This is a genomic window from Flavobacteriaceae bacterium HL-DH10, from assembly GCA_031826515.1.
Lineage (GTDB): Bacteria > Bacteroidota > Bacteroidia > Flavobacteriales > Flavobacteriaceae > Thalassobellus > Thalassobellus suaedae.
Genome location: CP134536.1, coordinates 2708530 through 2823872 on the forward strand (window position 1 = coordinate 2708530; position 115343 = coordinate 2823872).

Below are 115343 nucleotides of genomic sequence, written 5' to 3' on the forward strand. Positions count from 1 at the left end.
AAAAATATTTCAGAATTAGGTTTTGAATTTATTCACCTAGCAGAATTTGCATGGATAAACATGGAACCTCAAGAAGGTATTTATACGTTCGAATGGTTAGATGAGGTGATTAACCTTGCTGCAAAATATAAATTAAAAGTTATTTTAGGTACACCAACAGCAATTTCTCCCGTGTGGATGGGTATAAAACACCCCGAAATTTATGCTATGGGTTCAAATTACTTACGGGCAGAGCATGGTACAAGGGCACAACAATCGTTAAGTAATCCTATTTGGAAAGATTTTTCAAAGAAGATTATTTCAAAATTAGGCGAACGCTATGGAAATAATACAACAGTTATTGGCTGGCAATTAGATAACGAACCTGAGGCTAAAGAAGATTACAGTCCATCGTCGCAAGAAGCCTTTAAGTTGTGGTTAGAAAATAAATATAAAACCATTGATGCTTTAAACACCGCTTGGGGTACTGCTTTTTGGAGTCAAACATATTCAGATTTCAATCAAATTAAAATACACAATGCTAATCATGTAGGCTGGTGGGGAGCTAACCCTCATGCTTTGTTAGATTTTAAGCGTTATTCAGCAGATACACAAGCTAATTTTTTAGATTTTCAAGCCAATATATTACGATCGCTAATTTCTAAAAATCAATACATAACTACTAATTACACAGCCACTACATATGGAGCAGACCCAAGACGTACTAAAGAATTAGATTTCAATGCTTTTACAAGTTACCCTAACAAAGGGCAAGCTAATATTGGTGACAACGGATTTAGACTTGGAGACCCTAAAGAAATTTCGTTTGCATTAAGTTTCTTTAAACCAGAAAATACAGTATCTGGTATTATGGAGCTTCAACCAGGTTTTGTTAATTGGGGTAATATAAATCCATTATTACAACCTGGAGCTTTGCGCATGTGGTTGTATCATTGCTTTGGAGGTGATTTGTCATTCGCTTGTTCGTACCGTTATCGTCAAATAAATTACAGTGCAGAACAGTATCATAGTGGTATTACAAAACTAGATGGTGTTAGCTTATCGCAAGGCGGAAAAGATTATAAGCAAGTTATTAATGAAATGAAAATTTTACGAGATGCATATAATCCTAAAGCTAAAAAGCCTTCAGAATTAGTAAAACGAAAAACAGCTTTATTGTGGAATTATGATAATTTATGGAGTATGAGTCGGCAAGGGCAAACGAGCCAATGGAATACTTTATCCTTTTTTCAGAAGTATCTAGAAATAAGTAAATCCTTTGGAGCTCCTTCAGATATTATTTATGATGACGATGATTTAAACGATTATAATGTAGTCATTATTCCTGCTTTTGAATTGGTTGATGATGCCACAATTACAAAATGGAAAGATTATGTTAAGCAAGGCGGAAACCTTGTATTAACCTTAAGAACGGGAGTTAAAGATAAAAACGGACATTTATTTCAATCTGCTTACGGAGAAAAAATATATCCGTTAATTGATGCTAAAATTGATTATTTCGATCATTTATTGCCAAATATGAAAGGCACAATTTCAATTAACAATACAGAATATTACTGGAATAATTGGGCAGATTTAGTAAATGCTAATAAACCAGAAAATGTATGGGCAACTTATACCAATCAATTTTATGCTGGTAAAGCAGCTGTAGTTACTAATAAAATTGGTGAAGGAACGGTAACTTATATAGGCGTAGATACGGATGATGCACAATTAGAAAAAGATATTTTACGTAAAGTATACAGTAATGCAAATATATCTACAGAAAATTATCCAGAAGGTGTTTATGTACAATGGCGTGATGGTTTTTGGGTAGCCGTGAATTATTCATCAAATAATTATCAATTAGAAATACCAAAAAAAGCTAAAATATTAATTGGGACAGACATCGTAAAACCTGGTGGTGTAACAGTTTGGGTAGAAAAATAGTATACGAATGAAGAAAATAATATACACTTTAACTTTTGTTTTATTAGGACTAGTAAGTTGTAAAAAGCCTAATGAAAAAAAAACAGAAAAAGTTTCACCAAAATACGAGGCTAATTGGGAATCGTTAGCCAATTATAATGAAACTGCCGAATGGTTTAAAGATGCTAAATTCGGGATTTACGCCCATTGGGGAGTGATGTCGGTTCCTGCATTTGCAAACGATTGGTATGCAAGAAATATGCATATAGAAGGCTCTAATGAATTTAAGCATCATGTAGAAACCTATGGTGAACATTCAAAATTTGGGTATCATGATTATGTTCCTATGTTTAAAGCTGAAAAATTTGATGCGAATGCTTGGGCAGATCTTTTTGAAAAATCTGGAGCTAAATTTGCAGGATTAGTAGCCGAACATCATGATGGATGGTCTAACTGGGGAAGCAAAATTAATCCGTGGAATGCTGTTGATATGGGGCCAAAAAGGGATCTTCTAGGAGAACTTAGTGCTGCTATTAAGAAAAAGAATATGAAGTTTGTAGCATCGTTTCATATGGCACGAAATCTTCAAATATTTAAAGAGCAACCCGAAAAATGGTTAAATGATACATCGTATTTTCCGTATAATCCTAAACTGGCCACATCTTCTGAAGACCCGCTTTTAGCCAAAATGTATGGTAACATATCAAAGGAAAAGTTTAATAACGATTGGATTGGTCAGCTAAAAGAAGTGATTGATAATTACAGTCCAGATTTAATTTATTTCGATAGTCAAACTCAAAAAATACCAGAGTCTTACAAAAAAGAATTTGCAGCTTATTATTTTAATAATTCAGTTGAAGAAAATAAGCAAGTGGTGTTTACACATAAAGAAGGTGAATTTCCGAAATCTGTAAGTCTTGAAGATTTTGAAAAAGGGCGCATGAACAAAATCACTAAAGATTATTGGCTAACAGACGAAACCGTATCGGTTGGTAGTTGGAGTTATACCAATACTTTAGGATTAAAAAAGGCTGATGAAATAATTCATGTATTAGCAGATGTAGTAAGTAAAAATGGTGCTTTAATGCTTAATGTATCTCCAATGGCAAATGGCATTATTCCCCAAAATCAACAAGATATATTGTTAGAAATAGGAGATTGGTTAAAAACAAATGGTGAAGCTATTTATGCCACTCGACCATGGAAAGTTTTTGGAGAAGGACCAACCAAACAAGAAAAGTCGGGCATGTTTTTAGATAAGATAACATATACACCACAAGATTTACGCTATACAAGAAAGGGTAATGTTATTTATGCTATTGTTTTAGGGTGGCCAGGAAATAATAAACCTTTAACTTTAACTGCGTTTACAAATGCTGTTTCAGAAAATCAAATTCCAAAAATAGATAAGGTTTCTATGTTAGGCTATAAGGGCGAAGTTTCTTTTTCAATAGATGGGAATGGATTACATTTAAAAACACCTAATCAAGAAATTGATAATAAAGCTTTTGTTATTAAAATTGAAACTAAATCATAAAAATTACAACACATGAAGTTAGTCTTTTCTTTACTATTTTTTGTTTTTACTATATTTTCATATGGTAATGTAGAATTACCATTATTATTTTCAGATGGTATGGTTTTACAACGAAATAAGCCTATACCTGTTTGGGGTTTGGCAGATGCTAATGAGAAAATAGTTATTCGTTTTAATAATCAAATTGTAAAAACAAGGGCTAACAAAAAAGGAGCGTGGAAGGTTAGTTTAAAGCCTGAAGTAGCTGGTGGACCTTACACATTATCTGTCAGAGGAAATAATACGATGACATTAAATAATGTTTTAGTAGGTGAAGTTTGGATTTGTAGCGGACAATCAAACATGGAATTTACTGTTAACCGAGCTATGAATTTTAAAGAAGAATTAAAGGATGCCAATTATCCTATGATTCGTCATTTTTTAGTTGAAAAAGATATGGGGTCTAAACCCGAATCGAAATTAAAATCAGGAAACTGGGAAATTTGCGATAAAACGACAGTAGGTGATTTTTCAGCTGTTGCATACTTTTTTGCTAAAAAAATATATAACGAACTTAAAATCCCTGTAGGCATTATTCATTCTTCGTGGGGAGGGACTCATGTTGAAACTTGGACAAGTAGAGGTGCTTTTGAAGGAAGTGATGAATTTAAAAGTATGATTGCTAAAATGCCCAATATTGATATTGATTCACTTTTAGAAAAGCAAATGCAATTGATTACAGATAAAGTAGAAAAAATACAAGGGTCTAAAGTATCAGCTGAAAACGAATCTTCTTATAAAGATATTGAATATAATGATGTTAATTGGCCAGAAATGCATGCGCCAGAACTATGGGAAAATCAACAGTTAACTAATTTAGATGGTACCGTTTGGATGCGTAAAACTATTACCATTTCTAAAGAAGACGCCAATAAAGAAGGCTATCTTGAATTAGCAAAAATTGACGATCAAGATTCAACTTACGTCAATGGTACCTTTGTTGGAACCACTAAAAGATACGACGAAAAAAGAGCTTATAATATTCCTGAACATGTTTTAAAGGAAGGGAAAAATGTTATTGCTATTAAAATTTTTGATTATGCTGGTGGTGGTGGTATTTGGGGTGAAGCTTCAAATTTAAAACTTACAACACAAAATACAGTCATTTCTTTAGCCGGTCTATGGAAATTTAATGTGGTTGATATAAAAAGTCAAGTATCTCCAAATAGTTACCCATCATTGCTTTATAATGCTATGATAAATCCGTTGATTCCTTATGCATTTCAAGGGGTATTGTGGTATCAAGGCGAAGCGAATGTAAATAGAGCAGAGCAATACAAAAAGGCATTTCCTTTAATGATTGAAGATTGGAGAGCAAAATGGAATCAAGGCCATTTCCCTTTTTATTTTGTGCAATTATCAAGTTACGATGAATTTGGTGGAAACAATAGTAATATAGGTAGTAAATGGGCAGAACTTAGAGAAGCTCAATCTTATACGTTACAAACGGTTTCTAACACGGGAATGGCTGTAACGACTGATATTGGTAATGCCAAAGATATTCACCCAATAAATAAACAGGATGTTGGTAAAAGACTAGCAGCTATTGCTTTAAAGAATATTTATAAAGAGGATGTTGTTTTTAGTGGTCCCACTTATAAGTCTATAGAAATAAAAGAAAATAAAGTTATAATCACTTTTGATAATGTTGGAAGCGGTTTAATGACTCCCGATAAATATGGGTATATAAAAGGTTTTGAAATTGCTGGTGCAGATAAAGTTTTTCATTTTGCAAAGGCTTATATAAAAGACAACAAAGTTGTTCTTTATAATAAAAATGGATCTATTCCCGTTGCTATTCGTTATGGTTGGGCTGATGATGCAGGTGATTGTAATTTATATAATAAAGAACATTTTCCAGCATCGCCTTTTAGAACTGATACATGGGAAATGCTTACTAAAGATGTGAAGTACTCATTAAATTAACCCATGTTATTTATGTTTTCATTTTCAAACATAAATTCATTTCTTTCATTATAGATTACATTTTCTTTAGTGAGAATATCAATAGGAAGATAGATTTTGTTATTTGGTATTGTCTTTTTGTTTAAATAGTTAACCATAAGTCGAATAGATTCATAACCTTGATCGAAAGGTTTTTGAGATATTAAAAATGAAACGGTATCATTTTTTAAACAGGCAATATTTTGTGGTGTATTGTCAAACCCAATTAGTGTAAGTTTTTTTAATTCATTTTTTTCGATGTAATCAGCAAAAACATGTATTCTACTTGATGGAATAAAAATGCCTTTTATAGCCTTATGTAGTTTTAAAAACGAATTAATTTTTTCTTTGGTTTCCTTGGTGTTATTCAGGTTTTCAATAGTTAATATTAATGTTTCTTCTTTTATATTGTTTTTAGAAAAGTAATCGTTAAAGCCTTCTATTCTTTTAGAAATAGCATTGTTTTTAGTCGTTTTATATCTGGATTGAATGATTAAATAATTAGATTGCTCTGGTAAGCTTAAGTGCATTAATTTTCCAGCAATATAACCTGCTGTGTATGAGTCCTGACCAATAAAAGCTTCATTCTTAAATCCTTCTATGTCAATATTTAAAAACATATATGGGATTTTTAGTTTTTCTAATTCATTTACAATTTGCTTTGTTTCTTCTATAAAAATCGGGACTATTAAAACGGCTGTTGGTTTTGTTTTTAGTAATGTTTTGAATGTGTTTAAGTAAGCGTGTGCATTGTATTGATTAAATGTATAACAGTTTACTTGTGTGCCTATATTTTTAACATCTTCACTTGCTTTTAGAATGCCTAAATAAGGAGATTTCCAAAATAAATCGGAGTCATTATATTCTGGAATTAATGTTGCAATTTTATGGTTATTCTTCAATGCAAGTGCACTAGCTACAGGGTTTACCCTGAATTTTCTTTTTTTAATGATTTCTCGAATTTTAGCTTCTGTTTTTTTAGAAACGCCACCACGATTATGTAAAACTCTGTCTACTGTGCCTTCTGATACGTTTGCTTCTTTAGCGATGTCTTTTATTGTAATCATATATCTTAATAGAAAATAAAACCTGTGTTTAAGAAAAAATATGAAGCAAGTTAGTAATAATATTTAAATTTACGTGTGCGCACACTATTTTTTAATATATTTGCTATAATGATACATGTAAAATAAGTTTTTAACTAATAAATAAGTAATTATAATAATGAGCAAAGTAATCGTTTTAACAGGTGCTGGAGGTGTTTTGTGTAGCACTTTAGCAAAGGCACTAGCCAAAGAAGGACATAAAATAGCGGTTTTAGATTTAAGAAAAGAAGCTGCCGATACTATAGCTAGTGAAATTAATGCTAACGGAGGTGTCGCAATTGGAGTCGAAGCCAATGTGTTAGAAAAGGCATCATTAATAGCTGCAAAACAAGTAGTTAATGATGCGTTAGGAGCTTGTGATATATTAATAAATGGGGCAGGAGGCAATCACCCTTTAGGAACAACTTCAAATCCGCATTTGTTAGAAGAAGATCTTGAAAATGATACCGATGGTTTTAAAACGTTTTTCGATTTAGATCCTAATGGAATCAAATTTGTATTTGATTTGAATTTTATAGGGACCTTGCTTCCTACACAAGTTTTTGCAAAAGATATGGTTGGTAAAAAAGGATGTAGTATTTTAAATATTTCATCAATGAATGCTTTTACACCTTTAACAAAAATACCAGCATATAGTGGAGCAAAGGCTGCTGTTTCTAATTTTACACAATGGTTAGCAGTACATTTTTCAAAAGTAGGGATTCGTGTAAATGCTTTAGCTCCTGGTTTTTTCTTAACAGATCAAAACAGAACGCTTTTAACTACTGAAACAGGCGAGCTAACACCAAGAGGGAACACGATAATAGAACAAACTCCTATGGGTAAATTTGGTGAGCCAGAAGATTTAATAGGAACAACCTTATGGTTATGTGGTGAAGGATCATCGTTTGTAACAGGAGTTGTTATTCCAATTGACGGTGGATTTAGTGCATTTAGTGGCGTTTAATTGAAGAGAATATAACAAGGCCTTCCCTTGGTGCATCAGTTGAAATTGTCATTCCTGTGAATTGGGGAATCTAAAAAAATAAAAGATAAGCAATGAAACATTCATAACTAAATTTTTGATATTTAAGGAAATCATTAAATGAATGTTACATGTGACCGATAAAAAATAATAATTAAGAACACATGAAAATGGAACAAACATGGCGATGGTACGGACCAAATGATCCTGTATCATTATTAGATATAAAACAAGCAGGAGCAACAGGTATTGTTTCGGCTTTGCATCATATTTCAAACGGAGAAGTTTGGACAATTGATGAAATTAATAAACGTAAAGCGATTATTGAAGCCGCAGGGCTTACCTGGAGTGTTGTTGAAAGTATTCCAGTACATGAAAATATAAAAACACGTTCTGGTAATTTTCAAGCATATATAGAAAATTATAAGTTAAGTATAAAAAACTTAGCAAGTTGTGGTATCAAAGTGATTTGTTATAATTTTATGCCTGTTCTTGATTGGACTCGAACCGATTTAGGTTTTAAAGTTGAAGATGGTTCTAAAGCATTAAGGTTTGATGTGATTGCTTTTGCAGCTTTCGAGTTGTTTTTATTAAAACGACCAGGTGCTGAAAATAGTTATTCTGAAGCACAACAAAAACAAGCCAAGGTTTATGTTGATAATCTTAATGAAGATGAAAAAACAATCCTGATAAATAATATTATTGCTGGATTACCAGGAGCAGAAGAGGGATATACTCTAGAACAATTTCAAACCATCTTAGATACATATAAAGATGTTAGTGCAGAAGTATTAAGAAATAACTTAGTGTCATTTTTACAAGAAATAATTCCTATTGCGGCAGAGAATGAGGTGTTAATGTGTATTCATCCAGATGATCCACCATATCCTATTTTAGGTCTACCAAGAGTGGTGAGTACAGAAGCAGATTACGCGTATTTATTTGAAAAAGTGCCATCTATTTCTAACGGAATTACTTTTTGTACGGGTTCTTTAGGAGTAAGAGCTGATAATGATTTGGTGCAAATTTTCAAGCATTTTGCAGATCGTGTTCATTTTTTACATTTAAGAAGTACACAACGTGACGAAGCTGGTAATTTTTACGAAGCTAATCATTTAGAAGGTGATGTAGATATGTATAGCATTATTAAAGAAGTTTTAATAGAGCAAAAAAGAAGAGTAGAAGCAGGAAGAAAAGATGCAGCTATTCCTATGCGTCCAGATCATGGTCATCAAATGTTAGATGATTTAAATAAAAAAACGAATCCAGGATATTCTGGAATTGGAAGATTACGAGGCTTAGCAGAATTGAGAGGTTTAGAATATGGAATTTCTAAAAGTTTAGTTTAGTAATATTCAATAGTAATTTATAAAAAAGAAAAGGTCTTCAAATCGTTATTTGAAGACCTTTTTTGGTTGATTAGTAGGTCGGTTTTATTTCTTTCTAATACTACCAGAAGAACTATCTGTTTTATCAACTTTTTCTGGATTTCCATAATATTTTATATCACCTCCGCTGGTGGCTTTAGCGGTTAATTCTTTTAATGTGTTTACTGTAATATCTGCGCCGCTAGTTGCTTTTACCTGACTAGATTCTGCAATTAAATTTTCAGCTTTAATATCACTACCACTAGTAGCTTCAGCTATTAACCTTTCTGTTTTTCCAGATAATCTTAAATCGCTACCACTTGTAGATTTACAGTTTAAAACAGAAGTGTTCACTTCTAAAGTCATATCACTTCCACTTGTGGTTTTAAGTTTTAATTCTTCTGCATTTATGGTATTTGTTGAATACACATCGCTACCACTGGTAGAAATAATACTAGAAATAGCTTTAAAGTTTACAATTACTTTTTTTGAAGTCGCTCTACCAATATTTTTTTTAGTGTGTATTTTTAAAACTCCATCTATAACTTCTGTTATAATAAGCTCGTGCAAATTTTCATCTGCTTCAACCAAGATGCTTTCATTATGGTCTTGTGTTAGGTAGACATCTAAACCTTCAGTTGCTTTTATGGTGGTAAAAGCGCCGTCAATAATACGCTCTTCTGTTTGTACATTACCATTTCCTCGAACTCCAGAGTTCATATTAATATCGAAATTACAAGATAATAGGCTTAAACTTAATATAGTAGCTACAATAATTTTGATTAGTGTTGTCATGATTGTTCGTTTTTTGATTGATGAATTTTGTTGGTTGAAATATCTTATTTGTTGTTTTTTAGTGATGAGTTGTTAGTGTTGTACTTAATTTTTATTCGTCTAGTTTTTCGATTGCTAATTTTCTTATTTCAGAATCTTTGTCAAATTTGGAAATATGCTTAAGATTAGATTTTGAAGTCATTTTATTAACTGCCAGTTTTCGTACTTCAGCTTCTTTATCAAAACTAGCTATATGAAAAAGATTAGATTCCGATTCCATTTTATCAACAGCTAACTTTCTTACCTCTTCACTTTTATCAAAACTAGCAATATGAAATAGGTTAGACTCTGATTTCAATTTACTGACCGCCAATTTTCTTACTTCTACATCTTTATCAAAACTGGCAACATGAAAGAGACTAGATTCTGATTCTATTTTTATGCCGTTTGAACCAATATTTACTTTAACGTCTTCAGACGTAGCTTTAATACCATTTCTATCTATTTTTATAGTATTCTCGTCTGAATTAATTTCTATACCATTTTCATTAATTTTTACTTCAGGCGTGTTTACTTCTACTTTAAAATTTTCCTTTTCTTCAACAGGGCAGTCTAAGCATTCAATATCGTTTTCTAGAATTCTTAAGTAATGATTTACATCTTTTCTAGTTGTTAAATTCCAATCATATTTTCGACTAATCAAATAAGATTTGGTGTTATTATTAAATTTTATAATAGTATTCTCTGGTAGATTTAAAATAACATTTACGTCTTGATCGCTAAATTTATTTTCAGGATTTGTAGTTAAATAAGAATTTAAATAAAGTGTTCCATTTTTTAATTCGAATCCATAATCAATGCTTTTAGCACGTTCAATAGATTTATCGTAATTTCTTCCGTCAGCACTTTTTTCAATTGAAATTGACGCAATGGAATCTGATGTTGATTTTACAATAATCTCTACATTAGAGGAATAGAGTGTTTTTACTCCGTTTTCATCATTAGCTAATTTAAAATCATTAGATCTGTTAAAATTAGTGCTATATCTATCATTCCCTTTCATTTTAATATTCAATGTATCATTTGAGGTTATTTGTAATACTGTTTTTTCAATAACTTTTTCTTCAAATGCATGTTCGCTAGCTTCTCTAATACCTATAATAGCAAGTCCTATAATTGACATAAGCCACAAACCTAATAGAGTGAATTTAGCAATATTACCTATGGATTTTAGGTTGTTAATAAGGATTTTTAAACCCAAGTAGAATAAGAAAAAGAATGGAACTCCTACTGCAAAAAATATTAAAAGTGAAGCTAACCAAACAGGCGTACCACTAGCTATAAATATATCGGCTAAATCTGCTCCAGGAATATGAATAACATTTACAACGCCTAAAGAAAACAAGCCAATTATTAATGAAATTAAAGTAATAGCACCAATAATAATAAGTAAGATGCCAATGAATTTTGCAAAAACTTTAAAGAAAAACATAATAATATCTGCAATGGTATCAAAAAATGTTCTTGATGAAGATTTAATGTTTTTTCCTTGTTTGGTGAAATCAATATTCTTTGCCGAATCAGAAACATTTTTTGCAGCTCCCGATACAGAGTCGGTTACATTTTTAGCAACATCGCTTACCGTTTCAGATACGGTTTCAAAACCGTCTTTAATTTTTTTTCAATATTACTAATGTTAACAGGCTCGCCCGTCATCATTATTTTTTCGGCAGTTGTTTTAGCCTCAGGTACTAATATCCAAAGTAGAATATAAAGTAAAACTCCTGTGCCAGCTCCAAATACTAACAGTATCCATGCTAAACGAATCCAAATAGCGTCAATTCCAAAGTAATGTGCTAAACCAGATGAAACGCCACCAACATACGAGTTATCCGTATCTCTAAATAGTTTTCTAGAAGGAGATGTTTTTCTTTTGTAAGATGTTTGTGGTTCATCTTCAAAAATTTCATCATCAACCAAATAATCTTCTGGTTGTCCCATGATTGAAATCACTTCGTCTACCTCTTTAAGCCCAATAACTTGTTTATTGTTTTGTACCCGTTCGTTAAAAAGTTCGGAAATACGTGCTTCAATATCGGCTATAATTTCAGATCGCCCTTGAGAATCAGTAAATGAACGTTTTATAGCCTCAAGATAGCGTTGTAGTTTTAAGTACGCATCTTCATCTATGTGAAAAAATATACCTGCTAAATTTATGTTGACTGTTTTATTCATTTTTTTGTGTTTTTTTGGCTTGTTACTATAGTTACTGCATTATGTAATTCACTCCAAGTGGTGTTTAATTCTTTTAAAAACAGTTTTCCTGTTTCGGTTAAACCATAATATTTTCTTGGTGGTCCAGAGGTAGATTCTTCCCATCTGTAATTTAAAAGTCCTGCGTTTTTAAGGCGCGTTAGTAGCGGATAAATGGTTCCTTCTACCACAAGCAACTTCGCGTCTTTTAAGGTGTCTAGTATCTCTGCAACATAGGCATCATCGTCTTTTAAGACCGATAATATGCAGAATTCTAAAACCCCTTTACGCATTTGTGCTTTTGTGTTTTCTATCTTCATGTTCTTAAGCGATTTAATATTGTGAAACTGTTCATTTTTTGATTGATTTGATTATTGATGAAATGTATATTTATTTTAAAAAATTGATTGTAAAGGGATATTTGTAATAGGCACCATCTCTGGCTTTTAAACTGGCTAATACGATGAATACTAGTTCAAGAATAAAACCTATTATGGCTAAAACTCCTAATCCACCACCTATATAAAGTAGGGGAGATGGTTTGCCAATATTAATATGAAAATCATGAAAGCCATTAAAATCTATAAAATCTAATCCATTAAATATTTTGAATATAAAAAACGGAATGGTAAGTGTGCCTAAAATGATGGCATACAGGAATATACTCATTTGAAAATTGATAGCTTGTTTACCATGATTATCTATGAACTCCGATTTTTCTTTATTTGCAGTCCATAATATAATGGGACCAATAAAATTTCCAAACGGAATTATAAACCTACTAAAGGTTGATAAATGAATGAACGTAGCTATGTTTTTTTGATGATTATCTAACATGATTTAAAAGTATATAATAGTATCTTATACAAATATATGTCTAAAAGAAGGTACTTTGTTACGCATAGTACTAAAAATTAACATAATTTTAACGTTATTTAGTCTGAATTATTTTCGATATTTTTATAGAAATATATCTAATATGAAGATGACGCCTAGTAAAATCAATATGTTCAATATGCTTAAGTTACCTGCAGCATATTTTACTGGAGTGAGAGTTAAATCTATTACTAATGATACCTGTGTGGTAACTGTTAAACATAGATGGATCAATCAAAACCCATTTAAATCTATGTTTTGGGCTGTTCAGGGTATGGCAGCAGAACTTACTACTGGAGTGTTAATGTTAGCTAAGATTCAAGAATCTGGTAAACGTATTTCTATGTTAGTAACGTCTAATAAATCGGTGTTCACAAAAAAAGCGACAGGAAGAATAACATTTACTTGTAAAGATGGAAACTTAATTAATGACGCATTAAACAAAACGATTGAAACAGGTGAGGGGCAAACCCTTTGGATGGAGTCTGTTGGTGTCAATGAAGAAGGTGTTGTTGTTGCTACTTTTAATTTTGAGTGGAGTGTTAAGGTTAGAAGTAAGCAGTAGGCAGTATTCAGTAAGCAGTAAAATAATTATCGTTTATACTTTAGGTCTTAGCGCCTTTGCGCGAATATCATTTTTAAGTAAACAGTTCTTAAAATTAATAAGTTACAAAACAGAGTGATACCGAGAAACTAACTAAGATTCATAGAAATTGTTTATTAGTAATAAATCCTCCGTGCATCTCTGTGTAACCTCTGCGAAACTCCGTGTAACTTTTTTATTAGAATTTTAAAAACTTTGTAACAAATAGCTAAATATTTCAACATATAAACGAATCAACAAAAACATAATAAAATGACAGCACATGAAATAGACTATAGAATTTACGGCGAAGAAATGCAGTATGTAGAAATAGAACTAGACCCACAAGAAGGTGTGGTTGCCGAGGCAGGTAGTTTTATGATGATGGACGATGGCATTAAAATGGAAACTATTTTTGGAGATGGTTCTAAAAATGATAGTGGCTTTTTAGGTAAAATATTAGGAGCAGGTAAGCGTATACTAACAGGTGAAAGTTTGTTTATGACAGCTTTTTATAATGATTTAATAGGTAAACGAAATGTGTCTTTTGCATCGCCATATCCTGGTAAAATTATCCCTATTGATTTAGCTCAATTTGGAGGAAAATTTATTTGTCAGAAAGATGCTTTTCTATGTGCAGCAAAGGGTGTTAGTATCGGTATTGAGTTTTCTAAAAAGTTAGGACGCGGACTTTTTGGTGGCGAAGGGTTTGTTATGCAAAAGCTTGAAGGCGATGGTATGGCATTTGTTCATGCAGGAGGCACTATGGCTAAAAAAGAGTTGCTTGCTGGAGAAATATTACGAGTAGACACAGGTTGTATTGTAGGTTTCGATCAAACAGTAGACTATGATATTGAATTTGTAGGAGGTATAAAAAATACGGTGTTTGGTGGTGAAGGTTTGTTTTTTGCTAAATTACAAGGACCTGGAACGGTTTATATACAGTCTTTGCCATTTAGTAGATTAGCGGGTAGAGTTTTAGCTTCGGCAACTAGGAGCGGAGGGAAAAGTAAAGGAGAGGGTAGTGTTTTAGGAGGTTTAGGAGATTTACTGGATGGAGATAATCGATTTTAATTGTTAAAGTTTATATAAAACCGTAAATCAATTTAATTTTTGCTTAAATTTAGATGTTAAAAAAACCTAACGCCTATAAATAAATCTACTTTTAATTTAAACCAAAATCCAAATAGTATTATGGCAAGAGCAATGCTTGAGTATACTAAAACTGTACTTAAAAAAGTTAGTTTTGATGCTACGTTGTTTTGCAAAGAAGTACAAAAGGCAGTAGAACGTTTACTACCTTATGAGATTGAAGAGCTTAAAATTTTTATTCATTCTATCGTACAGCAAAACCCAGAATTAAACCAATGTTTAATTTATTTAAAACCATAAAAAAAGCGACCTTTTGGTCGCTTTTTTTATTGAAAATAATTTCCCTTGGTTCTTATGCTGAGGGTAATTTAGTTTTAATAAAATCTTATTAACGTTTATTTGGTAACGGACTTATAATTTTCACATTTTGAAAAGCAATAGCGCCTCTTATAATGCCAGCAATAACATCTTGTAATGCTTCTACAATTTGCATTTTCAATTCACTTTTATGATAAATAATACTAACTTCTCTTGCTGGTGACGGTTCAATAAAATAATGTAAGTTTTCTTTTTCTTTATCATTTATATCTAAAGTGTGTAAATAAGGAAGCAGTGTCATACCTAGCCCTTCATTTGAAAGTTTTACAAGTGTTTCAATACTACCACTTTCTAGTTGAAATTTATCATCTTCATGATTTTTAAACGCTTTACACAAGTTAATTACACCATCTCTAAAACAATGCCCGTCTTCAAGAAGTAGCATATCACTAATATCTAAGTCTGATATGTTAATTTTTTTGTTCGTATGAAGTCTATGTTCTTTAGGAATATAACATACAAAGGGTTCAAAGAAAAGTACACGCTCTTTAATATTCTCGTTTTCTAAAGGCGTTGCAGCTATAGCGGCATCTAAATGTCCATCTTTAATTCTGTTAATTATTTCTTCAGTAGTTAATTCTTCAATTTTAAGTTTTACTTTGGGGTGCTTCTTTATAAATGTTTTTAAAAACATAGGTAGTAAAGTAGGCATTATAGTAGGTATGATGCCTAGTTTAAACTCACCGCCAATAAATCCTTTTTGCTGATCGACGATGTCTTGAATTCTATAAGATTCATTTACAATATTTCGTGCTTGAGTTACTATTTTTCTGCCCACATCTGTAAGTTCGATGGGTTTTTTACTTCTGTCAAAAATTTGAATGCTTAGTTCATCTTCTAACTTTTGAATTTGCATACTTAATGTAGGTTGTGTAACGAAACATTTTTCTGCAGCTTTAGTAAAGTTTTGATTTTCGGCAACAGCCAGAACATAGTATAATTGTGTAATAGTCATGAGTTATCAATTTAGGCTATAAAAATATAAAAACTATCAATAAAATTTATAGTTTAAGCGGTTAATTATAGATTAAATTTGTAATAAATAAAAAAAGAATATTATTATGATACTAAATAGTATAGGTTTAGATACTGTAAAAACTAAAGAATTAGCTGACGATTTAAATAATTTATTAGCTAATTTTCAATTATATTATCAAAATTTAAGAGGTATACATTGGAATATTAAAGGTAAGCGTTTTTTTGATTTACATGTAAAGTTTGAAGAGCTATATACCGATGCAAATATGAAAGTAGATTTAATTGCTGAGCGTATTTTAACTTTGGGAGAAACACCTTTGCATACTTTTCAGGATTATGCAGCTAAAGCACAAGTGCCTGTTGGAAAAAATATTTCGCAAGATGAAAAAGCAATTGTTTTAATTGTTGATTCTTTATCAGAATTATTAAAAATAGAGCGTGTTATTTTAGAAAAATCTGCTGATGCCAATGATGAAGGAACGAACTCAATGATGAGCGATTTTATTACTGAGCAAGAAAAAACGGTTTGGATGATGAAAGCATGGTTAAGTGAAACCATGTAATTTTCACAAAACTTATTAATAGTAAAAAAGACCTTGAATTCATTTTTAAGGTCTTTTTTTATAATAAACCTCTAGCCTTAATTTCTAGATATTTGTTAATGGTATCTACTGTAAGGCTTTCAGGAGTGGTAAGTATCGAGTGTATACCATATTTTTTAAGTTCGTTAACAATCAGGCGTTTCTCAAAATCAAATTTTTCGGCAATTACTTTGTCATATACTTGTTGTACGGTTTCTGCTTTGCTTTTTATTAATATATCTAATTCGGTATTTTTAAAGAATATAACAACTAGTAAATGACTTTTGGCAATAGCTTTTAAATAGGGTAATTGCCTGTTTAATCCGTCTAAAGTTTCAAAATTGGTATACATTAATATAAGACTTCTATTCGTGATGTGTCGTTTGATACTGGCGTATAATCGGCTAAAATCACTTTCAAAAAAATCGGTTTTTACATTATACAACGACTCTAGAATCAATTGCATTTGCGAGCTTCTTCTTTCGGCAACTACTATATTTTCAATACGTTTAGAAAAAGAAAACATGCCTGCTTTATCGTGTTTTTTAAGTACAATATTGCTAATTACTAATGTGGCATTAATAGCGTAATCTAAAAGACTTAAACCATTAAAAGGCATTTTCATAATACGCCCTTTATCTATAATAGAATAGACAGGTTGCGATTTTTCATCTTGAAATTGATTCACCATTAACTGGTTTCGCTTTGCAGTAGCTTTCCAGTTTATGGTACGTAAATCGTCGCCTAAAACGTAATCTTTTATTTGCTCAAATTCCATAGAATGTCCTAATCGGCGTACTTTTTTAAGTCCGTATTCTAAAGAATTCTGATTAATATTTAATAGTTCAAACTTTTTTAACTGCTTAAAACTTGGGTATGTAGGCACCATAGCGCCATTATTAAACGTAAACCGTTTAGCGACCAGATTTAAAATAGAACAAGCATAAATATTTAAGTTACCAAAGTGATATTCGCCACGTTCGGTAGGTTTTAAATGGTATTGAATAGACTTCGTTTTACGAGACGCAATAGATGCTTTAATTTTAAAATCACGCATTTGAAATTGCTCGGGCACTTCATCAATAACTTCTATATAAATTAAAATAGGGTAGTTATTTGTAATGTTTAATTCTATTTGGTTTTTATCACCATTTGAAAATTTGTCAGGTAAAATTCGTGTGGCTTCAACTTTATTTTTTCCAATAAATACCATTAGAAAATCTAAAGTAAATAGTAGAATTAAAACTAAAATAGAAAGTTGTGCAATATTGAATACTATAGGAATGAAATAGCTTAAAGCAAACAAAACCACAATGCCAATGCCAGCATAGAAAAAACGTGGTTGTATGTAAAATGGTTTAAAGAATTTCATTAAAGCTGTTTATATGTTGATTTGTTTTTGTTTAGGTGTTGATTTTTTTATTTAAAAGTCCAATTTAATTCGTCAATTATAGGGGTTTTTAATTCTGATATTTTTTCCTTAAAAACATTTACATTTTCAATAACTCTTTTAGGGATAATTAAAGACATATCTGTATTGAGTTTTAGCAGAAAATGATTTTTTAATTCTATTAATGATTTTATTTCTGAAGTCTTAATTTTACTTTCACTTGTATCATCATGCATGTGAATATAATTTTCATTAAATTCTAATTTTACTAACTTATCTATCCTATTTTTATAGTTATCTTTAATGTGATTTTTATAATGTTTTATATGATTTTTTTTTGCCCTAATGGGGTATAAAAAAAACCATAAAACGGCAAACACTAACATTATTAAAGGGAAAAAAAGTTTATTGTCTGATAGATATGAAAATATTCCCAAGATTATAAAAAGAACAGGATTGATTATTCTTATTTTAAACCTTTTACTTTTGATGCGTTTTGATTTTGAGGCTTCGTAAAGTTGATGTTCTAAAAAATCATCGTTTGTTAAAGAATATTCTAATGTCATATTATTCGTTTTCAATAGCTTTTCCTATGTCATCAATTTCACTACCATTACCAATACCTTTTGGGTTGTCTCCATATTCATTTGATCCTACTTCACTATCAGCAAAAAGCATCCAAAGCGCATAAAAAGGAATGATTTGATACCAACCACTATTTCCTCTGTCATGACAGCGTTTCGCTCCTTGAGACAATAAGAACCAATATAATGGGATCCAAATTAGCATTAAAATAAATGGCGATAGTTGACCAAATTCTGAGGTTAAAGCACCTACGCCAATACCTATAATAACGTATATCAAATAACTTAGTCCGTATTCGGTTCTTCTTATTCTTCCTTTAAATGAAAATGGTTTTTTAAACATATTTTTTATTTGTTAAAAGTTAATAGATATAACAAATGATTTACTGCACACTGCCAACTGAAAACTACCTCGGTATCTCAACAGTTTCAATAATTTGTTTAATAATTTGCTTGCTTGTTACACCTTCCATTTCCCGTTCAGGCGTTACAATAACTCTGTGGTGTAAAACAGGAATGGCTGCACGTTTTATATCTTCAGGCGTTACAAAATCGCGTCCACTCATGGCTGCAAAAGCTTTACTAGATTTTAGAATGGCAATAGATGCTCTTGGCGATGCTCCTAAATATAAAAACTGATTATTACGTGTCGCTACAATAAGTTCTGCTATGTATTTAAGTAAATGCTGTTCTACTAAAACTTGGCTTACTAAGTTTTGAAAATTAACGACTTGATCTCCTGTTAAAAAGGATATGATTTCATCTGTTTTTATTTTTTCTTTTAGAAGGTGTTCTCTAGAAATGATTTCAATTTCTTCTTCTAAATTTGGATAATCTACATCTATTTTAAATAAAAACCGGTCTAATTGTGCTTCTGGTAAACGGTAAGTTCCTTCTTGTTCAATAGGGTTTTGGGTGGCTAATACTATAAATGGAGCATTGAGTTTGTATTGGTTACCATCTATGGTTATTTGCTGTTCTTCCATAACTTCAAACAGAGCTGCTTGTGTTTTGGCTGGCGCTCGGTTAATTTCGTCAATTAGAATCATGTTAGAGAAAATAGGACCTTTTTTAAATTCGAATTCAGAATCTTTTAAATTAAAAACCGAGGTTCCTAATATATCACTTGGCATTAAATCTGGTGTGAATTGAATACGACTAAACCCAACACTTAACGACTTGGCCAATAATTTTGCTGTCACTGTTTTTGCAACTCCAGGTACGCCCTCTATTAAAGCGTGTCCTTTTGCTAAAAGCGATGCAATAAGCATGTCGACCATATCTTTTTGCCCCACTATAACTTTACCAACTTCGTCTTTTATTTTTTGAACACTTTGTTGGAGTTCAGATAAATCCAATCTGTTTTCAAATTGTAAATTATTAGTATCTTCCAATGCACTACTATCAATAGATGCTACAACATCTTCTTTTAGTGTTGATTCTGGCTGGTTTTGTGGTTCTTTATTTTCGTCCATAATTATTTTGAATAAAATGCTTCTATGTGTCTGTTTAATTTTATTAAGTTGTCTTCAAAAAACTCATTTTTAGTTCGTAACCAATTTATAAAATCAATCAATTTTTTCACGTCTTCTTTTTTCTTTCCTGTTTTAGATGTTAATTTCTGAATGAAATCATCATTTAAGATTGTGGTATCGATATTAAAATCGCTTCTTATTTTTTCTAAAAAGTACGTTATTTTTTTATCTATTAAGTTTTTATGATCTTGAGTTTCAAAATATAAATTCGATATTGTTTTAACAAAAGCTATTGTTGTGTTTTGTAATGGTTTTATAATTTTAATAATACGCTGCCTGCGTTTAGCATTGAAAATCATGAATAGTAGCCCAAAAATAAGTGCTGTATACCAAGCCCATCTAAATGAGAGTTGTTCTAAAAACCAACTCAAATTTGATTCTTTTTCTACATCACCATTATAACCTGTTTGTATTTTTGTGTATGAATCAAAATAGATATTATTTTCTGGTAAATACGATATAATACCTTCAACATATTTATATCTATCTTCTTTTAAAAGGTTATAGTTTGTAAAGGCTTTGGGTTCTAAATGCAAGTAAATAGATCCTTTTCCAAAAGGAACTTTAATAAAATTAACGTGTTTGTAATCAATTTTTGAATATCCTAAGACGATATGATTTATAGAATCATATTCTGAAAAATATTGATCGCTAGCATTTTTATCAATTTTAACAGCTTCAATATTAATATGTTTTAGTGATAAATATGAAATACTATCTCTTTCATTTTCAATATAATCAACACTAACATCTAGAGTGTCATGAATTTTTTGGGTGAAGTAATAATCTGATATAAAAACAGTATTACCGTTATCGGCAAAGTTTAATAATTCATCAACCGATTCGTCTGTTAAATAATCAGAATTCCCAATAATAATAAAACTGCCTTCTGCAACATGTTCGCCATAACCACCTTCAGAATTTGCTCTTAAATAACTAGCAGGTTGGTGGTAAACGGTTCTAATTTTCTGATCTTTAAAAAGGTTTGATAATTCTTTATAAAAAACACTTACGCCATAAGGCTTGTTACTTTTTTCATTAAAAGATTCTTCCCAATCTACCGTTTTAGTGTTTTTAATACCTATGGCAATGGCAGCTGTAACAATTAAAGCGGCAATAACGAAAACTATAGGCAGTGCTTTTTTCATTATTTAATATGCTTTAAAAGGGTTTCGAAATTACTTTTAGCATTGTTATACTGGTTAGCATCTAAAGGAAATTCGCCATACCAGATATAGTTGTACAAATATGATGTGTATGCAAATGTATCACTAAAAGGTCTGCTGTTAATTTCGTTTAAGTACTCTGCATTGGTTTTGTCGTCTTCAAATTTTATATAATTTTTTAAGCTTAAGTTTTTTAATACAAGCAGATAGTAAAAGCGGATAGCAAGCCTGTAATCATTGCTGTTTTCAGCATTTTTAATTAATGAGGATATATTCGCGTTTTCAATATTTTCTGCCGTTATGTCTTCATAATTATTAATTTTTTGATGTTGTTTAGATGAGAATAATCCAGAACCACCTTCATTAAATAGAATGTAAACCAAGTAAGCAACTGCAATAACTAAAGCTGCATAAAATAACCAAGCTAAAGGGCCTAGATTCATGCTGAAACTATTAGAATCATTGTCTTCTTTTATGCGGGGTTTCTTGTTTTGGTAATCTTCATATTTACCAGAACCGCTTGGGGTTTCTCCAACTATTTTTTTGCCTTCGTAATTATATTTACTACCAGAGTAGTGGTCTTTAAAGTCGTCATCAAATTGTCTTATTTGTTCTGGTTCTTGAAAATTAGAAGAACAAGACGCTGTTTGATAATTTGCGATTATCAAAAGTAAGACAGATATAATATGTAATTGCTTTAACTTCAAATAATATTTAAGTTTAAAGTAGTATTTCGGGTAATTTCTTTCTGAATTTTAAAAGGATATATTAAATAATAATAGCTTATAATACCTAGAGTAATTAAAATAATACTTACCGATAGCCAATGCGGCATAATGTTAGAATATCGGGTAATAAAACCTTCTAAAAAACCTGCTGAAAACGTAAACGGAAAGGTGCTTATTAAAATTTTAATCCCTGTTTTAGCACCATGTTTAAAAGATGTATATCTAGAATGTGTTCCAGGAAACAAAATACTAGCTCCAAGAATTAAACCTGCTGCAGCTTCAATAACAATGGCAAATATTTCCATGGAACCATGAATCCAAATACCTCGAACGCTTTCCCAAAACACGCCTTTCTCATAAAAGAAGTATTGAAACGAACCAAGCATAATACAGTTTTTAAACATAATGTAAAGCGTTCCTATGCCTAAAAAAACACCCAGAACAAAAGCGATAATACCAACTTTTAAATTATTGATAGTAATACCAATAAAGCTTCCCCAATTACTACCACTTTTATAAACAGCTACAGGGTCCCCAGCTTCTATGTTTTCTAACGACATGTTTACATAATTGTCTCCTAAAATGGAACGTACAAACTCCCCATCATTAGCGGCAGAAATAACGCCAATAAAAGTGAAGGCAAAAAAGATGATAAAGGCGATGTATATAAATTTTCGGTATTCATAACAAATTAAAGGGACTTCGGTTTTCCAGAAACCAATAATTCTGTTGCTGTCTTCACGTTTTGTTTTGTATATTTTTTGAAACGCTTTTGCAGCTAATTGATTAAGATATACGATAACCTTACTTTTAGGGTAATAGGTTTGCGCATAAGCCAAATCGTTAATCAAATGGATGTATTGTGAGGCTAGTTCATCAGGATCTTTAAAGTCATTATTAAAGACAGCGCGTTCAAAACTTAACCATTTTTCCTTATTTTGTTTGATGAATGAAACTTCTCTCATATATTTGATAAAATAAAATATAAAATGTCAGAGTTACAAATTAACACGACCCAAAATGTAAAAATAATATTCTCAGCTGTTGGAGCTGGCGAAAGATTATTGGCATTTATAATAGATATGGCTATAAAAATAGGGTATATGTTGGTTTTAAGTTGGACGTTTGGCGTATTTGATAATATGGACGAATGGTCGCAAATAGGTATTAATACCGTGTTAAGTTTTCCTGTTATGTTTTATACACTAGTATTAGAATCGTTATTAGAAGGACAAACCATTGGAAAAAAAGCACTAAATATAAGAGTAGTTAAAATAGATGGCTATCAAGCATCATTTTCAGATTATGTGGTACGCTGGTTTTTTCGAATTGTAGATATTTATATTTTCGGGTTGGGTTTCTTTGTTATTCTATTCAATAAAAAACAACAGCGATTAGGTGATATGGCTGCGGGTACAGCGGTTATTGCTTTAAAAGATAAAGTAACGATTAATCATACTATTTTAGAAAATTTAAAAAGTGATTATAAACCAACCTATCCTAATGTTATTAAGTTATCTGATAATGATGCTCGAATTATAAAAGACACATTTACAGTTGCAAGAGCATCCAGAGATTTTCAAACATTGATAAAATTAAGAAAGAAACTCATTGAAGTTGTTCAAATTAAAGAAGTCAAACAAAAAACGGATATGGAGTTTATTGATGTTATTTTAAAAGATTATAATTATTACACTCAAGACATGTAAGCAGAGAGCCAGTTTTTGTTTTAAAAAAACTGTGCGAATCGCTTATCCTGAGAGCAGCGAAGGATCTTTTTAAGAAGAATCATTTTTTTGTTTTTCATAAAAATTTGAGCAAACAACTTATCCTGAATTAAGTTCAGGAATAGGTCGGGCTTTTCATTACAATCTTTTATTTTGTCATTCCTGCGAAGGCAGGAATCCATAAAAAGTACTAAGTTTATATTGAGTTAAATCAAAGGATTTGTTAAAATAAAAAAGAAACCATGTTCTACACAATAGATATTTTAGGAACCATTGCTTTTGCTATTTCAGGTGTTTTAGTCGCCTTTAATAAAAAAATGGATTTGTTTGGTGTGCTAATAATAGCTTTTGTTACTGCTGTTGGAGGTGGTACTTTACGCGATTTACTTATTGGCGACACACCAGTTAGTTGGATGAAAGATATTACCTTTACTTATGTTATAATAGCTTCGGCAGTTTTTGCTATAATTTTTAGAAGTAAGATTAACTATTTAAGAACCTCACTATTTTTATTTGATACCATTGGTATTGGTTTGTATACTTTAGTGGGGATTCAAAAAGGAATAAGTGCCGATTTACACCCTATTATTTGTATTGCATTAGGAACGATGACGGCTAGTTTTGGTGGGGTAATTCGAGATATTCTTTGTAATGAAATTCCTGTAATTTTCAGAAAAGAAATTTATGCTACTGCCTGCATATTGGGAGGTGTTACTTATTTTCTATTAATAAAATTACCAATAGAAAGTAATATCGTATTTATAATAGCAGGCATTGTAGTGGTAGTAACCCGTTTATTAGCTGTTAAGTTTAAAATAGCTTTACCAAATATTTATAAAAAAGAAAAACAAAAATAATACAGACTTGAGTAATGTTAAAAGAAACTTTTATTTTTGCTAACTGCTAACTGCTAACTGCTAACTGCTAACTGCTAACTGCTAACTGCTAACTGCTAACTGCTAACTGCTAATTGCTAACTGCTAATTGCTAACTAATATCCATCACTCAATAATCTCTACATTTCGTATATAAATATTATGTAAAGGCCAATCGGCTTCATCAGTTTCAACAGCAGCAATTTTATCAATCACATCCATACCACGAATAACTTTACCAAAAATGGTATAATCACCATCTAAAAAATGGGAGCCACCTTTTTGTTGTACAATAAAAAACTCAAAAGGTGATGCTAACTTATGCGGATTATCTATTTCACTACTAGGCATCGATATAACACCTCTATCATGTTTAAAACCTCGTTTTGTATCCGTTGGTAGTAAGTATTTTCCAATTTCAGATCGTTTTCTTGCTGTTTTTTTATCATCGCTATTTCCTGCCTGCACCATAAAATTGTCAATGACTCTATAAAACTGAGTATCATTAAAATACTTTTGTTTGGTTAAAAAAATGAAATTAGAACGGTGGTATTTTGTTTCATTAAATAATAGAATATCAATAGACCCAAAATCAGTTGTAATACGTACTTTGTTCTCTTTATGATGTTTGTCGTATTCTTGAAAAAAATGCATGGCATTTTTAGAATCTAACTTTTTAAATGGTTCTTCTTCAGTTTTTGTAGAATCTATAGAAGTTTCTTTTTTGTCAGCTTTTGTTACTGTAATTTCAATCGTTTTTTTAGACTTAGAATGTTTATCTTCACAATTCAGAAATAAAAAGAAACAACATAAAAGCAATACAATACGCATATAAATGAATTTTGATGAATTTTTAAAATCGTTATCAAAAATAGAAAATATACCGCTTCCAGCCGAAGCATCTCAATTTAAAATGGTGCCTCCGTATCGGCAAGAGCTTTTAAAACAGCAAGAAGAAGCTATTAAAAAAGCAAAAAAAGCGGGAGTTTTAGCATTGTTTTATCCAAATGAAACCAATAAAACTCATTTTGTTTTAATTTTAAGAAAGTCTTATAAAGGGGCACATTCTGCTCAAATTGCCTTTCCAGGAGGTAAGTTAGAAGACGATGATGCCTCTATTGAAGCTGCTGCAGTTAGAGAAACTTATGAAGAGGTAGGTGTACCCGTTGAATCAATACAAGTACTACGTCAATTATCGCAAGTTTATATCCCACCAAGTAATTTTTATGTATTTCCTTTTATTGGTATTTGTAAAGAAATACCTCGATTTGTAAAGCAGGAAGATGAAGTTGAAGCGATTATAGAAGTATCTTTAAATCATTTTTTTGACGATAAAAATGTGGTGACTAAAAGAGTAAAAACTTCTTATAGTATTGAAACAGAGGTTCCTGCTTTTAAATTGAATGAGCATATAGTTTGGGGGGCAACGGCTATGATGTTAAGCGAAATTAAAGACTTGTTAAAACAATTACTCTAGTTTGCAAGATTTGTTACATTTGTAGCAACTAACCAATTTGACGTGTGATTTATGGGATTGTTTAAAGAAAATCCGTTTGGGCATATACTATTTTTAAAAAAATGGCTCATTAGAATTTTTGGTGTTTTAACACATAGGCGTTTTAGAGGCTTTAACGAATTACAAATAGAAGGCTCTGATATTATTAAAAATTTACCAGACACCAATGTGCTATTTATATCAAATCATCAAACCTATTTTGCCGATGTGGTATCTATGTTTCATGTGTTTAATGCCAGTTTAAGTGGTCGTGTAGATTCTATAAAAAATGTAGGATACATCTGGAATCCGAAACTGAATATTTATTATGTAGCTGCAAAAGAAACCATGAAAGCAGGTTTATTACCTAAAATTTTGGCTTATATGGGGTCGATTAGCATTGAACGAACTTGGAGATCAGAAGGTCAAGATGTCAATAGGCAAGTAAAAATGAGCGATATTTCTAGTATCGGCAAAGCTTTAGATGATGGCTGGGTTATAACATTTCCACAAGGAACAACCACACCATTTAAACCTATAAGAAAAGGAACTGCACATATTATTAAACGCTATAAACCTATTGTTGTACCTATTGTTATTGACGGATTTAGAAGATCTTTTGATAAAAAAGGCTTACGAATTAAAAAGAAAAATATCCTTCAATCTTTTGAAATTAAAGCGCCTTTAGAGATTGATTACGATAACGAATCTACCGATGATATCATAAAAAAAATAGAGTATGCCATAGAGCAACATCCATCGTTTTTAAAAGTTATTCCTCAAAAGGAACTTGCAGCCCTCGAAGAATTGAATAAAAAACGTGAATGGTAAAACATAGTGTTTTTTAATGTTTACTATTTATACTTTCATTAATGCCAGAAAATGCCGTTAAGGATCAAGTGTTCTTAAATTTAAAAAACTATTTTGGTTATGATAGTTTTAGAGTCAATCAGCAAGATATTGTTGAGGCTGTGCTAAACAAAAAAGACTGTTTGGTTATTATGCCAACTGGTGGAGGTAAATCTATTTGTTTTCAACTTCCAGCATTATCTTTTAAAGGCGTAACCATTGTAATATCTCCATTAATAGCCTTGATGAAGGATCAGGTGGATGGTTTAAATGCTAATGGTATTTCTGCATCTTATTTTAACAGTAGCCAAAGTAGCGAAGAGCAGCATGCTATAATAGAAAATGTTATTCGGGCAGAAATAAAATTGCTTTACGTTGCTCCGGAAAGCTTGGCAGCTTTACAAAATATTTTAACCGAAAAATATATAAGTTGTGTCGCAATAGATGAAGCGCATTGTATTTCGTCTTGGGGTCATGATTTTAGACCCTCGTATCAACAGCTTGGATTTTTAAAAACCACACTTCCAAATACGCCCTTTATTGCATTAACAGCAACGGCCGATAAAACAACTAGAGAAGATATTGTAAAACAATTGCGTATAGACCATGCTCAAATATTTATATCATCTTTCGATAGAAAAAATATAGGGTTAGAAGTTCGAACGGCTAATAATAGGATTTCTCAAATTGTTAAGTTTATAAAAGCCAGACCAAATCAATCGGGAATTATTTATTGCTTAAGCAGAAAAACCACAGAGCAATTATCTACGAAATTAAAAGCAAATAGTATTCCAGCCGAAGCCTATCATGCGGGTTTGAATTTTGATAAACGCTCTAAAGTTCAAGAATCGTTTATTCATGATAAAACCCAAATTGTTTGTGCAACGGTAGCGTTTGGTATGGGTATAGATAAGTCGAATGTGCGCTGGGTAGTGCATTATAATATGCCTAAAAATATTGAAGGATACTATCAGGAAATTGGACGTGCGGGTCGAGACGGATTAAAATCTCATGCCTTATTATTTCATAGTTATGCCGATGTTATTCAGTTACAGAATTTCGCAAGCGGAGCTTCTAATGAAGCGGTTCAAATTGCGAAATTAGATAGAATGAAACAATTTTCGGAAGCTACAACCTGTCGACGAAAAATTTTATTGAGTTATTTTGGTGAGTTGTTAGGCACAAACTGTGGGAATTGTGATGTTTGTAAAAATCCGCCTCAATTTTTTGATGGGACTATTATTGCTCAAAAAATTCTATCAACAGTATATCATTTAAAACAGCAGGAAGCTATGGGTGTCATTATCGATGTGCTTCGTGGGGCTCAAAATGCAACTATTATATCAAAAGGCTATCAAGAAGTTTCTACATTTGGGATAGGTAAAGATATTTCATGGCAACATTGGCAACATTTTGTTATTCAGCTTATAAATCAAGGCTTTTGTGAAATTGCATTTCATAAGCATAATGCATTACAACTCACCGATTTTTCTAGCAAAGTATTGTTTAAGGGCGCAAAAGTTGCACTAACAAAACCAGTTGCTGTTACCGAAGTTAAGCCTGTCGTTAAAGAGAAAAAGACGCGATTAAAACGTACAAAAACAAAAGCAAAAGCTAGACCAGCTGCTGATAATTTATTTGAGCGCCTCAGATTGTTACGATATAAAATTGCTTTAGAAGAAGGTATACCGGCATATTTGATTTTTAGTGATGCCACTTTAAAAGAAATTGAGCGCGAACGTCCATTAAGTGAAGATGATTTTTTAAGTATTAGTGGAGTAGGACAGCGTAAGTTAGAAGTTTATGGTGATGAGTTTATGGCTGAAATCATGAATTTTATGGGGTCTAAAGTTAAGAAACCTAAAAAAGCAGATACTTATACCGTTACTTACGAGCTTTATAAATCGGGTTTATCTATTGAAGAAATTGCGGTTCAGCGAAAATTAAATACAACCACAATATATTCGCATATAGCTAAATTGTATAGCACTGGAAAAAAAATAAATTTATACGATTTTGTTTCCAAAAGTGATGTGGAAGCTGTGCGGAAAGCAAAAGAGGCTTTAGATGCTCCAAAAGCATTGAGACCGTATTTTGACTATTTTAACGAAAGTATAGATTATTTTAAAATTCGTTTGGCATTGAGTATTATTGAAAAAGATTAGTTTAAAGTTTTAGTTAAAAATAGGTTAACTTCGTTTTTAAGTTTTAAAAAATATGTCAGCACTCTTAATTGAAGATGAAACTTTCGAGAAACAAGATTTTAAAGTAAATAACCTTGATAAAGGCGAATATGAATATTGTACGTTTTTAAACTGTAATTTTTCTGAAGGAACTTTATCTGGTATCAGGTTTTTAGAGTGTGAGTTTATTAACTGTAATTTAAGTTCTACAAACATTACAAGTACTGCTTTTCAAGATGTAAAATTTAAGGGTTGTAAGCTTTTAGGTTTAAAGTTCGAGCGTTCTAATTCATTTGGGTTTTCTGTCAGCTTTGAAAGTTGTCAATTAAATTATGCTTCATTTTATAAAGTGGTTTTAAAAAATACACGTTTTATAAATTCTAAACTTCATAATGTCGATTTTACTGAAACTGACTTGTCCGCCTCGTCTTTTAATGATTGCGATTTGCTACAAGCCGTTTTTGAAAATTCTAATTTAGAAAAAACAGATTTCCGAAAAGCGATTAATTATAGCATGCATCCTGAAAAAAATAGGATAAAAGGCGCCAAGTTTTCTTTAGATGGTGTAACAGGATTGTTAGGTGTTTATGGAGTGGAAATAGAGTAGTAGCTTTTCTTTTTAATTAAATGATTCAAAAGTTTATTTTGTACGAAAAATTAACTAAATTGGTTTAACGTATGATATAAAACATTAAAACGATTTTATATCAAGGTAGTTGTAAAACATATTGCAAAGAAGAATCCAATGAAGCATATTAAAATAATTGTATCTTTGAATTGTGGAAAAAATTGGAGACATAGAAATCCGAGTTGTAGGGAAATCAGGTAATCAAAGTTTAAGACCTGACAACTATGATATTAAGCATATTGCAATGATTTTGCAAAATGTGGAGGACTTACTATATCCTAACAATAAGAAAGATAGACCGATAATTACTTATGATATTCAAGAAGGTTCTGTTAGGCATTTGTTTAAAACAACTATTCAAACAGTAATCGGTTTTAGTGCTGTATTAGGTCAAGTTCAAGCCAATCAATCTATTGATTTTTTAGAATTAAAAACTGCGAGAGCAATTGAGAATATTCAAGATTTATCACTTCAAAAAAATTATGAATTTCAAATTAAAACGTCTCTCAAAGATGACTATGAATTAACCATAAATCCTTCAACTAAATATTTTAGAACAGAAAATATTTGGGCTGAAGCGGAATTCTATTTTTATGGTATTTTAAAAGATGCTGGAGGCAAAAGTAAAGCTAACATTCATTTGGATACTCAAGATTATGGATACCTATCAATTGAGACTGGAGAGGAGTTTTTAAAGGAAAGAGAAGAGAATTTACTTTATAAAAAATTTGGGATTAGAGCGAGTGGAAAACAAAATGTTGAAACTGGTGAGATTGACACAAAATCACTTTCTTTAATAGAATTAATTGATTATCAACCAAAATTTGATATTGACTATCTGAATTCACTTATTAAGAAAGCCAAAAGAAACTGGAAAAACATTAATCCAGATGAATGGCTGTTAAATTTAAGAGGTGAATATGAAGCATAGTGTTTTATTAGATACAAGTTTTTTTATTCGACTACTTAATGACGAAGACCCACTCCACTTAAATGCTGTTGGTTATTTTAAATATTTCTTGGAAAATGAAATAGTTTTAAAAGTTTCTACAATCAGTATTGCTGAATATTGTGTTCTTGGTGAACTTGAAGATTTACCTCTAAAAAATGTCCAAATTGTTCCGTTTAACTTGAAAGACGCAGAAAAGACAGGTGAATTTGCTAAAATTATTTTTACTGAAAATAAAATTAATGTGGAAAAATTATCACCTCGAGCAATAATCCCTAATGATTCAAAACTTTTTGCTCAGTCTGATTTAGATAAAACTGTTAGTCATTTCGTAACTTCTGACGTTCGTTCAAAAAACACTTTGGCTTTATTAAAAAAAGGAACTAACCCAAAATTCGATATAATTAGTATTGACAATCCATATACAGAAACATTCGGGATTTTAGATTTATAAAAATACGTTTTACAAGACCTTTATGATTAGTTGTAAGTGTCGTGTTTACTCAGAAAATTCTGCGGATTTCCATAATGGTTCATTTTTTTTTTTTTTTTTTTTTGCTAATTTACTTATAGATAGTGCAATCAACCATACACGAACCGTTAAACAAAACATCAATTTCTAAACCTCACCAATTAGTTAATAACTCCTAACATTTTGTTACAAAACACCCTGCAAAATTCTTATTTTGCAGGGTGTAATCATGATATTAAATAGCCTATTTTAAAATCCGATTGGCACTAAGTGTAGTTGATAAGAAAAGTTAAAAAACCTTAATTAAATGGTCAGGTTTTAAAAATCGGTCTTTTAAAATAAATCCTGTTGATAACTGCCAATAGGTTCCCTTCAAAAATCAGGTCTAAATTCCTGTTTTCAGTTTTAAGCTATCATTTATTCCCATAAAAAAAGAGATGATCCTTTCGGTTCACCTCTTTGTAGTTATAATTTCCTTTTAATAAATTATTGTGGTTGCGTAACAGAACTTCCGTCAAGTATTACTGTCGTTTGTGCAAGTGCTCTTCCTTTCATGGTAGCCCCTGTTTGTAATGTGATTCCTGTCATTGAAAGTACAATGCCTTCAAAATGTGAGGTTGTTCCAAAAGTTGCTTGACCAGCTACCTGCCAGAATATATTTTTAGCTTGCGCACCTCCTGCTAATGTAATATTAATACCTGTGCTTATGTTAAGGTCACCTGCAATCTGGAATATCCAAACATCACTAGCTGTACCAGAAATGGTAATTGACGAAGGTATGGTAACCGAATTGGTCCATTTATAAAGACCTGGAGATAATGTTTTTCCACCAATGTTACCTGTTGCGTATTCAATATAATCTGGGGAAGGACGACCTGCAGCATCGTTGTAAGCGGTAATCATGTTTTCAACCGCTGTAGTTAAATTAGTTGGTGTAGGATCAGCCATGTCAGCGGCAAATGCTTTGCCTGTAATTTGCGCCGATGTTGCATATCCAGTGGCATTGGTTAATGCTAATCCAGTAATATAAGATGTTGCAGCAGGGCTTAATCCCAAATCACCAACAATGGCCGAAGTCGAATTATTATTAATGGCCGTTTTAGCCAAAATCACATAATTTGCTGAGGCTCCAAGATCTACTACATTAAGTGTAGTTAGAGTGCCTCCAGTTGTGAAATTCCAAACCATATCAGCTGCAATGGCATTGCCCGCAAGGTCTTTTACAGCTTTTGTTATAGTGGCCGTGTAGATTTTTCCAGCAGACAAATTATCTGTTGGTGTAAAGGTTGCCGTTTCTCCAGAATAGTTAACTGAACCAGAAACGTTGGTTGTTCCCTCTTTCACGATAAAACTTGAAGTTGTAATTGTTGAGGCATCCATAGGCTCGCTGAATGTAGCTGTGATGACTGAGTTACGTGAAACACCAGCCGTATTGTTGGTCGGATAGGTTTCATTGACAGTAGAAAGGGGTGTGTTAACATTATCATTATCATTGTCACAACTAGTGAATAAGATAACAAATGCAAGTAGTAATGGGGCTAAAAATTTTGTAATTTTCATAATATTTGTAGATTGTTTATGTGTGAAATATGTCACACAACAAAGGTAGGTCTTCAAATAGCAGGGGGGTTACATGATATTTCAAATGAGTTATATGATTCTCACATTTGGTTGATAGAACCAAAGCTTCTAAAACCAATTAAGTCTATGTGTAATTCCTAGCAAACCTTTTTGTTATGGTTCGCTGATCAACAATTTGGGACACAAATCAAAGACTTTCGATTTAATGCCAACAAGAAACCAAAAACAACACTTAATACCTTCACTTCAAAAAGCATCAAAACCTTTTTTACTTCATTAATACTGGGCACGACTTGGATTGTAATATGCGTGAGAACCTACTTTTTTTGTGTGCTGCATAATTAAAATATTAAAAACTGGATTAAAGAAGAGAATTGTGGTAGGGCTTTTGTTTTTATAACACTAATTTTTTTGCTAAACAAAACTTTTAGAGCGTTTATGTGTTTACATAGCTGACCTAACAGTAATATTAAGTAAGCTCTTAATGTGGATGAATCTAGTTTATAGGCATTGTCCTGCAACAAGCAGGTTTCTTTCTGTGCATATCCTAAAAAGCTAGACTTGCCAGTTTATTTGTTTTTGTGTTTGCCTTTTGTATTATGATTTTTTTTAAATTTATTATGTTCAGGATGGTTTTTATTTACGTAATATTTAGGATCATGGCTATTTCTTATTATTCCTTGGCTATGATTATTTTTGTACTTATTATATTTTTTCCTGTACAGACCATAATTACGGTAGGGCTTAGGTTCATTAACCACCACTTTGTATCCGGAGTATAAATCAAAATTCTGGTATTTTGAAGGCAGCCTTCTTGAAAATACACTACGGCCGTTTTGCATATAAATATATTGTCGGTTTGGCACATTATAAAATGCATCGATATCCGGTAAATAATAATATTCAACGTAATCATGTCCCACAGGCCCCCATAAGGGCTGTGCATTAATGTTAATGCCCACACGGACTTGCGCATTTGTAGTTTGCGAAATAACGCCTCCTAAGAGTAATGTGATGATATAAATTGTTTTTTTCATTGTTTTAATTTTTTTGTTTTGCCTTACAAAGATGGGCAAAAACAGACCCATGGGCATTATACAATTGTAGAAATGGTTTATATGATTTATATGTTATTTTGTAATTAATGTATTAAATTTTAAGGAAGAAAATAGCGAAAGCCAAATGAACACGTACTTATGTAATTCCGTTAATAACTCCTAACAACTCCAGTTTAAAAAAAGTATCAAAATCCTTATTTTGCAGCCTGTAATCATGATATTAAATAGCTTATTTTGAAAGTATGTATTGCTGAAAAGCCAAGTGTTGCGCGTGAGATTGCTGCCGTTTTAGGGGCTAATACTAAACGCGATGGATATTATGAAGGCAATGGTTATGCCGTAACCTATACTTTTGGACATTTATGTACGTTAAAAGAGCCTAATGATTATAAGCCCTATTGGAAAAGTTGGGATTTAAATAACCTCCCTATGCTTCCCGAAAAATTCGAGACCAAAGTAGTGGCCAATTCGGGCATACAAAAGCAATTCAATATTGTAAAAAGTTTATTTGACAAAGCAGAGCTTGTTATAAACTGTGGGGATGCGGGGCAAGAAGGAGAACTTATTCAGCGTTGGGTGATGAATGAAGCCAATTACAAAGGCAAGGTAGAGCGTTTATGGATTTCATCATTAACCACAGAGGCTATTAAAGAAGGTTTTGAAAATTTAAAACCATCTGAAGATTACGATAATTTATATTACGCAGGATTTTCAAGAGCTATTGGCGATTGGCTATTAGGAATGAATGCCACACGCTTATATACCGTAAAACATGGTGGTTATAAACAAGTGTTGTCCGTTGGTCGCGTACAAACACCAACTTTGGCTATGGTTGTAAATCGTTTTAAAGACATTGAAAATTTTAAACCACAGCCGTATTGGGAGTTGCAAACTCTTTATAGAGAAACACTTTTTAGTTATGAAGAAGGTCGCTTTTTAAAAAAAGAAGATGGTGAAGCTTTAGCAAATAAAGTAAAGGAAAGCGATTTTGAAATAGTATCTATAACCAAAAAGAAAGGGAAAGAATATGCACCCAAGTTATTCGATTTAACAGGCTTGCAGGTGTATTGTAATACAAAATTCGGATTTTCGGCAGATGAAACTTTGAAGATTGTTCAGAAGTTATACGAGCAAAAAGTAGTAACCTACCCAAGAGTTGATACCACGTTTTTACCAAACGATGTCTATCCTAAAGTAGCAGGAATTCTTCAAAAGCTAACTAATTATGCGGCTTTAACCCAACCGCTTTTAGGAAAGAAAATAAAAAAATCGGCCAAAGTTTTTAATGATAAAAAAGTTACCGATCACCATGCGATTATTCCAACGGGGATTCAAATTAATTTGCAATATAACCAGCAACAGGTTTACGATATTATTGTAAAACGTTTTATTGCGGTTTTTTATGATGATTGCTCAGTAGCAAATACAACCGTTATTGGTAGTGCTGCCGAAGTATCGTTTAAAACGACAGGTAAAGAAATTTTAGAAAAAGGTTGGCGCATTGTTTTCGACACTTCGACTGCGCTCAGTGTGACAAATAACGATAACTTATTGCCACAATTTATTAAAGGAGAAAAAGGACCTCACGAACCGTCATTTTTAGAAAAAGAAACCAAACCGCCTAATCAATTTACAGAAGCTACGTTATTACGTGCCATGGAAACCGCAGGTAAGCAGGTAGATGATGAAGAATTACGTGATTTAATGAAAGAAAATGGTATTGGTCGTCCATCAACACGAGCCAATATTATTGAAACACTTTTTAAGCGAAAATATATAAAACGTAATAAAAAGCAAGTATTGCCAACGGTTACAGGTATTCAGTTGATTGATACGATTCAGAATGATTTATTAAAATCGGCCGAATTAACAGGCTCTTGGGAAAAGCAACTAAAAGATATTGAAAAAGGCGAGTTTAGTGCAGGTGCATTTATTAAAAACATGAAACGCATGGTAGATGCTTTGGTTTATGAAGTAAGAAGTGAAACCAAGCGAGCTAATATTTCACAAGAAAATGTTATTAAAAGCAGAGTCGCTAAGTCTGAAGTAAAAAAACAAGCAGGAATAACAGCTGAAGGATGCCCAAAATGTAAAAACGGACAACTTATAAAAGGAAAAAATGCTTATGGTTGTTCTGCATTTAAATCCGGATGCAATTTTGTGCTACCTTTTAGTTTTGGAGGTAAAAAAATATCAGAAAAGCAATTTATTAGATTGCTTCAAAAAGGTTCTACTGTTAATTTAAAGGGGTTTAAGAGTGATGCAGGTGTTGTTGAAGGTTTGCTTCGATTTGATGAGGATTTCAAACTTAAATTAGAGCCTAAACAAATTTCCGCGAAAGCGAAACCAAACGAGTTAATATGCCCGAAATGTAAAAAAGGAACGGTTATAAAAGGACATTCGGCCTATGGATGCACTGCTTATAAATCGGGATGCGATTTTAAAATGACTTTTGAAGCTGTTAGAGCTAAAATAAACGGACAAACACCAACAAAAGAATTGGTTCACGATATCTTGAGGGGTAAGGTATGATTCATTTCGAGCGTAAAGAGAAATGGTATAATTCTAAAAGGTTGTGTAATGTGTCATTGTTTTAAAATCGGAGCTATACTATTTAAAGTATTAACTGTGAGTTGTTTAAGTAGATGTAAAAAGATAGTGTCACCTTGAGCGCAGTAGAAAGGTTGTTGAGTAAAAATATTTTTAATGAGGCTTCGACTGCGCTCAGCCTGACAAAGTCTAAATATTTAATATTTTAATTGTTTTTATAATAATAGAACTTAGGTTTAAATTAAAATCCTTTTGGAAAATATAACACATCGTCATTTTATAATTTACAAACCGTACGGGTATTTAAGCCAGTTTATGAGTAATGCCTCTAAGCAGCAATCTAAAAAGTTTTTAGGGGAACTTCACGATTTTCCTGATGGTATAATGGCTGTTGGCCGTTTAGATGAAAAATCGGAAGGTTTATTGCTACTAACTACAGATGGACAAACGAGTGCTTTTGTAAACAGCAAAAAGGTTGAAAAAGAATACTATGCACAAGTAGATGGTGATATTTCAATGGAAGCTATAGAGCAATTAAAATTAGGTGTAGAAATTGGTGTTGAAGGAAAAAAGTACCAAACAAAACCCTGTAAAGCTTTTAAGTTAAGTGCTATTCCAGATTTCGAAGAACGTTCGCGAAAAGTACGTGATGATAGACATGGACCAACATCATGGGTGTCTATTACATTAAACGAAGGTAAGTTTAGGCAGGTGCGTAAAATGACATCGGCAGTCGGATTTCCAACCTTGAGATTAGTGCGTGTTAGGGTAGGAGATATTCATTTAAAGCCCATGAAAATTGGTGATGTGGTTGAAGTTGCTAGTTTTTTGAGTTAAAGACTGAACAGTTTGTTTGAGCTCACCACTAATAGTTATAAAAAGTCTTAAAGCCTGAATTACAGCTCTAACTTTTCGAGTTCTTTGTAATTCTTATTTAAGCGTTTTAATAAGATGCCGTAGATAAGTTTATAAAATAACCAAATAATTACTGTTGCTATAGCTATAAACAGAATGGAAATCCCCATGAATATCAAAATACCATGTTCGCCAATTTTTTCTATACTCTGCATAGTTTCAGGGTTATTGTGAATACTAATATATAAACCTATAATTATCGAAACGACCATCATTATTAAATTATAAAGCACGTAATATTTTATTATTTTACGTGTTTTTAAAATGCTTTCCATAAGCTTTTTGGCATTATCTGTTACAGATATTGATTTATATGATTTGTAAAGTAGGTAGATAAAAAGAATGATAATGGCAAAGCTAAATATGGTAAGGACATTAAATACGGTATCGTTTGTGTAAACTTGATTTAATTTTTGTCTGTAAGAATCTGATGTAAAATAAGGAATAGTATTTACTAATATCCAGAAAATAAGTTCGGCTATACTAATGTAAAAAAGCATCTTTACTATAGAAGATGATTTTTTAAGTAACATCGGGTAAATATCATTTACCGATAGTTTTTTATGATTTGGATTGGGTTTATTCCAATTTTTCTTTAAAATATCTAATTCATCCATAGGGTTACGGATTTAGTATGGTTTTAAGTTTCGTTTTAATTCTATTCATTTTCACACGGGCATTCACTTCACTAATTCCCAAAGTTTCACTAATTTCTCTATAATTTTTGTCTTCTAAATATAAGAAAATAAGAGCCTTTTCAATGTCGTTTAATTGGTGTACTGCTTTATATAATATTTTTAATTGTTGTTCTTCTGTATCATCATAATCTTGGACTTTTATTTTAAAAGCGACGCTTTCAAAATCTTGAGTAGTAATACTGCGTTTCGATTTCCTGTAAAGGGTAATAGCTGTATTTAATCCTACACGATACATCCAAGTACTAAACTTTGCATCACCTCTAAATTTTGGGTAGGCTTTCCAAAGTTGAATGGTTATTTCTTGAAATAAATCGTTATGTGCGTCATAGTTATTCGTGTACAAACGACATACTTTGTGCACAATATTTTGATGCTTTTCTAGTAATTCTACAAAACTATGTTCTAGTTCTTTATTCAAGTTAATCAGTTAGGTGCTTTATAAGTAGCTTTATTATTTAAAACGTTACAAATGTGAAAAAAATAAATTTTATAAGAGCAGTCTGGAGTAAGGTTTTTTATGGTTTTATTCTCGTTATATTTAAGAAAAGTTGATTCTTTAACTTTTTTAATATTTTAAATGTATGGTTTAGGTAGAGTTTGTTTTTGTCTGATTTAAAATTCTTTAAGGTTAAGGTATAGATAAAATCTATATAAGGTTTTTGGTTTGAAAACAGTCTTTTTTAAGTGATAAGATATACCAATATATAAAAAAATAATTAGATAAAATTTTAACCTAAAAAACAGGGTAAAAAATCTGTTTGTGTTTCATTTTTTTTGTTTTAAACACGTTGTTTTTAATAAAAAAAAGTAGCTTTTTATTTGAAAATTCTATGTTTATTTTTATTTGTTTTTTGAGAAAACATACAATTCATTCTCTATGTTTTTCAGTTTGGTTATTTATGATTTTTTTTTTTTGTCATTCATGTTGTGTGTGAAATTTGTTCTATTTATTAAAAGTCGAACTGTAAAGTATCTTAAGTGATGCAAAAAAAATATTATATGTTTAAGATAATACTGTTTTGGATTTTAAAAATGGATATGAATGGAAATCTAAATAGAAAAGTATTATTGCTAGTAGAACAATTTTTTTGTTGGATTTCTAAGGCTAATGTTTTCACAAAATCAACAGAATAATTTTATCTAAAAGTGTATTGCTAAAACAAACTTACTGTTAGGTATGTGTCATTACAAATACAAATGTTAAATTTGTTGAAATAATATTTTTTAATATGGGTCAAATTATAACATTCGGAGAAGTTTTAATGCGTATTTCGCCTCGTGGCAATAAAAAGTTTATTCAATCTAATATGGTTGAGTTTTACTTTGGAGGTACTGAATTAAATGTAGGTATTTCTATTGCTAATTTTGGAGGTAATGTAAAACACATTAGTTGTGTTTCTGATGATTTTATTGGTGATGCCGCTATTTCTTACATTAATAAATTTGGTGTAAGTACATCTTCTGTTGTTTACTCGAAGCGTCCTTTAGGCGTGTATTTTTTAGAAGTGGGAGCTGTTATGCGCCCTAGTGCTATTTCATATAATAGATCGCATTCTTCATTTTCAGAAATTAAACCTTCAATGGTTAATTGGGAGAAGGCTTTTAGAAAAGGGGTGTGGATGCATTGGACGGGAATTACCCCAGCCTTATCAAAAGGAGCTTTTGATACGCTAAAAGAAGGCTTAGCTTTGGCTCATAAAAAAGGAATGATTGTATCTGCTGATCCAACCTATAGAAGTGGTTTGTGGCAATATGGGCAAGATCCTAAGGAAGCTTTGATAGAATTACTTAATTATTCTACTATTTTTATTGGTGGTATTAATGAAATGAATGAGGTTCTTGGTACCAGTTACAGTTATTCTAAAAGCGATTTTCTTGAAGCTAGTAAACAGCTTATAGAGACATTTCCGACAATTGAAAAAGTATTTGATAAAATTAGAACGTCACTAAATTCTTCATGGCACAAAATTAGAGCGAGAATGTGGAATGGTAAAGAATTTAGAGAAACAGAAGATTTAGATATTACCCATGTGGTAGATAGAATAGGTACAGGTGATGCTTTTGCTGCAGGATTAATTTATGGTTTACAACAATTTGACGATTATAAAGCCATGGAATTTGCCAGTGCTGCTTGTGCTTTGAAACATACTTATGAAGGCGATGTTAATTTATCTACAGTAAGAGAAGTAACGAGTATATTAGATGGAAATACTTCTGGACGTTTAGTTAGATAATATACAAGTGCTTAAAAATATTTACATGTGTTTTTTGGTTAGTTTACAGCTGAAGCATTTTTTTAAGAACTATTTAAATATCAATTCTATTTTTTATGACTTTTTGCTAAGCATATAGGTGACTTTTTACAAAAGCATAATGCCCTTTCTGCAGCTTCTTTTCTGCTTCGATTTTGATAAGTAGTTCTCTTTATTCGTTGTTGTTAGTTGACTTGTGTTTTACTTATCTTTTTACTAACTTTATGATATGAATAAAAAAATCAATTTTTTTTAAGAATATGATAATTATCATACTTATTTTCTGATAATTCAAATATTTTTATACTATTAAATTTTGATTGTCATGGAAGTTAAAAAAAATCCACAATTGGAAATAGGCCGAAATAGCGGTTTGTATTTTGCTATTGGTCTCAATTTAATGTTGCTTTTATCTTGGAGATCTTTAGAGTATAAAACATATGAGAGGGATGAGATTACCTTGGAGGTTTTAAATCTAGAAGCAGAAGTAGAAGAAGAAATACCAATAGTAAATATAAATACACCACCACCTCCTCCGCCACCACCAGCAGTAACCCAAGAATCTATACAAATTGTTGAAGATGAAGAAGAGGTTATTGAAACGGTTATTGAAAGCACTGAAACAGATCAAGATGATGCCATTCAAGATGTTGTTGAAGTTGGAGATGTTAATGTTGAAGAAGTATATGAAGATGTAGAAGTTGCTTTTGCTATTATTGAAAATGTGCCAGTATATCCTGGTTGTGAAGGTTTATCTAGGCAGGCTACCAAAGATTGTTTTCAGAAGAAAATACAAGAACATGTTGTAAAACATTTTCATTATCCAGAATCTGCTTTAGATCTTGGTATACAAGGTCGGGTGTCTGTGGTTTTTGTGATTGATTCTGAAGGTAAGACAACTAATGTGCGTTCTAGAGGCCCAGATAAAATTTTAGAAAAAGAAGCAGAGCGCATTATAAGTTTATTGCCAAAAATGAAACCAGGTAAACAACGTGGTAGAGCTGTAAAAGTAGCTTACGCTGTACCTATATTTTTTAAATTTCAAGAAGGATAATATTTTGTAATTAGTTTTTTTTAAGTCAGAAAAATCAAGAAGTCTTTTATTGCTTCTTGATTTTTTATGTTTTAAAATTAAGGGTGTTTCTCATGTTATATTTCACAAACTTTAATTAGTCCTAGAAGTATTGTTATTGATATTCCGATAATGGATGTAATTATATTAATGTTTATCAATTTCATTTTTAGTGTCATTATATGCTGTGATTTATAATGATATGAAATCGTTTAAATTTTAATATTTCAGATATTAAACGGCATTGAATAAGATTTCTTAACTATTCTCAATATCACTAATATGATGTTCTAATGCTTTAACCGAAATTTGAATTTCAATAATTAAAAGCGATAACGAAATAATTAATAAAACAAGTGCTAACCCAAACGACCAAATTGCAATAATGTTTTGCTGAATATAAATTAAAAACATGGTAAGCACACAAAGTAACAAGCTAGAAATCCCGAAAATTTGCATAGATCTTGTTAGGTATAGACGCTGTTTTATGTTTTTTATTTGAGCCATTAAAACGGTGTCTTTTTTTTGCAGATATTTAGCATGTAAATCTCTAATAACAGATGCGTAAGCTAAAAACCTATTAGTATAAGCAAGCATAATTAATGATATGGCAGAAAATAGAAGAGCAGGTGTCGTTAGAGTAAGTTGTTCCATGAAATTAATGTTTAACACAAAACCACTAAGGTAGATAATTATTGAAGAATAACAATTTGGAATGTGATGCTTTTATAGCTTATATTTAAAGCATGCAAGAAGATTTCCTACATTATATTTGGAAACATAAAAAGTTTCTAACTGCAAATTTAAAAACAGAAACAGAAGAATCTGTTTTTATAACTTCGGTAGGTCAGCATAATTTAAATGCTGGTCCCGATTTTTTTAATGCCCAACTTAAAATTGGAAACCAAGTATGGGCAGGAAATGTAGAAATTCATGTAAAATCATCCGATTGGTTTTTGCATAATCATGAAAAAGATGAGGCTTATGATAATGTGATTTTACATGTAGTTTGGGAACATGATACAGAGGTTTTTAGAAAGGATAATACTGTTATATCTACACTTGTATTAAAAAATATTTTAGAATCCTCTATTTTGTATAATTATAAATCCTTATTTCGTAAACAAAATAAATGGATTAATTGCGAAAATGACTTTGCTTCTATAGATAGTTTTATTTTAAATAATTGGATGGAACGTTTGTATTTTGAGCGTTTACAACGAAAAGCAGAAACAATTGAGGTGCTTTTAAAAGATTCTAAAAATGATTGGGAAGCAGTGTTGTTTAAAATGCTGACTAAAAATTTCGGACTTAAAGTAAACGGAGAATCGTTTTTTAGTATAGCGCAGTCTATAGATTTTTCTATTATTCGGAAAACACAATCTAAGCAAGAAACTTTAGAAGCTCTGCTTTTTGGACAAGCAGGCTTGTTAGAACAAGATTTTCAAAATGGGTATTATTTAAATTTGGTTAAAGAATATCGGTTTTTAAAACAGAAATTTATATTAGAAAATAAGCAGGTATTGCCTTTGTATTTTTTTAGATTAAGACCACTCAATTTTCCAACCATTAGGTTGTCTCAACTTGCAAGTTTATATAATACCCATCAAAATTTGTTCTCAAAAATTATTGAAACAAGTGATTTAGACGATTTTTATGATTTGTTTAAGGTGCTAACTTCAGTGTTTTGGGAAACACATTATACGTTTCAAAAAGAATCAAAAGCATCAAAAAAAATACTTTCAAAATCATTTATAGATTTGCTATTAATTAACACTATTCTTCCAATAAAGTTTTGTTATGCAAAGCACAAAGGAGAAGAAGTTGATACAAATATTATAAAAATAGCATCGGCTATAACTTCCGAAAAAAATAGTATTATTGATGCTTTTAATAATTTAAAAAAAATATCAAAATCATCTTTAGAATCTCAGGCACTTATTCAACTTAAAACCGAATATTGTAATAAGAACAAATGTTTAAAATGTGCTATTGGTAATACTTTAATTTCGAGAAATATTTAAAATTTTTAATAATAAATTATTAAAATCATAGAAATGTTTAAACACTAAGTAATATCAAATTTTATAGTTAAATTGCAACATGAACAGTATTTATAAACCATTATTATTTTTTCAAAAACATGGATATTATGTTTGTCAGCGTATTGCAAACAAATTAGGAATTAGGGCTAAAGTAGTTAGAACCACTTTTATGTATTTAACTTTTGTTACAGTAGGTTTTGGTTTTGCCTTATATTTGTTTTTGGCTTTTTGGATGCGTATTAAAGATTTGGTATATACTAAACGATCATCTGTTTTCGATTTATAATTTTATGAACAACCCATTAATACGTTTTTTTAGAACTAAAATTTATACAGCCGTATTTTTATTGGTTTTTATTTTAGCAATTGGTATTGTTGGCTATAGAATAATATCTGATTATTCTTGGGTTGATTCAATTTATATGACTGTAATAACCATTACTACTGTTGGATTTGGTGAAGTAGTTCCGCTAGATGATCAATCTAAAATTTTTACAATTTTTTTAATATTAGCAAGTGTTGTTATTGTTGGTTATGCACTTTCTACTATTACGGAGTACATTTTAAGTAAAGATCATATTGAAGAATTAAAATATAAAAAGATGCAAAAAAAGATAGATAGTTTCAAAAATCACGTGGTTGTTTGCGGTTATGGCAGAAATGGTAAACAAACAGTAAGAAAGCTTTTGGCTCACAATCAATCGTTTGTTGTTATAGAAAAGAATAAGGAGGTGGAGGAGCGTTTGCGATTTGATGATGTACCCTATGTAATAGGTAATGCTAATGAGGATGAAATACTTATGCTTGCTGGAGTAGATAGAGCGTCTAATTTTATTTCTGCACTGCCCAATGACGCCGATAATTTATTCGTAGTACTTTCTGCGAGACAGATTAATAGGGATATAAATATTATTAGTCGTGCGTCAAACGAATCATCTTATGATAAGCTTAAATTTGCAGGTGCCAATAATGTTATTTTGCCAGATAAAATAGGAGGCGATCACATGGCATCTTTAGTTGTTGTTCCTGGTTTAATGGAATTTATTGATAATTTATCTATTGTTGGTAAATCTAATATTAATATAGAGGAAGTTGCTGTAGAGAAGTTATATAGCAAGCAAGCAATAAAAACTATAAAAGATTTAGATCTTCGGAAGAAAACAGGGTGTACAGTTATTGGTTATAAAGATGAAAATGGAGAATATATCGTAAATCCAGAAGCAGAATTAGAGTTGGCTGTCAATTCTAAAATTATTGTTTTAGGAAGACCAGAACAAATAGATGCTCTTAATTCTGAATATAATATAGAATAAGGTTAACGTGTTTTTTAACAATAGAAGTTTTAAAAAACAGTTTTTTTTTAGCATCTTGCCGTCTTTTAATAAGAATCTTTCAATAGAATTAACTAAAAACATTCCTTTATGAAGAAATATCTTCTTTCAATATTTACATTAATACTTCCATTTTTAACATTTGCACAAGAAACTTCTATAGAAGAAGATATAGAAGCCAAATTTGAACCATTTTCAAAATTTGTCAGTAGCATTGTTTTTTATCCGATTACTATTGTTGGTAAAGACGTTCCTATTGTGCTGATTGTTCTTTTATTAGGAGCTTTATTTTTTACACTATATTTTAAGTTTGCCAATATAGCCTTAATTAGAGTTGCCATTAATGCAACAAATGGAAAGTATGATAAGGTAGATCATCATAGTGTGGATATTGCTGCGGGAGATCCGACACCTGGTGGAGATGTTTTTGAGAGTCCTCAAGCTGAGGGTGTTATAGGAGAGGTTACTCATTTTCAAGCATTAACAGCTGCGCTTTCAGCAACAGTTGGTTTAGGAAATATAGCAGGTGTTGCTGTAGCTATTGCTATTGGAGGACCTGGAGCGACGATTTGGATGATTTTAGCAGGTTTTTTAGGAATGTCGACTAAATTAGTTGAAGCTACTCTAGGTGTTAAATATAGAGAGGTTGGTGAAGATGGTAAAATCTATGGCGGCCCTATGTATTATTTAAAAAAGGGATTAAAAGAAAAAAACCTTGGTGGCTTAGGGAAAGTTTTAGCAGGAATGTTTGCTGTTTTTGTTGTTGGGGGTTCTTTTGGAGGTGGAAATATGTTTCAAGCAAATCAAGCCGCCGCACAGTTTAATCTGTTATTTGGCATGGATGAAGGTTTTTTATTCGGAGTTTTAATGGCTTTTTTAGTAGCTGTAGTTATTATAGGTGGTATAAAAAGAATAGGACGTGTTACTGAAAAAATAGTGCCTTTTATGGGGATTATGTATGTAGGAGCTGCTTTGATAATTATATTTATGAATGTTACTGCCATTCCTGAGGCTATTGGGCAAATTTGGAATGGAGCATTTGAAAATAATTCCTTGTTAGGAGGTTTTGTAGGTGTTATGATTGTTGGGTTTCAACGTGCTGCTTTTTCTAATGAAGCAGGAGTTGGATCGGCATCTATTGCTCACGCAGCTGTAAAAACTAAGTTCCCTGCTAGTGAAGGTATTGTTGCTTCTATTGGTCCTTTTGTCGATACTGTTATTATTTGTACCATGACTGCTTTAGTGATTATTATAACTAATATTAAAAGTAATCTATTTAACTATGCAAATTTAGAGGGTAGTAATGTTATTATGAATGGCTCAGGGGAACGTCTAGGTGGAGTTGATTTAACTTCGGTAGCATTTGATTCTGCTATTCCTAATTTTTCAATTTTATTAACAATTGCTGTTATTCTATTTGCGTTCTCAACAATGCTTTCTTGGTCATATTATGGTATTCAAGGTTGGAAATATTTATTTGGAAAAGGAAAAACAGCAGACTTAGTCTATAAGTTTTTGTTTTTAGGTTTTGTAATTGTAGGAGCCTCTTCAAGTTTAAACTCTGTTATAGATTTTTCAGATGCCATGATTTTTGCAATGGTGTTTCCAAATGTTATAGGACTGTTATTGTTAGCTCCTAAGGTTAAGATAGAATTAAAAAGATATTTAACAGCGATAGGACATAAAAAAGATAAGTAAAATATAAACATTAAAAATTTATAATATGAAATCCCATTTCACGTTTTCTAAAGAACAGCGAAGTGGGATTTTTTTATTAGTACTTCTTATTGTTTTATTACAATGTATTTATTTCTTTATAGATTTTTCGTCAGAAGATGTTCAGGTAAATAAAGAAGAGTTAGCAGAGTATATTAAAGAAATTGATTCTCTTAAATTAGTCCATATTGAAACTTCCAAGATTCAGATTTATCCTTTTAATCCAAATTATATAACAGATTACAAAGGCGCTAATTTAGGAATGAGTAATACAGAAATTGATAGATTATTAGCATTTAGAAAACAAAACAGGTGGATTAATTCTGAAAAGCAATTTCAAGAAGTTACAAAAATATCGGACTCTCTTTTAAGTGTAATTTCTCCATTTTTTAAATTTCCAGATTGGGTAACAAATCCTAAACAAAAAGCTAATACAACTTATGGTTATAATAATAAGCCTAAAACTTATAATGAGAAACAAGACCTGAATACAGCTACAGCTCAGCAATTTCAAAAAGTAAATGGTATAGGTAAAATCCTTTCCGAGCGTATTGTAAAATTTAGAAACAAATTTGCAGGTGGTTTTATATCAGATATTCAACTTCAGGATGTGTATGGGTTAACACCAGAAGTTATTGAGAAGCTCACAAATCAGTTTACAGTTAAAACGCCAAAAGCTATTGAAAAAATTATTTTAAACTCTGCTACTATAGATAATTTGGTTACAATTCCACATATCGATTACGATTTAGCACATGGTATTATAGAGGAACGTCTATTAAGAGAAGATTATAAATCGTTAGATGAGTTAACAAAAGTTAAAGACTTTCCTATAAATAAAATCGAGATAATTAAATTATATTTGTCACTTGATTGAAAAAGAAAATTAGATGAATAGTATGTACTTCACTGAAGAGCATAATCTTTTTAGAAAAAGTCTTCAAGATTTTTTAAAAAAAGAAGTGGTTCCAAATATTGAAACTTGGGAAAAAACAGGGAAAATTGACCGATTTATTTGGAAAAAGTTTGGCGACATGGGTTTTTTTGGAATTAATTATCCAGAGGCTTACGGAGGTTTAAATTTAGATTTATTTTATACTATTATTTTACAGGAAGAACTTCAAAAAATAAATTCTGGAGGTTTTGCTGCTGCTATTTGGGCGCATGTGTATTTAGCAATGACGCATCTTAATGCAGAAGGCGATGAAGATATCAAGCAAAAATATTTGGTGCCAAGTATTGCAGGAGATAAAATAGGATGTTTGTGTATAACAGAACCCTCTGGTGGAAGTGATGTGGCTGGTATGCGAACAACAGCAATTAAGGAAGGAGATTATTATGTAGTAAATGGTTCTAAAACATTTATTACTAATGGTATTTATAGTGATTATTTAGTTGTAGCTGCTAAAACAAGTCCAGAACTAGGTAATAAGGGAATGAGTATTTTTGTTGTTGATAGAGATACAGTAGGTATTTCGGCAACAAAATTAGATAAGTTAGGTTGGAGAGCATCAGATACAGCTGAAATTGCGTTTGATAATGTAAAAATTCCCGCTAGTAATTTGTTAGGCGAAGAGAATCAAGGTTTTGCTTATATTATGCAGCATTTTTCTTTAGAGAGATTGGTTATGGGGGTTAATGCACATGCCAGAGCAGAATATGCTTTAGAGTATGCACTAAATTATATGTCTGAGCGTACAACTTTTGGTAAAGCATTAGATACATACCAAGCATTACGACATAAGTTTGTAGATTTATATGCAGACATGGAGATATGTAAAGAGTATAATTATTCTGTTACTAATAGATTGAATAAAGGCGAATATGTAGTTAAAGAGGCTACCATATCTAAGCTAAAATCAACTAAAATGGCAGATGAGGTTATTTACGAATGTATGCAGTTTTTAGGAGGCTATGGTTATATGGAAGAATATCCTATGGCAAGGCTATTAAGAGACAGTAGGTTAGGACCTATTGGAGGTGGGACATCTGAAATATTGCGCGAAATATTATCGAAAATGATAATAGATAAAAAAGAATATAAGCCAGCAACTTAAATAATTTTTAATTCAGAATTTGAAATTCAAAAATATTTATATATTTGCAGCCTGAAAAATTTAAAAGAGAGGAGGTTAAGGCACTATGTTAATAATACCAATAAAAGAAGGAGAAAATATAGATAGAGCGCTAAAGCGTTTTAAAAGAAAGTTTGATAGAACTCAAACTAAACGTCAACTTCAAACTCGTAAGCAATTTACTAAGCCTTCTGTATTGCGTAGAGCGCAAATACAAAAAGCACAATATGTACAAGGTTTAAGAGATGCAGAAAATATTTAATCTGTTCTTTAAAAGATGATATTTAAATCCCGCTTTAAGCGGGATTTTTTTTGTTTAAAAGTTTACAGTTACTTATATATGGGTTTTAAGTTGTAGTATTAACTTTAATCTTTTAACTTTAAACTTTCAACTTAATATTTATATGTTTTTTAAATCATTTACAGATTATTTGTTGCTTGAAAAAAACTATTCGACATTAACGGTAAATGCTTATCAAAATGATTTAGAAAATTTTTTAGAGTTTATTAAAAGTGAATATGAAATAAGTTCTATTAATAATGTTAATTATTCTCAAATCCGAAGTTGGATAGTTTCTTTGGTTGAAAGCGGATTAACAAATAGAAGTATTAACAGAAAAATATCTGCACTCAACACCTATTATAAATTTCTTTTAAAAGTAGGAGATGTAGATGTCAATCCTCTAGCCAAACACAAAGCATTAAAAACGAATAAAAAAATTCAAGTCCCATTTTCAGAAAAAGAAATTGCAATGGTTTTAGACGATTTGCATTTCGAAAAAGATTTTGAAGGCATTCGTGATAAATTAATTATTGAATTATTCTATTCTACAGGGATAAGAAGAATTGAGCTCGTAGAGTTGAAATTAACAAGTTTTAGTTTTGATAATAAAACGTTAAAAGTATTAGGTAAAAGAAATAAAGAACGTATTGTACCGTTATTAGAAACAGTGTTGCGAACATTGCGAAAGTATATCAAAGCAAGGAGTGAATTAGTCGATGTTTTAGATGTTGATTATTTATTTTTAACAAAAAAAGGAGTTAAAATATATGAAACACTTGTATACAGAATAATAAATGATTATTTTAGTTTAGCATCTTCAAAAGTGAAAAAGAGTCCGCATATACTAAGGCATTCTTTTGCAACACATTTGTTAAACCAAGGTGCCGATTTAAATGCTGTTAAAGAACTTCTAGGGCATTCAAGTTTAGCAGCTACACAAGTGTATACGCATAATAGTATATCAGAACTAAAAAAGGTTCATGTAAATACACATCCTAGAAGTAAAAAATAGAAGTATAAAAATTATTGTCTAACCAAAACAAACGAGTATGAAAGTAAACACGCAATCAGTTAATTTCAATGCAGATCAAAAATTGATAGATTTTATTCAAAAACGTATGGATAAATTAGATTTGTTTTATGATAAAGTCATTAAATCAGATGTTTATTTAAAAGTAGAGAACACAAGTGATAAGGAAAATAAAATTTTTGAAGCAAGAGTTAGTGTACCTGGAGATAGTTTAGTTGTAAAAAAACAATGTAAAAGCTTTGAAGAGGGTGCAGATATGGCAGTTTCATCACTGGAAAGGCAGTTAAAAAAACGAAAAGAAAAATTAAGAACATATTTATGATAAAATTTATCAAAAAATGTTTTGAATAAATAAATAAATCTATACATTTGCAGTCCGTTAGAAATAGCGGGCTTTTTTATGTATTAAAAACATAGAAAAAACGCCGATGTAGCTCAGCTGGCTAGAGCAGCTGATTTGTAATCAGCAGGTCGTGGGTTCGAGTCCCTCCATCGGCTCAAGTTCTTTAAAAGAGTGAAATAATAAGTTTAATTGGGGAGATACTCAAGCGGCCAACGAGGGCAGACTGTAAATCTGCTGACTACGTCTTCGCAGGTTCGAATCCTGCTCTCCCCACTTTTTAAACTTTGGAATTAAATAATTGCGAGAGTAGCTCAGTTGGTAGAGCGTCAGCCTTCCAAGCTGAATGTCGCCGGTTCGAACCCGGTCTCTCGCTCTAATATTTAAGCCGGTGTAGCTCAGGGGTAGAGCGTTTCCTTGGTAAGGAAGAGGTCACGGGTTCAATTCCCGTCATTGGCTCTATTATATTGAACATAAATATAGAATACACTAATATTATTATATAACTAAGATTAAAATTATTTTAAAAACATGGCAAAGGCAACTTTCGATCGTTCAAAACCACACTTAAATATTGGTACAATTGGACACGTAGATCACGGTAAAACAACTTTAACTGCTGCTATTACTAAAGTATTAGCTGATGCAGGTTTATCAGAAGCAAGATCATTTGATCAAATTGATAACGCTCCTGAAGAAAAAGAAAGAGGTATAACAATTAATACATCTCACGTAGAGTACCAAACAGCTAACCGTCACTACGCTCACGTTGACTGTCCAGGTCACGCCGATTACGTAAAGAATATGGTTACTGGTGCTGCTCAAATGGATGGTGCTATTTTAGTAGTAGCTGCAACAGATGGTCCTATGCCACAAACTCGTGAGCATATCTTATTAGGTCGTCAGGTAGGTATTCCTCGTATTGTTGTATTCATGAATAAAGTGGATATGGTTGATGATGAAGAGTTACTAGAATTAGTAGATATGGAAATTAGAGATTTATTATCTTTCTATGAGTACGATGGAGATAATGGACCTGTAATTGCTGGATCTGCTTTAGGAGCACTTAATGGTGAGCAAAAGTGGGTTGATACAGTAATGGAATTAATGGCTGCTTGTGATGAGTGGATTGAAGAGCCTTTAAGAGAGATTGATAAAGATTTCTTAATGCCTGTAGAAGATGTATTCTCTATTACTGGTCGTGGTACTGTTGCTACTGGTCGTATTGAAACTGGTATTGCTAAAACAGGTGATCCTGTAGAGATTATTGGTATGGGTGCTGAGAAATTAACATCTACTATTACTGGTATCGAAATGTTCCGTCAAATATTAGATAGAGGTGAAGCTGGAGATAATGCAGGTATCTTATTAAGAGGTGTTGAAAAATCTCAAATCTCTAGAGGTATGGTAATTGTTAAGCCAGGTTCTGTAACTCCTCATGCTAAATTTAAAGCTGAGGTTTATATCCTTAAAAAAGAAGAAGGTGGACGTCACACTCCATTCCATAATAACTACCGTCCACAGTTCTACGTTCGTACAACTGACGTAACTGGAAACATCGCGCTTCCTGATGGAGTTGAAATGGTAATGCCTGGAGATAACCTTACTATTACAGTTGAGCTTATTCAAAAAATTGCAATGAATGTAGGTTTACGTTTTGCTATCCGTGAAGGAGGTAGAACTGTAGGTGCAGGTCAGGTAACTGAAATTTTAGACTAAATTATAGTTTAATAAGTATAGAGTTAAGGTATTTCGTTTTCTCGGAATACCTTGACTTATGTTTACGGGTTTAGCTCAGTTGGTAGAGCACTGGTCTCCAAAACCAGGTGTCGGGAGTTCGAGTCTCTCAACCCGTGCTTAAGTAGTAAGTAATTTTAAAAGGTTGCTTTCAATAATAAAGATTAAAGTTTTGCTTAATTCAATAATTTGTTTCAATTGCAATTTAAAGACAAAGTTTTAATTCATTCAAAATAATAATAAATGGCTGGATTTGTAAATTACATAAAAGAATCATTTGGTGAACTTAAAAATAATGTAAGTTGGCCATCATGGGCTGAGGCACAAAGTTTAACTGTTTTAGTCGCTGTATTTTCAATTATATTTTCCTTAGCAATTTGGGGTGTTGATACAGTATTTAGCGAGGTTATATCATTTTACTTTGAATGGATTAACGGTTAAAATAAAATTTTATGTCTGAAGTAGGTGAAAAAAAATGGTATGTTGTTAGAGCTGTAAGTGGTCAGGAAAACAAAATCAAGACGTACATCGAGAATGAAATAGCTCGTTTAGGTCTTCAAGATTATGTTGATCAAGTATTAGTTCCAACAGAAAGAGTAATACAAATTCGTAACGGAAAAAAAATTCATAAAGAAAAAGTTTTTTTTCCAGGTTATATAATGGTTCAAGCTAATTTAACTGGAGAAGTACCTCATATTATAAGATCGGTAACCAATGTTATTGGTTTTTTAGGTGAAACTAAAGGAGGTGATCCTGTGCCGTTAAGACAATCTGAAGTAAACAGAATGTTAGGTAAAGTTGATGAGTTGTCGGTTGAAGAAAGTGCTAATGTTGCAATTCCTTTTACTAAAGGAGAAACTGTAAAAGTTATTGATGGTCCATTCAATGGATTTGATGGAACTATTGAGAAAATAAATGAAGAAAAGCGTAAGCTTGAAGTAATGGTAAAGATATTTGGAAGAAAAACACCATTAGAGTTAAGTTATATGCAAGTAGAAAAAGTATAATAGTGTTACATTAAGATAGATGAATCTTTCGCTTCCAAGGAGAGATATCATCGAAAAATTAAATTATTAAAAATGGCAAAAGAATTAGGTAAAGTAGTTAAGTTACAAGTTCGGGGAGGTGCTGCGAATCCATCGCCACCGGTTGGACCCGCTTTAGGAGCTGCAGGTGTTAACATCATGGAGTTCTGTAAGCAATTCAATGCCAGAACCCAAGATAAACCAGGTAAAGTATTACCAGTGGTTATATCTGTTTACAAAGACAAATCATTTGACTTTGTAATCAAAACTCCTCCAGCAGCAGTTCAATTATTAGAAATTGCAAAGTTGAAGAAGGGTTCTGGAGAGCCAAACCGAAAAAAAGTAGCTAAAGTTTCGTGGGATCAGATTAAAACCATCGCTGAAGACAAAATGGTAGATTTAAATGCATTTACTATAGAATCTGCAATGAAAATGGTAGCTGGTACTGCAAGATCAATGGGTATAACCGTAACAGGGCAATTCCCTAATTAATCTATAAAAGACATTTAAAATGGCAAGATTAACAAAAAAGCAAAAGGAAGCTGCAGCGAAAATAGAAAAAGGAAGAGTTTACTCTTTAGAAGAAGCATCTTCATTAGTAAAAGAAATTACCAATACAAAATTTGATGCATCTGTAGATATCGCTGTACGTTTAGGAGTAGATCCACGTAAAGCAAATCAGATGGTAAGAGGTGTTGTTTCACTTCCTCATGGTACTGGTAAAGACATGAAAGTATTAGCATTAGTAACACCAGATAAAGAAGCCGAAGCTAAAGAAGCTGGAGCTGATTATGTAGGTTTAGACGAATATCTTGATAAAATCAAGAGTGGTTGGACAGACGTTGATGTTATTATTACTATGCCAAGTGTAATGGGTAAATTAGGTCCTTTAGGACGTGTATTAGGTCCTCGTGGTTTAATGCCTAACCCAAAAACAGGTACAGTAACAATGGATGTTGCTAAAGCTGTAACAGAAGTTAAAGCTGGTAAAATTGACTTTAAAGTTGATAAAACTGGTATTGTACACGCTGCTATAGGAAAAGCATCATTTAGTGCTGATAAAATTGCAGGTAATGCAAATGAATTATTAACAACATTAATGAAACTAAAACCGACAACTGCAAAAGGTGTTTACGTAAAAAGCATATTTATGTCTTCTACAATGAGCCCAAGTATTGCTGTTGATCCTAAAATTGGTTAATTAAGTTAAAACTTTTATTATGACAAGAGAAGAAAAATCATTAGTAATTGAGGAGTTAACTGCAGAATTAGCTAATAATGCAAATATCTATTTAGCTGATATTTCAGGGTTAAATGCAGGAACTACCTCAGATTTACGTCGTGCTTGTTACAAAGCAAACGTAAAATTAGCAGTTGTAAAAAATACATTACTTGAAAAAGCAATGGAAGCATCAGACAGAGAGTTTGGAGATCTTCCATCAGTTTTAAAAGGAAATACATCAGTGATGTATTCTGAAACAGGTAACGTGCCAGCGAAGTTAATAAAAACTTTCCGTAAAAAATCAGACAAACCTTTATTAAAAGGAGCGTTTATTGAGGAATCGGTTTATATTGGCGATGATCAATTAGACATGTTAGTAGATATCAAGTCTAAAGAAGAGTTAATAGGAGAGATTGTTGGATTATTACAATCGCCTGCTAAAAACGTTATTTCAGCACTTAAATCAAGTGGTGGAACATTAGCTGGAATTCTTAAAACACTTTCTGAAAAATCAGAATAGTATTAAATAGTACGCACTTTATTACAAATATATTATTACAAAATTATTAAAACGATAGAAAAATGGCAGATTTAAAAGATTTCGCAGAACAATTAGTTAACCTTACTGTAAAAGAAGTAAATGAGTTAGCAACTATATTAAAAGATGAGTATGGTATCGAGCCTGCTGCTGCTGCTGCAGTTGCTGTTGCTGGTCCTGCTGCAGGTGGAGAAGCTGAAGAAGCTCAAACTGAATTTGATGTTATTTTAAAAGCAGCAGGTAGTTCTAAATTAGCTGTTGTAAAATTAGTTAAAGAATTAACTGGTTTAGGTTTAAAAGAAGCTAAAGGTTTAGTTGATGATGCACCAAGTGCAATTAAAGAAGGTGTTTCTAAAGACGAAGCTGAAGGTTTAAAATCTTCATTAGAAGAAGCAGGAGCTGAGGTTGAGCTTAAGTAAGCTTACCATTTCAAAAACATAAAGGTTTAGGTCTGAAGAGTACTCTTCAAGACCTAAACCATTTTGCGTATATAATGATTACATACGCGTTATCACTATTTTTTAATCAAAATTCCGTCTATTGATGTTATCAACACAAGCTGAAAGATTAAATTTCTCTTCTATTGTAAATAGAACAGAATATCCAGATTTTTTGGATATTCAGATTAAATCCTTCCAGGATTTTTTCCAATTAGAAACAAAATCTGAAGAAAGAGGAGATGAAGGTCTATATAATACCTTCATGGAGAACTTCCCTATCACAGATTCACGTAATCAATTCGTATTAGAATTTTTAGATTACTTTGTAGATCCACCAAGATATGCTATTGATGAGTGTATTGAAAGAGGGCTTACTTACAGCGTTCCGCTAAAAGCAAGGTTAAAGTTATATTGTACAGACCCTGAACATGAGGATTTCGAGACTATTGTTCAAGATGTGTATTTAGGAACAATACCTTACATGACACCTAGTGGTACTTTTTGTATCAATGGAGCAGAGCGTGTAGTGGTATCTCAATTACACCGTTCACCAGGGGTATTCTTTGGTCAATCTTTCCATGCTAATGGAACAAAATTATATTCAGCAAGAGTTATACCATTCAAAGGATCGTGGATTGAGTTTGCTACAGATATCAATCAGGTAATGTATGCTTACATTGATAGAAAGAAAAAATTACCTGTTACAACACTTTTCCGTGCTATTGGATTTGAGCGTGATAAAGATATTTTAGAGATTTTTGATTTAGCTGAAGAAGTTAAAGTATCAAAATCTGGTTTGAAGAAATATTTAGGAAGAAAATTAGCAGCCCGTGTACTTAACACTTGGCATGAGGATTTTGTTGATGAAGATACAGGTGAGGTAGTCTCTATCGAGCGTAATGAAATTGTATTAGATCGTGATACCATTCTAGATAAAGATAATCTTGAAGAGATTCTTGAAGTTGATGTTAAAACGATTCTTTTACATAAAGAAAGTGCAGAACAAGGTGATTATGCTATTATTCATAACACACTTCAAAAAGATCCAACAAACTCTGAAAAAGAGGCTGTTGAACATATTTATAGACAATTACGTAATGCTGAGCCGCCAGATGAGGAAACAGCACGTGGAATTATAGATAAATTATTCTTTAGTGACCAACGTTACTCTTTAGGTGAAGTAGGTCGTTATAGAATGAATAAAAAATTACAGTTAGATATCGGAATGGATAAGCAAGTGCTTACTAAAGAAGATATCATAACTATTATAAAGTATTTAATCGAGCTTATCAATTCTAAAGCGGAGATTGATGATATTGATCACTTATCTAACCGTCGTGTACGTACAGTAGGTGAGCAGTTATCTTCTCAGTTTGGTGTTGGTTTAGCACGTATGGCTCGTACTATACGTGAGCGTATGAACGTTCGTGATAATGAGGTGTTTACTCCAATAGATTTAATTAATGCTAAGACGTTATCGTCTGTAATTAATTCATTCTTTGGTACAAACCAGTTATCTCAATTTATGGATCAAACAAATCCATTAGCAGAGATTACTCATAAGCGCCGTTTATCGGCTCTTGGACCTGGAGGTCTTTCTAGAGAAAGAGCAGGTTTCGAGGTTCGTGATGTTCACTATACACACTACGGACGTTTATGTCCTATTGAAACACCAGAGGGACCAAATATTGGTTTAATTTCTTCACTTTCAGTATTTGCAAAGGTAAATTCAATGGGATTCATTGAAACACCTTATAGAAAAGTTACTGATGGTGTGGTTGATATTAAAAATGAACCAATTTATTTAAGTGCTGAAGAGGAAGAAGAAAAATTAATCGGTCAGGCAACTGTAAAAGTTGATGAGAATGGTAAAATTTTACATGATAAGGTAATTGCTAGAATGGAAGGTGACTTCCCTGTAATAGAGCCAACAGCTCTTGATTATACAGATGTTGCACCAAACCAAATCTCATCTATATCAGCATCTTTAATTCCTTTCTTAGAACATGATGATGCAAATAGAGCCTTGATGGGATCTAACATGATGCGTCAAGCAGTGCCTTTACTTAGAGTAGATGCGCCAATTGTAGGAACTGGTTTAGAACGTCAAGTAGCATCAGATTCTCGTGTTTTAATTAATGCAGAAGGAGTTGGAGAAGTTCTTTATGTAGATGCTAATGAAATTAAAATAAAATACGATCGTACTGAAGATGAAGCTAAAGTAAGTTTTGATAGTGATATTAAAACCTACCAATTAGTTAAATTCAGAAAAACAAACCAAGGAACTTCTATCAACCTTAAACCAATTGTAGTTAAAGGAGATAAAGTAACTAAAGGTCAGGTTTTATGTGAAGGATATGCTACTCAAAAAGGAGAGTTAGCACTTGGTAGAAATATGAAAGTAGCCTTCATGCCTTGGAAAGGATATAACTTTGAGGATGCGATTGTAATTTCTGAAAAAGTAGTTCGTGAAGATATATTCACATCTATTCATATAGATGAGTATTCTTTAGAAGTTAGAGATACTAAATTAGGTAATGAAGAGTTAACTAATGATATTCCTAATGTTTCTGAAGAAGCGACTAAAGATTTAGATGAAAACGGAATGATCCGTGTAGGTGCCGAGGTTAAACCTGGCGATATCCTAATTGGTAAAATTACACCAAAAGGTGAATCAGATCCAACACCAGAAGAAAAATTATTACGTGCTATCTTTGGAGATAAAGCAGGTGATGTGAAAGATGCTTCTTTAAAAGCGTCTCCTTCTTTACACGGTGTTGTTATTGAAAAGAAATTATTTGCTAGAGCTGTAAAAGATAAACGTAAGAGAGCTCAAGACAAAGATGATATTCTAGCTTTAGAAGCACAATACGACAGAAAGTTTGATGATTTAAAAGATGTTTTAATCGAAAAACTTTTCAATATTGTAAATGGAAAAACAGCTCAAGGTATTTTTAACGATTTAGGGGAAGAAGTTTTACCAAAAGGTAAAAAATTCACACTAAAAATGTTAAATGCTGTTGATGACTATGCCCATTTAGTGTCTGGAAAATGGACTACTGATGATCATACAAACCAATTAGTAGCCGATTTAATTCATAACTATAAAATTAAAGAAAACGATTTACAAGGTTCTTTAAGACGTGAGAAATTCACGATTTCTGTAGGTGATGAATTACCAGCAGGTATCATCAAATTAGCGAAAGTTTATATTGCTAAAAAACGTAAGCTTAAAGTTGGTGATAAAATGGCAGGACGTCACGGTAACAAAGGTATTGTTGCTCGTATCGTTCGTCAAGAAGATATGCCATTCTTGGAAGACGGAACGCCTGTTGATATTGTATTAAATCCACTTGGTGTACCATCTCGTATGAATATTGGTCAAATTTATGAAACTGTTCTTGGATGGGCAGGTCAAAAATTAGGACGTACTTACGCAACACCAATTTTCGATGGAGCTACTATAGATCAAATTAACGGATTTACAGATGAAGCTGGAATCCCAAGATATGGACATAGTTATTTATATGATGGTGGAACAGGACAGCGTTTCGATCAACCAGCAACAGTTGGTGTGATTTACATGCTGAAATTAGGACACATGGTAGACGATAAAATGCACGCGCGTTCTATTGGACCTTACTCATTAATCACACAACAACCTCTTGGTGGTAAAGCACAATTTGGTGGTCAGCGTTTTGGTGAGATGGAAGTTTGGGCACTTGAGGCTTATGGAGCATCAAGTACCTTACGTGAGATTTTAACTGTAAAGTCTGATGATGTTATTGGTAGAGCTAAAACTTACGAAGCTATCGTTAAAGGTGAGCCAATGCCAGATCCAGGATTACCAGAATCATTCAACGTACTTATGCACGAATTGAAAGGTTTAGGATTAGATATCAGATTAGAGGAGTAAAAAAATAGTTTACAGTATTCAGTCAGCAGTAAGTGCTGCGACTGAATACTGAATACTGAAAACTATAAAGAAAATGGCAAGAAAACAAGATAAGCATACAGTAAAGAGGTTTAACAAAATCTCAATTGGTTTAGCATCACCAGAGTCTATTTTAGCAGAGTCAAGAGGTGAAGTTTTAAAACCAGAAACTATCAATTATCGAACTCATAAACCAGAACGTGACGGTTTGTTCTGTGAGCGTATTTTTGGTCCTGTTAAGGATTACGAATGTGCTTGTGGTAAATATAAAAGAATTCGCTACAAAGGTATTGTTTGTGACCGTTGTGGTGTTGAAGTAACAGAAAAGAAAGTACGTCGTGATAGAGTAGGACACATTAATTTAGTGGTTCCTGTGGCTCACATTTGGTACTTCCGTTCATTACCAAACAAAATAGGTTATTTATTAGGATTACCATCTAAGAAATTAGATATGATTATTTACTACGAACGTTATGTAGTAATTCAGCCAGGTAATGCTAAAAATGAAGAGGGAGAACCATTACAAAAAATGGATTTCCTTACGGAAGAAGAATATTTAAATATTCTTGAATCACTTCCACAAGATAATCAATACTTAGATGATACAGACCCTAACAAGTTTCTTGCTAAAATGGGGGCTGAATGTTTAATTGATTTATTAGCTAGAATAGATTTAGAATCTTTATCGTACGAATTACGTCATAAAGCTAATACTGAAACATCTAAACAACGTAAAACAGAAGCTTTAAAACGTTTACAAGTTGTAGAAGCTTTACGTGAGTCTAACAATAATCGTGAAAATCGTCCTGAATGGATGATTATGAAAGTTGTGCCAATTATTCCGCCAGAATTACGTCCTTTAGTGCCGTTAGATGGTGGTCGTTTTGCTACTTCAGATTTAAATGATTTATACCGTCGTGTAATAATCAGAAACAACCGTCTTAAACGATTGGTTGAAATTAAAGCACCAGAAGTTATTTTACGTAATGAAAAACGTATGTTACAAGAATCTGTAGATTCATTGTTTGACAACACACGTAAATCATCTGCTGTAAAAACAGATTCTAACCGACCATTAAAATCATTATCAGATTCACTTAAAGGTAAGCAAGGACGTTTCCGTCAAAACTTACTTGGTAAGCGTGTTGATTATTCTGCACGTTCGGTAATTGTTGTTGGACCAGAATTAAGATTACACGAATGTGGATTGCCAAAAAATATGGCAGCAGAACTTTATAAACCTTTCGTAATTAGAAAATTAATTGAAAGAGGGATTGTAAAAACTGTAAAATCTGCAAAGAAAATTATAGATAAAAGAGAGCCTGTGGTTTGGGATATCTTGGAAAATGTTCTTAAAGGACATCCAGTATTACTAAACCGTGCGCCTACTTTACACCGTTTAGGTATTCAAGCTTTTCAACCTCAATTAATTGAAGGAAAAGCAATTCGTTTACACCCATTAGTATGTACGGCCTTTAATGCCGATTTTGATGGTGATCAAATGGCGGTACATTTACCATTAGGACCAGAAGCTATTTTAGAATGTCAATTATTAATGTTGGCGTCTCATAATATCTTAAATCCTGCTAATGGTTCTCCTGTAACAGTACCTTCACAAGATATGGTACTTGGTCTTTATTATATGACTAAGTTACGTACCTCTACTCCAGAAGTGCCAATTTTAGGAGAAGGTTTAACGTTTTATTCACCAGAAGAAGTTGAAATTGCTTTTAATGAAAAGAAAGTAGACTTAAATGCTGGTATTAAAGTAAGAACTATTGATTTAAATGAAGATGGGAAGTTAGATAGAATGATTGTAGAGACTACTGTTGGTCGTGTGTTGTTTAATCAACACGTGCCTCAAGCAGCAGGTTATATTAATCAAGTACTTACCAAAAAATCTTTAAGAGATATTATTGGTAATATTCTTAAAGTAACTTCGGTTCCTGAAACTGCAGATTTTCTTGATGCGATTAGAACTTTAGGGTTTAAATTTGCATTCCAAGGTGGATTATCATTCAGTTTAGGAGATATTATCATTCCACCAGAAAAACAAGGAATGATTGATAAAGCCAATGGCTTAGTTGACGGTATTATGGGTAACTATAACATGGGACTTATAACTAACAACGAACGTTATAATCAAGTTATTGATATTTGGACTTCTACAAATGCTGAATTGACTGAATTGTCAATGAAACGTATTCGTGAAGATCAACAAGGATTTAACTCGGTATTTATGATGCTTGATTCTGGAGCTCGTGGATCTAAAGAACAGATTCGTCAGCTTACAGGTATGCGTGGATTAATGGCGAAACCTAAAAAATCTAATGCTGGTGGAGGTGAAATTATTGAAAATCCGATTCTTTCTAACTTTAAAGAAGGTCTTTCAATTTTAGAATACTTTATTTCTACTCACGGTGCACGTAAAGGTCTTGCCGATACGGCTCTTAAAACGGCTGATGCAGGTTACTTAACACGTCGTTTAGTAGATGTATCTCAAGATGTTATTATTAACACTGAAGATTGTGGAACTTTAAGAGGTGTAGAAGTTGAGCCATTAAAGAAAAACGATGAAGTTGTTGAAACACTTGAGGAAAGAATTGTAGGTCGTGTATCTTTAAATGATGTATATAATCCATTAACAGACGAGTTGCTAGTTGAAGCAGGTCAGTTAATTGATGATGTTATAGCTAAAACTATTGAAGCATCACCTATAGAAAGTTTAGAAGTACGTTCTGCATTAACTTGTGAAGCTTTAAAAGGTATTTGTGCTAAATGTTACGGACGTAATCTTGCTACCGATAAAATGGTACAACGTGGTGAAGCTGTTGGTGTTGTTGCAGCCCAATCTATTGGAGAGCCAGGTACTCAGTTAACACTTCGTACATTCCACGTTGGTGGTATTGCAGGTAATATTTCAGAAGAAAATAAATTAGCTGTTAAGTTTGATGGTGTTGCTGAAATTGAAGATTTAAAAACAGTTAAAGGGCAAGATGGAGAAGGTAACGATATTGATGTTGTTATTTCTAGAACATCTGAACTTAAACTAACAGATAAGAAAACAGGTATTGTTTTAAGTACTAATAATATTCCTTACGGTTCAACTATTTTTGTTAAGAACGGTGATAGTTTAAGTAAAGGAGATGTTGTTTGTTCTTGGGATCCATATAATGGTGTTATTATTTCAGAATTTGCTGGTAAAGTAAAATATGAAAACATCGAACAAGGTATGACATACCAAGTTGAGATTGATGAGCAAACTGGTTTCCAAGAAAAGGTAATTTCTGAATCTAGAAACAAGAAGTTAATACCAACACTTCATATTGAAGACGCTAAAGGAGAAACAATTCGTTCGTACAACTTACCAGTTGGGGCGCACTTAATGATTGACGATGGCGAGAAAATTAATATTGGTAAAATTTTAGTTAAAATACCTCGTAAATCTGCAAAAGCAGGTGATATTACAGGAGGTTTACCTCGTGTAACTGAGTTATTTGAAGCTCGTAATCCTTCTAACCCAGCAGTAGTAAGTGCTATTGATGGTGTTGTTTCTTTTGGTAAAATTAAAAGAGGTAACCGTGAGATTATAGTAGAGTCTAAATTAGGTGATGTTAAGAAATACTTAGTGAAATTATCTAATCAAATTCTTGTTCAAGAAAATGATTATGTAAAAGCAGGTATGCCTTTATCTGATGGTTCTATTACGCCAAACGATATCTTAAATATTAAAGGACCTTCAGCAGTACAACAATACTTAGTAAATGAAGTACAAGAAGTATATCGTTTACAAGGTGTGAAAATTAATGATAAGCACTTTGAAGTTGTTGTAAGACAGATGATGCGTAAAGTACGTATTATTGATTCTGGTGATACTATTTTCTTAGAAGATCAATTAGCTCATAAAGCAGATTTTATACTAGAAAATGATGCTATTTTTGGAATGAAAGTTGTTGAAGATTCTGGTGATTCTGTAAATATTAAAGCAGGTCAAATTATTTCACCTCGTGAATTACGTGATGAAAATTCTCTTTTAAGAAGAGAGGATAAGCAACTTGTAGTAGCTAGAGATGCACAACCTGCAACTGCTACACCAATATTACAAGGTATTACAAGAGCATCACTTCAAACAAAATCATTTATTTCTGCGGCATCGTTCCAAGAGACAACTAAAGTTCTTAATGAAGCTGCTGTAGCAGGTAAAGTGGATTCTTTAGAAGGCTTGAAAGAAAATGTAATTGTTGGACATAGAATTCCAGCAGGTACAGGTATGAGAAGTTATTCTGATATTATAGTTGGCTCTAAAGAAGAGTTTGACGAAATGATGCAAGTAAAACAAGAATTAAATTATAACTAAATTGAGACTCAAGTTTCACGAGCCGAAGGGGAAGTGAAACTTGTAAGTCGAATTTATGCTGAGCTAAGTCGAGGCATTTCATAAAAACAAAAGCCTTCATGTTAATTAACTTGAAGGCTTTTATATTTAAAATTAAAATTATGGCAGACCAAAAAGAAAATCAAAAGCAAGGACAAATTAATATTGAATTAGATGAAAAAGTAGCAGAAGGAACTTATTCTAATCTAGCCATAATTAATCATTCAGTTTCAGAATTTGTTGTTGATTTTGTGAATATTATGCCAGGTGTTCCTAAAAGCAAAGTGAAATCTAGAATTATATTAACACCTCAGCATGCTAAACGATTATTAAAAGCTTTAGCCGATAATGTAAATAGATTTGAAAATTCACATGGTGAAATAAAAGATTATGAGCAACCTCCAATTCCATTAAATTTTGGACCAACTGGTCAAGCATAAAAAAAGCCTTTGAAAGTTAACTTTCAAAGGCTTTTTTTATATATTTAAGTTTTTATCATCAATTAAACTCCGAAACATAATGGAATTTTATACTCGGATATTTTTGTTGTGTCATTTGTAATGAAAATGAAGAGTCCGCTAAAAAGACTAATTGGTTTTGTTTGTCTTTAGCTAAAAAGCGTTGTTTTACTCTAACAAACTCTTTGTATTCATCATTTTTTGGATCTTCAGGATCTACCCAACACGCTTTATATACATTTAGGTTTTCGTATGTACACTTAGCGCCATACTCATGCTCTAATCGGTATTGAATAACTTCATATTGAAGTGCGCCAACTGTTCCAATAACTTTTCTACCATTTAGTTCTAGAGTAAATAACTGTGCTACACCTTCATCCATTAATTGATCGATGCCTTTAAAAAGCTGTTTAGATTTTAAAGGATCTGCATTATTAATATATCTAAAATGTTCTGGAGAGAAGCTAGGAACCCCTTTGTAATTTAAAACTTCACCTTCCGTTAATGTATCTCCAATTTTAAAAGTTCCCGTGTCCTGTAGGCCAACAATATCACCAGGATAGGATATGTCTACAATCTCTTTCTTTTCAGCAAAAAAGGCGTTAGGACTAGAAAATTTTACTTTTTTATTATGCCTTACATGTAAGTAAGGTGCATTACGTTTAAATTCACCAGATACAATTTTTATAAAAGCCAATCGATTTCTATGATTCGGATCCATATTGGCATGAATTTTAAAAACAAAGCCAGTAAATTTCTCTTCATTGGGTTTAACTAAACGTTCTTCACTTTGTTTTGGTCTAGGTTTTGGAGCAATATCAACAAAACAATCTAATAACTCTCTAACTCCAAAATTGTTTAAAGCAGAACCAAAAAATACAGGTTGTAAATTTCCGCTTAAATAATCTTCTTTATCAAATTTAGGATAAATACCATCAACAAGTTCTATCTCTTCTCTTAAAGTATTTGCTGCTTTTTCTCCAACTAGTTTATCTAATTCTGGAGATGATAAATCTGAAATTTCAATAGTTTCTTCAATATCTTTTCTACTATCTCCACTAAATAGATTTACGTTTTTCTCCCAAATATTATAAATCCCTTTAAAATCGTATCCCATTCCTATAGGGAAACTTAAAGGCGTTACTTTTAATCCTAATTTTTGCTCTACTTCATCTAATAAATCAAATGCATCTTTCCCTTCTCTATCCATTTTATTAATGAATACAATCATAGGAATGTTTCGCATTCGGCAAACTTCAACTAGTTTTTCTGTTTGTTCCTCTACACCCTTAGCAACATCAATAACTACAATAACACTATCTACAGCGGTAAGTGTTCTAAACGTGTCTTCAGCAAAATCTTTATGTCCAGGCGTATCAAGAATATTAATTTTAATACCATTATATTCAAATGCTAAAACAGAAGTTGCTACCGAAATTCCACGTTGGCGTTCAATTTCCATAAAGTCACTGGTAGCGCCTTTTTTTATTTTGTTACTTTTTACAGCCCCAGCTTCTTGTATGGCACCTCCAAAAAGAAGTAATTTTTCAGTTAAGGTTGTTTTACCAGCATCTGGATGCGATATAATACCAAAGGTACGTCTTCGTTGTATTTCTTTTAAAAAACTCATAAATATTTGTGCAAATGGGTTGCAAAGATAATATTTATAAGTTCAATAATGATATCCTGTTATAGCCATTTTAAATTTATGAATAGAAACATGTATTTTAAAAATATACTTGGTATTTTTGTTATGCTATGAAAGAAGAAAAAGTAATACTTGTTAACGAAAAGGATGAGCAAATAGGATTAATGCCTAAAATTGAAGCACACGAAAAAGCCTTACTTCATAGAGCTTTTTCAGTTTTTGTTTTTAATGATAAAAACGAACTTATGCTTCAACAACGGGCAGCACATAAATATCATTCTCCATTATTATGGACTAATACCTGTTGTAGTCATCAAAGAGAAGGAGAAACTAATATTGAAGCTGGTAAACGCCGTTTACAAGAAGAAATGGGTTTTGTAGTAGATTTAGAAGACTCTATATCATTTATTTATAAAGCGCCCTTTGATAATGGGTTAACCGAGCATGAATACGACCATGTATTATTAGGTTATAGTAATATTGAACCGATAATAAATACAGACGAAGTTGCTAGTTGGAAATGGATGTCGATTGAAGCTGTAAAAAACGATATTTTAAATAATCCTGAAATATATACAGAATGGTTTAAAATTATTTTTGATAAATTCTACGAACATATAAATATTTCGAAATGATAGTAACAGTTAGTAGAAAAGCACATTTTAATGCAGCACACAGGTTGTATAGAAAAGATTGGAGTTTTGAAAAGAATGAAGAAATATTTGGGTTGTGTAATAATCCAAATTATCATGGTCATAATTACGAATTAATAGTAAGCGTTACTGGCGAAATTGATCAGGAAACGGGCTATGTTATAGATATAAAAATTTTAAAAGATATTATTAAAGAAGAAGTAGAAGACGCTTTTGATCATAAAAATTTAAATATAGATGTCTTAGAATTTAAAGATTTAAACCCAACTGCAGAAAATATCTCTGTTGTTATATATAACAAGTTAAAGCCTAAATTAGCAAATCATTTAGACTTAGAAATAACACTTTATGAAACCCCACGAAATTTTGTAACTTATTCAGGAAAATAATAATGACAAATAATTTATACCCAATAAAATTTACGCCCATATTAAAAGATAAAATTTGGGGTGGACAAAAGTTAAAAACATTACTTAATAAGAATAGCGATTTACCAAATATTGGTGAAAGTTGGGAGATTAGTGATGTTGAAGGCGATACATCTATTGTATCTAACGGAAGTCTAAAAGGGCAATCATTAAAACAACTTTTAGAAACGTATAAAGCCGATTTAATTGGACTTAAAAATTATAGAATATTTAAAAATAAGTTTCCGCTTCTTATTAAATTTATAGATGCAAAGGAGGATTTATCTATTCAATTACATCCTAATGACGAACTCGCTGCTAAAAGACATAATTCCTTTGGTAAAACAGAAATGTGGTACACATTACAAGCCGATGAAGGCGCTAATTTGATAGTAGGATTTAATCAAGAGATGACACCAGAATTGTATTTAAAGCATCTGGCAGATAAAACACTCACCCAAATTTTAAATTTCGATAAAGTTAAAACAGGAGATACTTATTTTATTGAAGTAGGACGAGTACATGCAATTGGAGCAGGTGTTATGGTTGCTGAAATTCAACAGACAAGCGATATAACATACCGAGTTTATGATTGGGATAGAGTAGATGATAATGGTAATGAACGAGAATTGCATAACGATTTAGCTATTGATGCATTTGATTTTGATATGCCAGATAACTTTAGAGTTAGTTATAATAAAACCGAAAATAAATCGAATGAAATGGTGAGTTGTCCATATTTCACAACTAATTATTTAAAAGTATCAGAAACACTTAAAAAGGAAAATATACACGATTCATTTATTATTTATATGTGTGTAGATGGTCATGCTGAAATTTCAACTAACGGATTTACAGAAACTATCAATAAAGGAGAAACTATTTTACTTCCAGCAGCTATAATTAATTATGAAATTACTTCTAAAAATGCAACGCTATTAGAAGTTTATGTTTAATTTTGCGTTTAAATTAAAATAGAAATTATGGCAAATGTTAGAGATCTTAAAAAAGATATTAATTACGTTTTAGGAGACATTATTGAAGCAGTTTATATTTGGGAATATGCAAATACTGATAAAGACACTAAAGAAAGTGAAGCAATTATAGATGAAGCAATTGGAACTTTTGATGAATTAATTGCTAAAGTTAATGCAAAGAATATTGATAATGTGAAGGCACATTATAAAGCTATTAATCAAGAATTAGAAGCTAAAGGAACTGCATTAATTGAAAAAATTAATAAATTAGGATAATTTTTTTAACGGATTGCTTGCTAATATGATTTTTGCGATTATATTTGCACCCGTTAAAACGCCGATGTAGCTCAGCTGGCTAGAGCAGCTGATTTGTAATCAGCAGGTCGTGGGTTCGAGTCCCTCCATCGGCTCAAAAAAGCCTCACTTTTGTGAGGCTTTTTTATACACCATATTTTGAGTCAGTAAGTTATATAACATTTTAACTAGAATTCTTTTATTGCTTACTCAATTAAACAAAAAAAAGACCTTGAAATAAGGTCTTTTACTTTAATGATGTTATTTATATATAATGTTATTTTTCTGATTCATTTATCTTGTCAATAAACTCCTGTAATTCTTTTCCGTATTTAGAATTTTTTACTTTTACTGATAAAGACTTGTTAATTGTATCTAATAAATTAATCTTAGCATTATATATTTCTGTTAAAGCTAAATAAGGAGCTACCTCGCTATCTTTATGGTTTAAAGCAAAGTTTACAGTAAATAAATACTGTCTTTTTTGCATACTATTTTGAATGTTTTCTAAGCTATCAAGTTTTGATTTATTATTGGCTTTAAGGGCTTCAAACTTTTCTTTAATTAAATTTAGATTTTGATCTTTAAACCTAGACATCATTTTTTCGTATTCTTCAAGTGTTTTTTGTTGAGTAGATCCATTAATTTCTGCATCAAACGCAAAGTTTTTTAATGAGGTATTTATTTCAGTAATGCCTTTATCTGCAAAAAATCTTATTCTATCTTTTTCTGAGCTATTTTTATCAAGGTATAGAAATAATACTTCTGGAGATTCTAAGTTACTATGTAATTCAAATTCAGAATCACCATTAATGGTTAATGAGTCAACACTTATTAATGCCGAATCATTTGCTTTTTTAAGATATATAGTTCCCTTTTTTAATCCTTTTATTTGCCCTTTTACAGTTAGGTCATGCTGTTTTTCACCACAAGCAATAATCATAAAAGCGATAAATAATAATAGTGCGTTTTTCATTTGTAACTTTTTAAGTTTGATAGCGACAAATATCTCACAATTATATTTTAAATACTAGTAGCAGATAAGTAATTTATTAAATGTTAAATATGTCTTAAAAATATTAATAGAATTGTTTTGGCACAAATATTGATAATATATTAATAATTACATTCTATATAAAAATTTATAGTGTGGTTACTTTAAATTTAAGAATTGTAATTCATATTTTTGGTTGGTTAGTTAGTAAAAAAGCACTCTATGTAGAGTGCTTTTTTTATATGATTATAATTTAATGCTTTGAGCACCAACAGGCATTACCCTTAAATAATTTAGAAAACAAAGTATCCGTATGCTCTCCATCTGTGCTAATAAGATTTATATGTAAACTAAGACTTACAATGCTGGGTGTATATGATTTTAAATCTGCCAGATTTGTGCCGTATTCAGAGTATATAATATCTAAGAGTTCTTCTTGGGTTTCTTTTTGTCCAGATTCATATCTTAAATCTAATCCAAACCTTCCAAAATTAGCTTTAATACCAAAACTTAAACTTAAGGTATTCTTATCTAAATCTGGCCCACCATCACTAAATGACGTTACTTGTACACCATCTAATGAAGTTTTTTTATAGAAATTGAAGTTTGGTCCTATATAGAGTGATAGGGGGTCGAATATTTCAAAACCTAAAATTACAGGAATTTCGGTTTTTGATGTATTCCAATAGGATGTTTTTAATGGTAAATCATAATGATTTTTTAGCTTAACATAATTTAATTCTGGTTGAATAAAAAATTTACCAAATTTCACATTTAAGAAAGCTCCAAATTGTAGACTTATATCTTTATTAGGTTGGTGATTTATTCCAGGATCTCCATTATATGGACGTTGATATAATGAGCCAATTTTGTTTTGATTTAATCCACCTTTAACACCTAAAGTGTATAATTGTGCATTACTTAAATACGAGACAGTAAGAAAACTGATAAATAGTAGGTGCTTTTTCATTTTAAACTGATTGGGGTTTCAGATTTTAAATGTATAAAGTGAAAACCTAATAGTTGTTTTTTTTCGTTGAGAATTACTATTTCATCGTTTATTCCCCATTTTATGTGCAAAATGTTGTTAAAAAGTTGAAGATCAGTAGTTTTTGTGTCTTAAAAATATAAAATTGAATAAAAGGTAGGATTAATATATTTTACTCTAAAGTTGTATTTCATCGTTTAAACGATGTTTTTAATCGTTAAATGTTAAAATTATGTGTATTTCATCGAATTTTAATGTGTTTTGTCGTTATATAATCTTTAATAATTATATCTTTGGAGTGTACTAAATAACATACTTTTTAGTTCAATGGATTAATTAATTAATATTTGCATTATGTTGTTGGTATAGAGACCCTAAATCTACATCATAATAAAAAAAGCAAATTGAAAGAAAACCGAGTTTGAGGGAACTCGGTTTTTTTATGCTCTTTTTTTTGGTGTAATTATTTTATCTACATTAGCTTATAAACTAATAAGTATAATGCGTTACTTTTTTAAATTCCTATTGTTTTTTTATTGCTTTGTTTCTTTTGCACAATTGCCTAAAGGGTTTGTTTATGTTGAAGATATTATACCAGATATAAATGTAGAACTAAGGTATTATACTTCTAATAATTTCGTAGGAAAGGTTATCGATGGTTATCACTCTAATAAGCTTATCCTAACGAAGCAAACTGCAATTGCTTTAAAACACGTTCAAGAAGAATTACAGAATAATAATTTGTGTTTAAAAATATATGATGGTTATAGACCGCAACAAGCTGTTAATCATTTTATACGATGGGCAAATGATTTAAATGATACTATTAATAAGCCCATTTTTTATCCAGATGTTGCAAAGGAAAATCTTTTTAAAGCAGATTATATTGCTAGTAGATCTGGGCATAGTAGAGGCAGTACAGTAGATTTAACCATTATTAATGGTAATACGGGGAAACCTATAGATATGGGGAGTACTTATGATTTTTTCGGAGAAGTATCTTGGGTTAATTATGATAATATTACCGATACTCAGAAAGCCAATCGAAAAATATTGCAAAAAGTTATGTTGAAATACGGGTTTAGAAATTATCCTAAAGAATGGTGGCATTTTACTTTAAGAGAAGAACCTTTTCCTAACACTTATTTTGATTTCCCTATAAAATAGGGGTGGTTATTAATACCAACGTTTCTTTTTCTTTTTAGAAGCTTCGCTTTTTCGTCCTTTTTTGTGTTTGCTTTTACCAGGTGTTTTATGAATTTCTTTTTTCGCTTTTGGGTCTAAAGGATAAGGATGCTCATCAATAACATCAATTTGTAATTGAATAAGTTGTTGTATGGTTTGTACATAAGGCTTTTCATCAGCCGAACAAAAAGAATATGCTATACCTGTATTTCCTGCTCTAGCAGTTCTACCAATTCTGTGTACATAAGTTTCTGGTACGTTAGGTAAATCAAAATTAACTACCGCATCTAAATTATTAATATCAATACCACGTGCAGCTACATCGGTAGCAATTAAAATATTAACATCACCTTTTTTGAATTTATCTAACGCTTCTTGTCTTAAATTTTGACTTTTGTCGCCATGAATGCTATCTGCTTTATAGCCATTTTTTAGGAGTGTTTTTTCAAGTTTATCAACGCCAAATTTGGTGCGTCTAAAAATGATAATATTACCTTTAATAGTGTTTCTTAAAAGATGTAAGCATAATTCTATTTTTTTGGGTTTTGGTACATAATATAATAATTGATGTACATTTTTTGAGGTTGAAGAATTAGCAGCGACTTCAATGCGTTCAGGAGCTTTTAAAATGGTATTAGCTAACTGTTCAACTTTATAAGGGATGGTTGCCGAAAACAATAAGGTTTGTTTGTTTTCCGGACATAAACGTGCAATTTTTTTAACATCATCAATAAAACCCATATCTAGCATTAAATCAGCTTCATCTAAAACCAAAGTTTCAATATAATCTAAATTGATAATGTCTTGTTTATGTAAATCAAGTAAACGACCTGGGGTTGCAATTAAAATGTCAACACCTTTTTTTAAAACATCAATTTGAGGTTCTATAGCTGCGCCTCCAAAAATAACCGTAGTTCTTAAATTGGTATACGTGCTGTATGTTATAAAATTCTCATTTATTTGAACCGCTAACTCTCGCGTAGGACTTATAATTAAAGCTTTTATTTTTTTCCTTTTTTTGATGCATCCTGTTTATCAAACAATAATTGTAAAATAGGAAGTGCAAAAGCAGCTGTTTTCCCTGTTCCTGTTTGGGCCGAAACAATAACATCTTTTTTATGTAATACCGAAGGAATTGTTTTTTCTTGAACTAAGGTTGGACTATCATATCCAGCTTCTGCAATAGCTCTTAAAATCGGTCTGTTTAATTGTAAGTCTTTAAATGACATTTATAAGGTGTTTGAGGCAAAGATATAACAAACCCAAGTTACTTTATAAAAGACTTTAATTTATCTCTTATACTTTGTGGTAAAGCATCATTATTTAAAATCAAATGAATAAACTCAAGGTTTTTTTCTTTTGAAAATAGTAAATTAAAAAATTGCCAAGTTGTAATGCTGTTTTTTGCTTGTTCAACGCGTTTAAACGAGTCTCCTGTTTTCACAAAACCTTCTTCTAAAACACGAACATAAGTTCCCGAAAAACCATGTTCAATAAATTGATTAAGTGCTTTTTGATTGCCAAACTTCACACCAAATTTAAAACAAGGTTCACGAGGTTGGGTAACCTGTACTAAAGCATCACCAACTTTATAAATATCACCAATAAAGAGTTTAGTTTCATCTAAACCATTAACGGTTAGGTTTTCTCCAAACATGCCCCAATTCCAATCTAAATTAGGGTACAGGTTTTTCCAATACTCATATTGATTATCCGAAAACAAATAACAGGCTTTAAATTCGCCACCATGATGTTTTCTATCGGTTACTTCATCATTTTTTACGTCGTTTTTTCCTAAGAAGATAGGTTCTATAGTTGGTGTTTTATAAATACCTGTGGTTACTTCTTTTTCATTCCAAATAATGGTAGTTGGTCTTGCTATATTAGTAGACGTGATTTTCATAGGTTTGTTTAACTCTAAATAGTATAAAGCCGTTTTAATGATTTTATATGAGGCGTTAAACTAAATTAGTTAAATTTTTAGACAAAGGCAATGCGTTGTTGTGATAAAAAAAATCAAGCAATTTTCTCTAATCCACCTGGGAATGGTCTGTAAGCATAATATTGTAACACTTCTTCAATAGCTAATTTTAGTGCTTTATTTATTGGAGTAAAAACATTACCCATATTAAAATCTATTTGCGATAATTGCATATAGTAATCTGTAAATATTGGAATATACAATCCGTTGTTAATAGCTTCGGTTGTATCTTGATATAAATCAGGTTGGTTTTCTTTAATAATTTTGCAGGTTACTAAACGTTGCTTCCCGTATTTGTCGTTAGTTGCAGCATAACCAAAAAGTCTGCAAATAAGCCCACGGTATTTGTAATTGCTACAACGCCCCATCGTACTATCGACCAGATTTAACGGACTATAAATATGGCAAATAGGTTGCGTTTCTTTGGAGTTTAGTGTTTTAAGTGTGATTTCTGCTTGTCCATTTAAAAACAAATAAAAAGCCCATGGTAAAAATTCTAAAGGAGAGGCTTCCATAGTTGGGTTGGTACAGCAATTGCCGCATCCTGTTAAGCAGTGTAATTGTGAGTTGTTTTGAAATTCTGAAATCTCTAAATCTAACTTATTAAATAATTCTTCAACCAATTTCACCCTGCGTTCTATAGACATATTCATTTTTAGTGAATGTACGCTATAACTCTTCGGTTTGTTAGGTTGTTTGTTTTTAATTTAAAAAGAGATGTTTTTTACTTAAAGACTCATGATTTCAATGTTTCGAAAATCAATAGGAAATCCTTCATATTGCAGCAGAATTCTGCCATTTAAAACAGAAACGTCTGTGCCAGAATTAACTAATGTTCCGTTAAGTTTTTGTTCAATGAAGCCATCTTTACAAGTAATAACAATAGAATTCCATTCACCAATGGGATTTTCTGCATCAATAAATCGTTTTGATACAACACTTCTACCTGATTCTGTTTTTTTACCGTTAACATTTATTGTAACGCCTTGAAGCAATATAAAATCGCCAGTACCACCTTCTTTAACTTGAAATTGAACACCTTTTGGCCATAACGTATCACGTGCTTTTTTATTTACTAAATACATTACACCACTATTCTTTTTATTGTTCTTTCTGGCATACAAAGTATCTGTGTTCCATTTGAATTCTAAAGTTAATTCGAAATTTTTAAATGATTTTTTAGTCATTAAGTATCCAGCATCTTTACCATACAAGCGTATCATATTGTTTTCAACTTTAAAAACTTCAGAAGCCTTGTTGTGTTTGCCTGTTTTAGCTTCAAAAGCATACCAACCTTTTAAATTTGTTGAATTAAAAAGGTTTTTGGTTTTTTGAGTATATCCTAGTTGAAAACCTAAAAGGAATAGAAGAAGTAAAAAATGACACAAAAAGTGTTTCATATTTAATAAGGCTTATAAATGGCTCCAGTAGCAAAGTCTACTATAGTGCCTGGTAAGAAAAGAAGAATGTCTGCAATTAAAGCAACTACTCTAATATCTCTTTGTTGTTGTCCAGGAGCTGGTTTTGTTTTTTGATGTGAGTTTATCGGACCTCCAAAAACGGTCGCGCAATTAGTAAGTGTTAATGCTATTAATAAAATGGTAATAATTCTAGCTGTTTTTCTCATGTGTTTATATTTATTATTTTTCACCCCGATAGCTATCGGTAGTCATCTCAAGCAGCTTCTTAATCTTTCTCTTGGGTATCAAATTTAGTTATAGATATTTCATTTGTAAGGCATTTTAAAGACACACCAAGTTAGTTGTTTTTTTTAAAACAAAAAACCACCTTGTTTTTACAAAGTGGTTTGATTTATAATATAAAAATTATGTTTTAGTTTACAGAAAGCAGTTCAATATCAAAAATTATAACAGATCCACCTGGTATTACAGAAACATCAGTATTTCCATAAGCTAAATGGGATGGTATAATCAGGGTTCCGCTTCCGCCTTCTTTAAAATAAGTAATACCTTCAGAAAAACCTGTTATTAAATTTTTTAAATCGAAACTTACGCTTTGTGAGCTTTCATCAAATATATTACCATTTGTAAAATAGCCTTTGTAAGTTATAGATACATTGTCTGTAATGGTTGGCTGCGTACCTTCACCTACAACATCCATGGTGTAATATAGCCCAGAACTAGTTTTTTCTGCTACTAAATCGTTATCTGCTATATATGTTTGAATTTCTTGATCATTTTCAGTTTCGTAGTTCACGTAAATAAGTTCGATATCAAAAATAATTACAGAACCCGCAGGTATTGCACCATTATTATTGCCACCGTATGCTAAATGTGCAGGAATCAAAAGTTTTCCTTTACCACCTTCACTAAAATAGCTAAGACCTTCAATCCATCCTGGAATAAGATTTTGTAAACTGCTAAATGAAAATCCATCTACACTTTCATCAAAAACAGTTCCGTTGGTTAGGTAACCTTTGTATGCCACTTTAACTCTATCAGTCGCGATTGGGTTTTCTCCGTTACCTTGCTCATCAATTACATAATACAGTCCTGTACTGCTTTTTTGTGCGTTTAAATTATTCTCAGCAATATAAGCTTGAATGTCTTCATCGTTTTTAGTAGTGTAATCTACAGGTGCATTATCTTTACTACAAGATGTTATTAAAATTAAAGTAAATGCAATTAAAATGTTTTTCATGTTTTTTTTGAGCAAATATAATAATACGATTACTATTGCCTAATTTTTAGGCTTTATAAGTGGGGTGTTAATTATTGTTCTTCCGTTCGTTATTTAAAATAGCACTCACCGCTTGTTTATATTTAAACGGATTAGTAGCCTTTTTTATAGCTTTATATGTTTTTTGAGGATTAGAACACGATTGCGAAAAGAATTCCCAAAAGCCTAACATTTTCATTTTAATAGGTGTTGGTCCGGAAAGATAGTCGTCGTATTGTGTGTATATGGTATTGTGGAATTCTTCAAAAATATCCCATCGGTTTTTTGGATATTCGGTGGTGTCATTTTTTATCATTTGCGGCAGAAATGGGTCGGCAATTAATCCGCGACCAATCATAAAATGATCTAAACTAGGAAAACGGGCTTGCATACTTTTAAAAGCCCCCACACTTGTAATGTCTCCGTTATAATATAATTTGTGTTTGGTATTCGTGATACAACGTTCGAAAGCATCCAAATCTACAGGACCTTTGTACAATTGTTTACCTATTCTGGCATGAATCGCAATATTTTTTAACGGGTACTGATTTAAAATAGGAAAGACCTCCAGGATTTCTTCAGCATTCTCATAACCCATACGCATTTTCATAGATACTAAAATATCGGTTTCCTTATGAGCGCGTTCTAAAATAGTATTGATTTTTTCAGGATTGCAAATTAACCCCGAACCCATTCCAGATTTTGCAACCATAGGATATGGACATCCTAAATTCCAGTTTAATTCTTTATACCCCAAGCCTTGCACATACTTAGCAACAAACAAAAACTCATCAGCATCATTGGTAATAATTTGTGGTATAACCTCTAATGTGGTATTGTTTTCTGGTAGTATATCGTTTTGATAGGAAGCTTTAATTTTTAACTTGCCATTTAACCGTATATAAGGCGAATAAAACGTATCAATACCTCCAAAATAATGATGGAACGCATTACGAAATCTAAAATCGGTAAACCCTTGTAATGGCGAAGAAAGTAATGTAAAACCCATGTATTATTTATGTGGCGCAAAGATAAACTATATTTTGTTTTTTAGGCGTTTAAACACGTTTTCGTCTATGCGCTCTTTCCTGAAAAAATCAGGGAGCTTAAATATTTAGCCTGCGGTGAGCGCAGTCGAACCGTTCAATCGTTAACGCAACTATCAACTAAGGTTGTTTGTACCGATGTATAGATTGGTTAATTTGCTGTGTAGTTGTGAAAATAACGAAGATTTTACGAGTTATTTGTTGTTTCAACTAAAGGGAGGAATCACAAAACATGAGCAACTAATGCGATTCCTCGTGCCTCGGAATGATATAGTGCGGATTTAAATCAATTCTATGGTATCAATTATAAGTTTAAAATCTTCATTTTTTTTATTACTAATTAAAAATGTAATTTGCTCGATAAAATCATGTGAAAAGTTAGGCGTATTAAGGCGTTTTCCTCTAAATGAAGGATACATGTCTTTCAAAGCAATTTCAACAACCTGCCATTCATTGGTAGTTGAAAATGTAGTGATATAAGAATAATAATTACTTGTGTTATCCTTAACTCTAAACTGATAATTTTTGCCATCACCTTTTAGTCTAATTTTTATAGATCTATATTTTGCTACTTCGACTTTTTCAAACTGATATTGAACAGATGAGAAACCACCATTGTTTTCTAAAGACACATGGCCTTCAAATACACCGAATCCATCAGCGTTGAGTTTAAATTCACTCGACGATATGCCTCCCATAACTACATCATCTACAACATTCCAATCTTGAATGTCTGCGTCTTTATTAAAATCAAAAATCATTTTGGAGTTTATTACTTGTAACAAAATTAGAATAAATATGATGTATTTTATTATTTAATTAAATTTTGTTTATTAATTATTCAATAGAATTAAACAAAATATTGTTCTTATTAAAGAACTATTTTAGATAAACTAATGAGAGTTTATTGTTTTTTATTTGGTTAGTCTTAATGAATCAAAATGATTTTGATATGAAATCGGCATACCAATAGCTAATATTTACTAAAAGTATGATTTTTTAGAAACATGTACCAGGTATAGGTTTTTCAATACAATTTCCATCCCCAAAGCAAACTGTTTCTGTTTCGCAACCTCCTTCCTGCTTGGTGCAAGAAATAAAGCTTAGGGCAATAATGGCTAATGTAATTATGTGTTTTAATTTAGCTAATGTCTTCATTTGTTTTTTATTTAAGAATATGTCGTTTATAATTATCGCTAATGGCATAGGTATGAAATCGTTTTAATATTGAAATAAATTCAACATAAATATTTCATATCTAACGTCAAACGAATGTAGTAGAAAACTTTTACAAAATCAAGTTTTCTTACAAAACTAACAATCCATTTTCTCTCAAAACAAGCATAGGTTTAGAGAACCAAAACAATTCAAAATCTTCAAACTGGGTTTCAAAATCTGTTTTTAATTGTGAAAACGATTGTAGTCTATCGTTATAAGGACTTAGCGATGTTTCTAAACGGTCTAAAAACCAGTTGCCTTTGTCTTTATCGGTAACAATGCTAAAGCTGTTGCTGGTGTTATGAAAGGTTAATTCTAAAAGGTGTTTCTTTTTTTTAGAAAATGCGTTAACCAAAGGCATATTACCTAGCCAAACTATTTTAGCGTTTGGTTTTATATTAAAAGTAACAGGCGTTTCTAAGCTGTCATAAATAAAATCTTGATGGATACTGGTGTCTGGTATTTTAAAATCGAACCAATCTTGCAGCGGTAAATCAAAACCAATACCGTGCATATAATTAAATAATGATTTTTTTAATCCGAAACTAAATTGGTTGTGGTCTATACCTGTGGTGTCGGTAAAATCGATATCGTTATTCGCAAATTTAATATCCTTGTAATTTGGGATAATATTATAAGCTTCAGGTTTTAATCCAATAGGGCTGTGTGCTGTTAATGCAAACTGATGCCAGAACCCCGATTGTAAAACACCAACTTCAAAGAGCTGACGCACCATTTCTAAACTATCAATGGTCTCTTTAACGGTTTGTGTTGGGTAGCCGTACATTAAATAGGTGTGCACCATAATATTGACTTCGGTAAAATTACGCGTTACTTGCGCCACTTGCTCTACGGTAACACCTTTATCAATCAGTTTTAATAAGCGATCTGAAGCTACTTCGAGTCCGCCAGAAACCGCAATACAACCCGAAGCTTTTAGTAGCAAGCATAAATCTTTGGTGAAGTTCTTTTCAAAACGAATATTCGTCCACCAGGTTACCGTTAGTTTTCGTTTTATAATTTCAAGAGATAATGCTTTCATTAATGAAGGTGGAGCTGCTTCGTCTACAAAATGAAATCCGGTTTCTTGGGTTTGCGAAATAAGTTGCTCCATACGGTCTACCAGAAGTTTGGCAGCAATGGGTTCGTAAATTTTTATATAGTCTAACGAAATATCACAAAAGGTACATTTCCCCCAATAGCAACCGTGAGCCATGGTGAGTTTGTTCCATCTGCCATCGCTCCAAAGGCTATGCATAGGGTTTGCAATTTCTATAACCGAAATATATTGGTCTAATAATAAATCGGAATAATCAGGTGTGCCAATATCACTTTGTTTGTAGTCTGGTTTTGTGCTGTTGTTTTTATAAACGACTTTGCCGTTTTCTAAAAGAAAGGTGCGTTTAAATTCACTAGACTCACTTCTACTGCGCTCAGTGTGACAAACATGGTTGTACAGTAGTTCAATAGGCAATTCACCATCATCAAGTGTTATAAAATCGAAAAACTCAAAAACGCGTACATCAGAAACCGAACGTAATTCTGTATTTGGAAATCCGCCACCCATGGCAATTTTTATGTTCGGGTAGTTGGTTTTAATATGTTGTGCACAACGAAATGCGCTGTATAAATTACCAGGAAACGGCACCGAAAAGCAAACCAATTTTGGCTGTATCTTTTTTAGTGTATCGTCTAAAATATTTAAGGTGATATCGTCTATGTAAGTGGTCTCTTCTTGAAGATTGGCGTACAATTCATCAAACGAATTGGCACTTAAACCTAAACGTTCAGCATACCGACTAAAGCCAAAATTGGAGTCGATACATTCAATAATAAAATCGGATAAATCTTCCAGATATAAGGTTGCTAAGTGTTTCGCTTTGTCTTGTAAACCCATAGAACCAAACGCCCAATCTAAATCGTCTAATTGTTCAAATCGAGAGGCTTGTGGTAAAAAGTTATCTGAACAAATTTGTCTGGCAAAACTTGGTTTTTTACCTTGTAAAAAGGCTATAATATCATCTAACGGTTGTAAATAATTGTCTTTTAGCGTGTAGATTCTTTGGGCGTTTTCAGTTTTAATTTGATTGGTATCAAAAGCCAGATCAAAAAGTGCTGAAAATGTTTCTTTTGAAAATAAATTGAGAATCACTTCAATACCCAAATCCATTTGAAACGCGCCAATATTTTTGGTGTTTAAAAATCCTTTTAAGTAGGTGGTAGCAGGATACGGTGTGTTTAATTGCGTAAACGGTGGCGTTATGAGTAAAAGGTTTGTCTTCAAAATTATTTATCGATATAGATGACAAATATAGTTGAAAAGATGACGTGTGTAAGCAATCTTATGGTGTTTGCTATAGTTTTTAGATTTGTTTATTAAAGAACTTATCTGTGTCTTATACCAAAATTCAAATTGCCATTAAAACAAAAAAACCACCTTGTTTTCACAAAGTGGTTTTGGTTTTATAATAGGATGAGATTCCTGCCTTCGCAAGAATGACAAAAGGTTTATTTTATCATTTCGTAACTACGCTTGATAAAGTTTGTTAACTCTTCGCCTTTTAATAAGCCTTGAGACAAACGTGCTAAGTCTAAACTTTGGGTTATTAAACGCTCTTGTTTCTTTTTGGTTTTAGTGTTTAAAATTTCACCAACCAATTCAGAGTTTGTATTTACAACAAGATTGAACATTTCTGGCATGTTGCCAAACATATTCATACCGCCACCTCCAGTTGCTTGCATTTCTTTCATACGACGCATAAATTCTGGTTGCGTAATAGTGAATGGCGATTCGTTGCTATCCATAGCTTCTAATTGTACCATGAATTTTTCAGAAGGAATCACTTCTTTTAATATGTCTTCTAAAGCTTTGGTTTGGTCTTCATCTAATTTAGAAATAGTTGTTTCGTCTTTCTTAATTAAATTATTAATATGATCGCCATCTACACGAGCAAACGTTATGTTTTCTTTAGAGCTTTCAAGTTTCTGAATTAAGTGAGAAACAATAGGAGAATCTAATAATAATACCTCGTAACCTTTAGCTTTAGCCGTTTCAATATAACTGTGTTGCGCATCTTTATCTGAAGCATATAAAATAACAAGCTTATCATCTTTATCAGTTTGATTTGCTTTTATTTTATTGAATAACTCTTCGTAAGTAAAGTACTTACCATCTACAGTTGGGTATAATGCGAAAGCATCGGCTTTTTCGAAGAATTTGTCTTCTGAAAGCATACCGTATTCAATAACGATTTTAATATCGTTCCATTTAGCTTCAAAATCTTCACGATTGCTGTTAAATAACGATTTTAATTTATCGGCCACTTTACGTGTAATGTAAGACGAAATCTTTTTTACAGCCCCATCAGCTTGTAAGTATGAACGCGATACGTTTAGCGGAATGTCTGGAGAATCAATAACACCACGAAGCATGGTTAAAAATTCTGGAACAATACCTTCAACATTATCGGTTACATACACTTGATTTTGATACAGTTGAATTTTATCTTTTTGAATATTTAAATCCTGTCCCATTTTAGGGAAATATAAAATTCCTGTTAAATTGAATGGGTAATCGACATTTAAGTGAATGTTGAATAAAGGCTCTTCAAATTGCATTGGGTACAATTCGCGGTAAAAACTGCTATAATCTTCATCTTTTAAATCTGCTGGTTGTTTTGTCCAAGCCGGATTTGGATTGTTAATAATATCATCTACCGTAATTTTTCTATGAGGCTCTTTAGTTTCTTTACCATCTTTATCGGTAATAGTTGCTGGTTCGTGCTCAGGATCGTTTATATCCTTAGTTCCAAATTTAATTGGAATAGGCATAAACTTATTGTATTTGTTTAAGAGCTCACGAATTCTACTTTCTTCTAAAAACTCAGTAGAATCTTCTGCAATATGAAGGATAATTTCTGTGCCTCTTTCTGTTTTGTCAGAAGCTTCTAAAGTAAATTCTGGAGATCCATCACATGTCCAATGTGCAGCAGGTGCATCGGTATGCGATTTAGTAATAATTTCTACTTTTTCTGCAACCATAAATGCCGAATAGAAACCTAAACCAAAATGACCAATTATTCCTGAATCTTTGGCAGAATCTTTATATTTATCTAAAAACTCTTCAGCTCCAGAAAAAGCCACTTGGTTAATGTATTTTTCAACTTCATCAGCAGTCATACCTAAACCTTGATCTATAATATGAAGTTTTTTGCCTTCTTTGTCAATTTTAACCTCAATAATAGGGTTACCGTACTCCGATTTAGATTCACCAATACTTGTTAAGTGCTTAAGCTTTAAAGTAGCATCGGTACTGTTACTAATTAATTCACGTAAAAATATTTCGTGATCGCTGTATAAGAATTTTTTAATGAGGGGGAAGATATTCTCTACCGATACATTAATGTTTCCTTTTGTCATGATATATATGTTTTAATTATTTGTTTAATACATATGTCTAGTAGACAACAAAAATGCCAATTAGTAAAAGGTGACAAACTGACACTCGTAATTGTATATAGCGAAACTAGATTTAGAAGAATTAATTTTGTAATTTGTTTTTCCTTTAAAACTAAAACTATGTATAATTCTAAAATAATTGGTTTAGGTAAATATGTACCTGATAATGTGGTAACCAATGACGATTTGTCTAAAATGATGGATACCAATGATGCATGGATACAAGAACGAACAGGAATAAAAGAACGTAGATGGATAAAAAAAGGAACTGGTGATACTTCGGCAACCATGGGAGCTAAAGCTGCTAAAATAGCTATTGAACGTGCTGGTTTAACTAAAGATGATATTGATTTTATAGTATTCGCAACCTTAAGTCCCGATTATTATTTTCCTGGTTGTGGTGTACAAATTCAAGATTTGTTAGATATGAGAACCATTGGTGCTTTAGATGTTAGAAACCAATGTTCTGGTTTTATATATGCTATTTCTGTGGCAGACCAATTTATAAAAACTGGGATGTATAAAAACATTTTGGTTGTTGGTGCAGAATACCATAGTAATGGATTGGATAAATCAACACGAGGACGCGGTGTTACCGTTATTTTTGGAGATGGAGCAGGAGCTTGTGTGCTTTCTAGAGAAGAAGATTCTACTAAGGGGATTTTATCAACACATTTACATAGTGAAGGTAAGTATGCCGATAAATTAATTGTAGCATCACCAAGTATAGCGCATTGGATACCTGAAATTATGGAATCTGAAGAAGAAGATTTATCATACTTTCCTTATATGGATGGCACGTTTGTTTTTAAACATGCAGTGGTTCGCTTTAGTGAGGTAATTATGGAAGGTTTAATGAAAAATGGTTTGCAAAAAGAAGATATTGATATGTTAATTCCGCATCAAGCAAACTTGCGGATTGCACAATTTATTCAGAAAAAATTTGGATTACAAGACAATCAAGTTTTTAATAATATTATGAAGTATGGCAATACAACGGCTGCTTCTGTAATAATTGCTTTAACTGAAGCATGGGAAGAAGGTAAAATAAAAGAAGGAGATAATGTGGTATTAGCTGCTTTTGGTAGTGGTTTTACTTGGGGAAGTGCGATAATTAAATGGTAACCAATATAAAATGTTAGGTTACTAATGAAAACGAAAAACCCGGAACTTAAAAGTTTCGGGTTTTTCTAGCTATTAATCAAATTCTACTAACACTATTACTAATGTGAGGAATTATATATTTAGACGTATAAAACTATATAATATTGCATTTGTTTTAATATTTAACTCTTTTTAACAGTAATAAAAATAAATAGAACTCGGAATATTTTATTCCGAGTTCTATGAATTAATACATACTATAATTTTACGAATTTCAAACTTTGAAGGTGACTAACTCTTAAATAATTACATTTCGCTTTTGAAGATAGTATGTAGTTTTTAAACGTACAATGTTGTTAATTATTGTGTTACATCTAATATTTAACAATTTTAACATTTGAATTATAAAAAATAAACCCATAATTTAAAATTATGGGTTTTGCTATTTTTATTTTTTTTCTAAGGGTTAACTTACCATAGTAAGATTAACTTTTATTAAGTGACTAATTCAAATGAAGATAAAATTTGATATGGAAGTCATTAACAATGATAGTTATTATATTTTATTTAGCACGATTAATTGATGATAAAGTGTTTGTGAATAGCTATTTGTGTTAAATGTTTAGTATTTTGATAGATTTATTGATTTAAAAGCAAAACGCTTAAGCATAAAAACTTTGGAGCTTGTTATTTAATAACCAAAAATTTACACTGATTAGTAGCTGTTATTTTAGTTATTAGAATATTGTTTACAAAAATCCGCCATCAGATTCTGTGTTGTTATCACGTTTTTTACGTTTTTTAGCACTGTATTTTTCGCCACCAAATCTATAATTTAAACCAATATTCCAAGTGTTGCTTTCCCAATTAAAAGCGCCTGTTTGAGGGAATGGTTTAGAGCCATTAAAGGCGAATTCCATAGTGTTAAAAATATCATTATAGTTAAAGCTAAATGTACCTTTGCCTTTGGCAAATCCAACTCTAGCACCTAAATTAACGAAGTACATCGGCTCTCTATCTAATTGTAAGGATCTGTTTTTGCCTCTATAAAAACCAAAAGCTGTAAGCGAAACGGTTTTGTTTAATTTAAAATTATTAAACATTCTAAAATTCCAAGCAACATTGTCTACTTCGCTAATTTTTGTTTCAATATCGTTTATAGTTGCAGTTTCAATAGGAGCTGTTAGGTTTTCAGCAATACCTTTATTAACTTGAGAATATATATCGAAACTAGAGTTAATATTCCACCACTTTGTTGGTCTGTAATTTGAAGATAATTCAAACCCATAAGCATCGGTATTACCAAAATTATCGTTTGTTAAAATGACACGACCAGAATTAACATCACTTCTATCTATAAATAAGGCTCTATTAATATCATCATTTATTATTCTATAAAATATACCACCTGTTACTGTTCCCTTTCTATTGTTAAGTGTTCGAGTATAATTGGCTTCAATTGAATTGGTAAATTGAGGTGTTAAATTTATATTTCCGTATTGAGAAATTAAAGGTGTGCTCCATTCTTTAATAGGATTTACTTGATTTATACCAGGGCGATCTATACGACGACTATAACTTAACTGATATGCGTTTTTGTCTGATGGCGAATATGTTATGAATGCCGATGGGTATAGTTCAAAGTAGTCATTTTTAAAAGTTTCAGTGCTTGATGCTTCAGATGATAACGCTAAAGCATCTTCTAGTACATTTTCGGCACGTATGCCTATTTGAGTCGTCCATTTCTCGAATTTTTTACTGTAGGTTGCATATGCAGAATAAATATCTCGGGTATAATCAAAATTAGTACTTGGAGTAGGTCTTAAAACACCTTCGCTATTTAAAGTTTCTCCAGTAGATGCATATACAATATCAGAATTAAATAAACGTGCTTGTAAGCCTAATTCTAATTTTGTGCTTTCAGATAATGGGTTGACATAATCTAAGTTTATAGTAGTACTTTTTCTATCTGTATTATTAAAATCTTTATAGTTCTCATCAGGAGCAAATTGATAGGTGAAATCAACTGGTCTGTCATCTTCAAAAATATTGTAGTCTACTTCTAGTTCTATATTATGACCATCTTTTGTAAAATCATGTTTGTAATCAAAATTATATTGAGAAGAGGCGTTCTTGCTTTTTGCTGAAAATACTTGGTTTTGGTTAAAAGACAAATTATCATAAAAGAAAACGTCTGTTTCGCCAGTTGTACCATTTTCAGAATTGTTTTGAGTAGTAAAAACTGAAATGGTATTTTTATCATTTAAATAATAGTCTACACCAATTTTATATAGATTAGAATTTCTTTTGTCTAAGAATTTTAAAAATTGTTCAGAGTTATTTTCCAATCTGAAAATATTTCCTTGGTTTCTGTTTTTAGAAATATTATTACTATAACTTCCATATAAATTAAATTTACCATTGCGATAATTCATATCTATAGAGCTATTAAATTTAGCTTCTATTTCATGAGTTAAACTAATATTAACATTGCCATTAAAACCTATCATGGTGTTTTTATGAAGCACAATGTTTATGATACCGCTCATACCTTCAGGGTTATATTTAGCAGAAGGATTCGTAATTAATTCTATAGATTTTATAGCCGTAGAGGGAATTTGTTTTAATAATTGAGCTGTAGGTATATTTGATATTTTACCATCTACCATAACACGAACATTTTGGTTTCCGCGTAAGCTTATATCTCCAGTTTGAGCATCAACACTTACTGAAGGGATGCCAATCATTAATTCTGACGCAGTACCTGTAGCCGCTAAGTCTTTGCCAATTGTAATAACCTTTCTATCTACTTTTTGTTGTATGCTTGAGGTTTCTGCAATTATAGTTACAGCATCTAAGCCTTCAGTTTCTTCTTCTAAATAAATAGTTCCTAGATTTATTTTGTAATTCCCTTTTTTGATAGTGAGACTCTTTGTAACAGTTTTATAGCCAATATATTGAATGTTTAAATTTATTTTACCTTCTGCTATTTTTTCAATTTCAAAAGTGCCATCTTCTAAAGTGATACCTCCAGTAATAATATTTCCACTCGAGTTTTTAATAATAACATTTACATACGGTAAGGGGGCTTTTAATGTTGCGTCTAATATTCTACCAGTAATGGTGCCTGTTTTATCGGCGTTTGTTTCGGGATCTGTATATGCTTTTGTAGATATTGCGAACAATAGGAAGCACATGAAAATTAATTTTTTCATTTTGGATTGATTATTTTTGATTGATAAATGATTATTTAATAGACGTTTAAAATTTAATTTTGTTACTCTAATTTTATTTATTAACATTCCTTTAACATAATGAAACATTCATAATTGAATTTTAGATACCAAATAAAAGATTAAATGAATGTTATATGTGACCGAAAAAAAAGAATAATATTACTATATGAATAAAAAAACATTGGTGCTTGGAGCATCGTTAAAACCAAATAGATATTCTAATTATGCAGTACAAAGATTAGTTGCGAACAATTATGAAGTTGTTGCTTTTGGAATGAAAAAAGGAACTATTAAAGGCGTAACTGTTGATACTAAATTGTTGCCTTATAAAAATATAGATACTGTCACTTTATATCTTAATGCAGAACAACAAAAAGCATATTATGCGTATGTTGTATCGTTAAAACCTAAGCGTGTTATTTTTAACCCAGGAACCGAAAACCCACAATTTTATAATATTTTAAAAGAAAATAATATTGCTTTTGAAGCGGCTTGTACTTTAGTCTTGCTTTCTACGAATCAATATTAAACCCATAAAAGTAATCAATCCGTTTAGAGGAAGTATTTCCCAATGAAATTTATAACTCCCAATAATGCTTTCTGGTAAGGATGTTATAGCAAAACTTATAACGATTGATAGCAAGCCAATAACCCAAGCATACTTATCTTTAATTTGGTAATTGGTTAAAATACCAAAAGCAAACAAACCTAGTAATGGACCATAGGTAAAGGTGGCAAACTTGAATAAGTTTCCAACAACGTTACCTTCAAGATTATTAAAAATAATAACAACGATTATTAATAAAATAGAAACACCGATATGCACTTTTTTTCTAAGTGGTTTTTGCGATTCTATTGGCAGTTTTTCAATGTTTAAAAAATCTACAGAGAATGATGTTGTTAATGAGGTTAATGCACTATCGGCACTTGAATATGCCGCAGCAATTAAACCAATAATAAAAGTTATGGCTAACCCCGTGCCTAAACCTTGATTCATAGCAATTTCTGGAAATAATAAATCGGTTCTTGTTTTGCCATCAACAATAGGAATTTGCAAACCAAATTTTTCTGCATAAATAAATAATAATGCGCCTAGAGATAAAAAGAAAAAGTTAACAAATACCAGTAATGTTGCCATTGTAAACATGTTCTTTTTAGATTCTTGGGATGTTTTACAGGTTAGGTTTTTTTGCATCATATCTTGGTCTAAACCCGTCATAGCAATAGCTATAAAAATACCTCCAATAAAATATTTCCAGAAATAAGTAGTTGCGTTTGGGTCATCAAAAAAGAAAATTTTTCCTCTTGAAGAGAATTCATTAGAATTTAAAAACTCAATATAGCTCCAGTCTAATTTTTCATTTATTAAATAAATAGCAACTCCAACAGAAGTTAACATGGCTAAAGTTTGCAAAGTATCAGTCCAAATAATAGTTTTTATACCACCTCTATTGGTGTAAATCCAAATTAATAAAATGGAGATAACTACGGTTGCCCAAAAAGGAATTCCTATGTCTTCAAAAACAATATATTGCATAGCTAAGGCCACTAAAAAGAGTCTGAATGAAGCTCCGGTGACTCTCGAAAGTAAAAAGAAAAAGGCCCCAGTTTTATAACTTATTTTCCCAAAACGTTGTTCTAAGTATTGATAGATTGATGTAACATTAAGTTTGTAATAAATAGGAAGTAGCACAAAAAGGATAAATAAATAACCAACAAAGAAGCCGAAAACACCTTGCATATATGCAAATTGTTGTCCGCCAATCATGCCAGGAACCGATATAAATGTAACCCCAGATAATGAAGCACCTATCATTCCAAAAGCAACTAAATACCAAGGAGCCGATTTATTAGCTTTAAAAAAAGCGTCGTTAGAATCTTCTTTACCTGTGAAATAGGATATTAAAATTAAAACGCCAAAATAAGCTGCTATTAATAAAAGAATCTGTGTTGCAGTCATAAAACCAATTTTTCAAGTTTTCAAATTACAAATATTAAAATTCAAAATCCAAGCGCATTAGCTGTTATTTAAAAGAGTTTGTAAAATTAGCTAAATTGAAGTCTAAATATTAATTTCGCAGTCATGGAATTTTCTTCGAAATTACTAGAACGTGCCGTAAACGAAATGTCTCAATTACCAGGAATTGGTAAGCGTACGGCTTTGCGTTTGGTGTTGCATATGCTTAAGCAACCCAAAGAGCAAACTTTTGCTTTGAGTGAAGCATTGCAAACCATGCGTAATGATGTTAAATTTTGTAAATCTTGCCATAATATTAGCGATACCGAACTTTGTGAAATTTGTTCTAGCCCCAATAGAAAAGAAGATATTATTTGTGTTGTAGAAGATGTTAGAGATGTTATGGCTATTGAAAATACAAGTTCATTTAAGGGATTATACCATGTGCTAGGAGGTAAAATTTCACCTATGGATGGAGTAGGTCCACATGATTTAAATATAGAGTCATTAATTAATAAAGTTAAAGATGGTAAAATAAATGAGTTGGTTTTTGCGTTAAGTTCAACTATGGAAGGGGATACTACCAATTTTTATATTTACAAACAAATTCAAGATTATAAAGTTTTTACATCAACAATAGCTAGAGGGATTTCGGTTGGAGATGAGTTAGAATATGCCGATGAAATAACTTTAGGAAGAAGTATATTAAACAGAATTCCGTTTGAATCTTCTTTAAAATTGTAAAATTTATTTTTGAAACTCTCAATAATCATACTAAATTATAATGTACGCTATTTTTTAGAGCTCTGTCTAAAAAGTGTTGAAGCTGCTATTGCAAATATTGATGCAGAAATTATTGTCATAGATAATAATTCTGAAGATGATAGTTGTAATATGGTTAGAGCGTGCTTTCCAGAAGTTAATCTTATTGAAAATAAAGAAAATCTAGGTTTTTCAAAAGGAAATAATGTTGGTGTTTTGCAAGCTAAAGGAGAATATTTATGTATTTTGAATCCAGATACAGTAGTTGCAGAAGATACTTTTGTAAAGGTATTAGAGTTTTCTGAAAATCAAGATAATTTAGGTATTGTTGGTTGTAAGTTAATTAACGGAGGCGGTTTGTTTTTGCCTGAAAGTAAACGGAATATACCTACGGTAAATGTAGCATTCAAAAAAATATTAGGCTTTTCTAAAGATTATTATGCAAATCATGTAGATAAAAACGAAAATGGAGAAGTAGATATTTTGGTAGGTGCATTTATGTTAATTAAAAAGAACGTTTATAATGAAGTTGGAGGTTTTGATGAAGACTATTTTATGTATGGTGAAGATATAGACTTGTCTTATAAAGTATTAAAAAAAGGATATAAGAATTATTATTTTGGAAAGGCTATAATTATTCATTTTAAAGGAGAAAGCACATTAAAAGACCGTTATTATGCGCGTCGTTTTTTTGGTGCTATGAAAATATTCTATAAAAAGCATTTTAAAAAAAATAGATTATTCGATATGTTTGTTTGGTTAGGTATTGAGTTGGCTCATACCTTTAGAAGAATTCGAAAAGTTAAGCCTGAAAATATTTCAGAATATGTTTTTGTTTCTAATAAAGAAAATAAAAAATTAGCATCTGTTTTGTCTAAAAATATGGTTTTGAAATCCGATATAAAATCAGTTAATAAAAATTCAGAAATTATATTCGATGCTAATGTGTTAACTTATAAGCATATAATTCATGCTATAAGCAGAGACAATGTAGGAGACGGATTGACATATAAAATATTACCTAATGGATCGAATTTTATTATAGGTAGTAATAATGGATTTGGAAAAGGGGAGGTAAAAGAGTTTTTGTAGATAAAACACATTGAAAGCAATGTTTTTTTGTTAATTTTGCAAAATAAAATTAAAAAACAAGTATTACGTTATTGATATGGCAAAATTCGAACTTAAATTACCAAAAATGGGTGAAAGTGTTGCGGAAGCAACTATTACATCATGGTTAAAAGAAGTAGGAGAAACTATAGAATTGGATGAAGCAGTTTTAGAAATAGCTACAGATAAGGTTGATAGCGAAGTGCCTAGCGAAGTTGATGGTGTTTTAGTTGAAAAGTTTTTTAATGTTGATGATGTTGTGCAAGTTGGTCAAGTTTTGGCAATTATAGAAACTGAAGGTGATGATGAGGTTTTGCAAACTAAAGATGAAGTTGAAGAAGAAAAAGAACATGAAGCAGTTGTTGAAGCCGTTGAACAAACAATAAATATAGCAAAAGAAACAGTTGCTCCGGTAGTTTCTAGTGATGCTCGTTTTTATTCGCCACTAGTTAAAAACATAGCAAAGCAAGAAGGAGTTTCTCAGCAAGAATTAGATGCTATAAAAGGAACAGGAAAAGAAGGACGTGTTACAAAAAATGATATTTTATCTCATATTAAAAATAGAGGTAGTAATCCTAAACCTGTTATACAAAAAGCTGAAACTCCAGAAGCTATTCAGGAGCCAATTTTAGAAAAACCGAAAGAAGTTTCTAAGCCAGTTGTAGTTAGTAATGGGGAAGATGAAATTATTGAAATGACCAGAATGGGTAAGCTGGTTGCTCATCATATGGTAGAGTCTGTTCAGAAATCTGCTCATGTGCAAAGCTTTATTGAAGCCGATGTTACTAAAATTTGGAATTGGAGAAAAAAGAATAAAGATATTTTTATGAAGCGTGAAGGTGAGAATTTAACCTTTACACCCATATTTATGGAAGCGATAGCTAAAGCGCTTCGCGACTATCCTATGATGAATATTTCGCTTCAAGGTGATACCATCGTAAAAAAGAAAAATATCAATTTAGGAATGGCGGCAGCCTTACCAGATGGTAATTTAATCGTACCTGTTATAAAAAATGCAGATCAACTTAATTTAGTTGGTATGACGAAGCAGGTGAATGATTTGGCCAATCGAGCACGTTTAAATCAATTGAAGCCAGACGATGTGCAAGGAGGTACTTATACCGTTACTAATGTAGGAACTTTTGGTAGCATTATGGGAACACCAATCATCAATCAACCGCAAGTAGGTATTTTAGCTTTAGGCGCTATTAGAAAAGTGCCAGCAGTTATAGAAACACCTGAAGGCGATTTTATAGGTATTCGTTATAAAATGTTTTTATCACATTCTTACGATCATCGTGTTGTTAATGGTGCTTTGGGAGGTATGTTTGTTAAAGCTGTAAAAGATTATTTAGAAGCTTGGGACTCTAATAGAGAGATATAGTATTTAAATTCAATATATAAAAATCCAATCCATAAAAGGGTTGGGTTTTTGCTTTCCACACTTTTGTAATTTAGTATCTTTACATTTCTCAAAAAAAATATAAATGCAGTTAAATCTTACTAAGCCCATTTGTTTTTTCGATTTAGAAACAACAGGAATTAATATATCAAAAGACCGTGTTGTTGAAATATCTATTCTCAAGGTATTTCCTAACGGAAATAAAGAAAGTAAAACATGGTTGGTTAATCCAGAGATGGAAATACCAAAAGAGGTTATTGAAATACACGGAATTACTAATGAAAAAGTAGCAAACGAACCAACGTTTAAAGAGCTTGCTAAAGACATTCATAATATGATTAAAGATTCTGATTTAGGAGGCTTTAATTCAAATAGATTTGATATTCCGCTTTTAGCTGAAGAAATGCTGAGAGCAGATATAGATTTTGATATGAAAAATCGTGTCGCAGTTGATGTGCAAACTATTTTTCATAAAATGGAACAACGTACTTTAAGTGCTGCATATAGGTTTTATTGTGATAAAGAACTGGAAGGGGCTCATGGAGCAGAAGCTGATACTAATGCGACTTATGAGGTTTTAAAAGCGCAAATAGCTAAGTATGACGAGATAGAAAATGATACTAAGTTTTTAGCGGAATTTAGTTCTAGAAAACAATTTGCAGATTTTGCAGGTTTTATAGCCTATAATAAAAAAGGGGAAGAATGTTTTTCTTTCGGAAAGCATAAAGGGAAATTAGTAACTGATGTCTTAGAAAAAGAACCTGGTTATTTTGGTTGGTTACTTAATGCCGATTTTCCATTATATACTAAAAAGGTACTTACAGCTATTAAACTAAGGAACTTTAATAATAAGTTAGGATAATCTTGTTATTCCTGCGAAGGTAGGAATCCACAATAGAAATTAGAATTAAATAATAAAACAGATTCCTGTCTTCACAGGAATGACAACGTATGAAACTCATTTGCATCGGTAGAAATTACACCGAACATATAAAAGAATTAGAAAATGAAAAACCAGAAGAACCTGTTGTTTTTTTGAAACCTGATACCGCAATTCTACTAAAAAAGCAGCCTTTTTTTATTCCGGACTTTTCAGATGATGTGCAGTATGAAGTTGAGATTTTGGTTAAAATAAATAGAGTCGGTAAGCATATTGATAAAAAATTTGCTCATAAATATTATAATGAGATTGGTTTAGGAATTGACTTTACTGCACGCGATTTACAAAGTCAGTTAAAAGCAAAAGGCTTGCCATGGGAAAAAGCAAAATCTTTTGATGGTGCAGCAGTAATTGGTAATTGGTTACCTGTTAGAGAGATAGATGAGGTTGATGCTATTGAGTTTTCTTTAAAAAAGAACGAAAATATTGTTCAAAAAGGAAATACAAGCCACATGTTATGGAAAATTGATGAATTAATAGAATATGTGTCAAAATATTTCACTTTAAAGATTGGAGATATTATATTTACAGGCACACCTGCTGGAGTTGGCAGAGTCATAGCAAACGATAAATTAAAAGGATTTATAGAAAACAAAGAGATGTTTTCAATAACAGTAAAATAAATGGAACAACATTACAAATTATTTAGAGTACGTGAATTAGCTGATAACGACGAAGATTTTATTGCCACTTTAGCTGAAGCCTTTTTAGAAGAAGTGCCTGAAGATGCAGAGCGACTAAAAAAAGCTGTTGCCGAAGGTGATTATCAAGAGGCATATCAGGCAGCGCATAAAATGAAACCAACAGTCGATTTATTTGAACTAGGAATACTTGATACTTTAATTGAAGTACAAGATTGGGGAAAGTTTACAAAAACAGATTTAGATATAACTGCACAACTTGAAGTTGTAATTTCGGCAGTCGATAAGGCAGTGAACGAAATGAGATCAGATTTTAATTTATAATGCTAGCAGAAATAATTACCATAGGGGACGAACTTCTTATTGGTCAAGTTATTGACACGAACTCTTCGTATATAGCAAAACAATTAAATAAAATTGGAATTTCAGTTTATCAAATAACCTCCGTACAAGACGATAAACAACATATACTAAACGCCTTAAAAGATGCTGAAAGTAGAGTTGATATTGTTTTAATTACGGGAGGATTAGGGCCTACTAAAGATGATATTACCAAAAAAACAATAGCCGAATATTTTAATGATACTTTAGTTTTAGATACTTCTGTATTAGAAAATATTGAAGCTATTTGGAAACAATATGTAAGGCAAACTTTGTTGCAAGTTAATAAAGATCAGGCATTAATACCTTCTAAAGCAAGCGTTTTAATGAACAAACTAGGAACTGCTCCTGGGATGTGGTTAGAAAAAAACGATAAAATTTTCATTTCGCTTCCTGGTGTGCCTTTTGAAATGAAGGGTTTAATTGATGATGCAGTTATTCCTAAATTAAAAGATAAGTTTCAATGTCCATTTATACTTCATAGAACATTATTAATTCATGGTTTAGGAGAGAGTACATTAGCGGCTATTATAGAGGAGTGGGAAGATGCTTTGCCAAAATACATTAAGTTAGCGTATTTGCCTAGTTTAGGAAATATGAGGCTACGCTTATCTGCAAAAGGTTTTGATGAGCAAAAAATTAAAGATGATGTTCAAAAACAAATTGATGCTGTTATTCCTTTAATTAAAGATGAATTTTTAGGGTTTGAGGATGAAGATCATTCTATTGAAGCTATTATAGGGAAGCAATTAACCAAAATAGGAAAAACGGTAGCAACAGCTGAAAGTTGTACTGGAGGTAAAATTGCAGAGCGTTTTACTACAAATTCTGGAGCATCGGCATATTTTAAAGGTAGTGTGGTTAGTTATGCAACCGATTCAAAAATTAATATTTTAGGAGTTTCAAAAGATGCTATTAATGAGTATTCTGTTGTTAGTGGAGAAGTAGCAGAGTCTATGGCAAAACATGTTTTGGAATTATTTAAAACAGATTATGCTATTGCAACAACAGGAAATGCAGGACCAACAAAAGGTGATTCTGATGAAGAAGTGGGGACTGTTTTTATTGCAATTGCTACAAAAACAAGGGTTTACTCAGAAAAATTTATGCTTGGAAATCATCGCACAAAAGTGATAAATAAAGGAGCTAACAAGGCCTTTGAAATGTTGTTAAAAGAAATTTTTAAAAATTGATTTAAATTAGGTTGTTACATACTAAATAATTAGTATATTTGCACCTCGATTTTAAGCAACAAGAATTTTAAAGTTATAAATATAATGTCAAGAGTTTGTGAACTTACAGGAAAGAAGGCAATGGTTGGAAACAACGTGTCTCATGCATTAAACAGAACTAAACGCAAATTTAATGCGAATTTAGTAAAGAAACGTTTTTACATTCCAGAAGAAGACAGCTGGATAACTTTAAAGGTTTCTACATCTGCATTGAAAACTATTAATAAAATAGGTATTTCTGCAGCAATTAAAGATGCGAAGTCTAAAGGGTTTTTAAAATAATAGCCACATTATATAATTAGATAAGAAAATGGCAAAGAAAGGTAATAGAATACAGGTAATATTAGAATGTACTGAGCATAAAGAGTCTGGACAACCAGGAACTTCAAGATACATTACTACTAAAAACAAAAAGAATACGCCAGATAGAATGGAGATTAAAAAATTTAATCCAATTCTTAAACGTATGACAGTTCATAAAGAAATCAAGTAAAAAAATAGATCATGGCAAAGAAATCAGTAGCATCATTACAAACAGGATCTAAAAGATTAACGAAAGCAATAAAAATGGTTAAGTCTCCAAAAACAGGAGCTTACATGTTTGTTGAATCTATAATGAATCCAGAACAAGTAAACGACTTTTTAGCTAAAAAGTAAAACCTTGTTTTTTTAAGATACTCAAAAGCAGCTTTCTGTATAGATAGCTGCTTTTTTATATTTATATTTGAACGGTTTTCACTGTCATTTTAGCACTATTGCTATTTGTGGTAAGAAAATTGACAATTATAATTTGAGCGTTCCCTAAAGGTCGGGCTTTCCGCTAAATCTTTTTTGAGAAAACAAAAAAGGATACCGCATCAATCCCTAACGCGCTCTCAGAGAGAAACAGATAAACGAATCAATAAATAAACGTTTGAAAGAATGAGTTTTTTTAAAAAAATATTTTCTTCAGAAAAAAAAGAGACATTAGATAAAGGTTTAGAAAAAACTAAATCTAGTTTCTTTGGTAAATTAAGTAAAGCTGTAGCAGGAAAATCTAAAGTAGATGATGATGTTTTAGATAGTTTGGAGGAAGTTTTGGTTTCTAGTGATGTAGGCGTAAATACAACGCTTAAAGTTATTGAACGTATTGAAGCCCGTGTATCTAAAGATAAATATTTGGGTACCGATGAATTAAATAAAATTCTTCGCGAAGAAATCGCAGGTTTATTGAGTGAAACTAATACTGGTGAAGACACTGAATACACCATTCCTAGTTTACCAAAACAAACTGATGGCACTAAAACACCTTATGTGTTGATGGTAGTTGGTGTAAATGGTGTTGGTAAAACAACTACTATTGGGAAACTAGCTTATCAGTTTAAAAAACAAGGTTTAAAAGTGGTTTTGGGAGCTGCTGATACATTTAGAGCAGCAGCTATAGATCAATTACAAGTTTGGGCAGATCGCGTTGATGTGCCTATGGTACGACAAGACATGGGGAGCGATCCTGCATCTGTGGCTTTTGACGCACTACAGTCTGGAGTAAATCAAGAAGCAGATGTTATTATTATTGACACTGCGGGACGTTTACATAATAAAGTGAATTTAATGAATGAGCTTACAAAAGTAAAACGCGTCATGCAAAAAGTAGTTAGCGATGCCCCACACGATGTGTTATTGGTTTTAGACGGCTCAACAGGTCAGAATGCTTTTGAGCAAGCTAAACAGTTTACTGCAGCTACAGAGGTAACGTCTTTAGCGGTTACAAAACTTGATGGTACAGCAAAAGGCGGTGTAGTAATTGGTATTTCAGATCAATTTAAAATTCCTGTAAAATATATTGGTGTAGGTGAAGGGATTGAAGATTTACAAGTGTTCAATAAATTTGAATTTGTAGATTCTTTTTTTAAGTAAGTTTCCTCCAAAATCAGGAATCTCAGGTTAATCAATCAATGCATTAATCTTCTCCCATAAATCATTATCAAAGTCAGATAAAGTGAAATTGACAGTATTAGCAGTATTCCTCATTCTAATACTTACTAATTTTATACTTGGTATTATATAGAATTTTTGATCATTCTTACCTATCTAGAAACTAGAGATGTTGGTGTTTTTTCTGCACTTTCCCCATACCAAGATTTAGATTCGTAATGACCATTTGAATATGCTTCCAAAACAATTTTACTATGATGTAAAATGATAAAATTTTTTGTGTTTTTTTTTCTTCTAAGAAATCTATTAATGGTTGGAGTTGACTTTCATTCCAATTTAAATCTGTTTTAGATTCTGTCCCCCATGTATCCGTATTAATAGGAGGGAAGTATATCTCACCTTTAATAGGTGCTTTAGTTTCATCTTTATTATCAGATAAAAAACCTAAAACAATAACAAAACTGGTATTGAAAGCTAAAGAGGTTTCATGTGTTTATATTATTGTTCTTTATCGTACACATGTAACATTCATTTAATCATTTTCTTGGGTATCGAAAATTTAGTTATGAATGTTTCATAATGTAGGTTTTTGTAGTTTATACTCTCAAATATAAAAAAAGGTTTAGTTAATAATTTATAAACCTAGTTCGTTAATCGCTAATCTACATTCGTTAATCCACAATCATTGTGTATCTTTGCGCCCTGATTTATAGAAAGTATGCGCACAAAAACTCTTAAGAAAAACAAGATTAATGTTGTAACCCTTGGTTGTAGTAAAAATGTTTACGACAGTGAAGTGTTAATGGGGCAGTTAAAAGCTAGTGGAAAAGATGTAGTTCATGAAGAAGAAGGTAATATTGTAGTTATTAATACCTGTGGGTTTATTAATAATGCGAAAGAAGAGAGCGTCAATACAATTCTAGAGTACGTACAGAAAAAACAAGATGGCGATGTCGATAAAGTGTTTGTTACAGGATGTCTGAGTGAGCGTTATAAGCCAGATTTGGTAAAAGAAATACCAAATGTAGATGAGTATTTTGGTACGACAGAATTACCAGGTTTATTAAAAGCTTTGGGAGCCGATTATAAGCATGAGTTAATAGGTGAACGTTTAACTACAACACCAAAAAACTATGCATATTTAAAAATTGCTGAAGGTTGTGACAGACCTTGTTCGTTTTGTGCTATTCCAATAATGCGAGGCAAACATAAAAGTACTCCCATTGAAAACCTTGTTACAGAAGCTGAAAAATTAGCAGCCAATGGTGTTAAAGAACTTATTTTAATTGCTCAAGATTTAACGTATTACGGTCTTGATATCTATAAAAAGCGTAACCTAGCCGAATTACTAGAAGCTTTAGTAAAAGTAGAAGGTGTTGAGTGGATTCGTTTGCATTATGCATTTCCAACGGGGTTTCCTTTGGATGTGTTAGATGTCATGAATCGTGAACCTAAAATTTGTAATTATTTAGATATACCGTTACAACATATTTCTGATGCTATTTTAAAAAGTATGCGTCGTGGTACAACTAAAGAGAAAACCACCAAGCTTATTCATCAGTTTAGAGAAGCGGTTCCTAATATGACTATTAGAACGACACTTATTGTAGGGTATCCAGGAGAAACAGAAGAGAATTTTCAAGAATTAAAACAATGGGTACAAGATATGCGTTTTGAGCGTTTAGGATGCTTTACGTATAGCCATGAAGAAAATACACATGCTTATAATTTAGAAGATGATGTTCCTGAAGATGTAAAGATTGACAGAGCAAATCAGATTATGGAAATTCAGTCACAAATTTCTTGGGAATTGAATCAGCAAAAAATAGGACAAACTTTTAAAGTGGTTATCGACAGAAAAGAAGGTAACTATTTTGTTGGACGTACTGAATTTGATTCTCCAGATGTAGATAACGAAGTGCTTATTGATGCCTCTAAAACCTATTTAAAAACAGGTGAATTTGCGACTATAAAAATTATTGAAGCAGAAGATTTTGATCTTTATGGTGAGGTTGTAAACTAAGTTTTTGTCATTCCTGCGAAGGCAGGAATCTAATAATTGATAGAATATTTTTGAGATATTAAAAAATAGCTGTTTTATAATACCATTACTATAGTAATTCAGTAATAAGTTTTCTATAGTAATGGTATTAAATTAATTTATCACCTAAAATTTTTACCGCTGTCCTTTTTTAAAACCATAGGTGTTTTGATGAATAAAATCTTTTGGGAATTTATCATCACCTTTAAAGCCTATTTCTATAGTGCCACTATCTTCTGGTATATAATTGGTTTTAAAAATATAGTCCCAAAGGCTTAAACTTATACCATAATTCACGCCATATTTTCCTTTTGGTAATACATAGGCATGATGATATAAATGCATAACAGGATTGTTTAAAAGGTACTTTAAAGGTCCCCAAGTAATTTTAATATTGGCGTGATTAAAGTGACCAATGGCAATGGCAATGAAATGAATAATATAAGCTTGATCAGGTTCAAAGCCCCCTATAATCATAACTCCAAAAGTTTTTAGAGGCTTGTAAAATATGTTTTCCATCCAATGGAATCTTAAATGCGCTGCGAATCCCATTTCTTTGACGCTATGATGTACTTTATGAAATTTCCAGAGGAAAGGATATTTATGTAATAATACATGAGTAAACCATTGCACAAAGTCAAGTATAATAAAGAATACTAATAATTGTAGCCACGGAGACCATTCAGAAATATCGAATAAAGCGAGACTTTTTGCTGTGATATTAATTTCACCAAAAGCTAATCCTAAAATTTTATAAACACCACTAATTACAATAGAAAAGATGAAAAAATTAAAGAACATATAAAATGCATCTAACCAAAAGTCACGTCTAAAAATAGATTGTTCTTTTCGCCATGGAAAGGCAATTTCTAAAAGCCAAACAAAAAGCGAAATTGCTATAAGTCCCCAAAAATAGTTTGTATACCATGGTACTTCAAAAATTATAGATTTCCATGTCCAATTTACACTTCCTTGAAAAGCATTAATAAATGCGTCTAGATATTTTTCCATTTTAATTGTATTTTAATGTTATATAATTTTACTAATTGTTTAGTTCGTACCAGTCTATATCTGTTAATACGGCACGCCTTCCTATAGCTTTTGGAGGATAATTGGTTACTAAATAATTAACTATAACCTCTTGGTTTCTTCCTAAATCCCAAAGATTTTGTGTTTCCTGCATCCATTTAATAGTTGTATTCCATCGTTCTGCAGTCATTCTATTTTGTGTTACTAATTTTGCTGAATGACAATTAGTACAATTGTTTACAACCAACATTAATCCTTCTGCATCTACTAAACCTGTTCTAACATGAATACCATTTTCAATGCGGTCTTCATCAATTTCAACGGGAGCCACAGCAATAGTTTTAGGTTCCGATTTAAAATCAAAGAACGAAGGATTAGACATATAATAAAGTATAAGACCTCCTGTTATTACAAATAACGCCAAAAGAAGCATCAATAACCGATGCACTTTTATTATTAAGGTTCTGAATACTTTTTCGCTAATCATCACTTAACTTTTACAGCAATTCTATGACACGCATTATTTAAATATCCTTTAGGATTCCATCCTGGTAATAACATAGGTTGAGCCATACCATTACTATCTGTTGCTCGTGCCCAAACTTCATAATACCCCGCTTTAGGAAAATTTACTTGAGCTGAAAAATGTTGCCATGATAAACGGTTTACTGGTTTTTCAACTGGACAGGCTGCCCAAGTAGATCCATAATCTATAGAGTATTCCATTTTAGAAACTTCAAGTTCTCCAGCCCAGGCATGTCCTCTAATAGTTAAGGGCTTTCCTTTATTAATGATGGCACCCGTTTTAGGATAGGTTATTAATGATTTTACAGGCATCGACTCAATAATGCACAGATCTTCATCTTTTACTTTTTCGCCAGGAGCTACGGGAGCACAAGGCACTCTATAAGCTGTTCCAGTCATTTTTGTACCATCATGAACTTTATTACGAATGCTAATTGTATGGATCCATTTTCCTGAAACTGAAGCAGGCCATCCACCAGCAACCAAGCGTAACGGATAACCATGTACTAAAGGAATATCCTCATCATTCATTTTAAAAGCTAAAATAGTTTCATCTTGTAATGCTTTTTGCATGGGGCAACCTCTAGAAATAGGTTCTTTATTAGGATCCATGCTCAAATGTTTATCTATAGCATGGTAACCAATATAAACTGCATCATTTTTAATACCTGCATCTTCTAATACATCTCGCAGCCTAACACCTGTCCAAGAGGCACAGTGTATTGCACCAACGGTCCATTGGTTTCCTTTTGCTGGTGGATTAAATTCGCTTCGCCCATTACCACCACATTCTATAGCTAATTGATAGGTGTAGTGTTTGAATTTTGATTTTAATTCTAAAAGGGTGTATTCTTTTTTATTAATGACTGATTCACCATCTATAGTCAGTTTCCAAGACTTAGCATCAATACGCTCAGGAACGAGTCCATTATTTCTAATAAACATACAGGAATTAGGTGTGATTTTGTCATCTAATAAATGCGCTTGTGCTTCAATATTCCATGGTTTGTCGTTAAGAACAATCATTTCAGGATGTTTATTAAACATTTTAAAAGGATCTGGGTCTTGTAACGCTAAAGGTGTGTATCCATCAAGTATTTTAGTACCAAAAACAAGCTCTGTGCCAATAAGGGTTGCAAACGTACTTAAAGTTGCATTTTTTACAAACTCTCTTCTTTTCAATTTGATTGATTTAATAAGTTCTTACAATAAAGATGTATTCAAATTACGACTTCAAAAAATTATAGAGTGTAACTAATGTTACAATTGTTAAATAATGTAGTCCTAAATATAATTTATAAATCAATATTAAAGATTTTTATTGGTTATTAAGCTGATTGATATCAGTTTGCAATCTTTGTATAAATATTATATTGTTACCCCAAATAAATATAATGAATAGTCTTTTATGTAACACTTGTCACATTAAAAAGGATTAAATAAATCTATATTGTTACTAATTAAAAAATACATTTAGTTATGAAAGTTCAAAAAAAAGATTTCGAAACCAGTTTTACAGGTTGGGCATTTATTTTTGCAGCTCTGCTATTATGGTTAGGTTGGGCATTATCATCACATCATATTGGGGAGTATATTGTAGCTTCAGATTTTACTGCTATTGGCGAGAATGTTTGGTATTGGATATGGATGTATAGAATTCATATTTTTGGTTGGGTTACTATGGCTATTGCTACATTTTCATTAGTATCTATTACGGCTCGAAAACCATATCGTGTTGTTATATTGCCAGGAGCAGGTATGCTTATTGTTGGGACTTTTACCTTGGCTATTGCATCGGCTTATTTTTATAATTATGGTGCTTGGGGAGTTGGACAAACAGCAGGTAAATCGGCAGCAGAAATAAATGAGTTTGTAGACAATATTCTATTTACTAACCAATATGTAACTTGTTTTATACGTTTTGGGCGTATTTTTTCTGGTGTAGGTTTAGTGTTATTAGGATTTGCTTTTGTTAAATGGTATATAGTAAGCAAATGGTTAGGTTGGTTTACAGCATTATTAGGACTTGTTGCTATGGGCATTATTTTAGCTATTCCAGATAATTACGAAATTTACAAACCTATATTTCATGTAAAAGCGATTTGGTTACTTATAATGGGCATTGTTATTCTTAAAAGAGGTGTTAGTTTACAAGAAGTTAAATTATAAATTTATTTTTTAGTAAGCCATATTGTGTTATTTTCAATAAACACTTTTAAGTATGTTTTTTAAAAATTTCTCAGAGTTTCTTTTTGATTTATATGAGGAACCAATACGAGTCATTGATTCAACTATTGAAAACTCAAAATATATAGAGATTGATTTATCTATACATAATAAGGTTTTAAATAAATTAGATGTGTCTTCAGCATCAACATTAGGTGATTATATTACAAATCATATTAAAAAGCATAATGCTCATGTTGCTTTTGGAGGCTATAATGAAACCCGAAATATTTATAAGCGAAATACTCATTTTAATGATGAAAGTTCTACCGAGCGAAATATTCATTTAGGTGTAGATTTATGGTGTGATGTTAACACACCTGTTTTTGCACCTTTAGATGCAACCGTACATAGTTTTAAAAATAATGCTAATTATGGCGATTACGGACCAACCATTATTTTAAAGCACGATATTAAAAATGTTGAATTTTATACGCTTTACGGACATTTAAGTTTAAGCTCAATTACTGGCTTAAAAGTTGGTGAAAAAATTAAACAAGGCGAACAAATTGCAGTTTTAGGGGGTGCTATTGTTAATGGTAATTATCCTCCACATTTACATTTTCAAATTATAAAAGATATACAAGGTTTTAAAGGAGATTATTCTGGAGTGTGTAGTTTGCAAAACTTAAAGTTTTATTTAAGTAATTGTCCGAACCCAAATGTTATTTTAAAGTTGGGATTTTAGAATATTCGTTTAACGATAAATTGTATGAGTAGTGGCAGGTTGCATAGTAGTTCCCACTCAAACCGCTACGCAGTTTGAGTGGGCTACAAGTCTTGATGTTTAGCACTTTACCTGCCATTACTTATACAAAATGTTAGGCAACATTTTTCATCTCTTATTCCATAGTTCATTTCCCAAATAGAGTCGTTTGGTCAGTAATTCTTCATAAATTTTATCAACATTATCTCCGTTCAGGAAAATTAAATATCCATTTTTCGATTTTGGGAACCATATAGCCAATGTACTTACACCAGGGTCTTTACCTGTATGTAGCAAAGCAAACTCATCATCGTTGAAACCTGCTAAAATTTCCCAACCCAATCCGAAAAAGTCATATTCTTTAAGAGTTACCTGATGTTGTATTATTTCTTGATATAGATTTTTAGAAATTCCTGCGCCATTAATTAGATGCTCTAAAAATTTTCCATAATCTTCAACAGTGGTTAAAAGGTTTGCCGCAGCATTTGCTTCATAATATTTTTCGGTTACTATTTTTTCTCCTTTCTCGTTGAAGTTTTGAGCATATCGGGTTTCGTCCATTCCCGAATCCCACCAGAAGCGGGTATCTGTCATTTCAAGAGGTGTAAATAAGAGTTCCTCAGCAAGCTCTTCAATACTTTTACCCAGTTTGTTTTCAATAGCTTTTCTTAAATATTCAAAACCTTCTCCTGAATATTGATATTTTGTATCAGGGTCAAATTGAAAAGCCAGTTTATTTGATTCAGTCATATAACGCCAATTTGGAAAGCCCGTTTGGTGAGTTAAAATGAGCCTGGGTGTAAGTTCCTTATGCCTTTCATCATTTTTAATATCGGGGTCAATCCAATACTTGAATAGAGGTTCATCCAAATCCAATAGTCCTTTGTCAATCAGTTTTAATGTGGTCAAGGCAACAATTGGTTTAGTTAAAGACGCTACTTTAAAGATGGTATTATAGGGTGCGGTTGTTTGTTTATCGAGTGTTCCGGAAACTTCAACTTTGGTCAATTTTCCGTTTTCAATTATTCCAATTCCCAATGCAGGAACGTTGTTGTCTTTCAATAACTTTTCAATATCATTTTCCGGGTTTTCAACAACAGGGTCGTGATGGTCGTAACTCAGCACTTCGCTCAACTTCCAAATCTCATTTTTTAAAATCCAAATATGTGTGAATTTTGCTGTGCTGGTCCATACATCTTCTTTGCCATTTTCCCTTAAATAGAAATGATGGACACCGATCTGTATGGCACCATATATTTTTCCGTTGTTAAAGAGGGGAAATACTTCCAAACTATTTGTATCTACTATTCGGATTGGCTTTTGTTCTGAATTAGAACAGATGTATTTTTGAGTATTTTCAAAGAAGGCATTTTTGTCTTGGAATCCGCTTTGGTCGTGGTAAAATTTTAAATCTTCCGTTATGTGACTTTCTAAATAATCCAAATCACATTGGTTAAACCCACGTTCAAAGAAAATGCTGTCTTGCTTTTTGAGTTCGATAAATAAGTCTGAGTTTTTATCTGTTTGTGCAATGGTATTAAAAATAGATAAAACAAGAAAAGCTACGCTAAAGAAAATTTGTTTTGTCATACGTATAATTTTTTTCTGCAAAAATGCGATTCCTGATGATTTTCATCATAAAAATCTACTCGCCAATATCCTGACAATATACCGCCATTTTCACGAAAGGCTCATATAAGACTGAAATTCAGTCTGAAAAACAACTTCCCTTTTTTGTCAATTTCGACCGCGTTTCTAAGGATGATAAACACATTAGACAAAACCAATAAAATCATGACGATTAAAGTAAACTTGTTCCCAAGCGAAAACCATTTTTTTGCAAATGAAGTCAACATAAAAATAATGACAGAAAATATTAGCCATAAAATTTGAATGGAAACAATTTGTTTTGTCAATGGATTAAATTGCTTTTTTGCAAACATTAAAACAAGTGGGATAATAATATTTGCAGGTGGGATTATAGTAAAAGGCAATGAAGATAGGTTGATAATCTTTATTAAGGTGACGTTAATCTCAATTTTGGTTTCTTCTTTTTTAAGCAATTCATTTTCTTTTATTCCTAAAGTCTTCGCTAATAATTTAAGTGTCTGTCCTTTGGGTTCATTCCCCGATTCAATACGTTGTATGGTTCTTATAGAAATCCCTGATTTTTCAGAAAGTTCTTCCTGTGTCAAGTTAAGTTTTTTTCTGTTTTTTTTCAGTTTTGACATTCGAAGTTGTTCTTAAATGTTGCCTAACGACTTGATATGAAATCGTTTTAATACTGAAATAAATTCAGCATAAATATTTTATGTCTAATGTTAAACGAAGTTAGATGATTTTTCTGATAAAATCAAGTTTGTATTTTTAATGTTATTCATAAAAAAATCCTGATAGAAACTATCAGGATTTTAAATTTATTATAGAATTCTGCTCATGCAGGAATAACGGTTAATCTTCCACCAATACCCATTCGCCTTTGGCGATTAAAGGTTCAGCTTGTTTGTACTTTAACGTTTTGTTTTCACCATTTATAATATGTTTGATGGTAACACGATCGTTACGACCAACTTTTGGTTTATCGCGTACAATTGTTTCAACAACTTCTCTTTGTTGTTGTGTGTTTCCTGCTGCTCTGTTTTGTGCAGAACGCTCATCTAAATTAGGGATTTCATCTTTTTGTACATTCAGTTTTTCCTGTTTACGCGCTCTAGCTTCTTGTATGGTGCTTTGCGTTTCTTGAGGCAACTCGCCTTTAAATAAGAATGAAATAACATCTTTATTCACTTGGTCTATCATGGCTTTAAACAATTCGAAAGCTTCAAACTTATAAATAAGTAAAGGGTCTTTTTGTTCGTGAACTGCCAATTGTACCGATTGTTTTAACTCGTCCATTTTACGTAAATGGGTTTTCCAAGCATCATCAATAATAGCAAGTGTGATGTTTTTTTCGAAATCGGTAATTAATTGTTTACCGTTTGTTTCATACGCTTTTTCAAGATCGGTAACCACATTTAATGTTTTAATACCATCTGTAAAAGGCACAACAATACGTTTAAACTTATCACGTTGTGTTTCGTATACATTTTTAATAACAGGGAATGCAATATCGGCATTGCGTTCCATTTTTGCTCTATAATGCTCAAAAGCACTTTTGTATATTTTTGATGTAATATCTTGTGCTGAAAGTTTACCAAATTCAGCTTCAGATACTGGTGAACTCATAGAGAAATAACGAATTAATTCAAACTCAAAGTTTTTAAAATCGTTAGCGTTTTTGTTTATTTCAGCAATGCCTTCAGACGTGTCAAAAATCATATTTGCTAAATCTACACGTAAACGTTCTCCGTGTAATGCATGACGACGACGTTTGTAAACAACCTCACGTTGCGCATTCATAACATCATCATATTCTAATAAACGCTTACGAACTCCAAAGTTGTTTTCTTCAACTTTTTTCTGAGCACGTTCAATAGATTTTGAAATCATGGAATGCTGGATAACTTCACCTTCTTTAAGCCCCATTTTATCCATCATTTTTGCAATACGTTCGCTACCAAATAAACGCATGAGGTTATCTTCTAGCGATACGTAAAACTGTGAACTACCTGGATCTCCTTGACGACCTGCACGACCACGTAATTGTCTGTCTACACGACGCGAATCATGGCGTTCGGTACCTACAATGGCTAAACCACCAGCAGCTTTTACTTCGTCGCTTAATTTAATATCAGTACCACGACCTGCCATATTGGTGGCAATAGTTACCTGTCCTGTTTTACCTGCCTGATCTACAATTTCGGCTTCTTTTTTATGCTGTTTTGCATTTAATACATTGTGAGGTATTTTACGAATACTAAGCATTTTACCTAGTAACTCACTTATTTCTACCGATGTTGTACCTATTAAAACCGGACGACCAGCTTGTGATAGTTTTGTAACATCATCAATTACCGCATTGTATTTTTCGCGTTTTGTTTTATAAACTAAATCTTCTTTATCATCTCTAGCAATAGGGCGGTTAGTTGGTATTTCAACAACATCTAATTTGTAGATTTCCCAGAACTCACCAGCTTCTGTAACCGCTGTACCTGTCATACCAGATAGTTTACGGTACATTCTAAAGTAATTTTGAAGGGTTACTGTCGCAAAAGTTTGCGTAGCATCTTCAATTTTTACATTTTCTTTAGCTTCTATCGCTTGGTGTAGTCCGTCACTATAACGACGACCATCCATAATACGTCCTGTTTGTTCATCAACAATCATGACTTTATTTTCCATCACCACATATTGGGTGTCTTTTTCAAATAAAGCGTAGGCTTTTAAAAGTTGGTTAAGCGTGTGAATACGTTCAGACTTTACACCAAATTCTTTAAATAACTCTTCTTTAAGGTTTGCTTCTTCTTCAGATGAAAGACCTTGAGCTTCAATTTTAGCAATTTCAATACCTATTTCTGGTAAGATGAAAAAATCTGGATTATCTTTTCCTGAGATGTATTCAATACCTTTATCTGATAATTCAACTTGATTATTTTTTTCTTCTATAACATAGTATAATTCAGCATCAACCTTTGGCATTTCGCGGTTGTTGTCTTGCATATAAAAGTTTTCAGTTTTTTGAAGGAGTTGTTTGATGCCTTCTTCAGATAAAAACTTAATTAAGGCTTTATTTTTAGGGATACCACGATATACACGCAATAATTGGAAACCACCTTCTTTAGTATCGCCAGCCGCAATAAGTTTTTTGGCTTCTGCTAAAACACCTGTTAAATATTTGCGTTGTACTGAAACAATATCGTCAACCTTAGGTTTTAATTCTGTAAACTCATGGTGTTCGCCTCTTGGAATTGGACCAGAAATAATTAATGGCGTACGTGCATCATCAACTAATACTGAATCGACCTCATCAACAATTGCAAAATGATGTGGACGTTGTACTAAATCTTCTGGTGTATGCGACATATTATCACGTAAGTAATCAAAACCAAACTCGTTATTGGTTCCGTAAGTAATATCGGCATTGTAGGCGGCAATACGTTCAGGAGAATTAGGTTGGTAATAATCAATACAGTCTATAGTTAAACCATGAAATTGAAAAATAGGAGCCATCCACGCGCTATCACGTTTAGCCAAGTAATCATTCACTGTAACTAAATGAACACCTTGTCCAGATAAAGCGTTTAAATACATAGGTAAGGTAGCTACTAAGGTTTTACCTTCACCCGTTTGCATTTCGGCAATTTTACCCTGATGCATGGCAATACCACCTATAAGTTGTACATCGTAATGTACCATATCCCAAGTAATTGGTTTTCCAGCAGCATCCCAAGAGTTTGCCCATGTAGCATTATCGCCATCAAGTGTTACATAATCTTTCTCTCCAGATAATTCTCTATCGTAAGTGCTTGCTGTAACTGTAATAGCAGTGTTGTTTGTAAAACGTTTAGCCGTTTCTTTTATAACAGCAAAAGCTTCAGGTAAAATATCGTTTAAAACGGCTTCGGTTTTATGATAAGCATCGTCTTTAAGTTTGTCTACAGCCTCGTAGATATCTTCCCGTTTATCAATATCTTCTGTGTTTTCAGCTTCTTCAAGAAGTTTTGAAATTTCGTCATTTATAGGTTTAATGGCTTCTGTTATAGTCGCTTTAAACTCGATTGTTTTTGCCCTAAGCTCGTCATGAGATAAACTACTTGTGCTAGCTTCTAAAGCTTTTATTTTTTCAACTATTGGGGTTATGGCTTTAACATCTTGTTTCGATTTATCACCAACAAATACTTTAAGTACAGAATTTAAAAAACTCATGTGTGTCTATTTTATATTAAGCTAGGGTTTTAACCTAGTTGTGTTTGTTTTAATATTATATATTTTGAATGCATCCAAAGATACATTTGTTTAAAGATTAGGACAAAAAAAAAGCCTCAATTCGAGACTTTTTAACTATTCTTTATGCTTTACTAATATTCATCTTCATTCCATAGGTAATCTTCATCTGTTGGATAATCAGACCAGATTTCTTCAATAGAGTCATAAGAATCTCCTTCATCCTCAATTGACTGTAAATTTTCAACAACTTCTAACGGTGCGCCAGTTCTAATTGCGTAATCTATCAATTCGTCTTTGGTTGCAGGCCAAGGTGCATCACTTAAATAAGATGCTAATTCTAATGTCCAATACATTTCTTTGTGTTTAATTTTTTGCAAAAATAAATTTTTAGTTTAAACACACAAGAAAAAAATGAATTATTTAATCATTAATTTTAAGAACGTACTCTTTTGTTATCTAAACAGTTGAAATTTATTTATGCTCTGTTAATAATAATAAGCAATTTTTTTATCTATTATTTGGGCGCTTCCATAAGGTTCGGGTTGTTGTTTTATCTTTTTAAAAGCTCTATACTCGTTATTACGAGAAGAGAAACGATGTTGTAATCTTTTTTAATTAGTAGATTACTTCGGCAAAAAAAGGCCTCGTAATAACGTTTCTATGTTTTAAAAAGGATGCCGTTACAAATACAACGTATTCATGATTTCATTAATTTAAAATATTAATCATTGAATAATCCCTAGCGCAAATATTAACTTTAATTAGTATTTATTCTTTTTCAGGAATCCACTTAATTTCATTTGCTTGTAAATCGTAAGACAACTTTCGTGCCAACACAAATAGGTAGTCAGAAAGGCGGTTTAAGTACATTAAAGTATTTGGGTTTATAGATTCCATATCGCTAAGTGCAGACGTTAAACGTTCTGCTCTACGGCAAACACAACGGGCTATATGACAAAATGACACCGTTTGATGTCCTCCAGGTAGCACAAAATGAGTCATAGGCGGTAAAGCTTCATTCATAGCATCCATTTCTTGCTCTAAGCGTTCTATGTTTTCAATAGAAATCTTAGGGATGTTTAAACGTTCCTTTCCGTTTTTTAAGATCGCTTTTTCAGGATCTGTTGCTAAAATAGCGCCAACAGTAAATAGTCTGTCTTGAATATGAATTAATAGGTCTTTGTAATGTTGATTGATATCTTGGTCGCGAATTAAGCCTAAATGCGAGTTTAATTCATCAACGGTTCCATAACTATCAATACGAATATGATGTTTTGGTACGCGTGTACCTCCAAATAATGCAGTAGTGCCTTTGTCGCCTGTTTTGGTGTAGATTTTCATGTGTCTATATTATTTTTTTCATCCCGATAGTTATTGGGAGTCACATGTAGCATCTATTTTTATTCTTTCCTTGGATATCAAGATTTAGTTATAGATGTTTCATGTTACGAAGTTAAAAGTTATAAGTTGAAAACTAAAAGTTTTTGCTACGAATTTCGAAATACTTTTGTTATTCTTGATAAGGGAAGAGCTTATATTTAGAAGCCAAAAATTAGATTCTTGCCCTCGCATGAATAAGAATTAGTATCTAATTGTAAAATGTTCTTTATTCTGTTCTTTTCTAAAAAAGACAAATCCCCAAAAAAACGTATCCATAGTAACAGTAACTTTGGGGTGTTTTTTTATGGTTTCCCAAGCTTCTGTCATCTCAGAACTCCAATAAATATCATCAAAAATAAATACAGAATCGTTGTTTGCTTTTTCTAAAAGGGTTTCAAAATAAGTTAAAGTAGCTTCTTTTTGGTGATTCCCATCAAAGAAAATAAAATCGTAATTATTTGAGGTAAGTTTTTTTATTTCAGTATTAAAATTTCCTGTAATAAGATGCGTGTTTTTTACTTGAAATGATTTTAAATTTTCTTTTGAAAATTGTGATGTATTCGAGCAACCTTCAATAGTTGTAATAGTTGTTTTATTATTTCCTAAGCTAATTGCATGTGTTGCAATACCTAAGGAGGTGCCTAATTCTAATACGTTTTCAGGTTTGAAATAATTAGTTAGGCGGTATAAAAGTTTCGCTCGTTTATTAGAAGTGCCAGCATGTTTTGCAATTTTTGAAACAGAGCGTTCTTGCTGTTTCATAACTTGAGACCCAGCGCCTAAATCGGTTACTTTTATTTTAGCTTTGCTTTTTAAAAGTGATTTTTTGTAGTTTAAAATGTCTTTATATGCTGCGTATTTTGATTTATCATAAAAACATTTAGTCACCAAATCGTAAACAAAAGGGGAGTGTACACCATGTTGATTGGTAGACTTAAATAAGAATTTTATGTATTGAATAATTTGATACATAGATGTATTATAAATCGTATCGAAAAATTAAATGTTTACTCTTTTTTTTTTTGACTGCAAGCTGAGACTGCATCTTGCAAACTATTTTAATCTTCAAGTTTAGACGATAACTCAAACCAGCGTTCTTCTTTAGCTTCAATAGTATTAATAATTTTTTGTAATGCTTCTGATAACTTATTGATATCGTCTTGAGATAAATCTGGATTATTGAATTTGTTTTCTAATTCTTTTTTGTCAAAAGTTAAAGATTTTAGTTTGCTCTCAATATTTTTAAGTTCTTTTTCTTCGTTGAATGATAATTTGTTTTCATCGTTCTTTTTCCAAGCATTTTTATCTTTCTTGTCTTCTGAAGCGGTATTAGAAATTACGGGTTGGCTGTCTTCATATACTCTGTAATCGGTGTAATTCCCAGGGAAATCTTCAATAATACCATCGCCTTTAAAAACTAAAAGGTGATCGACAACTTTATCCATAAAATAACGATCGTGAGACACTACAATAACGCAACCAGGGAAGTCTAAAAGAAAACTTTCAAGTACATTTAGAGTAACAATATCTAAATCGTTTGTAGGTTCATCTAGAATTAAAAAATTAGGATTCTGAATTAAAACCGTACATAAATATAAACGTTTACGCTCGCCACCACTTAGTTTTTCAACAAAATCGTATTGTTTTTTTCTGCTGAATAAAAAGCGTTCTAAAAGTTGTTGCGCACTTATTTGTTTGCCTTTTTTTAACGGAATATAATCGCCAAATTCCTTAATAACATCAATAACCTTTTGCTCTGGTTTTATGATGATGCCGTTTTGTGTGTAATATCCATATTTAACAGTGTCTCCTTTAATTACTTTTCCAGAATCGGGCTTGTCAGTTTCTGTTAAAATGTTTAAAAAAGTGGTTTTTCCTGTGCCATTTTTACCAATAATACCAACACGTTCTCCTTTTTGAAACATGTAATTAAAGCCATCTAAAATCGTTTTGTCTTTAAATGCTTTTGATACTTTATGAAATTCTAGAATTTTGCTTCCTAAACGTTCCATGTTTAATTCCAACTGAACTTCATGGTCGTTTCTGCGTTGGTGTGCGCGGTGTTTGATATCGGCAAAATCGTTAATTCTAGATTTAGATTTTGTTGTTCTAGCCTTAGGTTGGCGACGCATCCAGGTTAATTCTTTTTTAAAAAGCTGTTTGGCTTTTCCTGTTTCGGTTGCTTCTAACTCTATTCTGGCTTCTCGTTTTTCTAGGTAGTATGAGTAGTTACCTTTATAACTGTATAGTTGTCCTTCGTCTAATTCTATAATTTCGTTACAAACACGTTCTAAAAAGTAGCGGTCGTGCGTAACCATAAAAAGTGTCATGTTTTCTTTAGAAAAAAAAGCTTCAAGCCATTCAATCATTTCTAAATCTAAATGGTTGGTAGGCTCATCAAGAATTAATAAATCGGGTTTATTTATTAAAGCATTTGCTAAAGCAAGACGTTTTTTTTGTCCGCCTGACAATACCCCAACTTTCTGACTTAAATCTTCAAGTTTTAGTTTAAAAAGTATTTGTTTGTATAGGGTTTCGAAATCCCATGCTTGGTGTTGTTCCATGGCTTCAAAAGCCTGTTGGTAGGCATCAGAATCATTCGGATTTAAAAGTGCTTTTTCGTAGTTCGAAATGACTTTTAAAATTGGATTGTCACTAGCAAAAATAGTTTCTTCAATAGTTAGAGTACTATCAAATTTAGGATCTTGAGATAATACAGAAACGACAATGTCTTTTCTATAGGTTACATTACCAGAATCCGATTCGTCATCACCAGAGAGAATGTTTAAAATAGATGTTTTTCCTGTGCCATTTTTAGCCACAAAAGCAATCTTTTGATCTTTATGAACACTAAATGAAATGTTTTCGAAAAGGGTTAATTCTCCGTAAGATTTTGATATGTTTTCTACTGTTAAGTAATTCAAGGAATTTGTTTTTTTGCAAATAACGGATAAAAAACCAAAAAACAGACTATAAGTTTTATTGTTCAAGGTGAAAACTTATATTTGTGATAAATCAAATCTCTTTATGGTAAAAAATTGTTTCTTAGTTATTTGCTTGGTAATTAGCACGCTGTTTTCTTCATGTATAACGAATAAAGATGTTGTTTACCTTCAAGACAAAGGCACTATAATTAATGATTCTATTGCTATAAAGGAACTGTCAAAACCCTATAGAGTTCAAATTAATGATATTTTAAGTATCAAGGTTAAAGCCTTAGATAATGAGTTAACGTCTATTTTTAATCCAGTAGGAGGTAATGGAGGAGGTGCTTTGCAAGGACAATCGGGTCTTTACTTTAATGGCTTTACAATAGATTTACATGGCAATATTAAATTTCCTGTTTTAGGAGAAATTAATGTATTGGGCTTTACTATAGATGAAATTGAAGAGAAAGTAAAAACAGAACTAATAGCACAGTATTTTAAAGAAACTGCCGAAATTTTTGTAACCGTAAAACTAGCAGGGTTAAGATATACCACAATTGGTGAAGTGGGTACAGGGGTTCAGACGCTTTTTCAAGATCGTGTTAATATTATTGAAGCCTTAGCAAATGCAGGTGATATTAATCAAACGGGAGACCGAACGGATGTTTTAATTATAAGGCAGTATCCTGATGGCCAAAAAATACATCATATCGATTTAACAGATATTGCTGCTATGAATTCACCTTACTACTATATTCAGCCTAACGATATTATTTTGGTAAAGCCTTTAAAACGTAAAGCTATTGGAGCAGGACAAACAGCTTTTCAAAATTTAACTTCGGTAGCGACAATATTGTCTGTAATAGTTTCAACGTATTTTTTAACTAAAAATCTTTAAGTTTAAATTATGATTGAAGAATTTGAAGATTCAGAATCAAGCGCTAGTGGTTTCGATGTAAATAAGTTTTTATTTAGAGCTTTAAGTTACTGGAAATTCTTTTTACTGCTTTTAGCTGTTGGTGTTTTTTATGTGTACCAACAAAATATAAGAGAAGAGTTTTCATATCGACTTGGAACCAAAATTTCTGTGGAGGATGATAGTAACCCGCTTTTTACATCTAATGCGAGTTTAACTTTTAATTGGGGAGGTGTCACATCTAAGGTGCAAACCATGATTGTAACCTTAAAATCGCGTACCCATCATGAAAAAGTAGTAGACCGTTTAGAGTTTTATAAAAGTTATTTAAAACAAGGCAGGTTTAGAATGCAAGATGTTTATAAATCAGCACCTTTTAGATTCAATCATGATTATAATGCGCCACAACTTTTAAATATTCCTGTAAAAATCACGTTTTTAAATGCAGAGTCCTACGAGTTGGAAGTAGAATTTTTAAATCCAGTAGCTCGGGTTCAAAACTATATTACAAAAGAGATATCTACTGTTAGTGTTCCTGTAGGGGTTTATAAAAAACAATTTAAATTAGGAGAAACTATAGACCTTCCATTTTTAAAAGGTGTTATTAATTTGGCTGAAAATCGTAACGCTATTATAGGGACTCCTTTTTTTATTCAATTTATAAATTTTGATAGTGCGGTTGCTAGTTATCGCGGTCGATTGGATGTAGGTAGTAGTCTTAACTCACCTATATTAGATATTACACTTATAGATAAAAATACTCAAAAAATAGTTGATTATTTAAATGGCGTTATTGCCGTATTAAGTGAAGATCAATTAAGCAGAAAAAACCAATTTGCTACAAACGCTATAAGTTTTATAGATGAACAAATATCTAGGGTTAAAGGAGAATTAACCGATAATGTTGAAGCACTTAACGACTAT

Annotated in this window: 108 protein-coding genes, 6 tRNA genes and 1 pseudogene (2 of these 115 only partly in view); 69 read left to right on the top strand and 46 right to left on the bottom strand. The window is 31.7% G+C overall.

Going from position 1 to position 115343, the window contains the following annotated elements; genetic code table 11:
- The 3 genes in view from RHP49_11405 to RHP49_11415 are tightly spaced (at most 12 nt apart) and all read left to right on the top strand, a layout consistent with a single transcriptional unit that may run on beyond the window.
- Nucleotides 1–1929, top strand: partial view of a beta-galactosidase gene (locus tag RHP49_11405; protein WNH11510.1) — the 3' portion only. The gene continues 63 nt to the left of window position 1, outside the view; the window shows 1929 of its 1992 coding nt (coding positions 64–1992); its start codon lies off the left edge, out of view; the stop codon is at nt 1927–1929.
- Nucleotides 1930–1936: 7 nt separating this feature from the next.
- Complete coding sequence (locus RHP49_11410) at nt 1937–3445, top strand: alpha-L-fucosidase (protein ID WNH11511.1); 1509 nt, start codon at nt 1937–1939, stop codon at nt 3443–3445.
- 12 nt (nt 3446–3457) lie between these two features.
- A complete protein-coding gene (locus RHP49_11415; GenBank protein WNH11512.1) occupies nt 3458–5410 on the top strand; it encodes a sialate O-acetylesterase in 1953 nt (650 codons plus the stop codon).
- On the opposite strand, the gene RHP49_11420 is transcribed toward RHP49_11415, so the two are convergent.
- Nucleotides 5407–6495 (bottom strand): substrate-binding domain-containing protein, encoded by a 1089-nt coding sequence (locus RHP49_11420; protein ID WNH11513.1) that lies wholly within the window; start codon nt 6493–6495, stop codon nt 5407–5409. The two genes, RHP49_11415 and RHP49_11420, sit on opposite strands and share 4 nt — an antisense overlap.
- A 157-nt stretch (nt 6496–6652) precedes the next feature.
- Between RHP49_11420 and RHP49_11425 the strand changes: the two genes are divergently transcribed.
- Both RHP49_11425 and uxuA read left to right on the top strand, forming a co-directional pair.
- Nucleotides 6653–7480 (top strand): SDR family oxidoreductase, encoded by an 828-nt coding sequence (locus RHP49_11425; GenBank protein ID WNH11514.1) that lies wholly within the window; start codon nt 6653–6655, stop codon nt 7478–7480.
- Between the two features lie 188 nt (nt 7481–7668).
- Entirely contained in the window at nt 7669–8847 is a 1179-nt protein-coding gene (uxuA, locus tag RHP49_11430; protein WNH14416.1) for a mannonate dehydratase, read from the top strand.
- Nucleotides 8848–8931: 84 nt separating this feature from the next.
- On the opposite strand, the gene RHP49_11435 is transcribed toward uxuA, so the two are convergent.
- The 5 genes from RHP49_11435 to RHP49_11455 form a co-directional block, all read right to left on the bottom strand.
- Complete coding sequence (locus RHP49_11435) at nt 8932–9660, bottom strand: head GIN domain-containing protein (GenBank protein ID WNH11515.1); 729 nt, start codon at nt 9658–9660, stop codon at nt 8932–8934.
- Between the two features lie 91 nt (nt 9661–9751).
- Nucleotides 9752–11131 (bottom strand): hypothetical protein, encoded by a 1380-nt coding sequence (locus tag RHP49_11440; GenBank protein WNH11516.1) that lies wholly within the window; start codon nt 11129–11131, stop codon nt 9752–9754.
- Nucleotides 11132–11277: 146 nt separating this feature from the next.
- Entirely contained in the window at nt 11278–11874 is a 597-nt protein-coding gene (locus RHP49_11445) for a PspC domain-containing protein (GenBank protein ID WNH11517.1), read from the bottom strand.
- On the bottom strand, nt 11871–12212 hold the full coding sequence (locus RHP49_11450; protein ID WNH11518.1) for a PadR family transcriptional regulator: 342 nt from the start codon (nt 12210–12212) through the stop codon (nt 11871–11873). Before RHP49_11450 ends, RHP49_11445 begins: the two co-directional genes overlap by 4 nt.
- A gap of 70 nt (nt 12213–12282) precedes the next feature.
- Complete coding sequence (locus RHP49_11455) at nt 12283–12729, bottom strand: DUF4870 domain-containing protein (GenBank protein ID WNH11519.1); 447 nt, start codon at nt 12727–12729, stop codon at nt 12283–12285.
- 142 nt (nt 12730–12871) lie between these two features.
- On the opposite strand from RHP49_11455, the gene RHP49_11460 reads away from it, so the two are divergent.
- The 3 genes from RHP49_11460 (at nt 12872) to RHP49_11470 (ending at nt 14743) form a co-directional block, all read left to right on the top strand.
- Nucleotides 12872–13333 carry a DUF4442 domain-containing protein gene (locus tag RHP49_11460; GenBank protein WNH11520.1) on the top strand — a complete coding sequence of 154 codons (462 nt, stop codon included), beginning with the start codon at nt 12872–12874 and terminating at the stop codon, nt 13331–13333.
- A 291-nt stretch (nt 13334–13624) separates the two neighbouring features.
- Nucleotides 13625–14425, top strand: coding sequence for a TIGR00266 family protein (locus RHP49_11465; GenBank protein WNH11521.1), 801 nt, complete (start codon nt 13625–13627; stop codon nt 14423–14425).
- A gap of 120 nt (nt 14426–14545) precedes the next feature.
- Entirely contained in the window at nt 14546–14743 is a 198-nt protein-coding gene (locus RHP49_11470; GenBank protein WNH11522.1) for a hypothetical protein, read from the top strand.
- Between the two features lie 88 nt (nt 14744–14831).
- Here the strand turns inward: RHP49_11470 and RHP49_11475 are convergent, their stop codons facing one another.
- Nucleotides 14832–15776, bottom strand: coding sequence for a LysR substrate-binding domain-containing protein (locus tag RHP49_11475; protein WNH11523.1), 945 nt, complete (start codon nt 15774–15776; stop codon nt 14832–14834).
- A gap of 106 nt (nt 15777–15882) precedes the next feature.
- Here RHP49_11475 and RHP49_11480 point away from each other — a divergent pair, with 106 nt between their 5' ends.
- Nucleotides 15883–16362, top strand: a complete 480-nt coding sequence (locus tag RHP49_11480) for a Dps family protein (GenBank protein ID WNH11524.1) — start codon at nt 15883–15885, stop codon at nt 16360–16362.
- A 58-nt stretch (nt 16363–16420) separates the two neighbouring features.
- Here the strand turns inward: RHP49_11480 and RHP49_11485 are convergent, their stop codons facing one another.
- From RHP49_11485 to RHP49_11515, 7 genes are all read right to left on the bottom strand, one after another.
- Nucleotides 16421–17752 carry a DUF58 domain-containing protein gene (locus RHP49_11485; protein ID WNH11525.1) on the bottom strand — a complete coding sequence of 444 codons (1332 nt, stop codon included), beginning with the start codon at nt 17750–17752 and terminating at the stop codon, nt 16421–16423.
- A gap of 47 nt (nt 17753–17799) precedes the next feature.
- The gene (locus RHP49_11490; GenBank protein ID WNH11526.1) at nt 17800–18336 is read right to left on the bottom strand and encodes a YcxB family protein; all 537 of its coding nucleotides are present in this window, start codon (nt 18334–18336) and stop codon (nt 17800–17802) included.
- Nucleotide 18337: 1 nt separating this feature from the next.
- Complete coding sequence (locus tag RHP49_11495) at nt 18338–18697, bottom strand: DUF805 domain-containing protein (GenBank protein WNH11527.1); 360 nt, start codon at nt 18695–18697, stop codon at nt 18338–18340.
- A 64-nt stretch (nt 18698–18761) separates the two neighbouring features.
- Nucleotides 18762–19829 carry a MoxR family ATPase gene (locus RHP49_11500; protein WNH11528.1) on the bottom strand — a complete coding sequence of 356 codons (1068 nt, stop codon included), beginning with the start codon at nt 19827–19829 and terminating at the stop codon, nt 18762–18764.
- Between the two features lie 2 nt (nt 19830–19831).
- On the bottom strand, nt 19832–21037 hold the full coding sequence (locus RHP49_11505) for a DUF4350 domain-containing protein (GenBank protein ID WNH11529.1): 1206 nt from the start codon (nt 21035–21037) through the stop codon (nt 19832–19834).
- Nucleotides 21037–21723 (bottom strand): hypothetical protein, encoded by a 687-nt coding sequence (locus RHP49_11510; protein ID WNH11530.1) that lies wholly within the window; start codon nt 21721–21723, stop codon nt 21037–21039. The genes RHP49_11505 and RHP49_11510 overlap by 1 nt, the downstream gene beginning before the upstream one ends.
- 35 nt (nt 21724–21758) lie before the next feature.
- On the bottom strand, nt 21759–22748 hold the full coding sequence (locus RHP49_11515; protein ID WNH11531.1) for a stage II sporulation protein M: 990 nt from the start codon (nt 22746–22748) through the stop codon (nt 21759–21761).
- A gap of 24 nt (nt 22749–22772) precedes the next feature.
- Between RHP49_11515 and RHP49_11520 the strand changes: the two genes are divergently transcribed.
- Together RHP49_11520 and RHP49_11525 are read left to right on the top strand one after the other, a co-directional pair.
- The gene (locus RHP49_11520) at nt 22773–23492 is read left to right on the top strand and encodes an RDD family protein (GenBank protein ID WNH11532.1); all 720 of its coding nucleotides are present in this window, start codon (nt 22773–22775) and stop codon (nt 23490–23492) included.
- 260 nt (nt 23493–23752) lie between these two features.
- A complete protein-coding gene (locus RHP49_11525; GenBank protein ID WNH11533.1) occupies nt 23753–24367 on the top strand; it encodes a trimeric intracellular cation channel family protein in 615 nt (204 codons plus the stop codon).
- 144 nt (nt 24368–24511) lie between these two features.
- Here the strand turns inward: RHP49_11525 and RHP49_11530 are convergent, their stop codons facing one another.
- On the bottom strand, nt 24512–25216 hold the full coding sequence (locus RHP49_11530; GenBank protein WNH11534.1) for a peptidylprolyl isomerase: 705 nt from the start codon (nt 25214–25216) through the stop codon (nt 24512–24514).
- 4 nt (nt 25217–25220) lie between these two features.
- On the opposite strand from RHP49_11530, the gene RHP49_11535 reads away from it, so the two are divergent.
- From RHP49_11535 to RHP49_11560, 6 genes are all read left to right on the top strand, one after another.
- On the top strand, nt 25221–25862 hold the full coding sequence (locus RHP49_11535; protein WNH11535.1) for a CoA pyrophosphatase: 642 nt from the start codon (nt 25221–25223) through the stop codon (nt 25860–25862).
- Nucleotides 25863–25913: 51 nt separating this feature from the next.
- Nucleotides 25914–26711 carry a lysophospholipid acyltransferase family protein gene (locus RHP49_11540; protein WNH11536.1) on the top strand — a complete coding sequence of 266 codons (798 nt, stop codon included), beginning with the start codon at nt 25914–25916 and terminating at the stop codon, nt 26709–26711.
- 41 nt (nt 26712–26752) lie between these two features.
- Nucleotides 26753–28894 carry a DNA helicase RecQ gene (recQ, locus tag RHP49_11545; GenBank protein WNH11537.1) on the top strand — a complete coding sequence of 714 codons (2142 nt, stop codon included), beginning with the start codon at nt 26753–26755 and terminating at the stop codon, nt 28892–28894.
- 52 nt (nt 28895–28946) lie between these two features.
- A complete protein-coding gene (locus RHP49_11550) occupies nt 28947–29519 on the top strand; it encodes a pentapeptide repeat-containing protein (GenBank protein WNH11538.1) in 573 nt (190 codons plus the stop codon).
- Nucleotides 29520–29691: 172 nt separating this feature from the next.
- Nucleotides 29692–30471 carry a hypothetical protein gene (locus RHP49_11555; GenBank protein ID WNH11539.1) on the top strand — a complete coding sequence of 260 codons (780 nt, stop codon included), beginning with the start codon at nt 29692–29694 and terminating at the stop codon, nt 30469–30471.
- Nucleotides 30461–30943, top strand: coding sequence for a hypothetical protein (locus tag RHP49_11560; protein WNH11540.1), 483 nt, complete (start codon nt 30461–30463; stop codon nt 30941–30943). Before RHP49_11555 ends, RHP49_11560 begins: the two co-directional genes overlap by 11 nt.
- A 504-nt stretch (nt 30944–31447) precedes the next feature.
- On the opposite strand, the gene RHP49_11565 is transcribed toward RHP49_11560, so the two are convergent.
- Nucleotides 31448–32521 carry an ice-binding family protein gene (locus RHP49_11565; protein ID WNH11541.1) on the bottom strand — a complete coding sequence of 358 codons (1074 nt, stop codon included), beginning with the start codon at nt 32519–32521 and terminating at the stop codon, nt 31448–31450.
- 590 nt (nt 32522–33111) lie between these two features.
- On the bottom strand, nt 33112–33579 hold the full coding sequence (locus RHP49_11570) for a hypothetical protein (GenBank protein ID WNH11542.1): 468 nt from the start codon (nt 33577–33579) through the stop codon (nt 33112–33114).
- A 255-nt stretch (nt 33580–33834) separates the two neighbouring features.
- On the opposite strand from RHP49_11570, the gene RHP49_11575 reads away from it, so the two are divergent.
- Nucleotides 33835–36132, top strand: coding sequence for a DNA topoisomerase 3 (locus RHP49_11575; protein WNH11543.1), 2298 nt, complete (start codon nt 33835–33837; stop codon nt 36130–36132).
- A gap of 264 nt (nt 36133–36396) precedes the next feature.
- Nucleotides 36397–36987 carry a pseudouridine synthase gene (locus tag RHP49_11580; protein ID WNH14417.1) on the top strand — a complete coding sequence of 197 codons (591 nt, stop codon included), beginning with the start codon at nt 36397–36399 and terminating at the stop codon, nt 36985–36987.
- A 59-nt stretch (nt 36988–37046) separates the two neighbouring features.
- On the opposite strand, the gene RHP49_11585 is transcribed toward RHP49_11580, so the two are convergent.
- Together RHP49_11585 and RHP49_11590 are read right to left on the bottom strand one after the other, a co-directional pair.
- Nucleotides 37047–37682, bottom strand: a complete 636-nt coding sequence (locus RHP49_11585; GenBank protein WNH11544.1) for a hypothetical protein — start codon at nt 37680–37682, stop codon at nt 37047–37049.
- A gap of 4 nt (nt 37683–37686) precedes the next feature.
- Complete coding sequence (locus RHP49_11590; protein ID WNH11545.1) at nt 37687–38181, bottom strand: RNA polymerase sigma factor; 495 nt, start codon at nt 38179–38181, stop codon at nt 37687–37689.
- Nucleotides 38182–38992: 811 nt separating this feature from the next.
- Here RHP49_11590 and RHP49_11595 point away from each other — a divergent pair.
- Together RHP49_11595 and RHP49_11600 are read left to right on the top strand one after the other, a co-directional pair.
- Complete coding sequence (locus tag RHP49_11595) at nt 38993–39997, top strand: sugar kinase (GenBank protein ID WNH11546.1); 1005 nt, start codon at nt 38993–38995, stop codon at nt 39995–39997.
- A gap of 343 nt (nt 39998–40340) precedes the next feature.
- A complete protein-coding gene (locus RHP49_11600; GenBank protein WNH11547.1) occupies nt 40341–41069 on the top strand; it encodes an energy transducer TonB in 729 nt (242 codons plus the stop codon).
- A 276-nt stretch (nt 41070–41345) separates the two neighbouring features.
- On the opposite strand, the gene RHP49_11605 is transcribed toward RHP49_11600, so the two are convergent.
- Entirely contained in the window at nt 41346–41741 is a 396-nt protein-coding gene (locus RHP49_11605) for a DUF2721 domain-containing protein (GenBank protein ID WNH11548.1), read from the bottom strand.
- 92 nt (nt 41742–41833) lie between these two features.
- On the opposite strand from RHP49_11605, the gene RHP49_11610 reads away from it, so the two are divergent.
- The 24 genes from RHP49_11610 (at nt 41834) to RHP49_11725 (ending at nt 63618) form a co-directional block, all read left to right on the top strand.
- On the top strand, nt 41834–43111 hold the full coding sequence (locus tag RHP49_11610; GenBank protein WNH11549.1) for a DUF2851 family protein: 1278 nt from the start codon (nt 41834–41836) through the stop codon (nt 43109–43111).
- A 79-nt stretch (nt 43112–43190) separates the two neighbouring features.
- On the top strand, nt 43191–43418 hold the full coding sequence (locus tag RHP49_11615) for a PspC domain-containing protein (protein ID WNH11550.1): 228 nt from the start codon (nt 43191–43193) through the stop codon (nt 43416–43418).
- A 4-nt stretch (nt 43419–43422) separates the two neighbouring features.
- Nucleotides 43423–44445 carry a potassium channel protein gene (locus RHP49_11620; GenBank protein ID WNH11551.1) on the top strand — a complete coding sequence of 341 codons (1023 nt, stop codon included), beginning with the start codon at nt 43423–43425 and terminating at the stop codon, nt 44443–44445.
- A 108-nt stretch (nt 44446–44553) separates the two neighbouring features.
- Nucleotides 44554–46161 (top strand): alanine/glycine:cation symporter family protein, encoded by a 1608-nt coding sequence (locus RHP49_11625; protein WNH11552.1) that lies wholly within the window; start codon nt 44554–44556, stop codon nt 46159–46161.
- 25 nt (nt 46162–46186) lie between these two features.
- Complete coding sequence (locus tag RHP49_11630) at nt 46187–47056, top strand: helix-hairpin-helix domain-containing protein (GenBank protein WNH11553.1); 870 nt, start codon at nt 46187–46189, stop codon at nt 47054–47056.
- A gap of 13 nt (nt 47057–47069) precedes the next feature.
- Complete coding sequence (locus RHP49_11635) at nt 47070–48236, top strand: acyl-CoA dehydrogenase family protein (GenBank protein WNH11554.1); 1167 nt, start codon at nt 47070–47072, stop codon at nt 48234–48236.
- An 85-nt stretch (nt 48237–48321) separates the two neighbouring features.
- Nucleotides 48322–48516: a 30S ribosomal protein S21 gene (gene rpsU, locus RHP49_11640; GenBank protein ID WNH11555.1), complete on the top strand. Its 195-nt coding sequence runs from the start codon at nt 48322–48324 to the stop codon at nt 48514–48516.
- Between the two features lie 142 nt (nt 48517–48658).
- Nucleotides 48659–49549, top strand: coding sequence for a tyrosine-type recombinase/integrase (locus RHP49_11645; protein ID WNH11556.1), 891 nt, complete (start codon nt 48659–48661; stop codon nt 49547–49549).
- A 37-nt stretch (nt 49550–49586) separates the two neighbouring features.
- A complete protein-coding gene (gene raiA, locus RHP49_11650) occupies nt 49587–49889 on the top strand; it encodes a ribosome-associated translation inhibitor RaiA (protein ID WNH11557.1) in 303 nt (100 codons plus the stop codon).
- Between the two features lie 102 nt (nt 49890–49991).
- Nucleotides 49992–50065: transfer RNA gene (locus RHP49_11655), tRNA-Thr, on the top strand.
- 36 nt (nt 50066–50101) lie between these two features.
- Nucleotides 50102–50183 (top strand) — tRNA-Tyr (locus RHP49_11660).
- A 27-nt stretch (nt 50184–50210) separates the two neighbouring features.
- Nucleotides 50211–50283, top strand: a tRNA-Gly gene (locus tag RHP49_11665).
- An 11-nt stretch (nt 50284–50294) separates the two neighbouring features.
- A tRNA-Thr gene (locus tag RHP49_11670) sits at nt 50295–50366 on the top strand.
- Between the two features lie 72 nt (nt 50367–50438).
- Nucleotides 50439–51626: an elongation factor Tu gene (gene tuf / locus RHP49_11675; GenBank protein ID WNH11558.1), complete on the top strand. Its 1188-nt coding sequence runs from the start codon at nt 50439–50441 to the stop codon at nt 51624–51626.
- Nucleotides 51627–51690: 64 nt separating this feature from the next.
- Nucleotides 51691–51763 (top strand) — tRNA-Trp (locus tag RHP49_11680).
- A 124-nt stretch (nt 51764–51887) separates the two neighbouring features.
- On the top strand, nt 51888–52085 hold the full coding sequence (gene secE / locus RHP49_11685; GenBank protein WNH11559.1) for a preprotein translocase subunit SecE: 198 nt from the start codon (nt 51888–51890) through the stop codon (nt 52083–52085).
- An 11-nt stretch (nt 52086–52096) separates the two neighbouring features.
- On the top strand, nt 52097–52651 hold the full coding sequence (nusG, locus tag RHP49_11690) for a transcription termination/antitermination protein NusG (protein ID WNH11560.1): 555 nt from the start codon (nt 52097–52099) through the stop codon (nt 52649–52651).
- A 72-nt stretch (nt 52652–52723) separates the two neighbouring features.
- Nucleotides 52724–53161 carry a 50S ribosomal protein L11 gene (gene rplK, locus RHP49_11695; GenBank protein ID WNH11561.1) on the top strand — a complete coding sequence of 146 codons (438 nt, stop codon included), beginning with the start codon at nt 52724–52726 and terminating at the stop codon, nt 53159–53161.
- A gap of 19 nt (nt 53162–53180) precedes the next feature.
- A complete protein-coding gene (gene rplA, locus RHP49_11700; GenBank protein WNH11562.1) occupies nt 53181–53870 on the top strand; it encodes a 50S ribosomal protein L1 in 690 nt (229 codons plus the stop codon).
- Between the two features lie 19 nt (nt 53871–53889).
- Nucleotides 53890–54411: a 50S ribosomal protein L10 gene (rplJ, locus tag RHP49_11705; GenBank protein ID WNH11563.1), complete on the top strand. Its 522-nt coding sequence runs from the start codon at nt 53890–53892 to the stop codon at nt 54409–54411.
- A gap of 62 nt (nt 54412–54473) precedes the next feature.
- A complete protein-coding gene (gene rplL, locus RHP49_11710; GenBank protein WNH11564.1) occupies nt 54474–54848 on the top strand; it encodes a 50S ribosomal protein L7/L12 in 375 nt (124 codons plus the stop codon).
- A gap of 124 nt (nt 54849–54972) precedes the next feature.
- Nucleotides 54973–58785: a DNA-directed RNA polymerase subunit beta gene (gene rpoB, locus RHP49_11715; GenBank protein ID WNH14418.1), complete on the top strand. Its 3813-nt coding sequence runs from the start codon at nt 54973–54975 to the stop codon at nt 58783–58785.
- Nucleotides 58786–58858: 73 nt separating this feature from the next.
- Nucleotides 58859–63160 carry a DNA-directed RNA polymerase subunit beta' gene (gene rpoC / locus RHP49_11720; GenBank protein ID WNH11565.1) on the top strand — a complete coding sequence of 1434 codons (4302 nt, stop codon included), beginning with the start codon at nt 58859–58861 and terminating at the stop codon, nt 63158–63160.
- Between the two features lie 140 nt (nt 63161–63300).
- Nucleotides 63301–63618 (top strand): DUF3467 domain-containing protein, encoded by a 318-nt coding sequence (locus RHP49_11725; GenBank protein ID WNH11566.1) that lies wholly within the window; start codon nt 63301–63303, stop codon nt 63616–63618.
- 58 nt (nt 63619–63676) lie between these two features.
- Here the strand turns inward: RHP49_11725 and RHP49_11730 are convergent, their stop codons facing one another.
- Entirely contained in the window at nt 63677–65266 is a 1590-nt protein-coding gene (locus RHP49_11730) for a peptide chain release factor 3 (protein ID WNH11567.1), read from the bottom strand.
- Between the two features lie 128 nt (nt 65267–65394).
- Here RHP49_11730 and idi point away from each other — a divergent pair, with 128 nt between their 5' ends.
- The 5 genes from idi (at nt 65395) to RHP49_11755 (ending at nt 67731) form a co-directional block, all read left to right on the top strand.
- The gene (idi, locus tag RHP49_11735) at nt 65395–65919 is read left to right on the top strand and encodes an isopentenyl-diphosphate Delta-isomerase (GenBank protein WNH11568.1); all 525 of its coding nucleotides are present in this window, start codon (nt 65395–65397) and stop codon (nt 65917–65919) included.
- Entirely contained in the window at nt 65916–66326 is a 411-nt protein-coding gene (locus RHP49_11740; protein ID WNH11569.1) for a 6-carboxytetrahydropterin synthase, read from the top strand. The genes idi and RHP49_11740 overlap by 4 nt, the downstream gene beginning before the upstream one ends.
- A gap of 2 nt (nt 66327–66328) precedes the next feature.
- Nucleotides 66329–67300 (top strand): mannose-6-phosphate isomerase, encoded by a 972-nt coding sequence (locus RHP49_11745; GenBank protein ID WNH11570.1) that lies wholly within the window; start codon nt 66329–66331, stop codon nt 67298–67300.
- A gap of 27 nt (nt 67301–67327) precedes the next feature.
- On the top strand, nt 67328–67597 hold the full coding sequence (locus RHP49_11750) for a hypothetical protein (GenBank protein ID WNH11571.1): 270 nt from the start codon (nt 67328–67330) through the stop codon (nt 67595–67597).
- 60 nt (nt 67598–67657) lie between these two features.
- A tRNA-Thr gene (locus RHP49_11755) sits at nt 67658–67731 on the top strand.
- A gap of 161 nt (nt 67732–67892) precedes the next feature.
- Here the strand turns inward: RHP49_11755 and RHP49_11760 are convergent.
- Together RHP49_11760 and RHP49_11765 are read right to left on the bottom strand one after the other, a co-directional pair.
- Nucleotides 67893–68591 (bottom strand): DUF4369 domain-containing protein, encoded by a 699-nt coding sequence (locus RHP49_11760; protein WNH11572.1) that lies wholly within the window; start codon nt 68589–68591, stop codon nt 67893–67895.
- Between the two features lie 271 nt (nt 68592–68862).
- Nucleotides 68863–69579, bottom strand: coding sequence for a hypothetical protein (locus RHP49_11765; GenBank protein WNH11573.1), 717 nt, complete (start codon nt 69577–69579; stop codon nt 68863–68865).
- A gap of 519 nt (nt 69580–70098) precedes the next feature.
- Between RHP49_11765 and RHP49_11770 the strand changes: the two genes are divergently transcribed.
- Complete coding sequence (locus RHP49_11770) at nt 70099–70764, top strand: M15 family metallopeptidase (protein ID WNH11574.1); 666 nt, start codon at nt 70099–70101, stop codon at nt 70762–70764.
- 9 nt (nt 70765–70773) lie between these two features.
- Here the strand turns inward: RHP49_11770 and RHP49_11775 are convergent.
- The 11 genes and pseudogenes from RHP49_11775 to htpG form a co-directional block, all read right to left on the bottom strand.
- Nucleotides 70774–72011: pseudogene (locus RHP49_11775) on the bottom strand (DEAD/DEAH box helicase).
- A 38-nt stretch (nt 72012–72049) separates the two neighbouring features.
- On the bottom strand, nt 72050–72685 hold the full coding sequence (locus RHP49_11780) for an MOSC domain-containing protein (GenBank protein ID WNH11575.1): 636 nt from the start codon (nt 72683–72685) through the stop codon (nt 72050–72052).
- A gap of 113 nt (nt 72686–72798) precedes the next feature.
- Nucleotides 72799–73416 (bottom strand): YkgJ family cysteine cluster protein, encoded by a 618-nt coding sequence (locus RHP49_11785; GenBank protein ID WNH11576.1) that lies wholly within the window; start codon nt 73414–73416, stop codon nt 72799–72801.
- A 75-nt stretch (nt 73417–73491) separates the two neighbouring features.
- Complete coding sequence (locus tag RHP49_11790; protein ID WNH11577.1) at nt 73492–74163, bottom strand: DUF1080 domain-containing protein; 672 nt, start codon at nt 74161–74163, stop codon at nt 73492–73494.
- Between the two features lie 2 nt (nt 74164–74165).
- Nucleotides 74166–74390 carry a hypothetical protein gene (locus RHP49_11795; GenBank protein ID WNH11578.1) on the bottom strand — a complete coding sequence of 75 codons (225 nt, stop codon included), beginning with the start codon at nt 74388–74390 and terminating at the stop codon, nt 74166–74168.
- A gap of 206 nt (nt 74391–74596) precedes the next feature.
- Complete coding sequence (locus RHP49_11800) at nt 74597–75424, bottom strand: FKBP-type peptidyl-prolyl cis-trans isomerase (GenBank protein WNH11579.1); 828 nt, start codon at nt 75422–75424, stop codon at nt 74597–74599.
- Nucleotides 75425–75491: 67 nt separating this feature from the next.
- On the bottom strand, nt 75492–76451 hold the full coding sequence (locus RHP49_11805) for a tRNA-dihydrouridine synthase family protein (GenBank protein ID WNH11580.1): 960 nt from the start codon (nt 76449–76451) through the stop codon (nt 75492–75494).
- Nucleotides 76452–76769: 318 nt separating this feature from the next.
- On the bottom strand, nt 76770–77249 hold the full coding sequence (locus RHP49_11810) for a CIA30 family protein (protein WNH11581.1): 480 nt from the start codon (nt 77247–77249) through the stop codon (nt 76770–76772).
- A gap of 238 nt (nt 77250–77487) precedes the next feature.
- Nucleotides 77488–77646 (bottom strand): hypothetical protein, encoded by a 159-nt coding sequence (locus RHP49_11815; GenBank protein WNH11582.1) that lies wholly within the window; start codon nt 77644–77646, stop codon nt 77488–77490.
- A 148-nt stretch (nt 77647–77794) separates the two neighbouring features.
- On the bottom strand, nt 77795–79990 hold the full coding sequence (locus tag RHP49_11820; GenBank protein ID WNH11583.1) for a B12-binding domain-containing radical SAM protein: 2196 nt from the start codon (nt 79988–79990) through the stop codon (nt 77795–77797).
- A gap of 224 nt (nt 79991–80214) precedes the next feature.
- Nucleotides 80215–82125, bottom strand: a complete 1911-nt coding sequence (gene htpG / locus RHP49_11825) for a molecular chaperone HtpG (GenBank protein WNH11584.1) — start codon at nt 82123–82125, stop codon at nt 80215–80217.
- A gap of 159 nt (nt 82126–82284) precedes the next feature.
- On the opposite strand from htpG, the gene RHP49_11830 reads away from it, so the two are divergent.
- Nucleotides 82285–83289 (top strand): beta-ketoacyl-ACP synthase III, encoded by a 1005-nt coding sequence (locus RHP49_11830; GenBank protein WNH11585.1) that lies wholly within the window; start codon nt 82285–82287, stop codon nt 83287–83289.
- A 728-nt stretch (nt 83290–84017) separates the two neighbouring features.
- Here RHP49_11830 and RHP49_11835 read toward each other — a convergent pair.
- Nucleotides 84018–86483, bottom strand: coding sequence for an outer membrane beta-barrel family protein (locus RHP49_11835; protein WNH11586.1), 2466 nt, complete (start codon nt 86481–86483; stop codon nt 84018–84020).
- A 187-nt stretch (nt 86484–86670) separates the two neighbouring features.
- Here RHP49_11835 and RHP49_11840 point away from each other — a divergent pair, with 187 nt between their 5' ends.
- Nucleotides 86671–87033 carry a CoA-binding protein gene (locus RHP49_11840; protein WNH11587.1) on the top strand — a complete coding sequence of 121 codons (363 nt, stop codon included), beginning with the start codon at nt 86671–86673 and terminating at the stop codon, nt 87031–87033.
- On the opposite strand, the gene RHP49_11845 is transcribed toward RHP49_11840, so the two are convergent.
- On the bottom strand, nt 87004–88464 hold the full coding sequence (locus tag RHP49_11845) for a sodium:solute symporter (protein WNH11588.1): 1461 nt from the start codon (nt 88462–88464) through the stop codon (nt 87004–87006). The two genes, RHP49_11840 and RHP49_11845, sit on opposite strands and share 30 nt — an antisense overlap.
- Nucleotides 88465–88587: 123 nt before the next feature.
- Between RHP49_11845 and recR the strand changes: the two genes are divergently transcribed.
- The 12 genes from recR to rimO all read left to right on the top strand — a co-directional run bounded on the left by recR (nt 88588) and on the right by rimO (nt 98866).
- Nucleotides 88588–89205: a recombination mediator RecR gene (gene recR, locus RHP49_11850; GenBank protein ID WNH11589.1), complete on the top strand. Its 618-nt coding sequence runs from the start codon at nt 88588–88590 to the stop codon at nt 89203–89205.
- A 9-nt stretch (nt 89206–89214) separates the two neighbouring features.
- A complete protein-coding gene (locus tag RHP49_11855) occupies nt 89215–90315 on the top strand; it encodes a glycosyltransferase family 2 protein (protein WNH11590.1) in 1101 nt (366 codons plus the stop codon).
- A 76-nt stretch (nt 90316–90391) separates the two neighbouring features.
- Entirely contained in the window at nt 90392–91717 is a 1326-nt protein-coding gene (locus tag RHP49_11860; GenBank protein WNH11591.1) for a dihydrolipoamide acetyltransferase family protein, read from the top strand.
- A 103-nt stretch (nt 91718–91820) separates the two neighbouring features.
- Nucleotides 91821–92597: a 3'-5' exonuclease gene (locus RHP49_11865; GenBank protein ID WNH11592.1), complete on the top strand. Its 777-nt coding sequence runs from the start codon at nt 91821–91823 to the stop codon at nt 92595–92597.
- 89 nt (nt 92598–92686) lie between these two features.
- The gene (locus RHP49_11870; protein WNH11593.1) at nt 92687–93298 is read left to right on the top strand and encodes a fumarylacetoacetate hydrolase family protein; all 612 of its coding nucleotides are present in this window, start codon (nt 92687–92689) and stop codon (nt 93296–93298) included.
- Complete coding sequence (locus RHP49_11875) at nt 93299–93640, top strand: Hpt domain-containing protein (protein WNH11594.1); 342 nt, start codon at nt 93299–93301, stop codon at nt 93638–93640.
- The gene (locus tag RHP49_11880; GenBank protein ID WNH11595.1) at nt 93640–94890 is read left to right on the top strand and encodes a competence/damage-inducible protein A; all 1251 of its coding nucleotides are present in this window, start codon (nt 93640–93642) and stop codon (nt 94888–94890) included. Before RHP49_11875 ends, RHP49_11880 begins: the two co-directional genes overlap by 1 nt.
- Nucleotides 94891–94974: 84 nt before the next feature.
- A complete protein-coding gene (gene rpmB, locus RHP49_11885; protein ID WNH11596.1) occupies nt 94975–95211 on the top strand; it encodes a 50S ribosomal protein L28 in 237 nt (78 codons plus the stop codon).
- 28 nt (nt 95212–95239) lie between these two features.
- Nucleotides 95240–95422 (top strand): 50S ribosomal protein L33, encoded by a 183-nt coding sequence (rpmG, locus tag RHP49_11890; protein ID WNH11597.1) that lies wholly within the window; start codon nt 95240–95242, stop codon nt 95420–95422.
- Nucleotides 95423–95433: 11 nt separating this feature from the next.
- On the top strand, nt 95434–95586 hold the full coding sequence (locus RHP49_11895) for a DUF4295 domain-containing protein (protein WNH11598.1): 153 nt from the start codon (nt 95434–95436) through the stop codon (nt 95584–95586).
- A 264-nt stretch (nt 95587–95850) separates the two neighbouring features.
- The gene (ftsY, locus tag RHP49_11900; protein WNH11599.1) at nt 95851–96825 is read left to right on the top strand and encodes a signal recognition particle-docking protein FtsY; all 975 of its coding nucleotides are present in this window, start codon (nt 95851–95853) and stop codon (nt 96823–96825) included.
- Nucleotides 96826–97561: 736 nt separating this feature from the next.
- Nucleotides 97562–98866, top strand: a complete 1305-nt coding sequence (gene rimO, locus RHP49_11905; protein ID WNH11600.1) for a 30S ribosomal protein S12 methylthiotransferase RimO — start codon at nt 97562–97564, stop codon at nt 98864–98866.
- A 153-nt stretch (nt 98867–99019) separates the two neighbouring features.
- Here rimO and RHP49_11910 read toward each other — a convergent pair whose 3' ends face one another.
- From RHP49_11910 to RHP49_11920, 3 genes are read right to left on the bottom strand one after another with little or no spacing between them, the layout of a single operon-like run.
- On the bottom strand, nt 99020–99895 hold the full coding sequence (locus RHP49_11910) for a sterol desaturase family protein (GenBank protein WNH11601.1): 876 nt from the start codon (nt 99893–99895) through the stop codon (nt 99020–99022).
- Nucleotides 99896–99926: 31 nt separating this feature from the next.
- Nucleotides 99927–100400, bottom strand: coding sequence for a monoheme cytochrome C (locus RHP49_11915; GenBank protein ID WNH11602.1), 474 nt, complete (start codon nt 100398–100400; stop codon nt 99927–99929).
- A complete protein-coding gene (locus RHP49_11920) occupies nt 100400–101620 on the bottom strand; it encodes a sulfite oxidase (GenBank protein WNH11603.1) in 1221 nt (406 codons plus the stop codon). The genes RHP49_11915 and RHP49_11920 overlap by 1 nt, the downstream gene beginning before the upstream one ends.
- Before the next feature lie 297 nt (nt 101621–101917).
- Here RHP49_11920 and RHP49_11925 point away from each other — a divergent pair, with 297 nt between their 5' ends.
- Complete coding sequence (locus RHP49_11925; GenBank protein WNH11604.1) at nt 101918–102607, top strand: hypothetical protein; 690 nt, start codon at nt 101918–101920, stop codon at nt 102605–102607.
- 52 nt (nt 102608–102659) lie between these two features.
- Nucleotides 102660–103352 carry a peptidoglycan DD-metalloendopeptidase family protein gene (locus tag RHP49_11930; protein ID WNH11605.1) on the top strand — a complete coding sequence of 231 codons (693 nt, stop codon included), beginning with the start codon at nt 102660–102662 and terminating at the stop codon, nt 103350–103352.
- A gap of 147 nt (nt 103353–103499) precedes the next feature.
- Here RHP49_11930 and RHP49_11935 read toward each other — a convergent pair whose 3' ends face one another.
- The 7 genes from RHP49_11935 to RHP49_11965 all read right to left on the bottom strand — a co-directional run bounded on the left by RHP49_11935 (nt 103500) and on the right by RHP49_11965 (nt 113500).
- Nucleotides 103500–104960: a serine hydrolase gene (locus RHP49_11935; GenBank protein ID WNH11606.1), complete on the bottom strand. Its 1461-nt coding sequence runs from the start codon at nt 104958–104960 to the stop codon at nt 103500–103502.
- A gap of 101 nt (nt 104961–105061) precedes the next feature.
- Entirely contained in the window at nt 105062–105601 is a 540-nt protein-coding gene (locus RHP49_11940; protein WNH11607.1) for a helix-turn-helix transcriptional regulator, read from the bottom strand.
- Between the two features lie 220 nt (nt 105602–105821).
- A complete protein-coding gene (secA, locus tag RHP49_11945) occupies nt 105822–109175 on the bottom strand; it encodes a preprotein translocase subunit SecA (protein WNH11608.1) in 3354 nt (1117 codons plus the stop codon).
- A 152-nt stretch (nt 109176–109327) separates the two neighbouring features.
- A complete protein-coding gene (locus RHP49_11950) occupies nt 109328–109549 on the bottom strand; it encodes a DUF2795 domain-containing protein (protein ID WNH14419.1) in 222 nt (73 codons plus the stop codon).
- A 415-nt stretch (nt 109550–109964) separates the two neighbouring features.
- The gene (locus tag RHP49_11955) at nt 109965–110537 is read right to left on the bottom strand and encodes a cob(I)yrinic acid a,c-diamide adenosyltransferase (protein WNH11609.1); all 573 of its coding nucleotides are present in this window, start codon (nt 110535–110537) and stop codon (nt 109965–109967) included.
- A 240-nt stretch (nt 110538–110777) separates the two neighbouring features.
- Nucleotides 110778–111548 carry a class I SAM-dependent methyltransferase gene (locus tag RHP49_11960; protein WNH11610.1) on the bottom strand — a complete coding sequence of 257 codons (771 nt, stop codon included), beginning with the start codon at nt 111546–111548 and terminating at the stop codon, nt 110778–110780.
- Nucleotides 111549–111634: 86 nt separating this feature from the next.
- Nucleotides 111635–113500 (bottom strand): ABC-F family ATP-binding cassette domain-containing protein, encoded by a 1866-nt coding sequence (locus RHP49_11965; protein WNH11611.1) that lies wholly within the window; start codon nt 113498–113500, stop codon nt 111635–111637.
- 103 nt (nt 113501–113603) lie between these two features.
- On the opposite strand from RHP49_11965, the gene RHP49_11970 reads away from it, so the two are divergent.
- Together RHP49_11970 and RHP49_11975 are read left to right on the top strand one after the other, a co-directional pair.
- Nucleotides 113604–114401, top strand: a complete 798-nt coding sequence (locus tag RHP49_11970; GenBank protein WNH11612.1) for a polysaccharide biosynthesis/export family protein — start codon at nt 113604–113606, stop codon at nt 114399–114401.
- A gap of 9 nt (nt 114402–114410) precedes the next feature.
- Nucleotides 114411–115343, top strand: the start of a protein-coding gene (locus RHP49_11975) for a polysaccharide biosynthesis tyrosine autokinase (protein ID WNH11613.1). Its footprint extends 1530 nt past the window's final position; only the first 933 of its 2463 coding nucleotides appear in the window; its start codon is at nt 114411–114413; its stop codon lies off the right edge, out of view.

Bases quoted from the DNA above. Each gene is read 5' to 3' on its own strand.
- RHP49_11800 (WNH11579.1), bottom strand. From the start codon at position 75,424: ATGAAAAACATTTTAATTGCATTTACTTTAATTTTAATAACATCTTGT.
- RHP49_11745 (WNH11570.1), top strand. From the start codon at position 66,329: ATGACAAATAATTTATACCCAATAAAATTTACGCCCATATTAAAAGAT.
- RHP49_11955 (WNH11609.1), bottom strand. From the start codon at position 110,537: ATGAAAATCTACACCAAAACAGGCGACAAAGGCACTACTGCATTATTT.
- rplA (WNH11562.1), top strand. From the start codon at position 53,181: ATGGCAAGATTAACAAAAAAGCAAAAGGAAGCTGCAGCGAAAATAGAA.
- RHP49_11420 (WNH11513.1), bottom strand. From the start codon at position 6,495: ATGATTACAATAAAAGACATCGCTAAAGAAGCAAACGTATCAGAAGGC.
- nusG (WNH11560.1), top strand. From the start codon at position 52,097: ATGTCTGAAGTAGGTGAAAAAAAATGGTATGTTGTTAGAGCTGTAAGT.
- RHP49_11795 (WNH11578.1), bottom strand. From the start codon at position 74,390: ATGAGAAAAACAGCTAGAATTATTACCATTTTATTAATAGCATTAACA.
- RHP49_11475 (WNH11523.1), bottom strand. From the start codon at position 15,776: ATGACTATTACACAATTATACTATGTTCTGGCTGTTGCCGAAAATCAA.
- tuf (WNH11558.1), top strand. From the start codon at position 50,439: ATGGCAAAGGCAACTTTCGATCGTTCAAAACCACACTTAAATATTGGT.
- RHP49_11845 (WNH11588.1), bottom strand. From the start codon at position 88,464: ATGACTGCAACACAGATTCTTTTATTAATAGCAGCTTATTTTGGCGTT.
- RHP49_11895 (WNH11598.1), top strand. From the start codon at position 95,434: ATGGCAAAGAAATCAGTAGCATCATTACAAACAGGATCTAAAAGATTA.
- RHP49_11785 (WNH11576.1), bottom strand. From the start codon at position 73,416: ATGAATATGTCTATAGAACGCAGGGTGAAATTGGTTGAAGAATTATTT.
- RHP49_11595 (WNH11546.1), top strand. From the start codon at position 38,993: ATGGGTCAAATTATAACATTCGGAGAAGTTTTAATGCGTATTTCGCCT.
- raiA (WNH11557.1), top strand. From the start codon at position 49,587: ATGAAAGTAAACACGCAATCAGTTAATTTCAATGCAGATCAAAAATTG.
- RHP49_11860 (WNH11591.1), top strand. From the start codon at position 90,392: ATGGCAAAATTCGAACTTAAATTACCAAAAATGGGTGAAAGTGTTGCG.
- RHP49_11635 (WNH11554.1), top strand. From the start codon at position 47,070: ATGAATAGTATGTACTTCACTGAAGAGCATAATCTTTTTAGAAAAAGT.
- RHP49_11925 (WNH11604.1), top strand. From the start codon at position 101,918: ATGAAAGTTCAAAAAAAAGATTTCGAAACCAGTTTTACAGGTTGGGCA.
- RHP49_11805 (WNH11580.1), bottom strand. From the start codon at position 76,451: ATGGGTTTTACATTACTTTCTTCGCCATTACAAGGGTTTACCGATTTT.
- rplL (WNH11564.1), top strand. From the start codon at position 54,474: ATGGCAGATTTAAAAGATTTCGCAGAACAATTAGTTAACCTTACTGTA.
- RHP49_11910 (WNH11601.1), bottom strand. From the start codon at position 99,895: ATGGAAAAATATCTAGACGCATTTATTAATGCTTTTCAAGGAAGTGTA.
- RHP49_11770 (WNH11574.1), top strand. From the start codon at position 70,099: ATGCGTTACTTTTTTAAATTCCTATTGTTTTTTTATTGCTTTGTTTCT.
- RHP49_11515 (WNH11531.1), bottom strand. From the start codon at position 22,748: ATGAGAGAAGTTTCATTCATCAAACAAAATAAGGAAAAATGGTTAAGT.
- RHP49_11570 (WNH11542.1), bottom strand. From the start codon at position 33,579: ATGAAAAAAACAATTTATATCATCACATTACTCTTAGGAGGCGTTATT.
- rplJ (WNH11563.1), top strand. From the start codon at position 53,890: ATGACAAGAGAAGAAAAATCATTAGTAATTGAGGAGTTAACTGCAGAA.
- RHP49_11740 (WNH11569.1), top strand. From the start codon at position 65,916: ATGATAGTAACAGTTAGTAGAAAAGCACATTTTAATGCAGCACACAGG.
- RHP49_11435 (WNH11515.1), bottom strand. From the start codon at position 9,660: ATGACAACACTAATCAAAATTATTGTAGCTACTATATTAAGTTTAAGC.
- RHP49_11525 (WNH11533.1), top strand. From the start codon at position 23,753: ATGTTCTACACAATAGATATTTTAGGAACCATTGCTTTTGCTATTTCA.
- RHP49_11450 (WNH11518.1), bottom strand. From the start codon at position 12,212: ATGAAGATAGAAAACACAAAAGCACAAATGCGTAAAGGGGTTTTAGAA.
- RHP49_11610 (WNH11549.1), top strand. From the start codon at position 41,834: ATGCAAGAAGATTTCCTACATTATATTTGGAAACATAAAAAGTTTCTA.
- RHP49_11415 (WNH11512.1), top strand. From the start codon at position 3,458: ATGAAGTTAGTCTTTTCTTTACTATTTTTTGTTTTTACTATATTTTCA.
- RHP49_11465 (WNH11521.1), top strand. From the start codon at position 13,625: ATGACAGCACATGAAATAGACTATAGAATTTACGGCGAAGAAATGCAG.
- rpoB (WNH14418.1), top strand. From the start codon at position 54,973: ATGTTATCAACACAAGCTGAAAGATTAAATTTCTCTTCTATTGTAAAT.
- RHP49_11780 (WNH11575.1), bottom strand. From the start codon at position 72,685: ATGAAAATCACGTCTACTAATATAGCAAGACCAACTACCATTATTTGG.
- RHP49_11870 (WNH11593.1), top strand. From the start codon at position 92,687: ATGAAACTCATTTGCATCGGTAGAAATTACACCGAACATATAAAAGAA.
- RHP49_11765 (WNH11573.1), bottom strand. From the start codon at position 69,579: ATGAAAAAGCACCTACTATTTATCAGTTTTCTTACTGTCTCGTATTTA.
- RHP49_11530 (WNH11534.1), bottom strand. From the start codon at position 25,216: ATGCGTATTGTATTGCTTTTATGTTGTTTCTTTTTATTTCTGAATTGT.
- rpsU (WNH11555.1), top strand. From the start codon at position 48,322: ATGTTAATAATACCAATAAAAGAAGGAGAAAATATAGATAGAGCGCTA.
- RHP49_11460 (WNH11520.1), top strand. From the start codon at position 12,872: ATGAAGATGACGCCTAGTAAAATCAATATGTTCAATATGCTTAAGTTA.
- RHP49_11605 (WNH11548.1), bottom strand. From the start codon at position 41,741: ATGGAACAACTTACTCTAACGACACCTGCTCTTCTATTTTCTGCCATA.
- RHP49_11880 (WNH11595.1), top strand. From the start codon at position 93,640: ATGCTAGCAGAAATAATTACCATAGGGGACGAACTTCTTATTGGTCAA.
- RHP49_11445 (WNH11517.1), bottom strand. From the start codon at position 11,874: ATGAATAAAACAGTCAACATAAATTTAGCAGGTATATTTTTTCACATA.
- RHP49_11935 (WNH11606.1), bottom strand. From the start codon at position 104,960: ATGACAAAACAAATTTTCTTTAGCGTAGCTTTTCTTGTTTTATCTATT.
- RHP49_11835 (WNH11586.1), bottom strand. From the start codon at position 86,483: ATGAAAAAATTAATTTTCATGTGCTTCCTATTGTTCGCAATATCTACA.
- RHP49_11760 (WNH11572.1), bottom strand. From the start codon at position 68,591: ATGAAAAACGCACTATTATTATTTATCGCTTTTATGATTATTGCTTGT.
- RHP49_11425 (WNH11514.1), top strand. From the start codon at position 6,653: ATGAGCAAAGTAATCGTTTTAACAGGTGCTGGAGGTGTTTTGTGTAGC.
- RHP49_11535 (WNH11535.1), top strand. From the start codon at position 25,221: ATGAATTTTGATGAATTTTTAAAATCGTTATCAAAAATAGAAAATATA.
- rpmB (WNH11596.1), top strand. From the start codon at position 94,975: ATGTCAAGAGTTTGTGAACTTACAGGAAAGAAGGCAATGGTTGGAAAC.
- RHP49_11440 (WNH11516.1), bottom strand. From the start codon at position 11,131: ATGTTTTTCTTTAAAGTTTTTGCAAAATTCATTGGCATCTTACTTATT.
- RHP49_11725 (WNH11566.1), top strand. From the start codon at position 63,301: ATGGCAGACCAAAAAGAAAATCAAAAGCAAGGACAAATTAATATTGAA.
- RHP49_11455 (WNH11519.1), bottom strand. From the start codon at position 12,729: ATGTTAGATAATCATCAAAAAAACATAGCTACGTTCATTCATTTATCA.
- rplK (WNH11561.1), top strand. From the start codon at position 52,724: ATGGCAAAAGAATTAGGTAAAGTAGTTAAGTTACAAGTTCGGGGAGGT.
- RHP49_11410 (WNH11511.1), top strand. From the start codon at position 1,937: ATGAAGAAAATAATATACACTTTAACTTTTGTTTTATTAGGACTAGTA.
- RHP49_11865 (WNH11592.1), top strand. From the start codon at position 91,821: ATGCAGTTAAATCTTACTAAGCCCATTTGTTTTTTCGATTTAGAAACA.
- recR (WNH11589.1), top strand. From the start codon at position 88,588: ATGGAATTTTCTTCGAAATTACTAGAACGTGCCGTAAACGAAATGTCT.
- RHP49_11585 (WNH11544.1), bottom strand. From the start codon at position 37,682: ATGGATGAATTAGATATTTTAAAGAAAAATTGGAATAAACCCAATCCA.
- htpG (WNH11584.1), bottom strand. From the start codon at position 82,125: ATGACAAAAGGAAACATTAATGTATCGGTAGAGAATATCTTCCCCCTC.
- RHP49_11875 (WNH11594.1), top strand. From the start codon at position 93,299: ATGGAACAACATTACAAATTATTTAGAGTACGTGAATTAGCTGATAAC.
- RHP49_11500 (WNH11528.1), bottom strand. From the start codon at position 19,829: ATGGACGAAAATAAAGAACCACAAAACCAGCCAGAATCAACACTAAAA.
- RHP49_11790 (WNH11577.1), bottom strand. From the start codon at position 74,163: ATGAAACACTTTTTGTGTCATTTTTTACTTCTTCTATTCCTTTTAGGT.
- RHP49_11540 (WNH11536.1), top strand. From the start codon at position 25,914: ATGGGATTGTTTAAAGAAAATCCGTTTGGGCATATACTATTTTTAAAA.
- RHP49_11470 (WNH11522.1), top strand. From the start codon at position 14,546: ATGGCAAGAGCAATGCTTGAGTATACTAAAACTGTACTTAAAAAAGTT.
- RHP49_11625 (WNH11552.1), top strand. From the start codon at position 44,554: ATGAAGAAATATCTTCTTTCAATATTTACATTAATACTTCCATTTTTA.
- uxuA (WNH14416.1), top strand. From the start codon at position 7,669: ATGGAACAAACATGGCGATGGTACGGACCAAATGATCCTGTATCATTA.
- RHP49_11620 (WNH11551.1), top strand. From the start codon at position 43,423: ATGAACAACCCATTAATACGTTTTTTTAGAACTAAAATTTATACAGCC.
- RHP49_11485 (WNH11525.1), bottom strand. From the start codon at position 17,752: ATGAAATTCTTTAAACCATTTTACATACAACCACGTTTTTTCTATGCT.
- RHP49_11550 (WNH11538.1), top strand. From the start codon at position 28,947: ATGTCAGCACTCTTAATTGAAGATGAAACTTTCGAGAAACAAGATTTT.
- RHP49_11495 (WNH11527.1), bottom strand. From the start codon at position 18,697: ATGTTTAAAAAACCATTTTCATTTAAAGGAAGAATAAGAAGAACCGAA.
- RHP49_11505 (WNH11529.1), bottom strand. From the start codon at position 21,037: ATGAAAAAAGCACTGCCTATAGTTTTCGTTATTGCCGCTTTAATTGTT.
- RHP49_11840 (WNH11587.1), top strand. From the start codon at position 86,671: ATGAATAAAAAAACATTGGTGCTTGGAGCATCGTTAAAACCAAATAGA.
- RHP49_11645 (WNH11556.1), top strand. From the start codon at position 48,659: ATGTTTTTTAAATCATTTACAGATTATTTGTTGCTTGAAAAAAACTAT.
- RHP49_11560 (WNH11540.1), top strand. From the start codon at position 30,461: ATGAAGCATAGTGTTTTATTAGATACAAGTTTTTTTATTCGACTACTT.
- secA (WNH11608.1), bottom strand. From the start codon at position 109,175: ATGAGTTTTTTAAATTCTGTACTTAAAGTATTTGTTGGTGATAAATCG.
- RHP49_11480 (WNH11524.1), top strand. From the start codon at position 15,883: ATGATACTAAATAGTATAGGTTTAGATACTGTAAAAACTAAAGAATTA.
- RHP49_11970 (WNH11612.1), top strand. From the start codon at position 113,604: ATGGTAAAAAATTGTTTCTTAGTTATTTGCTTGGTAATTAGCACGCTG.
- RHP49_11830 (WNH11585.1), top strand. From the start codon at position 82,285: ATGTATAATTCTAAAATAATTGGTTTAGGTAAATATGTACCTGATAAT.
- RHP49_11930 (WNH11605.1), top strand. From the start codon at position 102,660: ATGTTTTTTAAAAATTTCTCAGAGTTTCTTTTTGATTTATATGAGGAA.
- rimO (WNH11600.1), top strand. From the start codon at position 97,562: ATGCGCACAAAAACTCTTAAGAAAAACAAGATTAATGTTGTAACCCTT.
- RHP49_11950 (WNH14419.1), bottom strand. From the start codon at position 109,549: ATGTATTGGACATTAGAATTAGCATCTTATTTAAGTGATGCACCTTGG.
- rpmG (WNH11597.1), top strand. From the start codon at position 95,240: ATGGCAAAGAAAGGTAATAGAATACAGGTAATATTAGAATGTACTGAG.
- recQ (WNH11537.1), top strand. From the start codon at position 26,753: ATGCCAGAAAATGCCGTTAAGGATCAAGTGTTCTTAAATTTAAAAAAC.
- RHP49_11730 (WNH11567.1), bottom strand. From the start codon at position 65,266: ATGAGTTTTTTAAAAGAAATACAACGAAGACGTACCTTTGGTATTATA.
- RHP49_11960 (WNH11610.1), bottom strand. From the start codon at position 111,548: ATGTATCAAATTATTCAATACATAAAATTCTTATTTAAGTCTACCAAT.
- RHP49_11750 (WNH11571.1), top strand. From the start codon at position 67,328: ATGGCAAATGTTAGAGATCTTAAAAAAGATATTAATTACGTTTTAGGA.
- RHP49_11615 (WNH11550.1), top strand. From the start codon at position 43,191: ATGAACAGTATTTATAAACCATTATTATTTTTTCAAAAACATGGATAT.
- rpoC (WNH11565.1), top strand. From the start codon at position 58,859: ATGGCAAGAAAACAAGATAAGCATACAGTAAAGAGGTTTAACAAAATC.
- RHP49_11630 (WNH11553.1), top strand. From the start codon at position 46,187: ATGAAATCCCATTTCACGTTTTCTAAAGAACAGCGAAGTGGGATTTTT.
- secE (WNH11559.1), top strand. From the start codon at position 51,888: ATGGCTGGATTTGTAAATTACATAAAAGAATCATTTGGTGAACTTAAA.
- RHP49_11810 (WNH11581.1), bottom strand. From the start codon at position 77,249: ATGATTTTTGATTTTAATAAAGACGCAGACATTCAAGATTGGAATGTT.
- idi (WNH11568.1), top strand. From the start codon at position 65,395: ATGAAAGAAGAAAAAGTAATACTTGTTAACGAAAAGGATGAGCAAATA.
- RHP49_11940 (WNH11607.1), bottom strand. From the start codon at position 105,601: ATGTCAAAACTGAAAAAAAACAGAAAAAAACTTAACTTGACACAGGAA.
- RHP49_11520 (WNH11532.1), top strand. From the start codon at position 22,773: ATGTCAGAGTTACAAATTAACACGACCCAAAATGTAAAAATAATATTC.
- RHP49_11490 (WNH11526.1), bottom strand. From the start codon at position 18,336: ATGACATTAGAATATTCTTTAACAAACGATGATTTTTTAGAACATCAA.
- RHP49_11815 (WNH11582.1), bottom strand. From the start codon at position 77,646: ATGAAGACATTAGCTAAATTAAAACACATAATTACATTAGCCATTATT.
- RHP49_11600 (WNH11547.1), top strand. From the start codon at position 40,341: ATGGAAGTTAAAAAAAATCCACAATTGGAAATAGGCCGAAATAGCGGT.
- RHP49_11915 (WNH11602.1), bottom strand. From the start codon at position 100,400: ATGATTAGCGAAAAAGTATTCAGAACCTTAATAATAAAAGTGCATCGG.
- ftsY (WNH11599.1), top strand. From the start codon at position 95,851: ATGAGTTTTTTTAAAAAAATATTTTCTTCAGAAAAAAAAGAGACATTA.
- RHP49_11565 (WNH11541.1), bottom strand. From the start codon at position 32,521: ATGAAAATTACAAAATTTTTAGCCCCATTACTACTTGCATTTGTTATC.